The 113,483-nt window shown below is 71.3% G+C and carries 105 protein-coding genes, 1 tRNA gene and 1 pseudogene (1 of these 107 only partly in view); 36 read left to right on the top strand and 71 right to left on the bottom strand.

Annotated elements, in window-relative coordinates:
• A protein-coding gene (locus IIE03_RS25415; protein WP_192865578.1) for a DUF1932 domain-containing protein crosses the window boundary here: on the bottom strand, positions 1-132 show its 5' end (the start). Its footprint begins 663 nt before the window's first position; the window shows 132 of its 795 coding nt (coding positions 1-132); it begins with the start codon at positions 130-132; the stop codon falls past the left edge of the window.
• Positions 133-344: 212 nt separating this feature from the next.
• Complete coding sequence (locus IIE03_RS25410) at positions 345-1,358, bottom strand: LacI family DNA-binding transcriptional regulator (protein ID WP_192865577.1); 1,014 nt, start codon at positions 1,356-1,358, stop codon at positions 345-347.
• A gap of 379 nt (positions 1,359-1,737) precedes the next feature.
• Between IIE03_RS25410 and IIE03_RS25405 the strand changes: the two genes are divergently transcribed.
• Positions 1,738-3,537, top strand: a complete 1,800-nt coding sequence (locus IIE03_RS25405; RefSeq protein WP_192865576.1) for an RICIN domain-containing protein — start codon at positions 1,738-1,740, stop codon at positions 3,535-3,537.
• Positions 3,538-3,613: 76 nt separating this feature from the next.
• Here the strand turns inward: IIE03_RS25405 and IIE03_RS25400 are convergent, their stop codons facing one another.
• The 4 genes from IIE03_RS25400 to IIE03_RS25385 form a co-directional block, all read right to left on the bottom strand.
• On the bottom strand, positions 3,614-5,923 hold the full coding sequence (locus tag IIE03_RS25400; protein ID WP_192865575.1) for a glycoside hydrolase family 36 protein: 2,310 nt from the start codon (positions 5,921-5,923) through the stop codon (positions 3,614-3,616).
• 82 nt (positions 5,924-6,005) lie between these two features.
• Positions 6,006-6,938 carry a carbohydrate ABC transporter permease gene (locus IIE03_RS25395; protein WP_225998306.1) on the bottom strand — a complete coding sequence of 311 codons (933 nt, stop codon included), beginning with the start codon at positions 6,936-6,938 and terminating at the stop codon, positions 6,006-6,008.
• Positions 6,935-7,921, bottom strand: a complete 987-nt coding sequence (locus IIE03_RS25390) for a carbohydrate ABC transporter permease (RefSeq protein WP_192865574.1) — start codon at positions 7,919-7,921, stop codon at positions 6,935-6,937. The genes IIE03_RS25395 and IIE03_RS25390 overlap by 4 nt, the downstream gene beginning before the upstream one ends.
• 35 nt (positions 7,922-7,956) lie before the next feature.
• Positions 7,957-9,279 carry an ABC transporter substrate-binding protein gene (locus tag IIE03_RS25385; RefSeq protein ID WP_192865573.1) on the bottom strand — a complete coding sequence of 441 codons (1,323 nt, stop codon included), beginning with the start codon at positions 9,277-9,279 and terminating at the stop codon, positions 7,957-7,959.
• A 167-nt stretch (positions 9,280-9,446) separates the two neighbouring features.
• On the opposite strand from IIE03_RS25385, the gene IIE03_RS25380 reads away from it, so the two are divergent.
• The 3 genes from IIE03_RS25380 (at position 9,447) to IIE03_RS25370 (ending at position 13,359) form a co-directional block, all read left to right on the top strand.
• Positions 9,447-10,502 carry a LacI family DNA-binding transcriptional regulator gene (locus tag IIE03_RS25380; RefSeq protein ID WP_192865572.1) on the top strand — a complete coding sequence of 352 codons (1,056 nt, stop codon included), beginning with the start codon at positions 9,447-9,449 and terminating at the stop codon, positions 10,500-10,502.
• 52 nt (positions 10,503-10,554) lie between these two features.
• On the top strand, positions 10,555-11,514 hold the full coding sequence (locus IIE03_RS25375; protein ID WP_192865571.1) for a glycoside hydrolase family protein: 960 nt from the start codon (positions 10,555-10,557) through the stop codon (positions 11,512-11,514).
• 198 nt (positions 11,515-11,712) lie between these two features.
• Entirely contained in the window at positions 11,713-13,359 is a 1,647-nt protein-coding gene (locus IIE03_RS25370) for an AbfB domain-containing protein (RefSeq protein WP_192865570.1), read from the top strand.
• Between the two features lie 46 nt (positions 13,360-13,405).
• Here IIE03_RS25370 and IIE03_RS26970 read toward each other — a convergent pair whose 3' ends face one another.
• The 8 genes from IIE03_RS26970 to IIE03_RS25330 form a co-directional block, all read right to left on the bottom strand.
• Entirely contained in the window at positions 13,406-15,091 is a 1,686-nt protein-coding gene (locus tag IIE03_RS26970; protein WP_318843172.1) for a glycoside hydrolase family 43 protein, read from the bottom strand.
• 5 nt (positions 15,092-15,096) lie between these two features.
• Positions 15,097-16,152 carry a hydroxyacid dehydrogenase gene (locus IIE03_RS25360; RefSeq protein ID WP_192865568.1) on the bottom strand — a complete coding sequence of 352 codons (1,056 nt, stop codon included), beginning with the start codon at positions 16,150-16,152 and terminating at the stop codon, positions 15,097-15,099.
• Positions 16,149-17,120, bottom strand: coding sequence for a glycoside hydrolase family 43 protein (locus IIE03_RS25355; protein ID WP_192865567.1), 972 nt, complete (start codon positions 17,118-17,120; stop codon positions 16,149-16,151). Before IIE03_RS25355 ends, IIE03_RS25360 begins: the two co-directional genes overlap by 4 nt.
• Entirely contained in the window at positions 17,117-19,429 is a 2,313-nt protein-coding gene (locus IIE03_RS25350; RefSeq protein WP_192865566.1) for an alpha-L-arabinofuranosidase C-terminal domain-containing protein, read from the bottom strand. The genes IIE03_RS25355 and IIE03_RS25350 overlap by 4 nt, the downstream gene beginning before the upstream one ends.
• 31 nt (positions 19,430-19,460) lie before the next feature.
• Entirely contained in the window at positions 19,461-20,960 is a 1,500-nt protein-coding gene (gene arfA, locus IIE03_RS25345; RefSeq protein ID WP_192865565.1) for an arabinosylfuranosidase ArfA, read from the bottom strand.
• Positions 20,957-23,002 carry a glycoside hydrolase family 31 protein gene (locus IIE03_RS25340; RefSeq protein WP_192865564.1) on the bottom strand — a complete coding sequence of 682 codons (2,046 nt, stop codon included), beginning with the start codon at positions 23,000-23,002 and terminating at the stop codon, positions 20,957-20,959. The genes arfA and IIE03_RS25340 overlap by 4 nt, the downstream gene beginning before the upstream one ends.
• Positions 23,003-23,069: 67 nt before the next feature.
• On the bottom strand, positions 23,070-27,359 hold the full coding sequence (locus IIE03_RS26965; protein ID WP_192865563.1) for a putative Ig domain-containing protein: 4,290 nt from the start codon (positions 27,357-27,359) through the stop codon (positions 23,070-23,072).
• A 296-nt stretch (positions 27,360-27,655) separates the two neighbouring features.
• Complete coding sequence (locus tag IIE03_RS25330; RefSeq protein ID WP_192865562.1) at positions 27,656-28,219, bottom strand: TetR family transcriptional regulator; 564 nt, start codon at positions 28,217-28,219, stop codon at positions 27,656-27,658.
• A gap of 116 nt (positions 28,220-28,335) precedes the next feature.
• On the opposite strand from IIE03_RS25330, the gene IIE03_RS25325 reads away from it, so the two are divergent.
• Both IIE03_RS25325 and IIE03_RS25320 read left to right on the top strand, forming a co-directional pair.
• A complete protein-coding gene (locus tag IIE03_RS25325) occupies positions 28,336-29,088 on the top strand; it encodes an alcohol dehydrogenase catalytic domain-containing protein (protein ID WP_225998305.1) in 753 nt (250 codons plus the stop codon).
• 47 nt (positions 29,089-29,135) lie between these two features.
• On the top strand, positions 29,136-30,191 hold the full coding sequence (locus IIE03_RS25320; RefSeq protein WP_192865561.1) for a saccharopine dehydrogenase NADP-binding domain-containing protein: 1,056 nt from the start codon (positions 29,136-29,138) through the stop codon (positions 30,189-30,191).
• A gap of 569 nt (positions 30,192-30,760) precedes the next feature.
• Here IIE03_RS25320 and IIE03_RS27110 read toward each other — a convergent pair.
• Complete coding sequence (locus IIE03_RS27110) at positions 30,761-31,225, bottom strand: MmyB family transcriptional regulator (protein WP_192865560.1); 465 nt, start codon at positions 31,223-31,225, stop codon at positions 30,761-30,763.
• Positions 31,113-32,003 (bottom strand): SDR family oxidoreductase, encoded by an 891-nt coding sequence (locus IIE03_RS25310; protein WP_192865559.1) that lies wholly within the window; start codon positions 32,001-32,003, stop codon positions 31,113-31,115. Before IIE03_RS25310 ends, IIE03_RS27110 begins: the two co-directional genes overlap by 113 nt.
• 95 nt (positions 32,004-32,098) lie before the next feature.
• On the opposite strand from IIE03_RS25310, the gene IIE03_RS25305 reads away from it, so the two are divergent.
• A complete protein-coding gene (locus IIE03_RS25305; protein ID WP_192865558.1) occupies positions 32,099-32,671 on the top strand; it encodes a TetR/AcrR family transcriptional regulator in 573 nt (190 codons plus the stop codon).
• A gap of 319 nt (positions 32,672-32,990) precedes the next feature.
• On the opposite strand, the gene pcaDC is transcribed toward IIE03_RS25305, so the two are convergent.
• The 17 genes from pcaDC to IIE03_RS25220 all read right to left on the bottom strand — a co-directional run bounded on the left by pcaDC (position 32,991) and on the right by IIE03_RS25220 (position 50,532).
• The gene (pcaDC, locus tag IIE03_RS27105) at positions 32,991-34,232 is read right to left on the bottom strand and encodes a bifunctional 3-oxoadipate enol-lactonase/4-carboxymuconolactone decarboxylase PcaDC (protein ID WP_192865557.1); all 1,242 of its coding nucleotides are present in this window, start codon (positions 34,230-34,232) and stop codon (positions 32,991-32,993) included.
• A gap of 81 nt (positions 34,233-34,313) precedes the next feature.
• Positions 34,314-35,639: a lyase family protein gene (locus IIE03_RS25295; RefSeq protein WP_192865556.1), complete on the bottom strand. Its 1,326-nt coding sequence runs from the start codon at positions 35,637-35,639 to the stop codon at positions 34,314-34,316.
• Positions 35,632-36,186 carry a protocatechuate 3,4-dioxygenase subunit alpha gene (gene pcaG / locus IIE03_RS25290; RefSeq protein WP_192865555.1) on the bottom strand — a complete coding sequence of 185 codons (555 nt, stop codon included), beginning with the start codon at positions 36,184-36,186 and terminating at the stop codon, positions 35,632-35,634. The genes IIE03_RS25295 and pcaG overlap by 8 nt, the downstream gene beginning before the upstream one ends.
• On the bottom strand, positions 36,183-37,010 hold the full coding sequence (gene pcaH / locus IIE03_RS25285; protein ID WP_192865554.1) for a protocatechuate 3,4-dioxygenase subunit beta: 828 nt from the start codon (positions 37,008-37,010) through the stop codon (positions 36,183-36,185). Before pcaH ends, pcaG begins: the two co-directional genes overlap by 4 nt.
• 15 nt (positions 37,011-37,025) lie before the next feature.
• Complete coding sequence (locus tag IIE03_RS25280; RefSeq protein WP_192865553.1) at positions 37,026-38,273, bottom strand: 4-hydroxybenzoate 3-monooxygenase; 1,248 nt, start codon at positions 38,271-38,273, stop codon at positions 37,026-37,028.
• Between the two features lie 23 nt (positions 38,274-38,296).
• The gene (locus IIE03_RS25275) at positions 38,297-38,926 is read right to left on the bottom strand and encodes a 3-oxoacid CoA-transferase subunit B (protein WP_192865608.1); all 630 of its coding nucleotides are present in this window, start codon (positions 38,924-38,926) and stop codon (positions 38,297-38,299) included.
• A 17-nt stretch (positions 38,927-38,943) separates the two neighbouring features.
• Positions 38,944-39,648 carry a 3-oxoacid CoA-transferase subunit A gene (locus IIE03_RS25270; RefSeq protein ID WP_192865552.1) on the bottom strand — a complete coding sequence of 235 codons (705 nt, stop codon included), beginning with the start codon at positions 39,646-39,648 and terminating at the stop codon, positions 38,944-38,946.
• Positions 39,645-40,847, bottom strand: a complete 1,203-nt coding sequence (locus IIE03_RS25265; RefSeq protein ID WP_192865551.1) for a thiolase family protein — start codon at positions 40,845-40,847, stop codon at positions 39,645-39,647. Before IIE03_RS25265 ends, IIE03_RS25270 begins: the two co-directional genes overlap by 4 nt.
• Positions 40,848-40,966: 119 nt before the next feature.
• On the bottom strand, positions 40,967-41,767 hold the full coding sequence (locus tag IIE03_RS25260) for an IclR family transcriptional regulator domain-containing protein (protein ID WP_192865550.1): 801 nt from the start codon (positions 41,765-41,767) through the stop codon (positions 40,967-40,969).
• A gap of 80 nt (positions 41,768-41,847) precedes the next feature.
• Entirely contained in the window at positions 41,848-42,681 is an 834-nt protein-coding gene (locus IIE03_RS25255) for an ABC transporter ATP-binding protein (protein ID WP_225998304.1), read from the bottom strand.
• A 1-nt stretch (position 42,682) separates the two neighbouring features.
• On the bottom strand, positions 42,683-43,534 hold the full coding sequence (locus tag IIE03_RS25250; RefSeq protein ID WP_192865549.1) for an ABC transporter permease: 852 nt from the start codon (positions 43,532-43,534) through the stop codon (positions 42,683-42,685).
• The gene (locus IIE03_RS25245; protein WP_192865548.1) at positions 43,531-44,328 is read right to left on the bottom strand and encodes an ABC transporter permease; all 798 of its coding nucleotides are present in this window, start codon (positions 44,326-44,328) and stop codon (positions 43,531-43,533) included. Before IIE03_RS25245 ends, IIE03_RS25250 begins: the two co-directional genes overlap by 4 nt.
• Positions 44,328-45,290 (bottom strand): ABC transporter substrate-binding protein, encoded by a 963-nt coding sequence (locus IIE03_RS25240; RefSeq protein WP_318843171.1) that lies wholly within the window; start codon positions 45,288-45,290, stop codon positions 44,328-44,330. Before IIE03_RS25240 ends, IIE03_RS25245 begins: the two co-directional genes overlap by 1 nt.
• A gap of 189 nt (positions 45,291-45,479) precedes the next feature.
• Positions 45,480-46,427 carry an ABC transporter permease gene (locus IIE03_RS25235; protein WP_192865546.1) on the bottom strand — a complete coding sequence of 316 codons (948 nt, stop codon included), beginning with the start codon at positions 46,425-46,427 and terminating at the stop codon, positions 45,480-45,482.
• Positions 46,428-46,456: 29 nt separating this feature from the next.
• Positions 46,457-47,902: a sugar ABC transporter ATP-binding protein gene (locus IIE03_RS25230; protein WP_192865545.1), complete on the bottom strand. Its 1,446-nt coding sequence runs from the start codon at positions 47,900-47,902 to the stop codon at positions 46,457-46,459.
• Between the two features lie 14 nt (positions 47,903-47,916).
• A complete protein-coding gene (locus IIE03_RS25225) occupies positions 47,917-49,044 on the bottom strand; it encodes a sugar ABC transporter substrate-binding protein (protein WP_192865544.1) in 1,128 nt (375 codons plus the stop codon).
• A 33-nt stretch (positions 49,045-49,077) separates the two neighbouring features.
• Positions 49,078-50,532, bottom strand: a complete 1,455-nt coding sequence (locus tag IIE03_RS25220) for an aldehyde dehydrogenase family protein (RefSeq protein ID WP_192865543.1) — start codon at positions 50,530-50,532, stop codon at positions 49,078-49,080.
• Positions 50,533-50,694: 162 nt separating this feature from the next.
• Between IIE03_RS25220 and IIE03_RS25215 the strand changes: the two genes are divergently transcribed.
• Complete coding sequence (locus IIE03_RS25215; protein ID WP_192865542.1) at positions 50,695-51,630, top strand: AraC family transcriptional regulator; 936 nt, start codon at positions 50,695-50,697, stop codon at positions 51,628-51,630.
• A 329-nt stretch (positions 51,631-51,959) separates the two neighbouring features.
• On the opposite strand, the gene IIE03_RS25210 is transcribed toward IIE03_RS25215, so the two are convergent.
• Positions 51,960-52,529, bottom strand: coding sequence for a TetR/AcrR family transcriptional regulator (locus IIE03_RS25210; protein WP_318843176.1), 570 nt, complete (start codon positions 52,527-52,529; stop codon positions 51,960-51,962).
• 103 nt (positions 52,530-52,632) lie between these two features.
• Between IIE03_RS25210 and IIE03_RS25205 the strand changes: the two genes are divergently transcribed.
• From IIE03_RS25205 to IIE03_RS25190, 4 genes are all read left to right on the top strand, one after another.
• Positions 52,633-53,598, top strand: a complete 966-nt coding sequence (locus IIE03_RS25205) for an NADP-dependent oxidoreductase (RefSeq protein ID WP_192865540.1) — start codon at positions 52,633-52,635, stop codon at positions 53,596-53,598.
• A 229-nt stretch (positions 53,599-53,827) separates the two neighbouring features.
• Positions 53,828-55,501 carry a hypothetical protein gene (locus IIE03_RS25200; RefSeq protein WP_192865539.1) on the top strand — a complete coding sequence of 558 codons (1,674 nt, stop codon included), beginning with the start codon at positions 53,828-53,830 and terminating at the stop codon, positions 55,499-55,501.
• Between the two features lie 686 nt (positions 55,502-56,187).
• Positions 56,188-56,643: an ester cyclase gene (locus IIE03_RS25195; protein ID WP_192865538.1), complete on the top strand. Its 456-nt coding sequence runs from the start codon at positions 56,188-56,190 to the stop codon at positions 56,641-56,643.
• Positions 56,640-57,236, top strand: coding sequence for a TetR/AcrR family transcriptional regulator (locus IIE03_RS25190; protein ID WP_318843170.1), 597 nt, complete (start codon positions 56,640-56,642; stop codon positions 57,234-57,236). Before IIE03_RS25195 ends, IIE03_RS25190 begins: the two co-directional genes overlap by 4 nt.
• Positions 57,237-58,296: 1,060 nt before the next feature.
• On the opposite strand, the gene IIE03_RS25185 is transcribed toward IIE03_RS25190, so the two are convergent.
• Positions 58,297-59,277 (bottom strand): helix-turn-helix transcriptional regulator, encoded by a 981-nt coding sequence (locus tag IIE03_RS25185; protein ID WP_192865537.1) that lies wholly within the window; start codon positions 59,275-59,277, stop codon positions 58,297-58,299.
• A 62-nt stretch (positions 59,278-59,339) separates the two neighbouring features.
• Here IIE03_RS25185 and IIE03_RS25180 point away from each other — a divergent pair, with 62 nt between their 5' ends.
• The 11 genes and pseudogenes from IIE03_RS25180 (at position 59,340) to IIE03_RS25130 (ending at position 67,489) form a co-directional block, all read left to right on the top strand.
• Positions 59,340-59,768 (top strand): VOC family protein, encoded by a 429-nt coding sequence (locus IIE03_RS25180; RefSeq protein WP_192865536.1) that lies wholly within the window; start codon positions 59,340-59,342, stop codon positions 59,766-59,768.
• 806 nt (positions 59,769-60,574) lie between these two features.
• Positions 60,575-61,630, top strand: a complete 1,056-nt coding sequence (locus IIE03_RS25175) for a bifunctional DNA primase/polymerase (RefSeq protein ID WP_192865535.1) — start codon at positions 60,575-60,577, stop codon at positions 61,628-61,630.
• 6 nt (positions 61,631-61,636) lie between these two features.
• Positions 61,637-62,098, top strand: a complete 462-nt coding sequence (locus IIE03_RS25170) for a hypothetical protein (RefSeq protein ID WP_192865534.1) — start codon at positions 61,637-61,639, stop codon at positions 62,096-62,098.
• On the top strand, positions 62,098-62,406 hold the full coding sequence (locus IIE03_RS25165) for a hypothetical protein (RefSeq protein WP_192865533.1): 309 nt from the start codon (positions 62,098-62,100) through the stop codon (positions 62,404-62,406). The genes IIE03_RS25170 and IIE03_RS25165 overlap by 1 nt, the downstream gene beginning before the upstream one ends.
• Positions 62,407-62,409: 3 nt before the next feature.
• Positions 62,410-63,033 carry a hypothetical protein gene (locus IIE03_RS25160; protein WP_193107597.1) on the top strand — a complete coding sequence of 208 codons (624 nt, stop codon included), beginning with the start codon at positions 62,410-62,412 and terminating at the stop codon, positions 63,031-63,033.
• Complete coding sequence (locus tag IIE03_RS25155; protein WP_192865531.1) at positions 63,026-64,411, top strand: ParB N-terminal domain-containing protein; 1,386 nt, start codon at positions 63,026-63,028, stop codon at positions 64,409-64,411. The genes IIE03_RS25160 and IIE03_RS25155 overlap by 8 nt, the downstream gene beginning before the upstream one ends.
• Positions 64,408-65,220, top strand: coding sequence for a hypothetical protein (locus tag IIE03_RS25150; RefSeq protein WP_192865530.1), 813 nt, complete (start codon positions 64,408-64,410; stop codon positions 65,218-65,220). The genes IIE03_RS25155 and IIE03_RS25150 overlap by 4 nt, the downstream gene beginning before the upstream one ends.
• A 10-nt stretch (positions 65,221-65,230) precedes the next feature.
• A complete protein-coding gene (locus IIE03_RS25145) occupies positions 65,231-66,403 on the top strand; it encodes a M23 family metallopeptidase (RefSeq protein WP_192865529.1) in 1,173 nt (390 codons plus the stop codon).
• Positions 66,404-66,483: 80 nt separating this feature from the next.
• Positions 66,484-66,828 carry a hypothetical protein gene (locus IIE03_RS25140; RefSeq protein WP_192865528.1) on the top strand — a complete coding sequence of 115 codons (345 nt, stop codon included), beginning with the start codon at positions 66,484-66,486 and terminating at the stop codon, positions 66,826-66,828.
• 2 nt (positions 66,829-66,830) lie between these two features.
• Positions 66,831-67,118, top strand: a complete 288-nt coding sequence (locus IIE03_RS25135; RefSeq protein WP_318843169.1) for a DUF6112 family protein — start codon at positions 66,831-66,833, stop codon at positions 67,116-67,118.
• An 87-nt stretch (positions 67,119-67,205) separates the two neighbouring features.
• Positions 67,206-67,489, top strand: a pseudogene (locus IIE03_RS25130) (DUF6112 family protein).
• Positions 67,490-67,756: 267 nt separating this feature from the next.
• On the opposite strand, the gene IIE03_RS25125 reads toward IIE03_RS25130, so the two are convergent.
• The 3 genes from IIE03_RS25125 to IIE03_RS25115 are packed head-to-tail and all read right to left on the bottom strand — an operon-like array spanning position 67,757 to position 69,466.
• On the bottom strand, positions 67,757-68,251 hold the full coding sequence (locus IIE03_RS25125; RefSeq protein WP_225998303.1) for an EVE domain-containing protein: 495 nt from the start codon (positions 68,249-68,251) through the stop codon (positions 67,757-67,759).
• Positions 68,248-69,171 carry an NAD(P)H-binding protein gene (locus tag IIE03_RS25120; RefSeq protein WP_192865527.1) on the bottom strand — a complete coding sequence of 308 codons (924 nt, stop codon included), beginning with the start codon at positions 69,169-69,171 and terminating at the stop codon, positions 68,248-68,250. The genes IIE03_RS25125 and IIE03_RS25120 overlap by 4 nt, the downstream gene beginning before the upstream one ends.
• On the bottom strand, positions 69,098-69,466 hold the full coding sequence (locus tag IIE03_RS25115; protein WP_192865526.1) for a VOC family protein: 369 nt from the start codon (positions 69,464-69,466) through the stop codon (positions 69,098-69,100). The genes IIE03_RS25120 and IIE03_RS25115 overlap by 74 nt, the downstream gene beginning before the upstream one ends.
• 62 nt (positions 69,467-69,528) lie before the next feature.
• On the opposite strand from IIE03_RS25115, the gene IIE03_RS25110 reads away from it, so the two are divergent.
• Positions 69,529-69,993 carry a MarR family winged helix-turn-helix transcriptional regulator gene (locus tag IIE03_RS25110; RefSeq protein WP_192865525.1) on the top strand — a complete coding sequence of 155 codons (465 nt, stop codon included), beginning with the start codon at positions 69,529-69,531 and terminating at the stop codon, positions 69,991-69,993.
• A gap of 27 nt (positions 69,994-70,020) precedes the next feature.
• Here the strand turns inward: IIE03_RS25110 and IIE03_RS26250 are convergent, their stop codons facing one another.
• On the bottom strand, positions 70,021-70,329 hold the full coding sequence (locus tag IIE03_RS26250) for an SDR family oxidoreductase (protein ID WP_318843168.1): 309 nt from the start codon (positions 70,327-70,329) through the stop codon (positions 70,021-70,023).
• 273 nt (positions 70,330-70,602) lie between these two features.
• Between IIE03_RS26250 and IIE03_RS25100 the strand changes: the two genes are divergently transcribed.
• The 4 genes from IIE03_RS25100 (at position 70,603) to IIE03_RS25085 (ending at position 75,982) form a co-directional block, all read left to right on the top strand.
• Complete coding sequence (locus IIE03_RS25100; protein WP_192865523.1) at positions 70,603-72,033, top strand: conjugal transfer protein TrbL; 1,431 nt, start codon at positions 70,603-70,605, stop codon at positions 72,031-72,033.
• Positions 72,030-73,481, top strand: a complete 1,452-nt coding sequence (locus IIE03_RS25095; protein ID WP_192865522.1) for an SCO6880 family protein — start codon at positions 72,030-72,032, stop codon at positions 73,479-73,481. Before IIE03_RS25100 ends, IIE03_RS25095 begins: the two co-directional genes overlap by 4 nt.
• Before the next feature lie 160 nt (positions 73,482-73,641).
• Positions 73,642-74,880 (top strand): hypothetical protein, encoded by a 1,239-nt coding sequence (locus IIE03_RS25090; RefSeq protein WP_192865521.1) that lies wholly within the window; start codon positions 73,642-73,644, stop codon positions 74,878-74,880.
• A gap of 118 nt (positions 74,881-74,998) precedes the next feature.
• On the top strand, positions 74,999-75,982 hold the full coding sequence (locus tag IIE03_RS25085) for a hypothetical protein (RefSeq protein WP_192865520.1): 984 nt from the start codon (positions 74,999-75,001) through the stop codon (positions 75,980-75,982).
• A gap of 28 nt (positions 75,983-76,010) precedes the next feature.
• Here the strand turns inward: IIE03_RS25085 and IIE03_RS25080 are convergent.
• Positions 76,011-76,084: transfer RNA gene (locus IIE03_RS25080), tRNA-Pro, on the bottom strand.
• A gap of 122 nt (positions 76,085-76,206) precedes the next feature.
• On the bottom strand, positions 76,207-76,713 hold the full coding sequence (locus IIE03_RS25075) for a TetR/AcrR family transcriptional regulator (protein ID WP_192865519.1): 507 nt from the start codon (positions 76,711-76,713) through the stop codon (positions 76,207-76,209).
• Positions 76,714-76,815: 102 nt separating this feature from the next.
• Here IIE03_RS25075 and IIE03_RS25070 point away from each other — a divergent pair, with 102 nt between their 5' ends.
• Complete coding sequence (locus IIE03_RS25070; RefSeq protein ID WP_225998302.1) at positions 76,816-77,412, top strand: hypothetical protein; 597 nt, start codon at positions 76,816-76,818, stop codon at positions 77,410-77,412.
• Between the two features lie 24 nt (positions 77,413-77,436).
• Here IIE03_RS25070 and IIE03_RS25065 read toward each other — a convergent pair whose 3' ends face one another.
• The 9 genes from IIE03_RS25065 to IIE03_RS25025 all read right to left on the bottom strand — a co-directional run bounded on the left by IIE03_RS25065 (position 77,437) and on the right by IIE03_RS25025 (position 84,496).
• Positions 77,437-77,952 carry a GNAT family N-acetyltransferase gene (locus tag IIE03_RS25065; protein ID WP_192865518.1) on the bottom strand — a complete coding sequence of 172 codons (516 nt, stop codon included), beginning with the start codon at positions 77,950-77,952 and terminating at the stop codon, positions 77,437-77,439.
• Between the two features lie 50 nt (positions 77,953-78,002).
• Entirely contained in the window at positions 78,003-78,269 is a 267-nt protein-coding gene (locus IIE03_RS25060) for a metal-sensitive transcriptional regulator (protein WP_192865517.1), read from the bottom strand.
• Complete coding sequence (trxA, locus tag IIE03_RS25055; RefSeq protein WP_192865516.1) at positions 78,266-78,631, bottom strand: thioredoxin; 366 nt, start codon at positions 78,629-78,631, stop codon at positions 78,266-78,268. The genes IIE03_RS25060 and trxA overlap by 4 nt, the downstream gene beginning before the upstream one ends.
• A gap of 27 nt (positions 78,632-78,658) precedes the next feature.
• Positions 78,659-79,384, bottom strand: a complete 726-nt coding sequence (locus IIE03_RS25050) for a hypothetical protein (protein WP_192865515.1) — start codon at positions 79,382-79,384, stop codon at positions 78,659-78,661.
• Positions 79,381-80,148, bottom strand: a complete 768-nt coding sequence (locus tag IIE03_RS25045; protein ID WP_192865514.1) for a succinate dehydrogenase/fumarate reductase iron-sulfur subunit — start codon at positions 80,146-80,148, stop codon at positions 79,381-79,383. Before IIE03_RS25045 ends, IIE03_RS25050 begins: the two co-directional genes overlap by 4 nt.
• Positions 80,145-82,085 (bottom strand): fumarate reductase/succinate dehydrogenase flavoprotein subunit, encoded by a 1,941-nt coding sequence (locus IIE03_RS25040; protein WP_192865513.1) that lies wholly within the window; start codon positions 82,083-82,085, stop codon positions 80,145-80,147. The genes IIE03_RS25045 and IIE03_RS25040 overlap by 4 nt, the downstream gene beginning before the upstream one ends.
• 37 nt (positions 82,086-82,122) lie before the next feature.
• Positions 82,123-82,932 (bottom strand): hypothetical protein, encoded by an 810-nt coding sequence (locus tag IIE03_RS25035; RefSeq protein ID WP_192865512.1) that lies wholly within the window; start codon positions 82,930-82,932, stop codon positions 82,123-82,125.
• Positions 82,929-83,216, bottom strand: a complete 288-nt coding sequence (locus IIE03_RS25030) for a hypothetical protein (RefSeq protein ID WP_192865511.1) — start codon at positions 83,214-83,216, stop codon at positions 82,929-82,931. Before IIE03_RS25030 ends, IIE03_RS25035 begins: the two co-directional genes overlap by 4 nt.
• A gap of 468 nt (positions 83,217-83,684) precedes the next feature.
• Positions 83,685-84,496 (bottom strand): IS5 family transposase gene (locus IIE03_RS25025; RefSeq protein WP_192865510.1). Its coding sequence is split into 2 segments (ribosomal slippage): positions 83,685-84,157 and positions 84,157-84,496, totalling 813 coding nucleotides; the frame shifts between segments, so codons are not numbered across the junction.
• Positions 84,497-84,714: 218 nt separating this feature from the next.
• Here IIE03_RS25025 and IIE03_RS25020 point away from each other — a divergent pair.
• Positions 84,715-85,398 (top strand): class I SAM-dependent methyltransferase, encoded by a 684-nt coding sequence (locus tag IIE03_RS25020; RefSeq protein ID WP_192865509.1) that lies wholly within the window; start codon positions 84,715-84,717, stop codon positions 85,396-85,398.
• Here IIE03_RS25020 and IIE03_RS25015 read toward each other — a convergent pair.
• The 3 genes from IIE03_RS25015 to IIE03_RS25005 all read right to left on the bottom strand — a co-directional run bounded on the left by IIE03_RS25015 (position 85,380) and on the right by IIE03_RS25005 (position 88,079).
• The gene (locus tag IIE03_RS25015) at positions 85,380-86,120 is read right to left on the bottom strand and encodes a metallophosphoesterase family protein (RefSeq protein ID WP_318843167.1); all 741 of its coding nucleotides are present in this window, start codon (positions 86,118-86,120) and stop codon (positions 85,380-85,382) included. The two genes, IIE03_RS25020 and IIE03_RS25015, sit on opposite strands and share 19 nt — an antisense overlap.
• 99 nt (positions 86,121-86,219) lie before the next feature.
• Complete coding sequence (locus IIE03_RS25010) at positions 86,220-86,537, bottom strand: hypothetical protein (RefSeq protein ID WP_192865507.1); 318 nt, start codon at positions 86,535-86,537, stop codon at positions 86,220-86,222.
• 303 nt (positions 86,538-86,840) lie between these two features.
• Entirely contained in the window at positions 86,841-88,079 is a 1,239-nt protein-coding gene (locus tag IIE03_RS25005; protein WP_192865506.1) for an MFS transporter, read from the bottom strand.
• A gap of 102 nt (positions 88,080-88,181) precedes the next feature.
• Between IIE03_RS25005 and IIE03_RS25000 the strand changes: the two genes are divergently transcribed.
• From IIE03_RS25000 to IIE03_RS24990, 3 genes are all read left to right on the top strand, one after another.
• Positions 88,182-88,565: a MerR family transcriptional regulator gene (locus tag IIE03_RS25000; RefSeq protein WP_192865505.1), complete on the top strand. Its 384-nt coding sequence runs from the start codon at positions 88,182-88,184 to the stop codon at positions 88,563-88,565.
• Positions 88,566-88,618: 53 nt separating this feature from the next.
• Positions 88,619-89,557, top strand: coding sequence for a GNAT family N-acetyltransferase (locus IIE03_RS26960; RefSeq protein ID WP_192865504.1), 939 nt, complete (start codon positions 88,619-88,621; stop codon positions 89,555-89,557).
• Positions 89,558-89,633: 76 nt separating this feature from the next.
• Positions 89,634-90,428: a hypothetical protein gene (locus IIE03_RS24990; RefSeq protein ID WP_192865503.1), complete on the top strand. Its 795-nt coding sequence runs from the start codon at positions 89,634-89,636 to the stop codon at positions 90,426-90,428.
• Between the two features lie 93 nt (positions 90,429-90,521).
• Here the strand turns inward: IIE03_RS24990 and IIE03_RS24985 are convergent, their stop codons facing one another.
• Complete coding sequence (locus IIE03_RS24985; protein WP_192865502.1) at positions 90,522-91,148, bottom strand: hypothetical protein; 627 nt, start codon at positions 91,146-91,148, stop codon at positions 90,522-90,524.
• Positions 91,149-91,356: 208 nt separating this feature from the next.
• On the opposite strand from IIE03_RS24985, the gene IIE03_RS24980 reads away from it, so the two are divergent.
• Positions 91,357-94,983: a phosphodiester glycosidase family protein gene (locus IIE03_RS24980; RefSeq protein WP_225998300.1), complete on the top strand. Its 3,627-nt coding sequence runs from the start codon at positions 91,357-91,359 to the stop codon at positions 94,981-94,983.
• Here the strand turns inward: IIE03_RS24980 and IIE03_RS24975 are convergent.
• From IIE03_RS24975 to IIE03_RS24955, 5 genes are all read right to left on the bottom strand, one after another.
• Complete coding sequence (locus IIE03_RS24975) at positions 94,970-95,755, bottom strand: YqjF family protein (protein ID WP_318843166.1); 786 nt, start codon at positions 95,753-95,755, stop codon at positions 94,970-94,972. The two genes, IIE03_RS24980 and IIE03_RS24975, sit on opposite strands and share 14 nt — an antisense overlap.
• Before the next feature lie 86 nt (positions 95,756-95,841).
• Entirely contained in the window at positions 95,842-96,024 is a 183-nt protein-coding gene (locus IIE03_RS24970; protein ID WP_192865501.1) for a hypothetical protein, read from the bottom strand.
• 98 nt (positions 96,025-96,122) lie between these two features.
• A complete protein-coding gene (locus tag IIE03_RS24965) occupies positions 96,123-97,292 on the bottom strand; it encodes an RNA polymerase sigma factor (protein WP_318843165.1) in 1,170 nt (389 codons plus the stop codon).
• A complete protein-coding gene (locus tag IIE03_RS24960) occupies positions 97,289-97,696 on the bottom strand; it encodes a YciI family protein (protein WP_225998299.1) in 408 nt (135 codons plus the stop codon). The genes IIE03_RS24965 and IIE03_RS24960 overlap by 4 nt, the downstream gene beginning before the upstream one ends.
• Before the next feature lie 94 nt (positions 97,697-97,790).
• On the bottom strand, positions 97,791-99,476 hold the full coding sequence (locus tag IIE03_RS24955; RefSeq protein ID WP_192865498.1) for a BCCT family transporter: 1,686 nt from the start codon (positions 99,474-99,476) through the stop codon (positions 97,791-97,793).
• Between the two features lie 221 nt (positions 99,477-99,697).
• Between IIE03_RS24955 and IIE03_RS24950 the strand changes: the two genes are divergently transcribed.
• Positions 99,698-100,735, top strand: a complete 1,038-nt coding sequence (locus IIE03_RS24950) for a BadF/BadG/BcrA/BcrD ATPase family protein (RefSeq protein ID WP_192865497.1) — start codon at positions 99,698-99,700, stop codon at positions 100,733-100,735.
• A gap of 63 nt (positions 100,736-100,798) precedes the next feature.
• Here IIE03_RS24950 and IIE03_RS24945 read toward each other — a convergent pair whose 3' ends face one another.
• On the bottom strand, positions 100,799-101,266 hold the full coding sequence (locus IIE03_RS24945) for a hotdog fold domain-containing protein (protein ID WP_318843164.1): 468 nt from the start codon (positions 101,264-101,266) through the stop codon (positions 100,799-100,801).
• A gap of 179 nt (positions 101,267-101,445) precedes the next feature.
• On the opposite strand from IIE03_RS24945, the gene IIE03_RS24940 reads away from it, so the two are divergent.
• Entirely contained in the window at positions 101,446-102,072 is a 627-nt protein-coding gene (locus IIE03_RS24940) for a class I SAM-dependent methyltransferase (RefSeq protein ID WP_192865496.1), read from the top strand.
• 47 nt (positions 102,073-102,119) lie between these two features.
• On the opposite strand, the gene recQ is transcribed toward IIE03_RS24940, so the two are convergent.
• The 11 genes from recQ to IIE03_RS24885 all read right to left on the bottom strand — a co-directional run bounded on the left by recQ (position 102,120) and on the right by IIE03_RS24885 (position 113,357).
• The gene (gene recQ / locus IIE03_RS24935) at positions 102,120-103,970 is read right to left on the bottom strand and encodes a DNA helicase RecQ (RefSeq protein ID WP_192865495.1); all 1,851 of its coding nucleotides are present in this window, start codon (positions 103,968-103,970) and stop codon (positions 102,120-102,122) included.
• Between the two features lie 117 nt (positions 103,971-104,087).
• Positions 104,088-104,498, bottom strand: a complete 411-nt coding sequence (locus tag IIE03_RS24930; protein WP_192865494.1) for a DoxX family protein — start codon at positions 104,496-104,498, stop codon at positions 104,088-104,090.
• A 101-nt stretch (positions 104,499-104,599) separates the two neighbouring features.
• Positions 104,600-105,145, bottom strand: a complete 546-nt coding sequence (locus IIE03_RS24925) for a GNAT family N-acetyltransferase (protein ID WP_318843163.1) — start codon at positions 105,143-105,145, stop codon at positions 104,600-104,602.
• Between the two features lie 30 nt (positions 105,146-105,175).
• On the bottom strand, positions 105,176-106,711 hold the full coding sequence (gene der / locus IIE03_RS24920) for a ribosome biogenesis GTPase Der (RefSeq protein ID WP_192865493.1): 1,536 nt from the start codon (positions 106,709-106,711) through the stop codon (positions 105,176-105,178).
• A gap of 24 nt (positions 106,712-106,735) precedes the next feature.
• On the bottom strand, positions 106,736-107,479 hold the full coding sequence (gene cmk, locus IIE03_RS24915) for a (d)CMP kinase (RefSeq protein WP_192865492.1): 744 nt from the start codon (positions 107,477-107,479) through the stop codon (positions 106,736-106,738).
• An 80-nt stretch (positions 107,480-107,559) separates the two neighbouring features.
• On the bottom strand, positions 107,560-108,435 hold the full coding sequence (locus IIE03_RS24910; protein ID WP_192865491.1) for a pseudouridine synthase: 876 nt from the start codon (positions 108,433-108,435) through the stop codon (positions 107,560-107,562).
• Between the two features lie 128 nt (positions 108,436-108,563).
• A complete protein-coding gene (gene scpB / locus IIE03_RS24905; RefSeq protein ID WP_408632871.1) occupies positions 108,564-109,253 on the bottom strand; it encodes an SMC-Scp complex subunit ScpB in 690 nt (229 codons plus the stop codon).
• A complete protein-coding gene (locus IIE03_RS24900; RefSeq protein ID WP_192865490.1) occupies positions 109,254-110,279 on the bottom strand; it encodes a segregation and condensation protein A in 1,026 nt (341 codons plus the stop codon). It abuts the gene before it with no gap.
• Positions 110,263-111,078 (bottom strand): ParA family protein, encoded by an 816-nt coding sequence (locus tag IIE03_RS24895; protein WP_225998316.1) that lies wholly within the window; start codon positions 111,076-111,078, stop codon positions 110,263-110,265. The genes IIE03_RS24900 and IIE03_RS24895 overlap by 17 nt, the downstream gene beginning before the upstream one ends.
• Positions 111,079-111,337: 259 nt before the next feature.
• Positions 111,338-112,279 carry a site-specific tyrosine recombinase XerD gene (xerD, locus tag IIE03_RS24890; protein ID WP_318843162.1) on the bottom strand — a complete coding sequence of 314 codons (942 nt, stop codon included), beginning with the start codon at positions 112,277-112,279 and terminating at the stop codon, positions 111,338-111,340.
• Between the two features lie 208 nt (positions 112,280-112,487).
• Positions 112,488-113,357, bottom strand: coding sequence for an HpcH/HpaI aldolase/citrate lyase family protein (locus tag IIE03_RS24885; RefSeq protein ID WP_192865489.1), 870 nt, complete (start codon positions 113,355-113,357; stop codon positions 112,488-112,490).
• Between the last annotated feature and the right edge of the window lie 126 nt (positions 113,358-113,483).

Here is a 113,483-nt window from a genome sequence, read left to right as displayed (position 1 = left end):
GCGTACGTGGACTCCCGAGGGCGCCGGCCTGATCGGGTCGTAGCCCTGCACGACCGCGCCGGCGTCGACGAGTCCTCTTGCTATCTCGGAGCCGGCCTCGCCGAGCCCGAGCACTGCCACACGTACGGCCATCCTCGCCCGCCTCCTCTGGTGTCAACAACAATGTCGACAATCTGGTCGACATGAGTGTGCACCAGACCACGGTGGCTGCGCAAGGCGGGCCCGTCCGCTTCCGACAGACCCACGCCGGACGGCGGATGGCCGTACCGGTGCCGCGGGACCGAGTGGGCAGCCTCACCTGGCTCGCCGAGCGGATGGGGCTCGGGCTGAGACCAGCCCATACCTCACGACGCGGCGGAGCGGCTGACGCCGCCGCGTTCGACGATGTGCGGGGCCACGAGGCGACGAGCGACAGGCAGTCCAGGATCCGCGATCCTGTTGATCACGAGCTCCACCGCCGCACGGACGACCGCGTCCGGCTCCGACTCGACCGACGTGAACGGCAGCGCGTACAGGCGTGCCAGCTCGGACGAGTGCAGGGAGACGACGCTGGGCCCCCCGGGAGTCTTGACATCGACATCATGCAGGGCGAACGGCAGCATCGCCGCGGCCGCGTCGTTGTGAACAAGCAGTGCGTGCGGCGCGTCGGCACGGCGCAGCCGCTCGCCGAGCACCGCCCGCACCTGCTCCGGACCCACCGGGCATGCGAGCTCCTCGAGCTTCATGCCGTGGCCGGCCACCCGCTGCCGGACCGCGTCGGCGAAACGCAGGGCGTACGTGGCGCCCGCCGCGTACAGGGAGTCGGGCCATCGCACGAAGGTCACCTCGCGGTGCCCGGAGTCGGCGAGGTGGTCCACGAGCAGGCGCGCACCCACGGCGAAGTCGAGGTCCACGGCGTCCACCCCCCGGGTCTCGCGTGGCATGCCGAGGAGTACGGCCGGGAAGCCTGCGGTCGTGATCGGCTCCAGACGCGGGTCGTCCTCGACGACGTTGAACAGGACGAGGCCGTCCACCCGTCGTCCGGCGATCGCGCGGTGTACTGCCCCCACACCGTCCCGCTCGGTCAGCAACTGGACCGAGTAGCCCTGTTCGGTTGCCGCGTCGGAGAGAGCGACGAGATAGGTCGCAAGCGCCGGGCTGAACTCCGCCTCGTGGAATCGCACGACGGCTCCGATCGCCATGGTGCGGGACGTGGCCAGGGCCCTGGCACCGGCGTTGACGGAGAAGTTGAGCTTGGCGATCGCATCCTCGACGCGCTGGCGCGTCTCGGGCAGGACGAGCTTGCGGCCGGTCAGGACCGCAGAGACCGTGCTACGCGCGACGCCCGCCTCCCGGGCGACATCACCGATCGTTGCCATGCCACGCGCCTCCTCCGGCCGTTCTCCATCTGCGAGCGCGAGCGTATCGGTTCGCTGATGACCAGGATGGCAGGCGGCAACACGACGCACCGGCCTCCGGAGGCACATCCCCGATCGCACGGCCGGCCCAGGACCCCTTGTCGGCGATTGCCGTGAGTGATGTAATTGGCGAACCGGTTCGCTGACGAACCGGTTCGCCGGTCCGCGGCGTCGGCCGCGGTTGATCCGTACGCCGTCACGACCGCACCCGCCGACCCCGGTCGCCGGGGCAGAGATCCTCCGAAAAGGACCGCTCGCTGCGGAGCGGTCCCCGCACAGATGCAAAGGAGCGCTCGTGAAATACGCCAACACCCCCCGCCGGACAAGCCGGAGGGAGCGAATGCGACGAGCCGTCGCCCCGCTCGCGATCGCGGCGGTCGGCCTGGCGCTTGCGCCGGGCCAGGCCGCCGTCGCCGCCGACGAGACCGTCTCCGTCGACTTTGCCGTCTCGGGCGGCTCACCGCAGCACCTCGCCTCGGGAACCATCTACGGGATGACCGAGGACGGCACGCTGCCGCAGGACCACTTCTACACCGACATCGGGTGGAACTACATGCGCGCGGGCGGCGCCCAGCTCGACAACCCCGGTGGCTGGATCGGCGGGACGTACGAGCGCCGCTGGACCGCGACCAGGGAGCAGGCAGAGCGGACCGCCCAGCTCGGCGGGACGTTCGTCATCCTCGTGCACGACCTGTGGGGCGCGGACGGTGAGGCCCGTGCCGCCGTCTTCCCCGGTGACGACGGGGACTGGTCCTCGTTCGACGCCTTCCTCGACCGGCTGATCGCCGACGTCCGGACGAGCGGTGTCGAGGTGCAGTGGGACATCTGGAACGAGCCGGACGCCAGCCTCTTCTGGAACCGCACGCAGGCCCAGTACCTCCAGATGTGGAGCCGGGCGCACGACCGCATCCGGGCGGCCGTCCCGGGCGCGGTGATCGTCGGCCCCAGCACGGCCCGACCGCCGTCGGCGTCGAACACCTGGTGGACCACCTACCTGGACCACGCCAGGGCGACCGGCGACACCCCGGACATCTACAGCTGGCACGTCCTGCCCGGCGATCCGGTCGCGACGAGCCAGGCGGCTGACGCGCTGCTGGCCGAGCGCTCCCTGCCGCGCACCACGCGGTACCAGATCAACGAGTACGCCAGCCCGTCCGAGCAGACGCCTGCCGACGGCGCGTGGTACATCGCCCGGTTCGAGCGAGCCGGCGCCGTCGGCCTCCGCGCCAACTGGGGTGCAGGAGCGGCACTCAACGACTACCTCGCCAAGCTGCTCGTCAAGACCGGATCGCAGTACCTGCCCACCGGCGAATGGTGGATGTACAAGTACTACGGCTCCATGACGGGGAACATCGTCTCCACGACGCCGAGCCCGGCCTACGACGCCTTCGCCACGAAATCCGCCGGCAAGGCCCAGATCCTGCTGGGCGGCGGTGGCACGACCGGCAACATGGCGATCAACCTGAACAACCTCCACGCGACCTCAGACATCGCCTCCGGCAACCAGGTGCGGGTCCTCGTACAGCGTGTCCCCTACAACGCCGGTGGCGCGGTGCAGGGGCCCGAGACCATTTCTGACACCGTCGTCACGCTGAACAACAACGCCACGACCGTCAACATCCCCCGCACCAACTACGACGACGGCTACACCATCACCGTCCTGCCGCCGGGTGACGCTAGCTTCACGTCCGTGGCCGTCGCCCAGCACAGCGGCCTCTGCCTCGACAACACCGACCTCTCCCGGACCGACGGCAACGTTCAGCAGCAGTACCACTGCGAGGGTGGAGACCAGCAGATCTGGCGCTTCACCCCGGTCAGCGGAGTGGCCGACACCTACACGGTCACGAACGCGCAGAGCGGCAAGTGCCTCGACGTCTCGCAGGTGTCGACCTCCGACGGCGCCGCCGTGCACCAGTGGACGTGCATTTCCGGAGCCCACAACCAGCAGTTCCAGCTCAGGAAGGTGACCTACTCGGGCAACGCCGCGCAGGACTACCAGCTCGTCGCGCGCCACAGCGGCAAATGCGTCGACGTGAGCGAGATCTCCACCGCGCCAAGGGCCGCCGTACACCAGTGGACGTGCAACCCCGCCGGCCAGAGCAACCCGAAGAACCAGACCTGGCGACTCCTCGGCAGGTGAGACGACGGTGCGGGGCCGGCAGAGCCTGCCGGCCCCGTTCCCCCTCTCCCCTGGGGGGAGTCAGCCCGCTTTCGCCTCAGTCTCTGTCCACCTCGGAACGCTCGCCGCCGGTCACTCGCAGATGGAGCAGCCGCGCCGCCAGCAGGATCGGCAGCTTGAGCTCGACAGCCGTGCCACCGTCGACGACGGACACCGACTCGCCGCCCCACGTCGGGTACAGCACCTCGGCCTCGCCGGTGGCGATCAGGCCGGGCAGCGGCAGGCGGACGGTGTCGCCCTTCCTGTCGCCGGCCGAGGGGCCGGGTCCGGCCGGGCCGCCGCCCACGACGCCGTCGCGCCGCCAGACGGCCAGGTAGAGGTCGTTGCCGTCGCGAGCACCGGCCGCGATCCACCGGTCACGCCAGCCGGGCAGGCCGAGCGGCCAGACCGGGACGGAGCGTGCCACGGCGGCCCGCAGCGCGCGATGGACAGCCAGCCCCTGGCGGACGACGTCCCGCCGCCCCCCGTCGAGCGTGTCGATGCGCCCAGCCAGGTGCACCCGCGACGTCAGCGCTGTCACCAGGGAGAAGGCGATCTCCTCGGCGTCCATCGCGCCGTCCGCCGACGCCCATACCCCGGCCTGCTCCGGCGGGATCGCGAACGCGGCCGCGGCCGCGATCGGCGGGGTGAGACGGAAGTCCTGCTGGTCGGTCAGCGACTGGATTGGGAACACCGCACCGGAGGCTGCGTCGGTACGGGAGCCACCCGCGGCACAGCCCTCGACGACTAGGCCGGGATGCCGGTCCATCACCGCCGCCGCCCAGCTCAGGAAGGCGCGCCCCTGCCCGAGCAGGCCGTTGCCCGCGGGCTCCGGAGCTCCCGCCGCTGCGCCGGCGTCGGGGCGTCCGCCATCGGTCCCCGGCCCGATGTCCACGTTGTGGTCGAACTTGAGGTACGCCAGCCCGAACTCGCCCACGAGGCGGTCGACGACGGCGTCCAGGTGTGCTCGGGCGGCGGGATGCCGCAGGTCCAGCTGGTGCCGCCCCCATTCGGTGACCCGCCGTCCGTGCCGTCGGAAGAACGCCTCGGGCGGCAGTGCCCCGGCGACGGGGCTGCGCACCCCGACCATCTCGGGTTCGAGCCACAGCCCTGGCCTCATGCCGAGCTCCCGCACCCGGTCGAGCACCATCCTGAGCCCGCCCCCGGGAAACCGATTCACCGACGGCTCCCACGCGCCCACCGAGTCCCACCAGCCGCCGAACTCGTCGTCGTACCAGCCGGCGTCCATGACGTAGTACTCCGCACCGAGGTCCGCCGCGGCCTCGACCAGGGGCAGGACACGTTCCGTCGTGGGGTCCGACATCAGTCCGTTGAGAAAGTCGTTATAGATCACGGGCAGACGTTCGTGGTCCGGGTGCGCACGCCGGCCACGACGCCGGTGCGTGGTCAGCACCGCGGCGCAGGCGCCGAGCGTGGCGTCCGTCCCGGACGCGTGTCCGGGCACGACGGCGAGGCTCACCGGCACCGTCTCCACGAACGCACCCGGTCCCACCCGCCCCGCCCACTGGTGCTCCAGCGCGGTCGGGCCGGTGACCAGGAGGTACACGTCGTCGTACCGGTCACCCAGTTCCGCGTGCCACGCGCCGTTGGTCTCCACCTGCCAGGCGACCATCCGGCCGGTACGGGCGTCCTCCACCATCCCCTGCGCGAGATGCTCGGCCGTGGACCAGGCACCCGTCGAGGTCAGGGTGATGCGGTTCTTCGCACCGACCTGCCCGTACCGGGTCATCCCGACGTCGTACAACCCGCGCTCCACCAGGGTCGAGCGACGCCAGCGGAACTCCCCGCTCCACGGGTTGGCCGCCTCCCACACGGCAAGCTCGTCCTCCCAGCGTGCCCCGTGGCCGAGTCCGGAGAGCACGCCCGTGGTCGCGTGATCCAGCAAGGCCGTGGACGTCGCCGTGATCCGCGCGCTCGAGCGCACTGCCGGCACGCCGTCGAACGCCTGGTAGGTCACCGTGGCGCGCAACCCGGGGACGGCTCCGGCGGAGGTTCCGGCGGCACCGGCCGCCACGGGTTCCTCGGCCAGGTCGAACTCGAGCCAGGATGTGCCGTCCGCGTGTCCCTCCCGGTGGGCGGTGAGCCGGAGCCGCTGCGCGACGGCGCCGTCGACGTGTCGTTTGCCGGATGTTCCGGAGCGGCCTTCGCCGAGCACCGCCACTTCCAGCACCGGCAGCGCCGAGCGGCGCAGCGCCGCCAGATCGGGGCGCGGTTCGTCGGCGTGCCACAGCGCGACCAGGCGCGGCGCGCTGTCGGGTCCATGCGCGACGACGAGACGGACGACGTCGTTCCCCCATTCGAGGTACTGTTCGCCGTCGGTCGGCATGCCGGGAAGGTCGACGGTCACGCGATCACCCCGCTCACCGCGTCGGGTGTCCACTCCTCGCGCCAGACCAGCTCGCCCCGGCCGGCACCGGTCCGGATCGGCTTCATTTGAGCGAGCCGATGGTGACACCCGAACGCCAGTAACGCTGCATGGAGATCATCAGCAGCACCATGGGGATCGTGGAGATCAGCGACCCGATGATCACCAGGCCGGTCAGGTCGTACTGGCTGTCGACTCCGCGCTGCAGCCACGAGTACAGGCCGAGCATCACGGGCCATTTCTCGGCTCCCTTGAGGAACACCAGGGGCCAGATGAAGGTGTTCCAGGATGCGACGAAGTGCAGCAGGAAGATGGTCGCGGCGGCCGTGCTCATCAGCCGCGCCCCGATGGAGAAGAAGATGCGGTACTCACCCGCCCCATCGATCCGCGCGGCGTCCATCAGCTCACTCGGCACGGCGCCCTCGGCGTAGACCTTGGCGAGGTAGACCGAGAACGAACCGAACATGCCCGGCAGGATCATCGCCCAGATCGTGTTGTACAGACCGATCTCGGTGAACAGCAGGAAGGTCGGCACGATCAGCAGGGAGCCCGGGATCAGGAACGAGCCGATGATCAGGGCCATCGTCGCACCCTTCCCACGGTAGGTGTACTTGGCCAGGCCGTAGCCGGCGGCCAGCGCGACCGCGGTCAGCCCGATCGAGCCGAGGGCCGAGTACACCACCGTGTTCCAGAGCCACCGCACAAAGATCCCGTCCTGGTAGGTGAACAGCGCCTGGAGGTTGTCCAGCAGGCCTGGGCTCGCGAACCACATGCCGTTGGTCGAGTACAGATCCTCGCGACTCTTGGTCGCGGCGACCAGCAGCCACCACAGCGGCGCCACCGCGTACAGAGCGAGCATGACAAGGACCCCCAGCACCACCCACCGCGAGACGCCGCGCGCCTCGGACGCGCTGCGGTCGGAGATCTTCCGCCGGCCCAGCCGGGGCGACGTCGTCGACCGCCACGCTCCCGGCGACGTTCCGACCGGGGCGCTCATGCCTCCTCCCGGTTCGTGAAGCGGTAGACGAACGCGGAGGCCACGCCGACGACGGCGGCGAGGATCACCGAGAGCGCGGTCGCGTAGTTGAGGTTGCCCACCTGGAAGGCCTGGTTGTAGATCATCATCGCGGGGGTGAAGTCCTTGGTGATCGTCTCGGGCGTCACGGCCCGGAACAGCAGGGTCTGGTCGAAAAGCTGCAGGGTGCCGATGATCGACAGCAGGCTGGTCAGCACCAGCGAGCTGCGAACGAACGGGACCTTGATCGCGAGCGCGATGCGCAGTTCCCCGGCGCCGTCGAGGCGCGCGGCCTCGAAGATCTCGTGCGGCACGGACTGCAGCGCGCCGTAGAGGATGAGCATGTTGAACCCGAGGGCGCCCCACAGGGCCATGTTCCCGATCGAGAACCAGACCAGCTCACCCGAATAGAAGTTCAGGTCCAGCCCGAACAGGCGGAAGAACGCGCTCAGCGGCCCGACCACCGGGCTGTACTGGAACAGCCAGACCATCGTCGCCACCACGCCGGGCACCATGTAGGGCAGCAGGAGCACGACGCGGAGACGGGCCGCGGTGCGGCGTCGCGCGGCGTCGAGCAGCAGCGCGCATGCCAGGCTCAGCAACTGCGTCGACGGGACCACCACGAGCGCATAGAGGAACACGCGTAGCATTCCGGCCCAGAAGACCTGGTCCCCGAGACCTTCGACGAAGTTGTCCAGGCCGACGAACGCCACCGTCTGCTCGCCGAAGCCCAGCCCGCCGGCCGACTTCGTGGCGAACACACTCTCCTTGAGCGCCATCACCACCGGCACCAGGACGAACAGGCCGAAGCCCGCGAGGAACGGGAAGGTCAGCGCGGCACCCTTGAACGCCTGGACCGCGCGCCACCGCGGGCGGCGCCGGACCCGAGGGGAGGAACCGGTGGGTGGCCCGGAGGCCGGGTGGTCCGCGTGATGGGTGCCGCGCGGGCGGGTGGTCTCGGTCATGCTCCTCATCGGTGTCCTCCCCTCGTGTCCGTATGTCAGCTGCCGAGCGTGTACGAGATGCCCTTGGCGTCCAGATCCTTCGCGACGAAGTCCTGCACGTTCGCCAAGGCGTCCTCGAAGGTCTGCTCACCGGCCACGGCCTTGCCCCACTGGTCCTGCAGCTCGGGGAACCACGCGTCGAAGTTCGGGCCGGTCTCGAACTTGCCGATCACGTGCTCCTGGGCCTCCACGATGGCATCGACGGCCGCGGCGTCGTCGGTGAAGAAGCCCTCCGGGACGACGTCGGCGGCGTACTCGGACGGGTCGGCGATCTGGTTCGGGAACGCGATCGCCCCGGTCTCCGGGTTCCGCCCGGCCTCGATGCCCTCGGCGGTCGTCTGCCAGTCCGTGTACTTCATGACGGCCTCGGGGTGCTCACAGCCCACCGGCACGAACGCCGGGGCCGCGCGGCCGGGGGTCACGGGCTCGGCCGCGCCCTCGAACTGCGGGATCGCCGTGGCAGCCCAGTCGCCCGCGGACTTTTTCATGTCGGTCTGGTAGCCGGTCAGCGACCACCACTGCGTGGTCGTGGACGCCATGTTGCCGGAGTCGAAGTACGCATAGAGCGCGGGCTTGTCCTGGTAGGTCTCGTTGGACACGAGGTCGTCGTCGACGAGCTGCTGCATGACGTCGGCTGCCTTCAGCGTGCCCTCGTCCAGGAAGTTCACGACCCACTGGTCGCCGTCGATCGCGAACCACTCGGCGCCTGCCTGCTGCGCGAGGTTGATCAGGGTGCTCGGGTCCTCACCGGCCAGGTTGGCGATGTCGACGCCGTCCTTCTTGAGCTCGCGCCCGGTCTCGACGTACTCCTCCCACGTGGTGGGCACCTCGAGGCCTGCCTTCTCGAACGTCTTCGTGTTGTAGATCAGGAACTGCCCGTCCGACCCGGACGGCAGGCCGTAGTACCTCCCGTCGATCTGGGCCGCCGCGAGGGCGCCCTCGTGGTACAGACTTTCCGACGGGGTGACGACGTCGGTGATGTCCTGCGCCCAGCCGTTGACCACCAGTGTGGTCAGTGGCACGATCCCGGGCACGAGGCATGGGACCTCCTCACCAGCCTCGAACACGTTGCGGAAGTTGGTCTGCGTGGCGACGTTGCTCGCCTGCAGCACGTACTCGACCTTCACCTCGTCCTGGGCGGCGTTGAACGCCTCGGCGATCTGCTCACCCGTCTCGGCGTTCCAGCCCCAGACCTCGATGGTCACGGGGCCCTCCTCCTCCGGCTCCGCAGCCGGCGTGCCGCCCGAGCAGGCCGCCAGGCTCACGGCCGTCGCTGCAACGGCGGCCGACGCCGCCCACCGCGTGTGGTTCATCCTCATCTGTATCTCTCCTTCGAGACAGCCGCACCATGCGGGATATCGTTATCCTGTCTGCCGAAGGCGGCCGCGTCAAGTTCCCGTAATATACCTGTGACACGACCCGGTCCGGCAACGGCTCGCACGGGGAAATCGTCATTCCGCGGACCGGCAGCACTTATCCTCGGGACATGACGACGCAGAAGCGCTACCGTGCCCCCGTCCTGGCCGATGTCGCCCGCGAGGCCCAGGTGTCGGTGCCGACCGTCTCACGCGTCCTCAACGGCACCAAGTACGTCGCCCCGGAGCTCGCCCAGCGCGTGCACCGCGCGATCGAGACCCTCGGTTACCGGCCGAACCAGGCCGCGCGGTCGGTTCGCTCCGGACGCCGCACGCTGGTGTCGGTCCTGTCCGGAGCGACGGCGAACTACGGCTACGCGCGTACGCTCCAGGGCATCGAGACCGCGGCCCGCCGCGCGGGGATGTCCGTGACGATCACGGTCGTCGAGTCCGACGACGACGACGACCTCAAACGTGCCGTCGACCTGGCCCTCGCCCAGCCCACTGCCGGCGCGATCGTGCTGGAGTTCGACCGCGCAGGAATCGACGCCGGACACTTGCTACCCGAGGGTCTGCCCGTCGTCGTGGCCGGCGGTGGCACACGGCGCACCCGGAACGCCACGGCCGCCCTGATCGACGAGCGCACCGCCGCGCGCCGGGCCACGGACTACCTGCTGCGCCTGGGCCATCGCACGGTCCACCACGTCGCCGGGCCGACCGCCGGGAAGCACTCCGGCCGCACGGACGGCTGGCGCGCCGCGCTCACCGCCGCCGGGGCCGAGGTGCCGACGGTGATGAACGCGGAGTGGGACGCCGCCTCGGGATACAGATGGGGCGAGCGGATCGCCGGGCGCGACGACGTCACCGCGGTGCTCTGCGGCAACGACGAGATCGCAATCGGGCTCATGCGCGCTCTGTCGGACCGTGGCCTCGACGTCCCGGGGGACATCTCCGTCGTCGGCTTCGACGACCAGCCACTCGTCGCTCTGTGGCGGCCGTCCCTGACGACAGTCGACCAGGACTTCGAGGACCTCGGCGAACGGGCGTTCAGCCTGCTCGAAAGGCTCATGACCGACGAGGAGGGCGACGGTGCAGGTACGGCAGGCACCACCGGGCAGGCCGCCAGGACCAGCGTCGTCGTCCCCCAGCTCGTCGTGCGCGAGTCGACCGCTCCGCCGAGCGCGTGACCGCCCGCGGTCCCACAACCGCCTGTCCGACATCTGAACGAAGAGAGGCACCATGACGTCGATTCCCGTCCCCCGTCCGCTGTTCCGCGATCCGGTTCTGGACGGCGCCGCCGACCCCGTCGTCGTCCGCAACCGCGCCGAGAACTCGTGGTGGATGCTCTACACCAACCGTCGCGCCTGGTCACCACCGGCGGGTGACGACGACGTCGCCTGGGTGCACGGCACGGACCTCGGCATCGCGTCCAGTACGGACGGCGGGGCCACATGGACCCACCGAGGGGTCGTCGCGGGCCTCGAGACGGAAGCGGGCCGCAACACGTTCTGGGCGCCGGAGATCTACGACGACGGCGCGACGTACCACATGTACGTCAGCTACATCACCGGGGTGCCGACACGGTGGGCCGGACACCCGCGGACGATCCGCCACTACACGAGCCCCGACCTTGTCACCTGGGAGTTCCGCTCCACCCTCGACCTGGGTTCGGACCGCGTAATCGACGCCTGCGTCCTCCCGCTCCCCGGCGGCGGGTACCGCATGTGGTATAAGGACGAGGCCGATCACAGCAGCACGCACGCCGCCGACAGCGACGACCTCGCGATATGGCGCCCGACCGGCCAGGTCGTCGGGCACGTCCCGCACGAGGGCCCGAACGTCTTCGAGCTCGGCGGCTGGTACTGGATGCTCGTCGACGAGTGGGCGGGACAGCGCGTCCTTCGCTCCCGCGACCTGGAACACTGGGAACCGCGAGGCCGCATCCTCGACGCACCCGGCTCCGCTACGGACGACGGCACGATCGGCCTGCACGCGGACGTCGTCGTCGTCGACGACGACGCCTGGGTGTTCTATTTCACCCACCCCGGCCGCGATCCCCGCCGCACGGCGCACGACGACGCGTACGAGCAACGGCGCAGCTCGATCCAGGTCGCCCGTGCCCACGTGGTCGACGACGAGCTGCGCTGCGACCGGGACGAGGTGCTCCACGCGCCGTTCCTTCCCGTCGCGGGGGCGTAGGTTCCCACTGGTGACCCGGGCACCGATCACACCTCCACCGCGCGGTGCACTTCTCCCACCAGAAAACCTCCCCAAACTTCGCCCGACGTGATAACGTTATCCTGCTTCTATGACACATCGCACATTTCACCTGCGATTTCACGGGGTCAACGTAGATCCCTGTGACTCGACGACGAGTCCGACTGGATGGAGCTTGTCATGGCACACTCCCCCGACACCTCACCCCTGCGCCGCGTCGCGCAGTCACCCCTGACCCGCCGCACGCTGCTCGGTGCGGCGGCTGCCGCCCCGCTGATCGCCTGGACGGCGAGCATGATCCCCGCCAGCGCCGTCGCGAGCCACCCGAGCATGCTGCACACGGCGGCCGACCTGAGCCGGGCGGCCCAGCGGGTCGATGCCGGATCCCAGCCGTGGACGGGAGGCTGGAACCGCCTGGTGGCGAACCCCCGGTCCACGACCGGCTGGAACCCGCGTCCGCTCGAGACCGTGATCCGCGGCGGGGACGGGCAGAACTACGCGCAGCTGTACCCGGACATCGCCGCCGCGTACCAGAACGCACTGCGCTGGAGGATCAGCGGTGACGGCACGCACGGGGACGCCGCCGCCCGGATCCTCAACGCCTGGTCGGGCACCCTGACGACCGTGACCGGCAACGCCGACCGCTTCCTGGCCGCCGGGATCTACGGCTATCAATTCGCGAACGCCGCCGAGCTCGTGCGCGACCACCCGGGCTTCGACGTCACCCGCTTCCGGGACATGCTGCTGAACGTGTTCCTCCCGCTGAACGAGGACTTCCTCACCAACCACAACGGCGCGGTCATCACGAACTACTGGGCCAACTGGGACCTGTGCAACATGTGCTCGATCCTGGCGATCGGGATCTTCGCCGACCGCCAGGACCTGGTGGACCGTGCCATCGACTACTTCGAGAGCGGCGCGGGCAACGGCTCGATCGAGAACGCCACCCCGTTCGTCTACGCGAACGAGGGCCTGGCGCAGTGGCAGGAGTCCGGCCGTGACCAAGGCCACACCATGATGGGGATCGGCCTGATGGGCACGTTCTGCGAGATGGCATGGAACCAGGGGATCGACTGCTACGGCTACGGCGGCAACCGGTTCCTCAAGGGGTGCGAGTACGTCGCGAGGTACAACGTCGGCCTCGAGGTCCCGTTCAGCGAGTACACGTGGCAGTCCGGCCCCGCTTCCTCTCCCCGGTGGAACACCCAGACCGAGATCAGCACCGCCGCGCGTGGCCAGGCCAGGCCCGTGTGGGACCTCGTCCTGGGCCACTACCAGGGCCGGCGTGGCCTGTCCGCCCCCTGGAGCCGCCGGATCGCCGAGACCTTGCGCCCTGACGGGGGAGGCGGCGACTACGGCACCACCTCCGGCGGCTTCGACCACCTGGGATTCACCACCCTCATGCATGCCCCGGACACCACGCTCCGGCGCCTGCAGTCGTACAACGTTCAGGACCGGTACGCCCGCCATGCCGGCTTCGACATGCGGATCGACGCGGACATCAGCCCCGCGGCCGACGCCCTCTTCCGTGTCGTGCCGGGGCTCGCGGGTTCAGGGACGGTCTCGTTCGAGTCGGAGAACTACCCGGGCCGGTACATCCGTCACGAGGACTTCGCGCTCAAGCTCCGGGCGAACGACGGGTCGACGCTCTTCAGCCAGGACGCCTCCTTCAGGCAGATGGCCGGGCTGGCGAACGCGGGCTGGGCCTCGTTCCAGTCGTACAACTTCCCCGACCGGTACATCCGCCACGCGAACTACGCTCTGCGCATCGACCCCGTCAGCACCGACCTCAGCCGCCAGGACGCCACGTTCCGGCTGGTCGCCTGATACCGCGCCCTTGGCCGGCCACGACGAGGCCGGCCAAGGGCGTCCGTCATGATGCGGCCCAGCCGGCGGATCTCCACTGCGGCGCCGCTGTCTGTCGCAGCGCCCAGCCGGTGAAGTCCGCGTGAAAGGTCCCCTCAACCAGGTCGACGACGCTGATTCCCGCGAGGGCGCCGGTGAACCGGAGACGCGGGCCGAAGTCGTCGGAAAGGTCGGTGAAGTCCAGGTCAGGGCCGACGGGGTGCAGTTCCCCACCCGCAGTGCCCGCGAACATCCGGGCCGTGCCGCCGTCGATCCTCGCGGCCAGGCGGACCGGTCCGGACGGCGCGTCGACCTCGGCCACGACCCGGGCATCCTCCGGGCGGCCGTGCTCGAGACGCAGCACGCGGCGCCCGACGCCTCGCCACTGCTGGCCGGCCTGCGGCTGGCCCGCGGGTTCGGCCCAGGTCAGGTGGAGTTGCAGGTACGACGTCGTGTTGTAGTACAGCACCAAGCCGGCCGACTGCGTGAACGTCACGGGACTCGCTTCCACCGTGACCTCGACCTCGGCGTGGTGCTCCGTCAAGCGCTGCGCCAGCAGAGACTGCTGCCACAGGGACTCCGGCCCCATGCGGCCGACGAGGCGGACGTACCCTGGTCTGCTCGTCCGGTCGAGCCAGTCCCCCGCGGGCTCACGCAAAGTCGACCACGGCCAGCCCGGCACGGTGCCGAAGCCGTCCGAGCCCATGTCTTCCTCGGAAGGGCCGACGGCGGCCACCACGGCGTCGTCCGACACGGTCACCGCGTCCGTGACATCGATCTCGACCGCGGGGTGCCAGCCACCGTGCGCCAGCCTCGGCCAGCCGTCGACCCACTCGACCCGCTGGATCGCCGTCTCTCGGCCCAGTGGATTGCGCGGGCCCTGCTCGGTCTCCAGCGGGCGTGACGCGAGGTGGGACAGGAACCATGCGCCCGACGGCGCCTGCACCAGTTCGCCGTGCCCTGCCTTCTGCAGGGGCACGCCGCGATCGTCGCGGGTCGTGAGCAGCGGCACGGCGTCGACCTCGTACGGTCCGGTCAGGCTACGGGACCGCGCGACGAGGACTCCGTGCTCGACGCCCGTGCCACCCTGTGCAAGCAGCAGGTAGAACCAGCCGTCCTTGGCCGTGATCTTCGGGCCCTCGACCAGTTCCTCGCGCTGCAGCAAGAGCCGGGTGGGGCCGATGGCGTGGATCCGGGAGGCATCCGGGCGCCCGCCGGGCTTCGGGACGCCCAGCTCGGTCAGGACGATGCCGTCGAAGCGACGACCGCCCACCCGGGAATCGTTCTGCAGGTTCAGCAGGTAGTGACGGCCGTCGTGATGCAGCAGCGACGGGTCGAACCCGTGGCCCGGCACGCGGACGGGCTCCGACCACGGGCCGGTGACGTCGTCGGTGATGCTGACGTACGTGGTCAGATCGAAGAACCGCGTCCCGACGCTTCGCACCACCGAGTACACGACCCAGAACACGCCGTCGGCGTGGCTGAGCGCAGGAGCCCAGATGCCGCCCGAGTCCGGCACGCCCAGCAGGGACCGGCCCGGCACCGCCGTGTCCACGGCCCCGGCGGGCTCCCACGACGCCAGGTCCCGAGACCGGAACAGGGGGATGGTGGGGAACCATTCGAACGAGCTCGTCGCGAGGTGATACCAGTCACCCACCCGGATCACGGACGGGTCGGGCGCGAACCCCCGGATCACAGGGTTGACTGCACGCACGGCGCTCACCTCCCCTGACGCCCGGTCGGAGCCGAACCGGCAACGGCGCGGGCCGCGGGATCCGCCGCGGCGGGCGGGACGCCGTCGCGCAGCCGACGTAGTTCGTCGAGCAGGTGCCGGCCGAGCCGGGCCAGCTCGTTGCCCGTCGCCCCGGCGATGTGCGGAGTGAGCACGACGTTCGGCAGCGACCACAGCTCGTGGTCCGGGGGGAGCGGTTCGGGCACCGTCACGTCCAGCACCGCGTCGATCCGGCCCGGCCGCAGGTGCTCCAGCAGGGCCACGTGGTCGACCAGGTCCCCTCGTGCCGTGTTGATCAACGTGGCGCCGTCGCGCATCCGCCCGAGCATGGCGGCGTCGACCATCCCCACCGTCTGGGACGTGACAGGGGCATGTAGCGAGACGATGTCGGATGCCGACATCAGCTCCGCGAGATCGCACCGCCGTACCCCGAGCGCGGCGGCGTGGGCCGCGGAGAGGTACGGGTCGTGCACCAGCACGTCGAGGTCGGTGCCCGCGAGCAGCAGCGCGACCCGGCGCCCGATCCGCGACGCCCCGACGAGCCCTACCACGCGGCCGTAGCCCCCGGTGTCACGCAGCTCGGCCTCCCGGTCGATGAACGCCCGGCGGTCGCGGTACAGCCGCTCGGCGTACCGGGCCCGCTTGCCCGCCAGCACGATCATCGCGAACGTGTACTCCGCGACCGGGACCGCGTTCTTGTCCCCTGCGTCCGACAGCTCGATCCCGCGCTCCGCGGCGGCCTCGGCGTCGACCACGGCCGCCGCCCCTCCGCCGGCGTGGATCACGGCGCGCAGCCGGGGCGCGCGGGCCAGCAGGTCACGGGTGACCCGCGGGCACCCCCAGCCGGTCAACAGCACCTCCGTGTCGGCCAGGACGGCCACGGCGTCGCCGTCCCACTCCGTGACGACGCCGGGTGTCAGGTCGGCCAGGCTGTCGAGCTCGGGCCACAGTCCTGCGAACAGGTCGTCCGCGAGCGCCGCGGGCCGCATCGCGAGTGCGACCCGGGGGCGGCGCCCGGCGGGGGTCCCGTGTGGGGTGGTCATAGGGTGGCTCCCTGGGTCATGCCGTCGAGTCTCTCCCACTCGGGCAGGCGCAGCGGCAGGATGCCACCGTGCTTGGTCCCGGGACGGAGCACGATCTCGTCCGGGGGGACGCGTGTCCAGCGCCCGGCGGCGATGTCGTCCGTCTCCATCACGAAGTAGCCCTGCGGGAGCTGTGCGTACTGGTCGAGGAAGAGGTACCACTTGCCCGCACGAGGATCGCTCAGCAGGATCGGCGCCTCGATACGCGCGAAGTGCTCCGCGGCGACGCGGGTCGCGACGGTGCGGTAGTCGCCCGCGAACAGCGAGCCGCCGACCTCGTGGTGGATGGCTGGGCTGTGCTCGCCGTCGTCCTCGTCCTTGCTGACCCGGTGCACCACGTCGCCCTCGAACAGGATCGCGGTGTCGATGATGTCCCGCCCGGTGTCTATGAGCACCTCGGCCGGGGTGAACGTCTCGAAGTCACGCGTACGCGAGCAGAGGATGCGGCTGTAGGAGTCACCGGCGTGGTCGACGTCGTCCGGGTCGTACAACCGGGAGGACCAGAAGACGACACGGTCACCGGTGTCCGGGTCGGTCACGACCTCCGGGGCCCAGGCCATTCCCGCCTCGGGCGGTGCGACCTCGACGAGCCGCGGCCCGGACCACGTGACGAGGTCGTCCGAGTCCCAGAGCACCAGGCTGCGGCTGCCGTGCCGGACCCACTGGTCCCAGCCGCCCTGGCCGGACTCGACGTTCAGGTCCGTGGCGAGGATGTGGAACCTTCCGGCCTGGTCCCGGGCGAGCACCGGATCGCGCACGCCACGGGTCCCGACGTCGCTGCGGAGCACCGGGCGGCCGCCCGCGAGCGGCCGCCAGCGCAGGGGCGTGTCGCCGTCGCTGAGCGACAGGTAGATGCTCTCGCCGCCGGGTTCGTCGAAGAAGTGGACGAAAAGGTACCCGTAGGCGTCCGCCGGTTCCGTCGTCGTCACGATGCACCCGCCGACCCGATCACGGCGACGGTGAACGACCAGGGCTCGAGGTCGAGCCGGACCGTGCCGTCGGCGAGCTCGGCGTCGCCCGTTCGCGGCTCGACGGGTGAGGCGTCGAACGCCGCGCCCTCGTCGGGTCCGGCGCCGGCGAGCACGACAGTGCGCACGGCCTCGGGAGCGCGCCCGTCGAGCCGGATCGCCACCGGCAGGGTGTCGTCGGTCGCGTTGACGAGACGTACCACGTGCTCGGTCCCGTCCGCGGAGCGCCGGGACATCGCGCCCGCGGCGAACCGTTGCTCGGGCTCCAGGGACGCGGTGGCATCGATCAGCAGCGCGTCGTCGGCCCAGACCCGCAGCCGCCCGCTGGTGACGAGGACACGCATCGCGACGGCGGCTCGCGTGGCGAAGCCCCGCCAGATGACGCCCTCGGCGATGTCGCCGTGGATCCCGTACTGGCTGCGCTTGGCCGTCACGAAGTCGTTGCGCCAGTTGCCCATGTCGATGCTGAACGTGGTCTCGGGACCGTCCTCGCCGATGTCGAGGTTGAAGCCTTTCTCCCCCTCCAGCCGCTCCGCGACGAAGCGCACGTCGAGGCCGTCCAGGCCGAACCGTCCGAGCGAGAGGGGCACCCCGGCGGCGAGGGTCTGGTCCGGGAGCTTCTCGCCGTTGACGTTCACCTCCGTGAGGGCGAACCGTCCCGTGGCGAGCCGGAAGTTCACGGGTCCCCGGGACGCCTGCGACACGGGGACCTCACGCCCGCCGCCGGTGCGCACCCCGTGCACGCGATCTCCCCGCTCGGCGGAGAACATCCGCTGGACGTGGTACGACGCCGTGGGGAGCACTCGTTCGCCGTCGAAGTAGATGAGGTCGGGCTGCCACTGGGTGTGTCCGACACGTGCGAGCAGGGGCGCGTAGGAGGCCAGGCGGACGACGTCCGAGTTCCGCTCGAGACCGATCATGTACGCCGCCTCCGCCAGGGCCGAACGCATCCTGCTGCTGCGCGCCGCGTACTCCCCGAGATAGACGGCGGGTCCGGAGCGGTCGGCGTCGTCGTAGCGGTGCAGGTTCTGGTGGAACCACATCGGGGTCTCGTAGTAGTGCTCGTCGACGATCGCGGTTCCCCGCTCGCGCGCGAACGCCCAGCCGGCCTCGTGGTCGCGCCCGAACCAGGACGGCCCCGAGGTGCCGATCACGGCGACGTCCGGGTGCGCGCCGCGGACGGCGTCCTCGATCCGCGCGTAGCGGTCGCGGAAGTCCGGCGTGATCTCGTCCTCGTTGCCGACGCCGAGGTACCGCAGCTCGAACGGCTCGGGATGGCCGAGCTCGGCGCGGCGCGCACCCCACTCCGTGTCCGCGCCACCCCGGGCGAACTCGATCAGGTCGAGCACGTCCTGGACGTAGGCGGGCATCTCGCTCAGCGGCACGGCCCGAGGCCCTCCGGGCGTGTTCTGGCAGCACACGCCGGCGGCGACGACGGGCAGCGGTCGCGCACCGAGTTCCTCGCACAGCAGGAAGAACTCGTAGTACCCGATCGCGCGCGACTGGTGGTAGCCCCAGGGGTTCGAGAGCTGCCGGCGCTCGTGCAGCGGACCGACGGACCCCTTCCAGTCGTAGATGTTGTCGAGCCCGACCCCGTGCGCCAGGCAACCGCCGGGGAACCGGACGAACGACGGTTCCAGCGCGGCGAGCGCGGCGACGAGGTCCGGACGGAACAGCCGGGGCCGGCCGGCGTCGTCGAGCGGACGCAGGGAGACGCAGTCGATGTCGACGACGACGCCGTCGGGGACGTCGATCCGGAGCTGTCCCGTCCCGGTCGCGATGCCGTCGAGCGTCGTCTCGCACCATGACCAGTCGCCGGCGGGGACGGCGACGGCAGCGGCCGTCGTGAGTTCGCCGTCCCGGCCGGCGACCCGCACCCACACAAGGCCCTGAGTCGCGTCGGGCAGAAGCCGCGCCGCGAAGCGCAGGCGCAGCCTCTCACCGGAGCGCGCCCGGATCCCTTCCCACCCCTCGTTGCGCAGCACAGTGGGGCCCTCGACCCGGATGTGGACGGCGTTGTTCTCCGAAACGGGGTCCTCGGTGCGGGGCCACACGGTGCGCGTCGGTGAGGGCGTTTCGACGCCCCATCCGGTGAGCGGTCCCCATCCGGGCACGTCCCCCGCGGTGTACTCGAAGTCGCCGTTGCGGACGAGCTCCGCGTTCAGCCCGCCGTCCAGGGCGTAGTTGAGGTCCTCCAGGAAGATCCCCCACAGGTCGGGGGCGACCTCCACCTCGGGAGCGGCGTCGACGACGATGTCCAAACGGCTCATCAGTTGTTCCTTTTCTCTGTCGCGGCTCGGGTCAGGCCAACCCGATGGCGGTCCATGACACCGGGTGGAGGGTGATCGTCACCACGCCGTCGTGAACGACGACGTCGTCGTCATCGCGCAGACGCACACGTTCCGGATGTTCGAGCGTGTTCCGGGCGTACACGTCGTCGTCCCAGAGCGACTGCACCTCCGCGATGCGGGTGACGGGGATGTCGCCGAGGTCGATGCTGACGGTGACCGATTCGTCCACACTGCGGTTCACGAGGAACACGGAGGCCGAGCCGGCGTCCTCGTCCCAGGTGGCCACGGCGTCCACCAGCGGCACGTTGCCGTGCTGTGCGGTGGCGTACGTCTCGACCTCGACCCGCGGACGCAGCACGACGCCGCTCGCCATGCGGCTTGTCGTGGCGAACGGGAAGAACGTCGTCTGACGCCAGGCCGGGCCTCCCGGCGCCGTCATGATCGGCGCGATGACGTTCACCAGCTGCGCCATCGACGCCGCGGCCACGCGGTCGCTGTGCCGCAGCAGCGTGACGAGCAGGCTTCCGACGACCACGCCGTCCGCCACCGAGTAGACGTCCTCGAGCCCGCGTGCGCCGAGCGTCCACAGCTCACGCTCTGGATGGGGATCAGCACCCTGGTACCAGACGTTCCATTCGTCGAACGAGATCTGCACGGTCTTCTCGCTCCGGCGGGACAGCTTCACGTGATCGATCGTCGCCGCCACGGTGTCGATGAAGTGGTCCATGTCCGTCGACGACGCCAGGAAGCTGCCCAGGTCTCCGTCCTTCTCCTGGTAGTACGAGTGACACGAGATGAAGTCGACGTAGTCGTAGGCCTTCTCGAGCACGATGCGCTCCCACTCGCCGAAACGCGGCATCCCGGAGTACGAGCTCCCCACGGCGACGAGCTCGAGGGTGGGGTCGATCTTCTTCATCGCGCTCGCGGTCCGGGCGGCGAGCCGTCCGTACTCCTCCGGCTCCATGAAGCCGATCTGCCATTCGCCGTCCATCTCGTTGCCCAGGCACCACATCCGGATGCCGTGCGGCTCGGGAGAGCCGTTGGCGATCCGCTGATCGGACAAGGTGGTGCCGGACGGGTGGTTCGCGTACTCGAGCAGGTCGAGCGCCTCTGTGATGCCGCGCGTGGCCAGGTTCACGGCGAGCATGAGCTCCGTACCGGTCAGGGCGCAGAAGCGCGCGAACTCGTCAAGGCCCACCTGGTTCGTCTCGAGCATCTGCCACGCGAGATCGAGACGGACGGGACGCTGGTCCCTGGGCCCGACGCCGTCCTCCCACCGGTACCCGGAGACGAAGTTGCCCCCCGGGTAGCGCAGCGTGCTGACGCCGAGCTCCTTCACCAGGTCGATGACGTCCTCGCGGAAACCCTCACTGTTGGCGCGTGGGTGCGCCGGTTCGTAGAGGCCGTCGTAGACCCCCCTGCCGAGATGCTCGACGAACGACCCGAAGAGCCGGCGGCGCACGGGGGGCGCGCAGGGGTCGAGACGCAGGGCGATGCGGGCTGTGGTCATGGGGACTCTCCTGTGGTCGTCGTCGACCGGAACGCTCCGGCCAGCTCTGCCAGTGCGCCGTCGCGGGCGAACACCGGGATCTGCGCCAACGGCGCCTCGGCCGCGATCCACCGGCCCCCGGCATGCTCGGAGCCCGTGCGCAGGTCCGTCCACGCGGCGCCGAGCGGCAGGTAGACCTGACGGGTCACCGCGTGCGGTTCGACCACCGGAGCAACGAGGAGATCCGGGCCGAACATGTACTGATCTGTGAGGTCCCAGCAGACAGGGTCCCCGGGAAACTCGTGGAACATGCCGCGCATCACGGGCTGCCCGTCGTGGTGCGCCTCGGCCATCAGCCGTCGCGTGTACGGGCGCATCGCCTCGCGGAGCTTCACGTAGCGGGTCAGGATCTCGTACACGTCGTCGCCGAAACTCCACAGCTCGTTGTCGGCCCCTGTGGCGCATCGCTCGGAGCCGTCCGCCGCGAACACCCGATCGACCGGCGCACGGTCGCCGTGCATGCGCATTACCGGGCAGAACGCGCCGAACTGGAACCACCGCACGAGCAGATCGTGGAAGTCGGGGTCGTTGATGTTCCCGCCGCCGAAGCCGCCGATGTCTGTCGTGAACCACGGGATACCGGCCACGCCCATGTGGATACCGGCGGTGATCTGCCGGCGGAAGGCCACATAGGAGGAGTGGATGTCGCCGGACCAGACGAGCGCGCCGTAGCGCTGGCTGCCCGCCCACGCGCATCGAACGAGGTTCACGACCTCCTCCTGGCCCGCCTCGCGCTGACCTTCGTGGAACATCCGGGAGAACGCCTGCGGGTAGACGTTTCCGACCTCGAGGTTCGTGCCGATGTGATAGCGGTAGTTGTCGAAGTCGTAGACGCCGTACTCCGGTTCGGCCTCGTCCAGCCAGAAGAGCTTGATCCCGAGATCGTGGTAGTTGCGTCGCATGATCTCCCAAGCCGTCTCGCGGGCGCGCGGGTTCGTGACGTCGAGGAACATGCTGGGGCCCAGGAACCCCATCTGGACGTCCAGGCCGCGCTCGGTGCGAACGAGCAGGTTCTCCTTCTTGAACGCCGCGAAGTTCTCCGACTCGATCGACACCTGCGGCCAGACCGAGACCATGAGCTCGACGCCCATCTCCTTCAGCTCGGCGACCATGGCGGCCGGGTCGGGCCAGAACTCTTCCTCGAAGCGGAAGTCGCCCATCTTCGGCCAATGGAAGAAGTCGGCCACGATCACGTCCAGCGGCAGGCCTCGCCGCTTGTACTCGCGCGCCACTTCCAGGAGCTGCTCCTGGTTCCAGTACCTGAGCTTGCACTGCCAGTACCCGAGCCCGTACTCGGGCATCGTCGGCGCGTGGCCGGTCGCGTCGGCGTAGGCAGCGCTGATCTGCGCGGGGGTCGAGCCGACGGTGATCCAGTAGTCCAGCTGCCGCGTGGACTCGGCGGTCCACTCGGTCCGGTTGGTTCCGAACGCGGCGGTGCCGATCGCCGGGTTGTGCCACAGGAACCCGTACCCGGCACTGGAGACCACGAACGGGACGCTCACCTGCGAGTTCCGGTGCGCCAGCTCGAAGATCGAGCCCTTTACGTCGCCGATCTCCTGCTGGTACTGGCCCATCCCCCACAGCTTCTCGCCGGGGACGGGCTCGAACGAAGCGCGCAGGTGGTGGGATGCGCCCGCGAGCGGGCGAAAATGACGTGCGCGCCGCTTGAGGGACTCAGTGAACTCGGTGAGCACGGTGCGCCCGTCGGCGTCCCGGAACTCCAGTGCGCACTTGAAGACGTGGTAGCCGGCCTGACCGTCCATGCCGCTCCACGTGCGCATGACCGCGGTGATCGCGCCGTTCGTCAGGGTCGCGACCTCCCCGTCGACGGCGATGTCCACGCGCGTCGGCGCTGGCGGCAGCAGCGCGAAGTCGCTGTCGATCACCTCCCCCGACGGGCTGCTGCGCACCCGGAGCGAATTCGCGCCCCAGGCCTGAACGACGAGCGTCTCGCCGTCGCCGCGCCAGATCACGGCGTCGTCAGTCGTCTCGAACACGGTCATGGGGCTCCTTCGGTGAGGCTCGGCGCAGGCCCGGGCGCCTCGGCACCCGGGCCTGCGTCACGGTCGGTCAGGCGGCGACCAGGGCGGCGATTGTGTCCGCGAGTGCGGCGGCTGCCGCGTCGACGTCCTCCTGGGAGGCGCCGTCGGCGGCGGCGACCGCTTCGGCGTCGTCACGGGCGGCCGTCAGTGCGGCCCATGAGTCGGCGGTCCAGTCGGCCTCGGCCAGCGCGGCGGTCTCGCTCAGGTAGAGTTCGAGACCCGTCCGGTCGACCGAGGCGACGAGGAACTCGACCTCCGCGAAGTTGGCGAAGCCGGCGGAACCGCTGACCCGCAGGGCCCCGTACTCGACGGACCCGGCGAGCTCGACCGTGTTCCAGCCCTCGGCGGCGGCGCCGGTGTCGGCGAACGTCGTCCACGTCGCACCGCCGTCGTCCGATCCCTGCAGGTCGACGCCGCTCGCCCGGGGCGCGAAGCCCGTGCGGGGGCGGTACCGGACCCCCTCGACCGTGAAGACAGTGCCGTCCGTCGGGATCACCGAGACCCAGCCGTTGTCCGTCTTCGTGTCGGTGAACGTGGCGGGGTCGCCGTCGAACATCGCCCAGCCGTTGTCGGCCGCGTCCCGCCTGTTGTCCCACGACACCGAGCTGGCCGTGACCCACGAGCGGTCGATGGCCGCCGGAACCCTCGTCCGCGACGGCTCGAGCAGGTCCCACGCGTCCAGCAGCCGGAACGCGAGCGCCGACCGATCGGCCCCGGGCTCGGCCGCCGCGGCCTTGACCGCCTCCAGCTCACGCGTGAACAGGATCGCGGAGGCCCGCGAGTGCGCGGTCAGGTCCACCGCCTCGGCCCGCGCGATGACGGGCTCCAGGTCGAGGTCCACCGATCCGTGGAACCGCAGCTCGGCGATGTCGATGAAGGTGCTGTTGCTGACGCGCAGGTACCGGTAGCTGCCGGTGTCGGTCGCGTCGAGCGCCTGCCACTGCATCGTCTTGAACGGCTGCTCAGCGACGGTCGTCCAGTTTTCCAGGTCGTTGGAGCCCTGGAACACCATGTCGGGCATTCGCACCATGCCGGGCGTGTTCTGGGCGGCGAGATAGTCGATCCGGTCGAGGCTGTAGCTCGATCCCTCCCCGAAGTCCCAGATCAGGTCGTGAGCGCCGTCCGCCGCGGGCACGCTGGTCTGCGTCCCCCCGTCGCCGTCGAACAGGAGCGCCGCCTGCCCAGCCTTCACGTCGTCCGGTTCGCCGCTCGCGTTCACCACGGTCGTGATCCCCATGGCGATGCTCGACGACTCGTCGGCGCCGAACAGGTGGGTGCCGTCGGTGGAGCCGCGGACCGTGTCGGCGACCTGGCCCCTGGCGGTCCGGTGGTCGATCGTCACCGGCAGCAGGCCGGCGCCGCTCACCGCGCCGACCGTGCCGGTCGCGGTCCACGTCATGCCGTCGTCGCTGGTCGCCGCGAGATCCTGGCCGGCGACCGACACCGAGACGTCGGTGATCGGCTTGACGCTGGTGAACGACACCTCGACGTCGTCACCCTCGGTGACCCGGCTCGCGAGCGAGCCGGGCGCCGAGACCGACACCGTGTCGATGTCGCCCCGTACCTCGGTGCGGTCGCCGTCGATGCGCAGGCGCACGAAGGACCAGAGGCCGGGGTACGCGGGATCCGTCTCGATGCCGGGGTTGTCGACCTGCAGCTTCAGGTAGCGGTACGGCTGCCCCTGGAACTCGTCGACGACGTCGATCCGGTCCCACTCGTTGGTGTTGTCGGTGTCGCGCTCGGTGAGCAGGTCCCAGCCGATGCCGTCGTTCGAGCCGTAGACGTTGGTGCCCTCCATGCGGTTGCCGAACGTGAACGGGGCGAGGAACGCGAAGGCGTCCGCGGCGACCCGGTACCGCGGCCCGAAGTCGAGCGTGAACGACCCCACGGTGATGTTCGGCAGGCCGCCGCCCGCACCTTCGCCGGCCGCGAGGGTGTCGACCGCGGCGGGGGTGATCACGGTCGGGGTGACCACGCCGTCGCTGAAGTCGAGCGTGCCGTCCTCCAGGCGCGGGTTCACTTTTCTCAGCGCGTCGATCGCGTCGCGCAGCGCGGTGAGCGCCGCCTCGAACTCCTCGTCGGTCCCGTCATCGGCGGCGTCCTTCGCGGCGCGCAGTGCCTCGCGGTACGGCTCGTCCGTGGTGGTCGTGTAGACGGCGCGCCTGTCGGTGCCGTCCGCGACGACCGCCTTGATCGTCTTCGCGCGGTTCTTGGACACCACGAGTTCGAACGTGCGGGCGGCAACCGTGGTCCCGTCGTCGGCGACGACCTGGACCTCGTGGCGCCCTGCCTGCCGCCGCGCCGGGTTCCACGTCAGCCGGCCGGTCCCGGCGTCGAAGGACGCCCCGTCGGGGAGGCCGTGGATCACGTGCGTGACGTTCCCGCCCGCGTCGGACGCCGACAGGTCCACGGCCGTCTCCTGCTGCTCGGTGAGGTACGACGTGTCGTCTGCCTGCTCGAACTGCGGCGCGGTCAGGTCTGTCGCCGCAGTAAGGATCACGCTGTGCAGATCCACCGTCACGTCGTCCGACCCCGCCAGGCGGAAGAAGTTGACGTTCTGCGCGGCGGGCGCGTACGTGATGTACCGCCACTCGCCCCCTGTGTCCGGCAGCTCGAGGTCCGTGGCGATCGGATCGAACACGTACTCGTCGGGATTGACCCCGGACGGGTCCTCCTTCTGCAGCACATCCAGGCTGGCGGGCCCGTCACTGCGGTACTTCAGACCCGTGAGCCAGCCCGACCGCCACATCACGCGGCTGATCACGCTCATCGTGCCCTCTGCCGAGAGCGAGGCACGGGCGAACGTCTCGCCGTCCTCCGTCACCAGCTCGGTGTCCTCGTCGAGGACCAGGCCCGCCTTCTCGAAGGTCAGCGCAGGGCTGTCGGGAAGCGCGGGCGGCTCGGTGCCGGCCAGCTCCTCAGGGAAGGCGACCCAGTACTCAGGGTTCTTGTCGCCCGGGGACCAGAAGTTCACCTTGTCGGTGCCGCCGTAGAAGTACGGCCCGTCGAGGCGCGACGACAGCTCGGCGACCCAGGGGGCCTCGGCCTCGACGTCCACGCCACGCTCGTACGCGTACTCGTAGTAGAGCTCGTTCACCGGGTTGAACATCCGACCGCGGTAGGCCTCGGAAACGCTGCCGTTCCATCCCTCGCCACGCTCGTCGACCCACGGGATCCGCGCGCCCAGCATGAACCCGAAGAACTGGTTCGCGCCGTCAAGGAGCCGCTGATCGAGAAAGTCGTAGACGGACACGGCGTCGGAAGTGGTGGAGACGGTGCCCGCGACGGGATCGACCTTGGTGCCCTGAACCTCGAGCATCCGGGCGAGGCCGGTGAAGTTGTCGATGTTGCACTCACCGTGGGCCTGGTCACGGCCCATCTCGCGGACCTGAACGAAATCGTAGCCGTAGGGGTTCGCCGGGTCGTCGGCCTTGATGAGCGGGATCTGCGGGGCGATCGCGCCGTTGTCGTAGCCGTCGTAGGTGGAGTTCACGGTCGTCCACTCGACGCCCGTGGCATAGCCCTCGGCGTCATCGGCGTAGATGGCGGTCGCGATCCGGCCGAACAGGCCGAAGTTGTGCTGGTTCATCCACTTCTTGTTGGAGAAGTTGAAGACCTCGACGACCGGGTTCGCATAGTTGGCCAGCAGATTCGCGTCGTCGGTCGCGCTCCAGACGACGTCGTAGCCGTCGTACGTCCCGGGGCTGCCGTCGGCGAGCGGCTCGGTAGCGCGGATGATCTCCGCGGCCATCAGGTGCTGGTACAGCGGATGCCCGGTGTGGATGTGCGCGTCGGGGAAGTACGCGTATCCGTCGGGGTTCATGTCGGCCCAGGCTCGCAGCGACTGGATCGCGTTGCGCCGGTAGACCTCGTCACCGGTCATGACCCACATGAGCGCCTGGGTGAGCGACCCGAAGGAGTCGTTGCGCTGCCGCGAGCGCATGCCACCGTGGACGTAGGTGTCGGTGAGCGCCTTGTCCGGCTCGGCGGCCGACCGGGAGTTCGAGGCGCGGTACGTCTTCGACGCGAAGCCCGTGTCAGCCATCGCGGCGAAGTAGGACGCCCACGGCTCCTGGCCGGAGCGGACCATCTCCTGGGCGTTGCGCAGGTCGTCGGCGGACAGTCCGACGCCCGGGTGAACGAATCCGGCGTCACTTACGGTCTCGTGGATCACCACGATGTTGTCGGTGACGATGGCTTCGTGTTCGGCCGCCTGTGCGGTTCGGAACGACGCGGCAGGCACCCCCAGTCCTGTGACGAGGGCCACTGTTAGCGCTGTCAAGCGCATGCGCAGCGGGGAAGCGACGTTGCTTCTCACGTGGAGCTCCTTGAGGTGAAGGACGGGTTCAAAGGGTTGGGTTACGTGAAACGGTGGGTAACGCGGATCGGTTCGACGACGAGAGCGGACACGAGGTGGACCGCGCCCGCAGCGACCACCGAGCAGGCAGCTACCCGATCGGGATATCGTTATCCTGGTGCAGTCGCCGTCGCTGTGTCAAGACGCGCCCAGGCGCGCCGACAGGCAGCTCTGGACCTGACCAGTGGTGTTCACCACTGCGGAACGTGAGGAAATCGCTTGTAGGTGTCAGAAGGGCCGGCCGGCTGGGATTCGGTTCAGCGGCCGGCCAGGTTCCGCAGTCGGCTCAACGTCTCACGAATGATGTCCCGCAAGTCCCGAACCTCGGCGGCGGTGACCCAGCGCGAGAAGGCAACGCGGAACACGACGATGCCGGTCTCCGCGGCCAGGCTGGCCTCGATGTCGCCGACGCCTCGCCGTCGCAACCTCTCGGCCAGGGCAGTCGACAGGGATGTGAGCTTGATCAACTCGCGCTCGCGGAGATCGGCGTTGGCCATGATCACGGCCTGTCGCTTCCGTGCGAGCTCACGGTCGCCACCCGCCACCTGGGCCACGGTGTCGAGCACGGCTGCGACGGCATCCAGTGCTGGCGTCGGGGCCGGCACCGCGTCCAGGGCGGCCAGCGACTTCTTCTCCAGCTCGGACGCGCCGTCGAAGAGAACCTCGCGCTTGTCGGCGAAGTGACGGAAGAACGTCCGGGCGGTGACGCCCGCCCGCCCGGCTATGTCCGCCACCATCGTCTGCTCGAAGCCACGCTCCAGATAGAGCGACAGCGCGGCCTCGCGCAACCGGTCGCCAGCGCCGGGCTCCCACCGTGCCATGTCGAGAGTCTAGGTGACGTCATCTCGTGACACTCCACCGCGCTCGCCCTGATGTCATCGAGTGACATCATCGTGGTAGAGTGATGTCACTCGATGACATCGCTCTTGGAGGCCCGATGAAGCGCATCCCGTACCACCAGTACGGCGGACCCGAAGTATTGCGTCTGGAGGATTTCGAACCGGCTCGTCCTGGTTCCGGCGATGTTCTGATCCTCGTGCGGGCAGCCGCGGCCAATCCGATGGACCGGAGCATCCGCAGCGGCGCCATGAAGGTGGTGACGGGGCGGAAGTTCCCACGCGGCCTGGGCCATGACTTCGCGGGCGTCGTCCAGGCGGTCGGTGGGGGTGTCACTCGGTTCGTCGTCGGCGACAGAGTGCTCGGAGGGGCGTCGATCGAGATGTCGGGAGCTTTCTCCAAGATGGTCCTGGCCACGGAGACAGGGGTCGTGCTGAAGCCCGCGGATCTCTCCTTCGAAGAGGCCGCCGCTATCCCGACCGTTGGTCTCACCGCACACCAGGCCGTGGTCAGGAAGGGAAGGCTGCAGCCCGGGCAATCGGTCTTCATCAACGGATGCCTCGACGGAGTCGGCCGAGCCGGCGCACAGATCGCGCTGGCGCGCGGCCTCGGTGGGAGGCAGCTGCCGCGTCCCCGCCACACAAGACGCGCGCGACCTCGGCCTCGACCCGATAGTCGAATTCGGCTTCGATCCGACGACGCTCAGCGGCCGATTCGGCCCACGCCGGACGCGGCCCACCGGCGGGTGCCGATCACCCACACGGCGTCGCTCACCGAGGCCGTCACAGCGCTCACCGAACCCGAGCGCGACGGCACACCCAAGGGCGGCAAGCTCATCATCACGACCGTCTGACCCTCACATCCGCCCCTCGATCTTCCCCCATCACAGGAGCCTTTCGAATGAGTGCACAGATCTGGGTGCTCGGCGGCGCCGGCCGCAGCGGCCGCACCATCGCAGCGCAGCTCGCCCGGCGCGGGCTGACGGCCGTCCTCGTCGGCCGGGACGCGAACCGCCTTCGGGCCGCCGCGCAGCAGACCGGCAGCGAAACACTGCCGGCCCCTTCCCTTGCAGCCGCCGCCGCGGGAATCCGGCAGCAACGCCCCGCCGTGGTCATCAGCACGATCGGACCGTTCACCGCGACGGCCCCTGAAGTCGTCGACGCCTGCCACGCCGCCGGCAGCCACTACATCGACCTGGCGAACGATGTCGCGGCGCTCTCCGCCGTGTACGAGATGCACGACGCGGCCACCCAGGCCGGTCATACGCTGGTCACCGGTGCCGGGTTCGGCGTGACCGCCACCGAAAGCGTCGTCGTGAAGCTGTGCGGGGGCCGTCCCGCGCCGGTTCGGGTCCGTGTCGACATGGTGCCCTCGATCGCGATGGAGGAAGGCACCGCCGGTGAAGCCTTGATCGGCACCCTTCTGGGCAGCCTCGATGGCCGTCGGATCACCGACGGGCGCCTGGCCCCCGCCCGGATCTTCAGCGACGCGGTGAGCCTCACCCTGCCGGACGGCTCGCAGGTCACCACCGCGAGCATGCCGTCGGGCGAACTGCTCGCGGCTCACCGAGCGAGCCGGGCCCGACATGTACTTTCGGCGACCAGCGAAGCACCGTCCTCGCCCCTGGTCCGAGCGATGATGCCCGCCCTGAGCACCCTCATGCGATGGGAGCGGCTGCGCTCGTTCACCACACGCCACCTCGCGCGGGTACGCGTCAGAGCGAAGGAGCGCCCGCGCGATCACTCCTGGGGGCACGCCGTCGTGGGCTGGGCAGACGGCGAGACCCGAGAGGGCTGGCTGCGCCTGGGCGACGCGCAGGAGTACACCGGAGCTGTGCCCGCAGAGATCGCCCGGCGGCTGCTGGCCGGTGAGGGCCGACCTGGCGCATACACCCCGGCCGCCCTCTTCGGTCCTACCCTCGCCGAATCGTGCGGCGGCGAGTACCTCCTGTACTAGGGGCCGCGTGTCGTAAGTGACTTCATGGTCGGGTTTGAGGTCATGGGTGCGGCGACCCGCTGCGGGACTGATCCTGTGTGAGGGTGATCGTGAGGCGCCGGAGCGTCGGACGTGGGCGTCGACGGTGCCGGCTGGTGCGGGCGGCGGGTGCGGATCGTGCTGATGGCCGGCCGGGGGCGGCCAAATCGCAGATCGCGGCGGCGGTCGGTGTCTCGGTCCCCACCTGGCGGAGCCGGGACCTGAGAGCGGTCCAGGTCCACGAGATCATGCTCAGCGAGACCGGGCAGCGGTCGATGGCGATGTTCCTCGCCCCGGCCATGCTCAGTCTGGTCCCGCTCACTCAGCTCGCTGCCCGCGAATCACTGGAGGTCTGACCCCGGCCGCACACGTATCCGACGTATCGGCCTTCACCGCGGACGAGCTGCTCACGTCGGTCAGCGCCTACCGGGTCACCGACACGATCGCGCCTCGTTCGCCACGTATCCCCAACCGGCCATCGTCACCGACAGGATCGACACGTCGACCGTGCTCTCGGTGTTCGTGCGGGACACGAAGCCAAAGTCGCGAGGCTACGTCGGGACGTTCCTCGATGCTCGTGAGTATCGGCAGCACGCCGTCGGCGACCACTTCGCCGCCTGGGAACCGCCGGAGGCGTGCGTGGACGGCTTCGGGCGGTCGAGTGGGACCGCTGAGTTCCGTACCGGCTCAGAAAGCCTGGGGATGTTGACCCGCCCTCCCCCTCCGGCGACCGGATGGTCCAGCCGTTTGGTGCCGTGGCGGTGCTGATCGACCTGATGCTCGGACCACCAGCGGCGGAAGTCAGGGCTGGTGAGGGGCAGTTCGCGCAGCGCTGGCCCCGCCGAGCCAACAGGGCGACGTCGTAGAGAAGCCGATCCCCCGCGACGTCGCCCTGTTCGGGGCTCAGTGGCTGGCGAAGTAGTGGCCTTCGTCGAGATCTGCCAGCAGTCCGGGGTGGGCCGGCTCCCAGGCCAGCAATTCGCGTGTGCTCGCGTTCGACATCGGAGGCAGGCCAAGTGTCATGATCGAGGCGAAGGGCCCGAAGTGGCTCACGGCCTCGTCCGCCGGGATGCTCGCGACCGGCAAGCCCAGGTGGCGGCCGATCGCCTGAGCGATGTCACGTACCACGATGCCCTCCTCGGTGGCGGCGACAAGCTGGGCACCGGCCGGCGCCTTGTCCACCGCCAAGGCGTACAGCGATGCGACGTCGAGGGTGTGCGCGGCGGGCCACCGGTTGGCGCCGTCGCCCACGTAGCCGGACACGCCAGTTGCACGTGCGATCCGGATCAGGGTCGGGACGAAGCCGGTCCTGTCCAGGTCACTGTGCACGACTGGCGGGATCGCGACCAGGACGGACCTGATGTCGCGCTCGACCAGACCGAGCACTTCGTCGGCGACGGCCGAACGAGGGTTGGCGCTCACTGCTTCTCGCACACTCTCCGGGCCTGCCGACCCCATGCCTACCCCGACCAGCGCCTTGCCGGTGCCGGCGAGTGCGTCTCCGAGGGTCGTGACCACGGCCTGGTCAGCGGTGACGGCCCCCTGCATGTTCCCGGCCTGCAATGCCTGGTTGTTGAACGCGAGATGGATGACGCCGTCGACGGTCGCCACGGCGTCCCGCAGGGCGTCGGGATCGTCCACGTCACCGAGTCGGGGCGCGGCCCCCAATGCCTGGACGGTGGCGGCGGACCTCTCGGATCGGGCGAGGCCGACGACGTCGTGCCCGGACCGGACGAGTTCCCTGACGACAGCCGAACCGATGTGTCCGCTGGCGCCGGTGACAAGTACACGCATGGAAAGCCTCCGCACTCGAAGTGATGTGACCAAGTTCCGTCACTTCGCCAACTGTAGCACTGACGGAACTTGGTCACATCACCTAAGGTGTAGCCATGGCCCGATGGGAACCGAACGCACGTGAGCGCCTGGTCAGAGCAGCGATCGACCTGTTCAGCGAGCAGGGCTACGACAACACCACGGTGATCGAGATCGCCGAACGGGCCGGGCTGACCAAGACAACCTTCTTCCGGCACTTCCCCAACAAGCGGGAGGTGCTGTCCACCGGCCAGGAGGAGCTCGGGCAGCTACTGCGCGAAGGCATCGCCGGCGCGCCCACCTCGACCACGCCCCTGGAAGCCGTCGCCGCAGGTCTCGATGCCGCCACCGCGCGGTTCACGCCGGCCCAGCGCGAGTTCGGTCCGCGGTTGGAGGCGGTCATCGCCGCCAACAGCGACCTGCAGGAGCGAGACGCGTTCAAACACACCCGCCTGGTCGCGGCCATGGCCGAGGCGCTCGAGGAACGCGGGGTGCCCGACCCGGTAACGCGCATCGCCGCCGAGCTCGGCGGCCTGGCCTTCAGCCGCGCCTTCACCCGCTGGACCATGCCGGCGAACACCCTGACGTTCTCGGAGCTGGCTCGCCGAACACTGCGCGAACTGCACGCCGCGACGAGAGGACTCGACTGACTTCCGCCCGCGTGAGCGACGGCTACCGCATACGACAAGGTCCTCGAAGACCAGGGTCTCACTGCAAGTGTCGTGGTTGCGCCCCTGACCCGGCACATCCAGCGCGCCCCGAGTTCCGACGTCTAGCGGGGACAGGAACACCCCAGCAGGACCCCACAACCTCGCCTGACGGCGAGTATCCTGCAGTCGCTGGTGCGTCGCGTAGAACGCCACCGCCGCCGACGTCGCGACGTTCGCGCAGGGCTGCCCGGACCCGGCCCTGTGTCGCGGCGCGAGCCGCATGTGGCGGCCCGGTCTGCCTTTGCCGGAGAACGCCCCACTACAGCAGACCGTCCTCCCGCAGCACCGCCTGCGCCACCGTGAACGCGTGGTTGGCGCTCGGGACCGAGCAGTAGATCGCCGTCTGGAGCAGGATCTCCTGGATCTCGTCGACGGTCAGGCCGTTGCGGGTCGCGGCGCGCACGTGCATGCCCAGCTCGTCCCAGTGCCCGCCGGCGACCAGGGCCGTCAGCGTCACCGCGGACCGCATCCGGCGGTCGAGGCCGGGTCGTGTCCAGATCTCGCCCCAGGCGTACCGGGTGATGAGGTCCTGGAAGCCGGCGGTGAACGGCGTCGTGCCGGCGACCGCGCGGTCCACGTGGGGGTCGCCGAGCACGGCCCGCCGCACGGCCATCCCCCTGCCCCGGTCGGCATCGCGTCGCGCGGTGTCCGTCCGGGGCAGGGCGTTGCCGTGGTCTCCGCCCCGGACCGTCTCGCGGATGACGGCCGCCACCGCTGCAGGTGCCTCGGCCGGCGGCAGGTGCGCGACGTCGTCCAGCACGCGAAGTCCCGCGTGCCGGACCCCGGCGGCGATCTCCTCGAGAGATGCCACTGGCGTGACCATGTCGTGCCCGCCGGCCACCGCGACCACCGGCGCGCCGATCTCGCCGAGACGATCCCGTACGTCGAACCGTGCGAGGGCCCGGCAGACCGCGGCGTATCCGAACCGGTCGGTGGTCTGCAGGGCGGCGAGGAGCCGGGTCGTCACGTGAGGCTCCGCGCCCACGAACCCGGGCGCGAACCAGCGCTCTGCCGAGCCGGTCACCTGTGTCGGCGTGCCCGCGGTCGCGACGAGGTCGGCGCGTTCGTGCCACCGCTCGGGATCGCCGATCCGGGCGCCGGTCGCCAGGAGCACCGCGCCGCGCACGACGTCGGGCATGTCGAGCAGGAGCTGCAGTCCGACGGCACCACCCACCGAGACGCCGGCATACCAGTACGGCGCGCCGGTGTCCCCGCGTTCGGCCTGTGCGGCCATGACGAGACGGTGCACGCCCGCTGCGAGGTCCGCGACGGTGAGTCCCTCGCAGGTGGCCGGGCCGTCAAGGGCCGGGGACGCGCCATGACCGGGCAGGTCCCAGCCGATCACGTCCAGATCGGGTGCCAAGAGCTCGGCGGCGTCGCGCCACAGCGCCTCGACGGATGTGCCGAGACTCGGGCCGAGCACGATCAGCGGACGTGCCGTGTCGCGCAGCGCGAACCGGACGGCGCCGAGGACGGGCGGGGGCGTGGGCTGGTCGGACATGTGTCTTCCTTCGGGGCGGATGCTCTCGCTGCCGGTGCCGTGGCGCTGGCCCGGCAGGCGGCGGCTGGTGGTTCCGTGATCTCAGACGGGTGGGACACGGGCGTAGCGGGACAGGACCCTGTCGACGATCAGCGCGGCGTCGCCGGTGTCCCAGGCGGCTTTCCCGTTCTCGCCGCGCGTGTTGCTCCCGTCACGGGTGCCGGCCGGACCCGTCGCGCCGGCCGCGCCCAGGGCGTCCCGCAGGTTCCGCAGCGCCGCGGCCTGGTCGAACGCGAGACCCTCGGCGAGGTCGGCAGCGAGGGCGGCGGATGCAGAGGTGTGCCGGGCGAGGTCGCGCAGGGCGGGCCACTCGGCGTGCCAGGCACCGTCGGGCCGCTCGTCGACGGCGAGTGCCGCCGCGGTGGCCACCTGCGCCAGCGCGTGCGGTGCCGCGATCGCGGAGCGGCGCAGGAGGATCGACAGGACGGGGTTGCGTTTGTGCGGCATGGTCGACGACGCCCCGCGGCCGGGGGCGGCGGGCTCGGCGAGCTCGGCGTCGCGGACGCCGGTGAGGACGTCGGCGGCGAGCTTGCCGAGGGCGCCGCACACTTCGGCGAGCGCCCCGGCGGCCCGGGTCACGGGGTACCGGGTGACGTGCCAGGGTGCGGCGGGGACGGCGAGGCCGAGGTTGTCGGCCCAGGTCTGCACGACGACGAAGGCTCCGGTCCCGTGGGCGCCGTCGCCCCGGGCGCCGCCGCCGTGCGGCACCTTGTCGAGAGTACCTGCGGCGCCTCCGTAGGCGACGGGCAGTGCGGCGGCCTCTGCCAGGAGCCGGTCGTCGGCCTCGGCGACACCCTGGAGCCAGGTCGCGGCACGGGCTCCGAAGGTGGTCGGTACGGCGGGCTGGGCGAGGGTTCTGGCGAGTGCGGGTGTGTCCCGGTACCGGACGGCGAGGGACGCGAGCGCGGTCCGGACGCGCCGCAGGTCCGCGTGCGCCAGGGCGGCGGCGTCGCGGATGACGCTCATCAGGGCGGTGTCGACGACGTCTTGACTGGTCAACCCCGTATGGACGACCGATCGCAGGGCCTCGGTGGTGACCGCCCTCCGCAGCCGCTCGACCAGGGGAACGACCGGGTTCCCGGTGCGCCCGGCCTCGCGAGCCACCTCCACGACGAGGTCGCGAACGGTGGCGGAGTCCCGCGACGTGGGGTTCCGGGCGTCCACGGAAGCACCCCACAGAGCCTCGGCGGCGCGGGCGACGGCATCGTGCGCCCCCGGTGGTGCGGCTCCGACGTCCTCCAGAGCCCTGGTCCACTCCCGCTCGGCGGTGAGCATGGCGGCCAGCACCGCGACGTCGTCGGTCGCGGCACCCGCACGGTTGCCCGGAGCCGTGTCGGCCCCGGGCAGCAGAAGCCCGTGCTCAGCCACGGGGCCCGTACCCGCCGAAGTCGAGGAACACGGTCTCGCCCTCCCCCTGCATCCGGATGTCGAAGCGCAGAGCGCCGTCGGGCTCGCGCTCGCACATCACGGTACGACGGCGGTCGCCCAGCGCGTCGAGGAACGCGCCGTTCGCGCCGGGCAGGTAGGCCCGTGTGAACAACCGGTCGGGCAGGCCGCGGGCGAACAGGGTCACCGCGTAGAACGGCGCGGCGCCCGGCTCGGTCACGCCCGGCTCCAGGGTGCGGAACCAGTAGTAGCCCTCGCGGTCGGTCTCAGCACGGCCCCACCCGGTGAAACGCCCGTCACGGCGCAGGTGCCCGCCGGTCCGGACGATCTCGCCCGACGGCGCCGCGCCCCAGATCTCCAGGAGGGCGTCCGGCACGGGCTGCCCGGCGCCGTCGGTCACCGTGCCGTGGACGCGGACGGCCCCCGGCGTGCCCGGCTCCACGATCTCGTTGCCGCGCGGGTACGGCAGCGCGAACCCGAAGAACGGCCCGACCGTCTGCCCTGGTGTGGGCTCGAGTTGCTCGGTCATTCGTCCTCCTCGGGGCGGTCCTGCTCGAACACCGTACGGTGCGTGCCGGTCAGCACGATGTCCCAGCGGTATCCGGTGGCCCATTCGTGCGTGGTCAGGTCGTGGTCGTAGGACGCGACGAGCCGGTCGCGGGCATCCGAGTCAGGGATGGTCTGGTAGATCGGATCGAGCGGGAACAGCGGATCGCCCGGGAAGTACATCTGCGTGACCAGCCGCTGGGTGAAGTCGGTCCCGAACAGGGAGAAGTGGATGTGGGCGGGACGCCATGCCTTGTAGTGGTTCTTCCACGGGTACGGGCCGGGTTTGATGGTCTGGAACTCGTACCAGCCGTCGTCGTCGGTCAGCGTGCGGCCCACGCCCGTGAAGTTCGGGTCCAGCGGCGCGGGATGCCGGTCGCGCTTGTGCAGGTACCGCCCGGCCGCGTTGGCCTGCCAGATCTCCACGAGCTGACGCCGCACCGGGCGGGCGTCGCCGTCGAGCACGCGACCGCGCACGGTGATGCGCTCGCCGATCGGCTCGCCCAGGTGCTGGACGGTCAGGTCCGCCTCGACCGGCGAGACGTCCCGCTCCCCGAAGACGGGTGCGAACAGCTCGATCGTCTCGGGATCGGCGAGGTGCTGCGACTTGGTCGGGTGGCGCAGCAGGGAGGATCGGTAGGGCGGGTAGTCGAGCCGCGGTCCCAGTTCCTCAGGCCGTCCCGCGGCCCTGCCGGCCCGGTAGTCCGCCTCGATCGCCCGGATCTCGGCGGTGATCTTCGCCTGTGACTCGGCTGCCTGGTCGAGCCTGGTGTCAGGCGCCCCGCGTGGCTCGTCGTGGTCCGTCACGTCATCGTCCTTTCCTCACCCGCGCTGTGGCGGTCGTCTGCGCGTCGCCCCGGCCGGTCGGGCCAGGATCTCGCCCCATCCGGTGTACCCCTCCGCGATGAAGCGCCGGCCCGCCTCCGACTCGGCGAGCGCCCGCAACTCGGCGATCCGGCAGCGTGCCTCGAACCCGGACTCGCCGGGGTGGGAGTGCAACATCCTGCTCATCCAGGCCGAGAAGTGCTGAGCCCGCCACACACGTCGCGAGGCCCGGCGGCCGTACTCGTCAAGGACGTCGTCGGCCCCGGCCGTCGTGCCGCGGGCGAACCACCCGGACAGCACGTCGTGCAGCACCACGACGTCCGCGAGCGCCAGGTTGAGCCCTTTGGCGCCGGTGGGCGGGACGGTGTGGGCCGCGTCGCCCGCGAGGAGCATCCGCCCGTGCCGCACGGGTTCGACGACGGCGGAGCGGAACCGCAGCACGGTCTTCTCCCGGACCGGTCCCTCGGTCAGGCGGAAGCCGTCGGGGCCTGCGACGCGGCGCTGGAGCTCGGCCCAGATCTGCTCGTCGGTCCAGGCGGCGGGGTCTTCGACGGGGTCGCACTGGAAGTAGAGCCGTTGGTGGGTCTCGGTGCGCTGGGAGACCAGGGCGAAGCCGTGCTCGGACGCCGTGTACACGAGTTCGGATGCGCTGCGCGGGGCTTCGACGATGACGCCGAACCAGGCGTACGGGTATTCGTGCGAGAAGGATCGGCGCACGTCCTCGGGCAGGGTGTGGCGGCAGACCGAGCGGGAGCCGTCGGCGCCCACGAGCAGGTCGGCGCGCAGTTCGTGGGTCGCGCCGTCGGCGGTCCGGTACCGGACGCCGGGCAGGGTGGTGCCTGCGTCGAGGATCTCGGTGACCTGGGCCTCCCAGCGGACGTCGGCGCCGGTGCCCCGGGCATGGCCGGCGAGGTCCTTGAAGACCTCGGTCTGCGGGTAGAGCCACACGCTGCGGCCGGCCAGGCCCGCGAGATCGATCCGGTGCGTCTCGCCGCCGAACCGCAGGTCGATGCCGTCGTGCCGGTCACCCTCCCGCAGGACGCGGTCCAGGCCAGCGTCGGTCAGGACCTTGACCGAGCCGGCCTCGAGGATGCCGGCGCGGTGCGTGTGCTCGATCTCGTCGTGTGAGCGGGACTCCAGCACCACATGGTCCACGCCGTCGCGGGTGAGCAGGATCGAGAGCAGCAGGCCCGCGGGCCCGCCACCCACGATCGCCACCCGGGTACGCTCGGCAGTCGTCGTCATCGGTCCGTCCCGTTCCGTCGGTGTCAGGGCTGCGGCAGGCCGGCGGGCGTGGTCAGGGCCAGGCCGAGCAGGTCCTCGACCTGGGACGCCATCGTGCCGAACGTCTCGAGCAGGCGTGCGCCGTGGGGGCCGACGTCGATCACGGCAAGGTCGCTGTACACGCGAGACACGCAGCCCAGGCCCGTGAGCGGGAGGGTGCACTCCTCGACCAACTTGGGCGTGCCGTCCTTGGCCAGGAGCGTCATCATCACCCAGGTGTCACGTGCCCCCACGGCGAGGTCCATCGCGCCGCCGACGGCGGGGATCGCGTTCGGGGCGCCCGTGGACCAGTTCGCCAGGTCACCGTGTACCGAGACCTGGAAGGCACCCAGCACGCACACGTCGATATGACCGCCGCGCATCATCGCGAACGAGTCCGCCTGATGGAAGTACGCGGCACCGGGCAGGTCCGTGACGGGCACCTTGCCCGCGTTGATCAGCTCCGGGTCCACCTCGTCGCCGACGGCTGCCGGGCCCATGCCGAGCATCCCGTTCTCGGTGTGCAGGGTGATGCCGGAGCCTGCCGGCAGGTGGTTGCCGACCAGCGTCGGCAGGCCGATGCCCAGGTTCACGTAGGAACCGGGCGCGATGTCGCGGGCGACCCGCGCCGCCATCTCCTGTCTGGTCAGCGTCACGACACGGCCCCCTTCGTTCCTGCGATCGTGGTGGCGCTGTCGAGGCGCACCACCGAGTCCACATAGATCCCCGGCGTGACCACGGTCTCCGGGTCGATCCCGCCCGCTGGTACCACCTCGGCCACCTGCACCACGGTGCGGCGGGCGGCTGCGGCCATCACGGGACCGAAGTTCCGGGCCGTCCTGCGATAGGTGAGGTTGCCGGCGCGGTCGGCCCGGTGCGCCTTGATGAGCGCGACATCGGCGTGGATCGGCGTCTCCAGCACCATCGGGACTCCGCCGATCACCCGGGTCTCCTTCCCCTCGGCCAGCGGCGTCCCGTAGCCCGTCGGCGTGAAGAACCCGCCCAGGCCCGCGCCGGCGGCGCGGATGCGCTCGGCGAGGTTCCCCTGCGGCACCAGCTCCAGTTCGATCCTCCCGGCGCGGTAGGCCGCGTCGAAGTGCCACGAGTCCGCCTGGCGGGGAAAGGAGCACATGATGCGGCGTACCCGACCCAGAGCGATGAGGTGCGCGAGCGCGTCCTCGCCGTTCCCGGCGTTGTTGCTCACCACGACCAGGTCCGTAGCCCCCTGTGCCAGCAGTGCGGCGACGAGCTCGACGGGCTGCCCTGCAGGACCGAACCCGCCGATCATCACGGTGGCGCCGTCGGGTACCACTCCGAGCGCCTCCACGGCCGTGTCCACGAACCGGGTCCTGGTCATGGCGTCACGTCCGTGTTCTCGAGAACGACCGCCATGCCCTGCCCCACGCCGATGCAGATCGCCGCGACGCCCCAGCGAACGTTCTCCGACCGCATGCGGCGAGCCAGGGTAGCCAGCACACGCGTGCCTGAGGCACCGAGCGGGTGTCCGACGGCGATGGCGCCGCCCCAGGCGTTGACGATCTCCGGGGCGATCGGCCAGGCGTCGAGGCACGCGAGGGCCTGCGCGGCGAACGCCTCATTGAGCTCGACGGCACCGACGTCGTCCCACTCGATCCCGGACCGCCCCAGCGCGCGGTGCGCTGCTTCCACCGGGGCGTACCCGAAGTACCGTGGCTCGTTGCCGACGGCGGCCCGGCCCGCGATCCGCGCCAGGGGCGTCAGGCCGGTGAGTTCCGCGGCGCGCTCCGAGCCGATCAGCGCCGCGCTCGCGCCATCCGTCAGCGGGGAGGCGTTGCCCGCGGTGACGGTGCCGTCGGGGCGGAAGCTGGGCCGCAAGGTGGCCAGTGTCTCCGTCCCGGTGTCCGGGCGGATCGGCTCGTCCCGTGCGAGCGGGTCGGGGGTCGCTCCAGGGCCGGTGTACGCCGTGACCAGGTCGTCGTAGCGGCCCGCCTCCCAGGCGGCATGGGCCAGCCGGTGGCTGCGCAGGGCGAACTCGTCCTGACGTTCCCGGGTGATGCCGTGCTTCTCGCGCAGACGCTCGGTCGCCTCGCCCAGGGACACCGTCCACTCCGGCGCCATCCGGGGGTTGACCAGCCGCCAGCCGAGCGTGCTGGAGACGAGATCGGCGTCGCCCGCGGGATATGCCCGCTCCGGCTTGCGCACGACCCACGGCGCACGGCTCATCGATTCCACGCCGCCCGCGACCACGACCTCCGCGTCGCCCGTCTCAACCGCGCGGGCGGCCTGCACCGCGGCCTCGAGGGACGAGCCGCACAGTCGGTTCACGGTGCTGCCCGGGACGGTCAGCGGCAGGCCCGCCAGGAGCACCGCCATCCGTGCGACGTCCCGGTTGTCCTCGCCGGCCCCGTTCGCGTCGCCGAGGATCACCTCGTCCACGAGGGCGGGATCGAGGTTGGGCGCACGGCGTACCTGCTCTGCGACCACGAACGCTGCCAGGTCGTCGGGCCGGGCTCCCGCCAGTGCGCCGCCGTACCTCCCGAACGGGGTCCGGACGGCGTCGTAGACGAATGCCTGCATGGGTAGCGCCACCTCCACGCCCGCCACCGACGGGCTGTTCGCTATGCGTACACACGTTCATTGCGCGGACGCCTGCCGTTGTATCACTTGTTCATCGCCCCTGGCGCTGCCGCCCGGGGTCAGCGCCCTGCGACCCGGGCCAGGTCAGCCTCGATGGCCCTCGCCGCCGCCTGGAGCGGGGGTACGAGTTCTGCCGCGATCGCGGCGACGTCGCCGCGGCGCACGGGCGCGGCGACGTTGACCGCTCCGACCACGGCTCCGTCGGCGCCGTGCAACGGGACCGCGAGCGAGCGGAGGCCCTCCTCGAGTTCCTGGTCCACCAGGGCCCAGCCGCGGGCCCGGGCCTCGGCGAGACGTGCGCGCAGCACGGACGGGTCGGTGACGGTGTGGCGCGTGAGGGGCACCAACGTGACCCTCCCCAGGTACGCGTCCAGGTCCCGGGCAGGGACATGGGACAGGATCGCGCGGCCCATCGAGGTGACATACGCGGGGAAGCGGGTACCCACGCGGATCGCGGCGGACATGATGCGGTGCGTCGCGACCCGGGCCACGTAGACGATGTCGGTCTCGTCCAGCACGGCCACCGATGCCGACTCCCCTACCGTCTCGGAGAGTTCTTCCAGGTGTGGCTGCGCCACCTCCGGCAGGTCGAAGCTCGTCAGGTAGGCGTACCCCAGTTCCAGGACCTTGGGCCGTAGCGAGAACGCGCGCCCGTCCGTGCCCACGTACCCGAGTTCCAGCAGAGTGTGCAGGAAGCGGCGGGCGGACGCCCGGCTGAGGCCGGCCTCCCGAGCAACCTCGCTGAGTGTCATCGCTGATCGTTCTGCGCCGAAGACGCGGATGACCGCGAGTCCCCGGTCCAGCGACTGGACGAATTCCGGCCCGTGGCCCTCCTCCTTCGTCTGCGTGCCCTCGTCCATCGGGTCCTCCCGTGTCTCGTGTCGATCTCGACGTCTCGCCGCACCGTAGGCCCGGATGTCGCCGGTGCCCAGGGCCGCTGTCAGTGGGTCAGGTGCGCGTCCGTGACGCTGCGGGCTCCCCGCTTGGCGGCCTGCACCAGTTCGTAGACATGCGTGCGCAGCCGGGTGAACTCGGGTGTCGCCCGCGTCTCGAGCTGCGACCGGTCGTCTCCCAGTCCGACTCGGACGTCCTCGAGGAGCACGGTGGGCCGGCCCGACAGCACGAGCACGCGCTCGCCCAGGTAGATCGCCTCGTCGATGTCGTGCGTGACGAACACGACCGTGACCCCCAGGCGACTCCACAAGGAGCGAACGAGGTCCTCGAGGTCGAACCGGGTCTGGGCGTCGACGGCCGCGAACGGCTCGTCCATGAGCAGCACCTGCGGCTCGTAGGCCGCGGCCCGCGCGATCGCGACACGCTGCTGCATACCACCCGAGAGCTGCCACGGATAGGACGCCGTCGCGTCGCCCAGCCCGACGGCCTCAAGGGTCTCCCGCACCAGTTCCTTGCGGCGGGCCTTCGGCAGGCCCTTCTCCCGGAGCGGCAGCTCGACGTTCTGCGCCACCGTGAGCCAGGGGAACAGCGACCGGCCGTACTCCTGGAACACGACGGCCATCCCGGTCGGCGGATCGCTGACCGCCTGCCCTGCGAGCCGTACGTCGCCCGCGGTGGCGGGGAGCAGGCCGGCGAGGCAGCGCAGCAGCGTGGTCTTGCCCGCACCGGACGGGCCGACGACACACACGAGCTCGCCGGCGGAGATCTCGAACGACAGGTCCGCGATCGCCTCCACGGGCTCCCCGCGTCCGGTGTACACCTTGTTCAGGCCGTGGACCCCGAGCATGACGCTCGGGTTCTCGACGACGGGGCTGGTCATGTCAGGCACCTCCACGCTGGGCGCGCTGGTACCCGTGGTACCAGGCGAGGATCGCATCGGACGCGACCCGGAAGGTCAGGGACAGCAGCAGGCCGAGCAGGCCCAGGACGACGACGCCGCCCCACATCTCGGGGATGGCGAAGGACCGTTGGAACTGCACGATCGAGAAGCCCAGCCCGTCCCGGGCAGCGAACATCTCGCCGATCACCATCAGGATGATGCCGATGGACAGCGCCTGGCGCGCACCCGTGACGATCTGCGGGCTCGCACCGGGCAGCACGAGCTTCCGCACGCGTGCCCAGGGGCCGAGCCGGTAGATGCGCGCGGTGTCACGGAGCACGGGATCGAGCGCGCGCACGCCCTCGACGGTGTTCAGCAGGATCGGCCACACGCAGCCAAACGCGATGACCACGACCTTCATCGTGTCCCCGATCCCGAGGAAGAGCATGAGAACGGGCACGAGGATCGGCGGCGGAACGGCCCGGAAGAACTCCAGGACGGGTTCGACGAAGGCACGCAGCGCCCGGGAGGACCCGATGAGCACGCCGGCCGCGATCCCGCCGACGAGCGCGACGGCGTAGCCGGCCATCAGACGCAGGACGCTGGGCACGATGTCCACCGCGACACGGCTGTCCGCGAACGGCGTGCCCGGCTCGCCGAACCAGGTAGGCACGAAGGCAGCGACGACGTCGGCCAACGGGGGATTGATGTAGTTGTCACTGCTCGCCGAACCGAACCACCACGCGGCAACCAGCACGGTGGGCAGCGCCACCAGCCACAGCAGGCCGGCCGCGAGGCGATCGGTGGTTCGCAGTCCGCCCGCGGCGGAGCCTGGAGTTTTCGGCGTGCTCATGCCGCGACCTCTCCTCGGACGGACGGGTGCCAGAACAGGGCGCGCGACTCGAAGGCCCGCGCGAGCAGGTTGACCGCCACACCGAGCATCCCGGCGACGACGACGAGCGCGTACATGGCGGGCACCGCACCCGACTCCCGTGCCACGCCGATCAGCCGGCCGATGCCCGGCGTCCCGATGAGCAGTTCCCCGGTCACGGTCAGGATCAGCGCCACCGACGCCGCCAGCCGGAGCCCGGTCACGGCGTACGGCAGCGCGGTCGGCCACACCAGGGTGCGCACCCTGGTCATGAGCGAGAAGCGGAACGAGCGCGCGGTGTCGTTGGCCACGGGGTCGACGTCGCCGACGCCGGCGAGCACCTGCAGGAGCACCTGCCAGAAGGAGGCGTACACGACCAGCAGGAGGGTGCTCTGCATCGTCGTGCCGTAGAGCAGCACCGCGACCGGGATGAGGGCGACCGACGGCACCGGCCGGAGGAACTCGATCGTGGACGCCGTGGCACGGCGCAGCACCGGGACCATCCCGAACAGCACGCCGAGCACGACTCCGGCCACCAGTGAGATGGCGAGCCCGATCACCCACGTGGTGAGAGTCTGGCCGAGCGCCACCCAGAGGTCGCCGCCCCGCAGGCGCTCGGCGAGCGCCGCGGTGATCTGCGAGGTGGGCGGGAGGAAGCGCGCGTCGACAAGACCCGATCGCGGGACGGCTTCGAGCACGGCGAGGAACGTGAGGATCCCCGCCGCGCCCAGGACCCAGGCGGGGACCTGAGCCCTGGGACGGATGGGGCGCGACATCACGGCAGCAACGCGCTCACGTCGACGGGCTCCTCGACCAGGCCGTACTTCGCCGCCAGGTCGTTGAGCAGGTTCACGGAGTCCTCCGAGAACTCCGACGAGAAGCGCGGCATGACCATCGCCTCCTTCACCTCCGGGGCGATCTCGGTGTAGTCGTCGAGCACGGCGGCGGCCTCGGGGTTCTCCGCGGCGTGGTCCAGGGACCTGTTCATCGCGGCGGTGAACGCCTCGACCGTCTCCGGACTCTCGGCCGCGAACGACTGGCTCGTGAAGTAGGCGGCGACCATCAGCTCCGGATCGGTCTCCGCGAAGTTCGACACGACCGCGGTCCCGCCCTGCTGCACCGCGGTGGTGGTGAAGGGTTCCACGACCCAGGCGGCGTCGACCTGCCTCTCGGCGAGCGCGGCCGGCATGTCCGGGAAGCCCAGCTCGACGAACTCGACGGCGGCCGGGTCGCCGCCGTTGGCCTCGACGGCGGCGCGGACCGTGGAGTCGCCGATGTTGTTCAGGGTGTTGACCGCGACGGTCTTGCCCTCCAGGTCCTTCGCCGAGGCGATCTCGGAGCCCTCGGGGACGACGACGGCGCTGAAGTCCGCGCCCGCCTCGCCGGTCGTGAAGTTCCCGGCCGCCACCGCCTTGAGCGGCACGCCCTGGTCAGTGGCCAGGACGAGCGAGGTGACGTTGCTGAAGCCGAACTGGTAGTCCCCGCTCACGACCGCGGGCACGATCGCCGCGCCGCCCTGGGCGAGCTCGAGCGTCACGTCGAGCCCCTCTTCCTCGAAGAAGCCCTCCTTGACGCCGAGATAGATGGGGGCCACGTCCACGATCGGGATGACCCCGACGGTGACGGGGGTGAGTTCACCGCTGTCCGCAGACGACTGCGCGGAGCCGCCGCCGGAACAGGCGGAAAGGACAAGGGTGGCGGCCACGACCACGGCGACCGACGTCAGGTGACGACGCACTGGGTTCTCCTTCGAACGACGACGGACGCACATGCCCGACAGTGCCTGCGCCCCTCCGACACCGAAGAGGCGACCGCACAGCGAACGGATGTGCTGAGAGTGAACACTATGCACCGGCCGGACCACGGTCAACTCCTGACGTGGCGTCGGTCATGGACCGAGACCACATCGAGACAACCGAGGGTCTGCTCAGCGGCGCCGGGCGCTGCGCTTCTCCCACTGCGACAGCGCGACGGCCAGGAGGAGCGCCAGGCCGTAGAACAGGTCGTTCACCCAGCGTGGCGACCCGCCGAGCTGGAGTCCCTTGATGCCCACGGCGAGGACGTACATCGCGACGAGCGTGCCCCACACGTTGAACCGGCCGCGCCTGAACTGCGTGGAGCCGAGGAAGACCGCGGTCAGTGCGGGCAGGAGGAAGCTGGGGCCGACCGTCGGGTCGCCCGCGTTGATCCGGCTCGTCAGGAGTGCCCCCGCCAGGGCCGCGATGGCGCCGCCCGCGACGAGCGTGCCCGTCTTCAGCCGGGCGACGTCCACCCCCGCGAGGCGTGCGGCCTCGGGGTTGTACCCGGCGGCGTACATCCGGCGGCCCACGGGCGTGCGCTCCAGGACGTACCAGGTCACGACGGCCACCACGAGCAGGACGTAGACCGGCACCGTGACGCCGCCGAACTGCGTGGTCGCGATCCTGCGGTAGTCCGGGCCCAGATCGAGGATCTGCTGGGAGCCCGAGACCCACGCCATGCCCGCGAGGAGGACCGAGCTCATGCCCAGCGTGGCGATGATCGGCTCGACCCGCAGCCGGGTGATGACCAGAGCCGTCAGGTAGCCGATCAGGGCGCCGGCGAGAACGACGGCAGGCAGTTGCAGCGCGATCGGCAGCCCCGCCTTCGACAGGAGGAACGCGGACAGGATCGCGCAGAACCCCACCTGGGCTCCGACCGCCAGGTTGAGTGACCCGGCCACCAGGGGCAACAGGGCAGCGATGGCGGCAAGGCCCGTCAGCGCCTCGGCGTCGAGCAGGGAGCGCCACACGCCGGGCTGGAGGAACTTCTCCGGGATCCAGACGGAGAAGACGATGAACATGATGACGAAGATGTAGATCGCGCTGATGTTGTGGAAGGACAGTGCGGCGCGCACGGGGTGCTCCTCGGGAGGGGTGTGCATGATCAGGAGAGCCCGTAGCCCTCGGTGACGAGGCGGTGCTCGGTCAGGTCGGTGCCGGTCAGGACGGCTGCGCAGCGGCCGTCGCGCAGGACGAGCACGCGGTCGCAGAGGCGCAGGAGTTCCTTGGCGTCGGACGAGCTGACGAGGACGGCGGTGCCGGCGGCGGCCGCGCTCTCGACGGCGTCGTAGATCGCGGCCTTGGCGCCGATGTCGACGCCCTGGGTGGGTTCGTCGAGCAGGAGGACGGCAGGATCGTCACGGAGGGCCCGGGCCATGACGATCTTCTGCTGGTTGCCGCCGGAGAACAGGGCGAAGCGCTGTTCGGGGCGGGCGGGGCGGACCTGGTACGTGGTGAAGAGGCGGTCCGCCTCGGCGTGCTCACGGCGGGCCGAGAGGTTGCCGAACCGCCCGGTCAGCGTCCGCAGCTGCGGCAGTGTGAGGTTCTCCCGGGCGGTGAGGTCCCGGACGGACCCGTGGCGGGCGCGGTCGCCGGGGACGAAGGCGATCCCGCGGCTCAGGCTGCCCCCGGGCGACCGCCGCGGATAGGGCGCACCGGAGACCGTCAGCTCGTCAGCCGCACCGGAGGCCGCGCCGTACAGGAGCGAGGGCAGCGCCTCACGCCCGGAACCGAGGACACCGGCCACGCCGACGATCTCGCCGGGCCGCAGGTCGAGATCGAGGTGCTCGACGGTGCCGCCGCGCAGGCCGCGGACGGTGAGGACGGGGTCGCCGTCGCGCACGGTGGTCTCGTGGGTGTGAGCCATCGCGGCCTGGCCGCCGGTGATGAGTTCGACGAGGCGGCCGTGCCCGAGGGTGGCGACGGGTTCGTCGGCGACCTTCCGCCCGTCGCGCAGGACGACGACGCGGTCGGCCAGGGTGAGGACCTCGTCGAGACGGTGGGACACGAAGACGACGCCCGCGCCGTCGGCGGCCAGCCGCCGGACGGCGTCGAACAGGACGTCGACCTCGGTCTTGTGCAGCGACTCCGTGGACTCGTCCAGCACGACGACGTTCGCGGGGTGCGTCCAGCCGTCGAGCGCGCGGCTGATCGCGACCACGGCCCGCTGCGCGGGGGTGAGATCACGGACGGGCGCCTCGATGTCGAACACGGGACCGAACCGCCCGACGAGCTCGCAGGCGCGGTCCGGGTCCGGGGACTTGTACAGCGCGAGGTTCTCGACGGCCGTGAGTTCGCCGATCAGGGCGAGGTCCTGGTGGATGAAGTGGAGCTCGGTGCCCTCCTCCGTCACGACCGCGCCGCCGTCGGCGGCGTACGCCCCGGCGAGGATCTTGACGAGGGTGGACTTGCCCGAGCCGTTGTGCCCGACGACCGCCACGACCTCGCCCCCGCGGACCTCCAGGCTCACGTGGTCGAGCGCCGTCAGTCCGGGGAACGTCTTGACGAGGTCGGTGACGCGCAGGAGGGCTGGGGCGAGGCCGTCGGCCATGATGGGGTCCTTCCTCAGTCCGCGAGCCAGAGTGCGGCGAACCGCTCCTGGTAGTCGGGGATGGACACGTACCCGACGACGGGATCCTCGGGAGCGTTCTCCTGGTGGGTGACGTGGGACAGGGTCGCGGCGCGCGTCTGCACGTCGGGCCACTCGTACTCCTGCCCGCCGATCTCGCGCAGGAGCTGGTCCAGGACCGTCCACATCATGAGGTTGAGGTCGACGGACAGGCTGGCATCCTGGTCGCCCGCGATGATCTGCTCGTAGTTCGGCGGGGCGGTCCACATGCCGATCCCGTCCACGGCGAGGCCGGCGAGGCCGAGTTTCTGCGGCAGGCCGATCTGCACCTCGTCGACGGCGGCGATGAAGTACTCCGTCTGCGGGTTGGCCTGCAGGTCGCTCACGACCCGGTCGGACGCGGTCGAGCCGAGCTCGGCGATCGGGATGTCGACCACACGCAGGGTGCACTCGGGGCAGAGCTCGGCCATCTTGGCCCGTGCGCCCTCGAGCTCGAGCGCCGAGAACGGGAACTCGGGCACGTTGTAGAACACGTACTCCCCCGCCCCGCCGGACCGCTGCACCGCGGTAGCGGCGAGAACGGCGCCGTTGGTCTTCATCCACTCGGGGCCGTTGAACGCCTCGGGCAGCCCGTGCTCGACGGTGGTCATGACCGACCCGCTCGCGATCGGGATGCCGAGCGCGTCGAACTGCTCGATCTGCGGCTCGAAGAAGATCGGGTCCAGGGTGATGTTGATGACGCCGTCGGGCGCCAGCTCCACCACGGTGTTCATCGCCGTGTTGATGGACTGCGCGTCGCGGCCCACCTCGACCCGCTCGAGCTCGATGCCGAGCAGCTCGGCCGGCGCCTGGAGGTTCTCCCACATGACGGCGCTGACCGGGGTGCCCACGTCGAGGTACACCACCGTGGTGCCTTCCGCGACGGGCGCCTCGAGCGGCTCGTCGATCAGCACGTCCTTGTCCCCCGTGCCCGTCCAGGGCTCCAGGAACTTCTCGGCGGCCGCCACATCGGCGACGGCCTCGCCGCCACCCCCTGCGGCGGCTTCGTCGTCGCCGCCCGAGCAGGCGGTCAGGGCGAGCGCCCCTGCGGCCAGGAGAGCCGCTCCTCTACGTCGTCCGCGCATCGTCGCACGTCCTCTCGTGATGGTCGGGATACCTCAGAACGGGTATCGCTGGATGTGGGACTGCACGGTGACCCACTGGGTCTCCGTGAAGGCCTCGATGTTCGCCTCGTGCCCGCCGAAGCGGGCGCCGGTGCCGGAGAACCCGGTCCCGCCGAAGGGGGCCTGGGCCTCGTCGTCGACCGTCTGGTCGTTGATGTGGAGGATCCCGCTGGGGATCCGGTCGCCCAGCTCGAACGCCTTGAACGCGTCGGGGCCAAGGAGTGCGGCGGACAGCCCGTAACCGGTGGCGTTGACGAGATCGATCGCCTCGTCCACGTCCTCGAACCGGACCACGGGGGCGACGGGGCCGAAGATCTCGTCGGTGAACGCCCGGTGGTCCGGCTGCACGTCGGCGAGCACGGTGGGCTGGTAGAAGAGGTCCGTGTACGTGCCGCCCGCAGCGAGGCGGGCGCCGGCTGCCACCGTGTCGGTCACGATCTCGTCGATCCGCGCCAGCTGCTTGGCGTCGATGACGGGCCCGAGCGGTGTGCCGGTGGCGGGGTCTCCCGCGGGCAGCGCCCTGGCCTTCTCGGCCAGGAGCGCCACGTACTCGTCGTAGACGCCGGCGTGCACGAGGTGGCGGCCGGTCGTCATGCAGATCTGACCCTGGTGCAGGAACGAGCCCCAGGCACCGGCGGACGCGGCGGCGGCCACGTCGACGCCGGGCAGGACCACCATCGCGTTGTTGCCGCCGAGCTCGAGATGGGCCCTCTTGAGCAGCCGTCCGGCGCGCTCGCCGATCGCGCGGCCCGCCTCCGTCGATCCGGTGAACGAGATGACCGGCACCTCGGGGTGCTCCACGAGCGCGGCACCGACGTCCGCCTCGCCCGGCACCACCGCGAAGACCCCCGCGGGCAGGCCCGCTTCCTCCACCACCGCGGCGAGGAACAGCCCACCGGCGACCGTGGTCCGAGGATCCGGCTTGAGCACGACGGCGTTGCCGAGGGCGAGGGCCGGGAACACCGAACGGGCCGCGAGGATGGTCGGGAAGTTGAAGGGTGCGATCACGCCCACGACGCCGACGGGCCGCCGCCGGGCGAGGCTCAGGCGCGGGTGCGCCGACTGCAGGAGCTGCCCGTACGGCATCATCGCCGAGGCTGCAGCCTGGTGGGCGTCGGCGGCCACGAGGCCCGCCTCGAAGGCGGCCTTGCCCCGGCCGGATCCCGCCTCGTCGACAAGCCAGCGTGCCAGCACCTCGCCGTGCGCCTCGATCACGGCCGCCGCCCGGCGCATCACGTCGGCACGCTCGTGCGCGGGGCGCGCGGCCCAGTCGCGCTGGGCGGCCGCCGCGCGGCCCACGGCGTCGGCGAGGTCCGCCGCGCTGCCCGAGGCCACGGTGGCCAGCGTGGCACCCGTCGACGGCGACACCACCGTCGCCGTGCCCTCGAGCTCGGTCCAGCCCCCCACGTAGGCGCGGCCGTCCCACTCGTCCTGCCGGAAGAACGTCATCGTCTCTCTCCTCCTTGACCGTCGTCGGCGGCGGTGAGGGAACGGTAGGCAGGCTCGCCCGGCTCCGATCCGGCGTTTTGTGCACTCTCGATCGCCGGCCGGCGTTGACCGACCTCACGCCTCAGCGGTACGGTCTGGGAACACATGTGCGGGAGACGAACAATGGTGGTCCTCGAGGCAGAGCACGCCGACAGCTGGGAGACGCTGGTCAGCGAGTGCTTCGTACCGCTGCGCTGCGCTCGTTTCGAGCCGGCCTTCTCGGGCCGCATGGAACACACCCCGCTCGACGACAGCCTGTCGGTCTCGCTCGCCACGAGTTCCGGCCATTGCTCCGAACGCACCGAGCGGCTCGCCGCCCGCGCGGCCGGGGACGACCTCCACATCTCCCTGCAGCGATCCTCTACCGGCACGGTGTCCCAGGGCGGACGATCCGCCTCGGTCCGTCCGGGGTCCGTCGTCGTCTATGCGACGGACCGCCCGTACTACGTGGACTACTCACGGCCGGGACAGCAGCAGCTCCTCGTTCAGGTCTCCCGCTCGTCGCTCGGACTCCCCGAGCGCATGGTCGAGGCCGCCACGGACCGCCTCGCCGTACCCGGCGGACAACAGGAGGCCGCTGTCCACAACCTCTTCTCCTACGTGGCGACACTGCCCGACGGCGCCGGCCCACCCCTCGTCGCCGACGTTACCCGCGACCTGGCCCGGGTCATGGTCCGCACGTCGTTCGGGGACGGGCCTGTCGTCCCCAGGACGTCGGGCGGACTGCGGCACACGATCCGCGAGTTCCTCCGTGCCCACGCGACAATGCCGGGCCTGGACATCGACCACGTGGCGAGGAGCCACTTCGTCTCCCGACGGCGGCTCTACCAGGTGTTCGAGCAGGTCGGGCTCACCCCGGCGGCGTTCCTGCGGTCCGAACGGCTGCGGGTGGCGGCACGTCTGCTGACCGACGCCTCGGTCGCGGCGCGCACCGTGGAGCAGGTGGCCTACGCCTCCGGCTTCGACGACGTGGGGACGTTCACGCGAGCCTTCCGACGCGAGCACGGGTGCACGCCCCGGGAGTGGCGTGCGCGGGAACGCGCGGTGCGCGCGAGCTGACCCGGCTCCATCCGGCTGAGAATGCTTCGCTGTCTCGCTCGTCGCCCTCCTCCCGGCTCGCGTCGCGTCCGTCCCGCCATCCCCGTGCCATGGCCGGACACGATCTCGGACCTCCTACGACCTCAGGCGTCCACGACACACCAGGACGCAAGAAGGCCCGGAACCGCAAGACTCCACAATTCCGGGCCCTCGGCCAGGTGGTCAGCCCGGACGAGCCGGGCCCAAAGCAGTCAGAAGTTGGATACCTGAATCGGGACTGCCCGAAGAACAGCTCCTCGAGGTCGCCGTTCACCCGAGCGGCTCGGACGAACGGCGTCTCGCGACAGCGATCAGCCCCGGACAGTGGGCCGGAGACCGTCCATCAGGAGGTTGAGCAGGCGGCTGGCCCTGGCATCGTGCTCGGGCCGGGGGGCGACGGTAAAGATGCCGATGAGGGAGGCGGCGATGTCGTCAGCAGTGGCGTCGTCGCGGAGGTCACCTGCCACGCGGCCGGCATCGAGGATCGTGGCGATAGCCGCCAGCAGCTCGGTACGGGTCTCCGCATGGGCGATCTCGCCCGACTCCGTCATCGCGAGCAGCGTGTCGAGCATGCCGCTCTTGGCCGCGATCCAGTCTCCGAACAAGTCCATCCAGTGTCGCATCGCCGCCGCCGGAGGTAGCCGGTCGAGCAGCTCGCGGGCACCGGTCGTCAGCCGCACGACCTGGTCCCGGTAGACCGCGTCGACGACCGACTCGCGGGTAGGAAAATGCCGATACAGCGTGGCGATGCCTACCCCTGCCTCGCGGGCGATCGCGCGCATCGACGGCTCGGCGCCGGCCGACATGAACATGCGAGTCGCCACGGCGAGTAGCTGGTCGCGGTTGCGCGCCGCGTCCGCGCGTGGCGCGCGCCTCTCCACCTCGGTCAAAACGGATCACGCTCCGCTTGTGCTAGGGCCTTCTCTTGCAAGTGGAGCATAGTCCGTTTCAGCGTGTTCCCTTACATCGAGGAGACAGGCACACATGCAGCAACAGAGCGATTCACAGGCGACAGCCAGCAGCAGGGCAGTCCTGCTCGACGCGTTCGGCGGCCCCGAGGTCCTGACCATCCGCGGGACTCCCGTCCCGCAGGCGGGCCCGGGACAGATCCGGGTGCGGGTCACCGCTGCCGGACTCAACCCGATGGACAGGATCATGACTGCCGACGCGGACTCCGCCGCCCGGTTCGGCCTGCGCCTCCCGGCCGGGTTCGGCACCGACTATGCCGGTGTGGTCGACTTGGTCGGAGCCGGGGTGACCGGCTTGGCGCCGGGTGACCGGGTGTTCGGGGGCGCCCTATCCCGTTCGGTCGCCGACTTCGTGGTGATCGACGCGCTTGGGGGGACGGCGGCGAACGAGGCTCATCACACGCCCGACGGCGTCGATGACCACACCGCCGCCACCCTCACGATCGCCGGCCGCACGGCATCCGCCGCCCTCACCGCGGTGGGCCTCGGGCCGGGTGATACCGTCCTGATCGGTGGTGCCGGCGGCGGGGTCGGGGTGTTCGCCGTCCAGCTCGCGCGGATCGCCGGGGCGCACGTAATCGGGACGGGGTCGCCGTCATCGGCCGAATACCTGCGCGGGCTCGGAGCCGAGCCCGTCGCCTACAGCGACGGCCTGGTCGACCGGGTCCGGGCCCTGGCCCCCGACGGCGTCACCGCCGCAATGGACCTGCACGGGACAGAGACGGTGCACGCCGCGAGAGAGCTCGGCGTGCCAGACGACCGGATCTGCACCATCGCCACGAAGGTCGACGGTGTGGCGGCGGCCAACGGCGCCACCACCGCTCCCGACGCCCTGGAGGAGATCGCACGCCTGGTCGCGGAAGGCCGGCTCCGCGTGCCCATCGCGGCGAGCTTCCCGCTCAGACAGATCCGCGACGCGGCCGAACTTCAAGCCAGCCGGCACGCGCGCGGCAAGATCGTCGTCGAGCTGAAGGAGCACTGAGGAACGACCGCATCCGTGCCGTGCACCGCCGAACAGGCCGGCGAACATGGTCCCGCCGCCGAGCAGCTGTCGCGCTGCCCATGAGCTCATTCGACGAGGCCGAGCTTCTCCAACCCTTGCAGGTGCGCCCACGCCTATCGGACCTGTGGGTCCCGGGGCCCAGCAGGATCCGTGATCAGTAGGACACGGGTCCGTGGCGAGAAGAAACCTTTGCCTCTAATTTAACGACATGGGTGCTCGCGGCAGACTTCGCGTACCCCCACCGCCGTTGTGCCAGCGGTTGGGTGCGACCGAGTCCGGTCAGGCTGCCGTGGAGTTCGCCGGGGTGACGCTCATCGCGCTGCTTGTCGTCGGCATCCTTCTCGCCGCCGCCTCGTCCGTGTCAGCTGTGGTGAGCGCGCGACTCGTCTGCGCTGTCAACTCGATCGGGCAGTTGCGCGACCACGACTGCGCCCAACCTGTCGACGCCGCCTCAGGAGACGCGACCACGACGCCCGCGAGGTACGAGAGTCCGAACATGCCCGCGATGGAGGGCGGTGAGAGGAACAGTGCACAGCCGCAGGACCGACCGCGAACCGACCCCAGCGGAAAGTACGAGGTTGACGAGAACGGCAACGGTGACGGCGCCCCGATCGAGTCCCTGTGCAGCCAGCCCCAGGAACGCACCTCAGGGTCGAAGGTGAAGATCAATACCGGACTGGACCTGCCCGGAGCCGCTGGCGCCGGGCTCAAAGCTGGGCTGGACTGGAGCGTGTCCCAGCTCGTCAACTTCATCATCGACACGATCAACAACGAGAAGAAGAAGGAACAACGGGTGAAGGCAGCCCTCGACGACCTGCGGTACTGCTTCCCGGACCACAACATCGTCATCGCGAAACCGCAGGACGGAAACCTGCAGCAGATGGACGGCTCGGAACTCATCCAGACCGTGGAGATCAGCGGACAGACCTACCGTGTCTACATCTTCGACACCGGTACGTTCACGTGGGCCGAGGGGAACGATCTTGGTTGGAAGAACCGCGCCTTCGACGGATGGTGGGACAGGAGCGACGACGGACGCACTGTGACCTTCGACCGCCCCCCGACACCTGAGCGCAGGAAGGACTGGAAACCGGGTGACGAAGGCTGTCAGGTGGAGGGCCGTGAACCACCCGACCAGAGCCGCTACCACGGCAAGTACGACGCGCTGGACTCGCAGGCCTCGGCGGCCGGCGTCGGGATGCTGGTCAACGACCTGCGTCGATGTTACCCGGACTACAACGTGCTGGCCATGCACGAGGAGCAGGGCGGCCATTGGAAGGACGAGCCGAACCGGTTCGTCTTCGAAGGCCAGTACAACCTGAACGCCTCCGAACACGACGACGGCAGCAACCCACGCGGCCTGTTCAACGTCTACGTCTTCGAGGACGGCACCTTCGTCAACGACGGCGACGGCGGATACAACAACTGGGCCTGGTACGGCCTGAGCGAACGCGGCGGCACCAACGGCAAGGAGGTGACCTTCCGGCTCCCTCCGCCCGCCGATCTGGATCCCGAACCCGCCCACGGCTCGCAGACAGTCGACTTCGACGACCAGTCCCCCGCCTACTCCGAGGGCACCTACCCCGGTACCGGCTTCGACGGTGACAAGCCCCGGGACAAGGGCAGGCTCATCCAGTCGCTCATCCAGGAGTACACGACCGCTTTTCCCGACACGAATATCCTCGCCGTCAAAAACCTCAACGAGACGATATTTGGGGGCATCTCGGGATTGGAACACCTCGCGGTCGTCGATGGCGTCGACATCTTCGCCATCGACGAAGGCACCGTGACCAACACCGGTCACGGCGGCTGGCAGAACTGGGGCTTCACGGGCACCTACGAGTACGACCCCGACAGGAAGGTTGTCGCCTTCACTCCATAGCAGTGTTGTCTGCGCCGGAGGATCGAAGCGCGAGGCCCGTCGCAGGTCGAAGCGCCGGTGCCTGGGTACCGCCGAACGGGCGAACAGCACCGACTCATCCAACGCCACCTAGATCCACCCGGCACCACATGCCGCGTTGGACCCGACGGCGACCGACTCCTACCAGGTAACGGATCGCGGTCCGTTTCCCGGTTGGCGACACGAGAGGCAGAAGTGGAAGAACCAGGCGTCAGCGACCGAGTGCTTCGGCGGCGCCCTGTCCCGTGCGGTTGCGGACCGCGCGATCGTGGAAGCGCCGCCGACGATCGCCGCCGGCGGCGAGGCGATCCGTACCCGACGGCGTCGACGACCGCACCGTGGCCGCCCTCACGATCGAGCGCATCACCCCGGCGAGCGGGGGCGAACGCGCCCCGCAGCGCGCTCGAGGAGATCGACCGCCACGTGGCGGCGGGCCGGTGGCGAGTGACGATCACCGAGACGTTCCCGATCGATCAGATCCGCACCGCAGCCGAACTGCAGGCCGGCGACTCGTGCCCGGCGAGATCGTCATCGAGCTCTAGGCGATGGGAACGTGCCGCCCCGTCGGGCACGAGCTACGCGATCGCGTGACCCCGAACTTGCCCACTGTCGGTGCGCGAGGTGTACTATGGAACGGAACCGACTAGTTCCATATTGAAAGGATCACCATGACCGACACATTCACGTCGAATCTCGCCGATACCTGGATCTCGCTGTGGAACGGCGATCTCACGGTGACGTCCCGGATCCTCTCGCCTCAGTTCGTTTCACACGCAGCGCCACTGACGGGTGGGGCCTCTACCGACAGCGAGGGTCGCGAAGCGTTCGAGGCTTGGGTGCGCGGTGCGCACGAGGCGTTGCGGGATCTGCGCTTCAGCATCGAGCGTGGACCGTTCCGGGACGGTGACATGGTGATCATTCGGTGGCGGGCCGATGCGACATATCCCGGCGGCATCCCGGGTGCATCGGCCGAGCCGGGTACGTCAGTGGGGTTCTTCGGGGCCGATCTCTTGCGCCTGGACGGCGAGGGCAGGATCGTCGAGTACTGGGTCCACTCGGACAGCCTGTGGTTCGTCCAGCAACTAGGCCTGAGCGAGCTTCCCTCGCTTGAAGCCGCATCGTGACCCAGGAGCAGTCCGCTTCAGTGCGGGGCGGGGCACGGCTTCGCGATCGGGTCACGACCGCGATCAGTCGCGCGGTGATCTCCGAGCTCGCAGAGCGAGGGTACGGTGCGTTCTCGATGAACGCGGTCGCCGAGCGGGCCGGGGTCGGGAAGGCGGCCCTGTACCGCCGCTGGAATTCCAAGCTCCCGATGGTAGTGGACGTCGTGGCGGCGGTCGCGGTCACGGACTCCGACCCGGAGAACACCGGCAGCCTCTCCGGTGATCTGCGCGCCGCGCTCCAGGAGGTGCGGGATCTGCTGGCGCAGCCGCGGGTCGCGCGGATCCTCACGGATCTGGTGGCCTCCTCCCTCCGTGTCCCCGAGCTCGCCGCAGGGCTACGCCGTGAGGTCTCAGAGCCCCGGCGCCGAAGCGTTCGGCAGATTGTGGATCGTGCCGTAGCGCGCGGTGAGATCAGCGGTGGCGTGGACGTCGACGTCGTTCTGGATCTCCTGGCGGGGCCGCACGTCATTCGGCTCGCCACGTCCGGCGCTGCGATGGATGATGCGTCCCTGGCCGCGCTGCACCGGCTGCTGGTACGCGCCCTGTCCAGCTGACGGCGCCAGGGGCGGTGCCCAGATACCCCACGCCGGTCGCGACGGCGCGGGTTCGTGACGCGCTCCATCAGCGACACGACCGCGCGACGGCTCATCACCCGCGCGGCGATCGTGGAGACGCGATTGGCGCCGCCGTCGATGACACTCGGGCCGGGATCGCGCCCGTAGACGGCCATGCGGGGCGTCGGCGTGTAGACGGCCATGCTCGCCACGTTGAGGAGGAAGCCCTCCCCCCCGCGAGCAGGTCGGGGGGAACGCCGAGGCGAGTTGCACCGGGCCGACACATCGACGGCGATCTCGCGGGCCAGGTGACCGCCTCATCGTCGCGAAAGGCGCCGAAGGTTCCGAAGCCTGCGTTGTTGATGAGGCTCGTCACCGTCATGCCGCGATCGTCGACCGCCGCTTTCAGCTCACCCTCCACTGACTGCGACGAGAGGTCGAACGGCAGCACGGTCACGTGGGATCCGTGTTATTTGCGAAGGTCAGCCGAGCGCGCTTCCAGGCAGTCGACGCGTCACGCGACCAGCACGAGCCCCGCGCCCCACGCCCTCGCCACCGGGCGAATCGACGCGGAAATGGTCGACGGTGAACCGGACCTCGCCCGACACCTCGTCGTCAAGGACGGCCTGGGTGGTCGGCGCGCGATGGTGCGGGTCTTGGCCGAGTCCGACAACCCGTCCAGAACGTGGATCGCCACGACGCTGGCACCTAGCGTGACCCAGTCCGGGAACGTCCTCACGCTGGCGCCCAAGCCGCGGGCGGCCCGCTGCTTCTCGATCTTGCCGGCGCCACGCCGCGCGTCAGGCGTCGGTGCCGGGAGGTCGGCGACGCCGTGACTGAACGCCTGGGTTGGACGCTCGGACAGAGATGTGGGAGCTGACCTGCGCCGTTCTCGGTGAGGGTTCGGTCTACGGGGCGGCCCGGCGCGCGGCACGAGAACCCGCCTCACTTCTCCCAGTAGGACGCTTGCACACCGGCGCGACAGCCCTGCGTGGACGGCCCCGTTCGCCCCGTTCGCCGTTGAACCCTGCAGTCGGTCTTCTCGGGTCTGGGAAGCCGGCTATGCCCTTGCGCCGGGCGACAGCGTCGAGGCGGCGTCCAGCAGCAGGCCAGCGAGGTCGCGGAGTTCCTCGCCCAGTTCCTTAGGGGCATGTACCTCAAAGGGGCGGCCGAGGCGGGCGAGCACGGCCGGAACCCAGTCGAGCCGCTCAGCTGTCAGCCGAACTCGTGACCAGCCGTCCTCGCCCGCTTCGGCCACGACCAGGCCTTGCGGGAAGAGCTCCAGGACCTCTTGCGGCGAGCCCTGTACCCGCAGTCGAACGTCGAAGCGGCGCGGCGTGCTCGCGATCCCTTCGAGCACCTGCGCGGCCGGGTCGAATCCTGGGGGAATCTCGAAGGTGCCTTCCAGCAGTTTCGGCAACGACACCCGGTCAACTCGAAAGGTGCGGATCTCTCCGCTCCCGAGATCCGCACCGGTGACGAACCAGCGGCCTCGATGCGCCACCAGTCCGTAGGGCCGTATCGTGCGGGCGCTGTCCTGCCCGGCGCCGGAGCGGTAGCCCATCGCCACAGGTCGTCGCTGCCGTGTCGCCTGAGCAAGAAGGAGCAGCACCTCGCTGTCCGCCGGGACAGGCTCCCGGTCGCGCAAGGTCAGGTTCAAGGTGTCCATCAGTGCATCGATCCGGTCGGCGTACGGCCGGGGGAGCACCCGTCGAATCTTCGCCACCGCGCTCTCGGCCGCCTTGTCCGAACCGGTCACCAGACCGATCCGCCCCACGACCAGGAGACCCAGCACGCTGGCCAGCGCCTCCTCCTCGGTGAGCATCAGCGGCGGCATCCGACGGCCGGGCGCCAGGCGGTAGCCACCGTACCGACCACGTACTGAGCGAACCGGCACGTCGAGGTCGAGGAGGTGTTCGACGTACCTGCGCACGGTGCGCTCGTCGACCTCGAGCCGCGCGGCCAGGGACGCGACGGTGTGCGTGCCGCCGTCCTGGAGCAGTTCGAGGAGGGCGAGGACACGAGCAGTCGGACGAACCATGAGGGCAACTCATTCCAGATACCGGGCGGAGAGTGTCCAGTATCGCTGCTAGCGTCGATTTCATGAACACATCGAGCAACCTGGTCTCTGTCCGCCTGATCGTCTCCGATATCCGCCGAGTCGTCGGCTTCTACGAGGCCGTGCTCGGCGCGGCTGCCGAGTGGGGCAACGACGACTTCGCCGAGCTCGTCACTCCTCGCGGCACCCTGGCCGTCGGCACCACTCGGACCGTCCCACTCTTCGGTGCCGGCAGCGCTGAGCCGTCACTCAACCGCACCGCCATCATCGAGTTCCTGGTCGACGACGTCGACGCCGAGTGGGCCCGGTTGCGACCGAGGCTGGCTGAGCTGGGTAGTGCGGTCGTCACCGAACCGACCACGATGCCGTGGGGCAACCGAGCACTGCTCTTTCGCGATCCCGAGGGCACGCTCGTCAACGTGTTCACCCCGGTCACCGACGAGGCTCGGTCGAAGTTCAGCGCTCGGACCTGAAGGAGAAACTTCGCCGCCGTACACGTCGTTCCGTTGGACCTCGAGAGCGTCGAACAGTCGTCCCTGCCATCCGAACAAGGCCAGCCACCACCACCGCTGCCGTCGCACGCGACCAACCAACCAAGGCAATCGCTACGACGTATCCCCCCGGACGGGCCGCGCACGACAACCAGGCGCGTGTGAGGACGGCCGGTCTTCATGCCAGCGAGCAGCGACTATGAGGGCTGGTCGTCGCGTGCTGGGTGTCGGCGATGACGCCTGTCACGGTCCAGCCACGGGCTGTGGCGTGAGCGCGGCAGGGGCCTCCTGCCCGCGGGCCGACGGCCTGCTGTCGGAGCCAGTCGCGTATCGGCCACGTTCGTCATCTCGGCCCCACACTAGCGGCGCGGCCTGCCAGGAACACGGTGGACGGCGTGCGATGACAGGCTCGCGGGTCCGAGCATCTGGGCCAGGACTGGTGACTGGCAGCGAGGGATAGTCGCCACCGCGGGCATCGCCAGGATGGCGCGTTCCGTGATTCCGCCGAGCGCGGTCCGCGATTCCTGGCCTGGGGGTCGACGTCCGAGCCGGGAACTGACGGGTCGGGTGGTCCGTGATTCTCCCCCGCCACCGAACACGGATTATCCGCGCGTGCGGCCTGGTTACCGGGCATGCTCCGCATATCGGGCGCCGATGCAGGTCGGGTCGAAGATGAGTTTGTGCGGGTGTTCCTGATTTTCTGACCTGCGGGGTGCCGGTTTTGTCGGCTGGTCCTGGGTTCGGGTGGGCCTTTTTTACCTGTATTTTCGCCTGTCAGCGTGCTGGGCATGGACCCACGCAACGAGCAGGCTCCCGTCCCCGTGGCCGTGCCGGGGGGCATGTCGGCGCGGCTGGAGGCGGTGGCGGCAGCGTTCACTGCGCCCACACCGGGCGCGACTGCGGTGCGGCTGGCTGGCGCGGGGGTGGCGGTATTCCCGTGCTGGCCTGGTGGCAAGACCCCGCTGACCAAACGTGCCTTCAAGGACGCCACGAGCGACCCGGCCCGGGTGGCCGGGATCTGGCGGTCGTGGCCGAGGGCGAACGTGGGGGTGCCCACGGGCTGGGTTTCGGGCCTGGATGTGGTGGATGTGGACGTGCATGCCGATGGTGACGGGTGGGCCGCGTTCGACCGCACGTTGCGGGCGGGCCTGACGGCCGGGTGGGCGTTCACGGTCCGTACCCCGCGCGGCGGGCTGCATGCCTACTTCCCCAACCCCGGTATCGCCGAGAACCGCTGCTGGTCGCTGTCGGGCGCGCATGTCGATTTCCGGTCCAACGGCGGCTACGTCGTGGTCCCGCCCAGCCACGTCACCTACCCCGACGAGAACCTCTGGCAGGACTCCGGCCCGGAGGCCGGACAGCCGGGCCCCGGCGGGGGCGGGTTCTCGGGGACGTATGTGCTGGAGAGGGTGGCCGGTCATGCGGTCACGCCCGTCGACGGGCCGGGCTTGCGTGACTTCCTGGCCCCGCCGCGCTCGCCGCAGCGTTCGTGGCTGGCGTGGGCGGGCGACGGCGCGCGGCGGTCGAGGTCTCCTGAGCGGTTGGCCGCGTGGCTTGCGAGCCAGCCCGGTTCGGGCCGGCATCTGCGCATGTTCTGGGCGGCGTGCCGGCTGGCCGAGTCCGGGCACGACCTGCAGGTCGCGTTGGCCACGATCGGCCGCGCGTCGGTGCAGGTGGGCGTGAGCGAGCGTGAGGCCCGCCGCCAGATCGGCAACGCCTACCGCCTGGCCGGCAACCACCCGCGAGCCGGCCCTGCACGGCCGAGCGTGCCTGATGCCGGTGTCCCCGATTCCCCGACGGGCGGCGACCGCCGCCCGTCGCGTCCCGACTCCCCCGGAAGGTGAACTGTCATGAACTCCCCCAACCAGCACTACCAGCAATCTCTCGAGGCGCAGCGGCAGGCTGCCGTGCAGCGCCCGGCCACCTCGGCCACGCCTGCGGCGGATGCGAGCTCGTTCGCCGTGCACGGCGACCCCACCCTCCAGCACCCGGCCGGCCGGCAGGACGGCCAGCACGGGCAGGACGGGCAGCAGGGTGGACGGGGTGGTGTGGGTGTGCGGTGGACGCCGCTGTCGCAGCTGCCCCGCACCGATGTGGTGCGGCGGATGGTGGCCTGGCCGGTGCGGCTGGACGCCTACCTGCTGCGCCTGGTCCGCCGTCCTGTGGTGGCCCCGGCCCGCTGGGCCGGCCAGGCGACCTGGAACGGTACGCGCCGCGCGCTGGGCACGGCCGCCAAGGCGCTCCCGCAGCGCACGCACCGCCCTTCCGGCCCCACGCGCCGGTCCCAGCGCCGCCGGGGGGTGAACCTGTGATGAACGCCCACGACACGACCACCGCTCAGGGCGTGCAGGCGCCTGCCGCGACGGGGGCCCGGTGGCCTGAGGAGCGTGCGGGTCTGCCGTGGTTCGCCACGGCGCGGGGCCTGCGGCGCCTGCTGCGAGCGGTCGAGGAAACGCCGGGCGGGTGGCAGGCGCACCCGCAGGTGCCGCAGTTGCTCGCCTACATCGAGGCGAAGTATCGGCTGTTGGCCCGCCGGTACGGCCGTGAACCGGCGGATGCGGTGGCGGCCGCGTTCGAGGTGCTCGCGGTTCCCGCGATCCTGGACGCTCACGACCCGTAGGGTGTGGTGACCATCGCGGTGCAGCGCACGCTGCAGGCCGAGGACCGTGCCGAGCGGATTCTGTGTTCGACCGACCGTGCCCGCCGGATGATGCACTCGGGCGAGCACGACACGGCCCGGTTCAGCGACCTGGATCCCGATGCGGCGATCCCCGCCGCGGTCGAGCACACTGCCGCCACCCTGCCACCGGACCACGCGCTCGAGGCCGGCCACGCGCCGGGCTCGGGCAGTGAGCTCGTGTCCGATGGGGTGGCAGGGGGTGTGCGTCCTTCGCCGTTGGAGGCGCGGATCGGGTTGATCACGGTGCGCACGGTGATGCTGGCGGCCGGCTGGCCGGCGGACGTGACCGCGGGCGCGGTGGAGTACGTGTGTGAGCGGCTGGGCCAGTCCAAGGACACGTCGGCCGCGTTCGAGCACCTGCGCCGCGACATGGTGCCCCTGGGCGGGTTCGACCTGACCCACCGCGGCTGGGTGGCGTTGTGCCGGGTGCTGCTGGGCGAACCGGGCCGACCCGGCCTGCTCGAGCGCGCCATCATCGGGCAGCGGCCGGTCGACCTGCTGGCTGATGCGCGCCTGCTGCGCGACCTGCAGGGGATGGCGCCCCGGGTGGGGGTGCGTCATGGGTGAGCGGGCCGACTGGCTGGACGTGGCGGTCTCGGCGATCACGGTCGGGATACGCCACCGTCGCGATCTGGGTGACCTGAACGCTTTGGCGTCCTCGATCAACAAATTCGGCATGCTGCAGCCGATCACGGTCACCCCGGATCTGGTGCTGGTGGTCGGGTGGCGGCGCCTGGAGGCGGTCAAGCTGCTGGGCTGGGACCGCGTGCGCGGCTGGGTGCGTTCGGGCCTGTCGGACCGGGCCGGAGCGTTGCTGGCCGAGCAGGACGAGAACACGGTGCGGCTGGCCTACTCCCCCACCGAACAGGCCAGCTTGTACCGGGAGCTGAAGCAGGTACTGCGCGAGGAGGCGGCCCGCCGCCAGGAGGTGTCCTGGTTCGGTACCGGCACCCCTCCGGCGGCCGTGGCCTCCGCGGCCGGATCCTCACCCACCGGCAGCGAGCCAGGCGCTGGTGCGGGTGCGGGGCCGGTGAATCCGCAGGAGGAATCGGACCAATTTGGTGGTGCTGATTCAGCACCACGGGAGCAGCGGGGCGAATCGGGCAAGGTACGCGACCAGGCGTCCGAGAAGGTCGCGGGCCGCAAGGCGCACCAGGTGCTGGAACGGATCGGCACCCTGATGGACCTGTCGGTGGACCCGGCCCAGCCCGAGCACATCCGGGCCCTGGCCACCGAAGCCGTGGAACGGATCAACGACGGCGGGCGGGTCGCACCGGAGTGGGAGGCCGTGACCACGGCACTAGCGGAACACACTGCCGCCCGGTCCCGGGACACCAGCACCACCGACCCCAGCACCACAGACACCGAAGCCAGCCACCCCGCCGGCTCCCCGGCGCCGGTCAGGCCGGCAGTGTCCCGGGCTGCTCTGCGCGGCTGGGTGCAGTCCTGGCGGCACACCGACGTCCTGCTCGACGCGCACGACCCGCAGGTGCTGGGTCCGGCGCTGCCGCAGCAGAAGTGGGAGGAATTCCTCGGCACCCTGCGCCGCACCCAGCACTGGGCCGACAAGGCACAGATCGCCCGCTCCCAGGACGACACCACCCCCCACACCGCCCCCAACACCGGCGAGACCTCGCCGGTGCCCGACAGGCAGGCACCCGGCGCTGCCGAGCCGGACAGGCTGGGAGCACATGCCCCTGAGGCAGCGACGGCAGAATCGGACTCGGAGCCCACGACCCCAGCAGGTGAGATCGAGCCGGACACTCCACCGCAGACGCAGTTCGATGCCCGGTTCTCCGCCGGTGCACGCGACGAGAACGAAGACGCCGAGGAGGATGCTGCTCGGTCCGATGACCGGCCGCTTGAGGGCCCGGCCGCTGACGACTCCCCCGCACATGCTCCGGAACGGGCTGGCGCGCCCGGCCAGATCGTGGGTGCGTCATGAGGGCGGTGGCGCGCTCGTGGCGCGGCTGGGTGCTGGCCGCTGTGGTGGCGGGGATGGTGGTCGTGGTGGCGGCCGTGAGCCTGCTGTGGCGGGCCGGCGGCGCGGACCACGATCTGGAGGCGCCGCCCGCGCCGGGACCGCAGGCCAGCAACGGGCCCGACCCGTCTCCCGGCCCGGGCGGCACCGGCACGCCGGCCACATCCGGTCGAGGTTTGGTGGGGTCGGGGGCGGATCCGCTGGTGTTCGCCGAGCAGGTCGCACCGTTGCTGTTCGACTGGGACACCGGCGAGGTCACCCGTTCGCAGGTGCGCGACCGGGTGCTGACGGTGGCTGACCCGTCCGGGGTCGAGACCCCGGGGCTGGTGGCCGACCTGGAGGGGTGGCTGCCCGAGCCGGACTGGTGGTCCCAGCTTTCCGAACACGGCACCCGGCAGTGGATCGACGTGTCCGGCGCGAAGATCCCCGACGCGTGGACCGAGGCCACCAAAGAGGGCCTGCCCGGCAACATCGCCCCGGGCACCACGGCGGTCACCGTCACCGGCCTGCGGCACCGCGAGGCTGTCGTGGCGGACGTGACGGCTACCTCGGCCTACCCGGTCGCGGTCACCCTGTTCATCACCTGCACCAACCCCAACTCGCGCGCACCGGACCCCGACCCGAACCCGACGATCGCCCCGGACGCTGCACTTGACGCCGCACCTGACGCCGGGCTGGGCGCCGACTCGACCGAGCGCGAGAGCTCGGGCGGCCCGGCTGGCGAGGGGTGCTGGCTGTTGCGGCTGAGCGTGCCAGGCAAGGTCCTGGAATGAGGGCCGAACCATGCGAATCCTGTGGCGGCTCGCCGCGACCGGGCTGATCGTAGCCGGACCGGCCGTACTAGCACTGGCCCTGGCACTCACGGCAGGGCTGTGGGCGGGGACGACGCATGCCGGGTGCGCGCCAGGGGTGGCCCGGATCCCAGACCGGCTGACCGCCACCACGGCCGACGGCGTGCGCGTGGAGCTGGATCGTCGGCAGCTGTCGCATGCGGCCACGATCGTGCGCACCGCGGCGGCGACCGAGGACGTGGGACGTGATGGGGTGCTGGTGGCGTTGATGGCCGCCTTGACCGAGTCCCGGCTGCGGATGCTGGCCAACACCACCGCATGGCCCCAGTCCGCGGGCTTCCCGCATGACGGGGACGGGGCGGACCACGACAGCCTGGGCTTGTTCCAGATGCGGCCGCTGGCCGGGTGGGGGTCGGTCGCCCAGCTGATGGACCCCGGCTATCAGGCCGCCGCGTTCTTCGGCGGACCCGACGGCCCCAACCACGGCTCCCCACCAGGACTACTGGACATTCCCGGATGGCGGGACATGCCCAAGGGCGCGGCGGCCCAGACCGTGGAGGTCTCGGCCCACCCCGACCGGTACGCCGCCTACGAACCGGTCGCCGAAAGCATCCTGACCGCCCTGACCGAACCCACCCTCAGCAAGGACGCCACCCCGAGCAACCGGGACTCGAGCGCCGATGGTGGTTCGGGGCTGGTGTTTCCGCTGCCGGAAGGGTCGTGGCGGCGCACCTCGGGATTCGGGCACCGCTACCACCCGAAGTACCACACGTGGCTCCTGCACGCCGGCACCGACTACGCCGCACCGGCCGGTACCCCGGTCCTTGCCCTGGCCGACGGCGTGGTCACGGACAAGAGCTGGAACGACCGGTCGGGAAATCTCCTGGTCCTGGACCACCAGATCGACGGCCAGCAAGTGTCGACAGCGTACGCGCACCTGCTGGACGGCTCATTGACCGTGGCCGAGGGCGACCGGGTCGCCACGGGGCAGCAGATCGCGGCGGTCGGCACGACCGGTGCCTCGACCGGACCCCACCTGCACTTCGAGGTCCATCCAGGCGGGTTCTACCACCCAATCGACCCCGAGCCCTGGCTCGCGGGCCACCACCTCACCCACCGCCAACACGCCGCGCCAGCGGCCTGCACCCCAGGAGACACACCATGACCAGAAACCCCACACCCCGAACCTCCGGCGTCCCAGACACCGCTACCGCGGCAGCTGGGCCCGACACTATCGCGTCCGGCATGGCCGCGTCGCACGAGTGCGAGGTAGGTATCGCGCGGTTCGACGGCGTCGATGCGGTATTCGGCGTGATCGTACGCCCGGGCCCGGCCGGAGACCTCGACAGGGCCAGCGCCGAGCTGGTCGGGACCGGCTTACCGGCCCGGCAGGCCGCGGCCTGGCTACGGCACATCGCCGACGTCCTCGAATCGCCGCCCCGCCCCGGCACCGACCACACCCCGGCGCGCAACCCCGACCCCGCATCCGATGCTACGTCCGACGGCGAGCTCGCCTCGGAGCCAGCTGCTGAGCAGCCGACCGGCCGAGCGGCTGCGGGCGGCGGCTACACGACCGTCCTGCGGTGGTGACGGTGCACCTGCCAGCCGTGGGTGGCACGAGTGTGGCGCCCGACTTCTCAGCCGTGACCGGTAGCGGGTTCGACCACATGGTCGGCGCGCTGCTGACGATCACGCTGATCACTGCAGTGGCCGCACTGCTCGTGGCGGCAATCACCTGGGCCGTGGCGGCCTCGGCCGGCAGCTGGATGACCGTGGCCAAGGCCCGCATCGGCCTGCTCGTGGCGGCCGGCGGCGCAGTACTGGCCGGTGGCGGGCTGGCGTGGACCAACTGGCTGCTGGACACCGGGCGAGGGCTCTGACCGTCGCCGTCCCGCTTCCCGGCTCTCCTGCTGCGGCTCCTGCCGACTCTCGGCGGCGCCTTCCTTCGAGGAGAAGTGGACCTGATCATGAGACTGGACATCAACATCACGCCCAACGACGACGGGCTGCCTGGGATCACGCAGCTGGAAAACATCGTGGGCGCGATCATGACCATCGGGCTGATCTGTGCCGTGCTGGGCATGATCATCTCCGCGATCGTGTGGCTGTTCGGCGCGAACAGCTCCAACCCGCAAGTCGCAGGGCGGGGCAAGACCGGCGTGCTGGTGTGCCTGGTCGCGGCGGCCGTCTGCGGGGCCAGCGTGGGACTGGTGAATTTTCCTGGGATATCGGCCAGGAAATCAAGAATTGAGGCCCGGTGTAGGGATCCATCGAAGATGACACCTGGAGCGGTGTACTTGTCACTGAGTTGCCCCTCGAGCGCTTTGCACTTGTCACTTTCGGTGTTCGACTGGACCTGTCCGGTGATCGAGGAATAGGTCACCGAGGCCCGACTCACAACACGTACACCTAGAGGTCCTACAGCGGCTGTGACGCACCTTGCCATGCTGGCCAACACACGCCCGGTCCGGCGATTGCGCAGAACCCGTGGGCCGGCAGAGCGAGTGGCAGCCGACTCTCACGTTGCTGCCATGTGGCGGGAGATCGTTTCGTAGTCCGATTGCGGGATGGGAAACAGGCCGCGGCGAAATGGCAGGCCCCAGTGTGTGGGGTCGGTGATGAAGGACAGCCGGTCGGTCAATGGTTTTGCATCGATTCGCTGACACGGGTGGAACTGAACCGTGAGGCGCCAGGGGCGGAAGTCGTCGCTGACGTGGGCCTGGTAGGGCTCATCGCCGGTGATTGTGGCAAGGGCGGTGAACTGCCGGACAGGTGCTCCTCCCCGGAGGGCGGTGCGTGGGGAGTAGAAGATCATCTCGTCACCGCGGGCCGGCTGGCGAAGCCGCTTGTCGGCGCCGTGGTCGGCCTGGGTGAAACCACCCTCGATCGCCGCTTCGACGTGGTCGAGACTGACGGTGTTGATCCAGAAGCGCCGCACACCGGCGGGCGCCTGATCCACGTGCGGCAGGCCGTGCGTGCCGCCACGCATCCGGGGAGATGACGTCTGGTTCATGCGGTAGTCAGTCCTTCAACGAGTCCGGTCGTCGTCCGTCCGATGAGCCGCGTCAGGTCATCGCCGACGCGGGCGAACGCGCCTGCGCCGATGGTCTCGTCGAGACCGGCGAGGAATCCCGCCGTCGCCTCGTCCATGCCGATGCCGGTGAGGATCTCCTGCAGTTCATCGGCGGTGACGGGGCGATACTCGACGCCACGGCCCAGGACGACCGACATGGCCTGCGCGATGTCGGTGTAGGTGACGTCGGTGGCGCCGGAGAGGCTGTAGGTGGCGTTGTCGTGCCCGTCGGTGGCGACGACGACGGCAAGGGCTTCACCAAGGTCCTTGCGGCTGGCCGGTGCCACCAGCGCGTCACCGACGGCGGCCGCATAGACACCAGTGTGGCGGGGGGCGGCCAGGGAGGGAATGTAGTTTTCGATGTACCAGGTGTTCCGCATGATCGTGTAGGTCAGACCCGAGGCGACCAGCGCCTCCTCGGTCGCCCGGTGGTCGGCGTTGATGGCGAACCGTTCATCATCGGCTCGCACTCCGCTGGTGTAGTAGATGTGTCCGACGTCGGCGGCCTTCGCCGCTTCGATGACCGCGCGATGTTGCTCGACGCGATGCGGGCCGTCGCTGGAGATCAGCGCGACCTCGGAATGGCCAGCCACCGCCTCGGCCACCGCACCCGGGTCCGACAGATCGACCCTCGCGGTGTTGAACCCGTCAACTGCGAGTTCGCCGAGGCGAGTCTGGTTGCGTCCCGTGGCCGTCACGGTGCCAGGGTCGATGCCGCGGGCGAGAAGGCTCTCCAGCGCGTGACGGCCGAGCGCACCCGTCGCACCGAAGACCAGGAGCTGCGGTTCAGGCACGATCGTGCAGGGTGATCTGGTAGCCGCTGGGGTCCGCGAACGTGAAGGTCCGCCCGAACGGCCCATCGATCGGCGCGGACACGATCGTGTGTCCGTCGGCGACCAGGGCGTCGTGGATCTCCTGCACCCCCGTGGCGTGCAGCCAGATCGCCGCGCCGATCCCCGGCTGGGAGACCGCGTCGAGGTCGGTGCCGGGAACCAGGTCACGCAACGCGAACGCGATCGGCTCCGTCTCGAACACCACCGCATGCGGGGGGCCGGCCGGCGAGCGGACTAGCCCCAGGTACTTCTCGTAGAACGCCTGGGACACGTCGAGGTCGCCTGTCTGCAGCGAGACGAAGTCGGGACCGGTGGCAGGCATGATGAACTCCTTCAGTCGATGTCAACTTCCTGACACACATCAATCTATGTCATACTGTTGACATGAGTCAAGACGGCGTCGGCATCGATCTGGAGGCCTCGGTGGGATACGCCCTCAAAGAGGCCTCCAGTGCGCTGCGTACCGCGATGGAGGAAGTCCTGCGTCCACTCGGCATGAACGTGACGCACTACTCCTGCCTGGAACTCCTCGCGCAGCGACCTGGCCTCTCGAACTCCGAACTCGCCCGCGGCGCCTTCGTCACACGCCAAGCGATGAACGTGCTCCTCCAAACCTTGGAGCGAGACGGATACGTCACCAGACCCGACGCAGCACCCGTGGGCCGAGCCCTTCCCACACGCCTCACCCCCCGCGGGCGCCGCAGACTCGAGAAAGCATCCGCAGCAGTACGCACCGTGGAGAACCGGATGCTCGCAGGCATCAACGACACCGAACAAGCACTGATTCTCCGGGCACTACGGCAGATGACGCAATCTCTCCACGAGACCACCGGCCCGACGAACCCCTAACCTCCGAGCGGGGCGCTGACACACACCTCAACTACATACGCCAAGCGCACTCCCACGAGCTAGCCAGACGGCCGTGAAACCTCCGTCGACCGGCAGGGCGATGCCGGTGACGAAACTGGACTTGCCTGAGCACAGCCACACGACCGCGTCGGCGATCTCGGAGGGCTCGGCAATCCGACCGATCGGGTGCGCGGCGTCGAGCGCCGCTCGGAACTCCGGATTCTCCTCGCCCACCAGCTGACCCTCCTCGAACGCGCCAGCGGCGGGCCTCTCCTTCAACGGAACGGGAACCGTCGCGGCGCGACCCTCACACCTCTCGGTCAGGACCTGTGCCACCAAGCACAAGAGCACCTCGGGATCTCACCGATCCGCCCGACGACATGAAGAGACCCTCATGGCCGAGGAAAGTGACAACTTCGATGCACGCTCCACGTCAGCAGACCTTCCAGAGCTGGGCCATCAGCGGCCTACCGGCCACCTCCTGGGTGACAACAACGCCGCAGAAGGGACAACTCCATGGACTTCCTACACCCCGTCATGGCGATCTGCGATGTTCCGGTGGCACGGTCGGTGTGCTCAAGCCTGACCGATGATTCCGAGTCGTTTTTCATGGCCGCGCTGGATGACCTGACCGGCCTGATCGGCCAGGCCGCCTCGATGATGATGCAGGGCCTGTGGCAGGGGTTCGAGGCCACCACGTTCGTGGACGTGACCACCCCGGCCTTCCGCGACCTGTACGGGGTGGTGTTCGGCGTGGCGGTGTTCGTAATGGTGACGTTCTTCCTGCTGCAGCTGATCACCGCCATGCTGCGCCGCGAACCTGCCGGCTTGGCCCGGGCCGGTCTGGGGCTGGCCAAGTCGATCCTGGGGTCCTTCGTCGTGGTCACCATCACGGCCGGGCTGCTGGAGATCACCGATCGGGTGTGCCTGGCGATCGTGGCGGCGTCCGGCCGCAGCCTGGAGCAGATGGGCACCGAGCTCGGACTGATCATCACCGGCACCGCGGTCGCCACACGGGGTCCTGGCGGGCCGATCCTGACCTTGTTCCTTGCCGGGCTGGCGTTGAGTGCCACGTTCCTGATGTGGCTGACCTTGCTGGTGCGCAAGGCGCTGCTGCTGATCGCGATCGCGCTGGCGCCGCTCGCGCTGGCGGGCGCGACCTGGGACGGTGCGCGCGGCTGGGTGGCCCGGTGGGCACAGTTCGTGCTCGCCCTGATCCTGTCCAAGCTGGTGATCGTGGTGATCCTGCTGCTGGCCGTCTCCCTGGTCACTGCGCCGACCGACGGTGACTTGGCCCCGTGGGCGGACAAGCTCGCCGGGATCGTCCTGCTGCTGATGAGCGCGTTCGCGCCGTACCTGGCGTTCAAGGCGATCTCGTTTGTCGGGTTCGACCCGCACACCACCGCGAGCATGGAGGCCGAGTCCAAGCAGGCCCTGGACCGGTCGGTGCCCACGCTGTCGGCCGGCGGCGCGGCAGGCACGTTCCTCGGATCCCGCGGCGCGAGCGTCCTGGGCCCAAACGGCCGCCCCACCACCGCCACCGGCTCCCCCGGCGCCGGTGCGGGAGGCGGGGCCGGTGCGACTAGCTCTGGAGCAGCGGGGGCCGGGACCGGAGCTGGTGCCTCTGCCGGTGGCGGGGCAGCGGCCGGTGCGGGAGCCGCCGCGGGTGGTCCGGCGGCGGTGGCCGTCGCCGGGGCACAGGTTGCGAAGAAGTCCGCGACGGCGGGCCCGCAGGCCGGGGCCGGGGTCGGTCAGGCTGCCGGGCAGCAGGCCGACGCCGTCTCCGGCTCGTCTGGATCGGCCTCGGGCTCGTCCGTGGCAGCCGGTTCCGCCGCTCGCACACAGCCGGCCGCAACGCCTGCCACGCCGCTGGCCGCAGGGGCGGGCGGGCGACCGGGCGGATCCGGGCAGGCGGCCACCGCGGCACCCACGACCGGGGCACGGGAGGCCGGGGCCGGGGGTGTGGCGGGGCCGGTGACGGCTGATCCGGTCAAGGCGCGGCCGGTGGTGCTGGACGGGAAGGGGCGTGAGAGGAAATGACCGCCACGCCCTCCACCGGTTCCGGGCAGTCGGATGGGTTGCGGCCGGTGAAGTTCTCCCGACTGTCCAAGCGGGTGCTGCTGGTGGGCTTGTCCGCGCCGCAACTGGCCGCGATAGCCGCCGGCATCCTCCCGGCGCTCGCGGGCCTGTATCTGGGCACGTTCGTCTACGCGCTGCCGTTCACCATCGCCGGCTTCGCCCTGGCGACTGTGCCGGTGGGCGGGCAGGTGCTGGTGGACTGGCTGCCGGTGGCCGCCGCCTGGGTGTGGCGCACGTTGGCGGGGCAGCTGCGGTTCACCGCCCGGCCAGGCCGGCCCCGCCCAGCCGGAACGCTCGCTCTGCCCGGCCGTGCGGCGGCGTTGCGCCATCACGTCGATGCGGTCACCGGGGCCGGGCTGGTGCATGACCCGCATGCGGGCACGCTGTGCGTGACCGTGCCGGTCACCTCTCCCGCGTTCGGGCTGCTGGACCCGGCCGACCAGGCCCGCCGCGTGGCCGGGTGGGGCCGGGTGCTGGCGGGCGTGTGCCGGTCGGGCAGGATCGCGGCGCTGCAGGTGACCGAGCGCACCTGGCCCGGGTCGGGTACGGCGCTGACCGACTGGTGGACCAGCCACCGCGCCAGCGGGGACGACTCGTTTGCTGCGCGGGTGTACGGCGAGCTGATCGAACGGGCTGGCCCGGTCTCCGAGCGGCACCAGACCCTGATCCGGCTGGTGCTGGACATGCGGAAGGCTGCTCGCGCTATCCGCGCCGCCGGTGGCGGGCTGGGCGGGGCGGCCGCAGTGCTGCGGCAGGAGACCGAGACCCTGACCGCGGCGTTGCGCTCGGCGGACCTGACCGTCGGCGCACCCCTTGGCCCGAGTGAGTTGGCGTTGTGGTTGCGCACCGCATACGACCCCGATTCGGCCGCCCGGCTGGAGGCCCACCCAGGCGTGGGACGTGACCTTGAAGCCGCGGGGCCGATGGCGGTGGCCGAGTCGTGGGATGCGCTGCGCTCGGACGGGGCCTGGCACGCGGTGCTGTGGATCTCCCAGTGGCCTCAGTCGCTCACCTATCCCGGGTTCCTCGCCCCGGTCCTGCTGGCGTCGGGCATCTCGCGCACCGTCGCGATCCGCTACCAGCCAGTCGCGGCCGACCAGGCGGCGCGGGATCTGCGCCGCCGCAAGACCGGGCACATCACCGAGGCTGCCCAGCGTGCCCGGATCGGGCAGATCGAGGACGTCACCCAGACCAGCGAGTACGACGACGTCCTGGCCCAGGAGGCCGAACTCGCCGCCGGGCACGGCCTGCTGCGCACCACCGCCCTGATCACCGTCACCGCACCCGATGCCGACCAGCTCGAACACGACGTGGCCGCCGTCGAGCAGGCCGCGGTCCAGGCCGGGATCGAGACCCGCCGCCTGTACGGCCAGCAGACCACCGCCTTCGCCACCGTCCTGGCCCCCTGACACCCCCGGCGCCCTCCGCTCGGGCGCCCGGGCGCGCCGTGAGCACCGGCGGTGTATCGCAACAGATGCGTTGAGTTGTGCCGGGGCGGGGTCGGCACCTGCACAGGTACCAGCGCCTACCGCTTTTCCGGCAGACGCGTGAACCAGGCAGGGGGCCGTCATGCGCGAACTCGTCGAGACCGCCACCAACCCTGGCGCCCCCGCCAACACCCGCGACCATTCCGAGACCGGCCCCACGGGTCAGGACCGCGACGACGAACGTGCCACGGCTCAGGCACGGATGCTGGAGGGGGCAGATGCGGCGGCGGTCGCGGCCTGGTACCAGACCGAGGCCACACCTGTCCACGACGTGCTGGCCTCCCGCATCTGGCAGGCCGCCCGCACCCTCGGGGTGACGCCCGGTGAACAGGCCCTCGCCCTGGGCAGCCAGGCCCGCACCTGGCTGACCGCCGGCATGCGCCCGGCACCCCGCTTCACCACCGCCCGCCCCGACCACGCCCACCCCGCAGCCACGCCGCCCTCCTTCGCGGCGCCCGCGAACGCGCCGCAGGTGCGGCACGACTGGCAGGCGCGCGACTGGCGAGAGCATGGCTGGCAGGCGCAGATCCCGCCGCACCTGCCCGATCAGGCCACACCGCTCGTACCGGCGGGGCACCGGCCCGATGGCTCGTTCGCGCTGGTCCTGATCAACACGCCCCTGGCCGACGTCCGGCTGCGACTGCCGACCCACGTGCGCGCCCGCCGCGACGGCGCCGCCCGCACGCTCACCCTGGCCCGCCACGTCACGGTCCCCGGCGGCCTGATCGCCGCCGTCGTACCCCATGACCTGCTGGACACCAGCAGTCCCCCCGGCGACGACGCCGTCGAGCCTGCCCAGTCCTCGGACGAGATCTCGGGCGGGCTGGGGTGGCCGGGGATCGGGCATGGTGCCGATTTCCTGGGGGCTGTCCGCCTGCCCTCGGGTGCGCTGCGCACCCCGCCTGACTGCGACGCGCCCGTAGATGTCGTGCTCCTGCGCCGCAACCCGGCAGCAGACGGGGTCACGGGCCCGTTCCGTACCCCCGGGGTCGCGGCCGTGCCCGGCGAACCGGTGCCCTCCTGCCGCCACTACGTCCGCAATCCCCGCGCGGTGCTGGGCGTGTGGCTGCACGAACGCGACCGGTTCGGGCAGACGGGCCTGTACATCACAGATCCGGCCGGACTGTGGCCGCTGGCCCTGAACTCGGCACTGAACCGGCTGGTCGCCCACACCCACACCACCGACCACGCCCTGGCCGCCGGCACACCCGCGCACCTCCTGCATCCAGCCATCGAGCCGCCTCACCCCCTGGCACCCCACCCCCCGCAACACCCCACCCGGCGCGACAACAGCGGGAACCAGAACTCCCGGCCCCTGTAACCCAGGCGCCCGCGACGAGCCCGCCCCGTGCGCGAGACCGGCCACCGCGAAGGCCGCTACCCAGCCCGCAGGGGGCAGGAGCAACCGGCCCGCACGGGCAGGAGCGAGGAGAACCCTGATGCAGCACGATAAGCCCAAGCCCGCCGATGACCCACCTGGCGCGCACACGGAACCCGGCCTGCTCACCGATCGTGAGCGGCTGGCGGCGCCGCTGGTCCAGGCGGCCGGCGGCTTCGATGACATCGAGGACGAGGCGCTCAACGCGTTTCACGCTTCCCTGCTGGGCGCGAATCTGCACGGGCTCCTCATCCGGGAGACCTCGTTCACTACGCAGGCGGCCACCGCAGGAATCGCGCGCGGGGATGCGCCGGGCCGGGAGATGGTGCTGATCAGCTTGCGCGACCAGGTGCGCCTGGCGGCGCCGGCCGGACCGCACAACGCGCTGGTCGCCCTCACGCCCGCGCAGGCCGCCCGGGCCTGGGCTCTCCCGCTCGAGCCAGCCCGGCAGGTCCTGCACCAGGTCACCGGCGCCCTCACCACCGCTCGGCAGGTCGCCAGTTCCTGTGCGCGGATGCGCGCCGCGCAGGTCACCGCCCTGGAGATCGAGGCCCGCATCGAACACCGAGCCGCCGCCACGGGGGTGGAGGCTTCGTGGCTGATGAACACGCGCCAGCAAGCCGCCCGGGTCCAAATGTGGCAGGCCGCCATCGCGCCGTTCCGCGGCACGGCCATGCGCCCCGCCGAGGACGTGGCCGCTGCAGCGCGGCGAGTGCGGGTACTGACCGAGGACCTTGCCGCGCTGCGCCGCAGCGGCCTGACCGGATGGATCGCCAACCAGCCCACCCGCGGGCGCAGCCAGCTGGCTGACCGGCTCGCCGCTGTGCTGCGTATCGGCGGGCACGCGCGGGCCTACCGCCGCCAGTTGCGCGCCGTCGAACACGGCCTGGATGCCGCGATCGAGCGCGAGCACGCGGCGCGGATGCTGGCGGATGCCGTACAGGGTCTGGCCGACGCGCGCGCTCTGACCGACGCCCAGGCATGCCCGAAAGGACCGGAGGAGGAACCACAGGAAGCGACTCCGGCCACGACAAAGCCCTGGTGAGATCTACCGTCTCACCAGGGCTTTTACGTCGGGCTGACAGGATTTGAACCTGCGACCCCTTGACCCCCAGTCAAGTGCGCTACCAAGCTGCGCCACAGCCCGTCGGTCTCCCGGACATGCCCGAGAGTACCCGTTCCGGCCCCGCAGGGCCGACCGAAATACTACCCCACGTCAGGCGGTGTTCCGCACTCGGGGACGTGGTGACGGCGAACACCGGCGTCACGTCACGCGCCGCCCTCGCCGGCGGTCGCGGTATCGAAGCGTCCCGGCTGCCCCGCGAGGCGCTGTACGGTCTCGAGCCAGACAGGCCCGTGGAGCGCGAGCCACCGCGGCAGCGCCTCGGACCGCGCCACGCCCCAGAGCTCCCCCGCCCGGTCGAGCACCGAGTCGACGAGGTCCAGCCGGAGCGCCGGGTCGAGCCCGAGGCCTTCGAGGTCGTCGGCGAAGAGGTACTGGAAGTGCCGAGGATGCTCGGCCGCGTAGCCGCGGTAGCGCTCGGAGAACCCCTCCGGTGACCCCACGGAGACGAGCGCCCCCGCGAGGTCTCCCGCGCATGAGCGGTAGATCTCGGCCAGGAGCCGCCTCCGGTTGCCGAAGTACGTGTAGACGCACATCGTCGAGCGGCCCGCGGCCTCGACGAGCCGGCGGACCGACAGGTCCCCCGTACCCTCCCGCGCGATCAGGTCGCGCCCTCCGCTGACGAGCATCTCGGCGACGGTCGGTGTCGACATGGTCAATTTCCGATCTCGATTCATGGCGAGGCTTGACGGCCTGCACCTCAACTATAACGATCGTTATCGACATAACGCTCGTTATTACCTCAGGAGGCTTCCGTGTCCGACTCCGTACTCCGCAGCGAGCTGCGGCTCGCCGCCGTCGCCGGATGGCTGTGCGCAGCCGTCCTTCTGGTCAACACCGCCGAGTCCGCCGAGCTGCTACCGGACGCCCCGGCCACCCAGCTCGTCGCCCCGCTCGGCCAGATCTTCGCGATCGGGTTCGTGCTGGGGCTCTACCTCGCCGTCCGCACCGTCGGCGGGAGGCTGCTCAGGGCCGGTCTCGTCGCCAACGTCGCCGCGATCGCGGGGCTCACCGGCGCCGCGTTCGTCCTCAACCTCGTGTTCCCCTACCTCGACCGACCCCGGATCGACGACCTGCTCGCCGGCCCGCTCGGACCCGCGCTCGTCGTCGTCTCGCTCTTCCTCGTCGTCGCGACCCTGACCTTCGTCGCCGGCCTGTGGCGTGCCGGCGCCGCCCCTCGGGCGGCTCTGGTGCTCTACGCCGTCGCGGCGCTGCCGATCGGACTGCGCGCATTCGTTCCCGAACTCGCCCTGCAGTCCGGGCTCGTGCTGATCGCCGCCGCGATCGTGTGGCTCTCGCTCTGGCTCTGGCAGCGCGCCGCGGGTGCCCGTGCCGACGGCGCCCACGGGTAGTCGACCGCGACCGCCCGACCGCCGTCACAGCCCCAGGCGGTACGCCACCAGCAGGAGGTCACGCTTCTCTTCCGGGCTCCAGTCGCGTTCCGGGTCCCGGACGAACCCCAGGCGCTCGTAGACGCGGTGCGCGGCGTGCATCTGGGGCTGACTGCACAGCACGACGGCGGTGCGGCCGGACGCCCGCGCCCGGTCGAGGCACGCGCGGGCCAGCGCCTCGCCCACGCCCCGCCGTCGTACGTCGGGGCCGACGACGAGCATGCGGATCTCCGCCTCCCCGTCCCGGGCGAGGTCCGACATCGGGCCCGGCGCCGGCACGTACGTGACGCCGCCGAGCATGCGATCCCCGCTCTCGCCGTCGCCCTCCACGGCGACCAGCACCTCGGCGACGGCCGCCCGGGCGGAGACGTCGCGCAGCCGGGGCAGGTACGGATCGTCCTCGCCGTACTCGAGGAATCCCTCGCGCAGATAGGCCTGCGCCGTGAGCTCGCCGAGCGCGTCGTGCTCCGCCTCGGCGATCGGCCGGATCGTGAAGTCCACGCCCGCAGTGTCGCGCAGGCCCGGCACCACCGCCAAGGATTTCGGGACCGTCAGGCCAGGGACAGGAAGAGCTTCTCGAGCTCCTCCGTCGTCAGCCCTTCCTTGTTCTTCCCGGTCCCGGCGCACTCCTCCATCGCGTTGGCGACGACGACGAACCCGGCGCGGTTGAGCGCGTGGGTGACGGCCGCGAGCTGGGTGACGACGTCACGGCAGGGCGCGTCGGACTCGACGGCGTCGATCACCGCGTCGAGCTGGCCGCGGGCGCGGCGCAGGCGGTGGAGAACACGACGCCGCGAGTCCTCGTCGGTGACGCTCACGAGCGGTTCTGTTCCGCGACCTTGGCGCGGACCTCGTCCATGTCGAGGCCCTCGACGGCGTCGATGACCTGGCCGAGCTGCGGGGCGCCGAGCGCGCCGGGCTGCGCGAAGACGACGATCCCGTCGCGGAACGCCGCCAGCGTGGGGATCGAGGTGATCCCGAACGCGGCCGACAGCTCCTGCTGCGCCTCGGTGTCGATCTTGCCGAACACGATGTCCGGGTGCTCGTCGGACGCCTTCTCGAAGACGGGGGCGAACATCTTGCACGGCCCGCACCAGTCGGCCCAGAAGTCGAGCAGCACGATCTCGTTCTCGGCGATCGTCCGCTCCAGGTTGTCCTTGGTGATCTCACGTGTAGCCATGCTCATCACCGTATACCCCTGGGGGTATCAGCCGTCAATGCGGCGTGCCTCACGCCTTCCCGGCACGATCCCCGTCCGGCCCTCCCACGCGCCGTGCTCCGACAGGGGCCGGAACCGGAAGGTCGCGAACTCGTGGTGGAAGTCACGGCGGCGCCGCTCCGCCATCGCGGCGGCATGCCGCTCCGGTGCCGCGACGGCGGACCGGCCGTGCACCATCTCCTCCATCTCACGCACCGAGCGCCAGACCGAGAACGTCGAGATCGTCCGCGCAGGACGGAAGGCGGCCAGGGCGAGCGTCGTTCCGGGATGATCCCGGACGAGCCGCTCCACGGGCTTGCCCCAGCGCAGGAACCGGGGCACCTCGCCGAGGCGCATGCGCGCGACGGTGACGGCCACGACCGGCTCGTCCGGATCCCAGGCCCCGGCGCGCGCCGGCAGGTCCGCCCACGCGGCCAGCCGCGACCAGCGGCGCAGGAACTCCAGCCGCACGTGCCAGCCCTCGTCCAGACGACGGCCCAGCGGATCCCGGGCGAGGAACCGTTCGACGGCGTCCTCGTCGCGCCACTGCGCGAACATCGCGATGCGGCGCAGCTGCAGGCGGTCCGGCGAGATCGTGGGCGCCCCGAGGCGCATGAGCGCCAGGCACTCCACGTGCTCCAGGCCCGGCGTCGTCGTGCCCGACGGCGGCCGCAGCAGCGCGTCGGCGGTCCGTGCCGGCGGGAGCTCGGCCAGGTGGAAGGTGTGGACGGTCACTCCCGCGCCTGCCTGCTGCCGCGGCGCAGGATGGTCCGCCCCAGCCAGACGAGCGGGTCGTAGCGGTCGTCCGCGACGCGCTCCTTCATCGGGATCAGCGCGTTGTCCGTGATCTTGATCCCTTCGGGGCACACGTCGGTGCAGCACTTCGTGATGTTGCACAGGCCCAGCCCGTGCTCGTCCTGCACCTCGGCGACCCGGTCCGCGACGTCGAGCGGGTGCATCTCCAGTTCGGCCACGCGCATCAGGTAGCGCGGGCCGGCGAACGCCGGCTTGTTCTCCTCGTGGTCGCGCACCACGTGGCACGTGTCCTGGCACAGGAAGCACTCGATGCACTTGCGGAACTCCTGCGAGCGCCCGACGTCGGCCTGCTTCATCCGGTACTCCCCCGGCCCGAGGTCGGGCGGCGGGGTGAAGGACGGGATCTCGCGCGCCTTGGCGTAGTTGAAGGACACGTCGGTCACCAGGTCGCGGATCACCGGGAAGGTGCGCATGGGGGTGACGGTCAGCACCTCGCCGGGCTCGAACACGGACATGCGCGTCATGCAGAGCAGCCGCGGGCGGCCGTTGATCTCGGCGGAGCACGAGCCGCACTTGCCCGCCTTGCAGTTCCACCGCACGGCGAGGTCCGGGGTCTGGGTGGCCTGCAGCCGGTGGAGGATGTCGAGCACGACCTCGCCCTCGTTGGCGTCCACCTCGTAGTCGGTCAGTGCGCCGCCGGCGGCGTCGCCGCGCCACACCCGGAGCCGGGCGGTGTACGTCATGCGGTTCCTCCCTGAGGTCCGGCGCCGGGATGCGCGATGAGCTCGGCCGGCGTGTAGTACTTCTCGAGTTCGGTGAGGTCGAACAGGGCGAGCAGATCCTCGCGCATCGGCGCGCGTTCGGTCCGTTCGACGGCGATCCGTGGCACGACGGCGTCCTCTTGGCCGTCGCGCACGCACGCGGTGAGCAGCGCGCGGTGCCGCCACTCCGGGTCGAGGCCCGGGTGGTCGGAGCGGGTGTGGCCGCCGCGGCTCTCGGTGCGCGCGAGGGCCGACGACGCCACGGCCTCGCCGACCATGAGCATGCTCCGCAGGTCCAGCGCCAGGTGCCAGCCGGGGTTGTACTGCCGGTGGCCCTCGACGACGACGTCGCGGACGCGTCGGCGCAGTTCGGCGAGGTGCTCGAGAGCCTCAGTCATCTCGGCCTCGGTGCGGATGATCCCGACCAGGTCGTTCATCCTCCGTTGCAGCTCGGCGTGCAGGGTGTACGGGTTCTCGCCGGAGCCGTGGGCGGGTGGCTCGAACGGGGCGAGCGTCATCCCGGCGGCGGCGTCGACGGCTCCGGTCCGGGCGACCGGGCGGCGGCCGAGGGCGGCCACGTAGTCGGCGGCGCCGAGTCCCGCGCGGCGGCCGAACACCAGCAGGTCCGATAGCGAGTTGCCGCCGAGCCGGTTCGAGCCGTGCATGCCGCCGGCGCACTCCCCGGTGGCGAACAGTCCGGGCACGCGCGACTGGCCGGTGTCGGGGTCGACGTCGATCCCGCCCATCACGTAGTGGCACGTCGGGCCGACCTCCATGGGCTCGGCCGTGATGTCGACGTCGGCCAGTTCCTTGAACTGGTGGTACATCGACGGGAGGCGGCGCTTGATCTCCTCGGGCTTCATGCGGCTCGCGATGTCGAGGTAGACGCCGCCGTGCGGGGACCCGCGTCCTTCCTTCACCTCGGTGTTGATCGCCCGGGCCACCTCGTCGCGGGGCAGCAGGTCGGGGGTGCGGCGGTTGTTCTCCTGGTCGGTGTACCAGCGGTCCGCCTCGTCCTCGGTCTGGGCGTACTGGCCCTTGAAGACGTCCGGGATGTAGCCGAACATGAACCGTTCGCCGGCGGAGTTCTTCAGGACGCCGCCGTCGCCGCGGACGCCCTCGGTGACGAGGATCCCCTTGACGCTCGGCGGCCAGACCATGCCCGTCGGGTGGAACTGGACGAACTCCATGTCGATGAGGTTCGCCCCGGCGCGCAGGGCGAGCGCGTGGCCGTCGCCGGTGTACTCCCACGAGTTGGACGTCACCTGGAACGACTTGCCGATCCCGCCCGTGGCCAGCACCACCGCCGGCGCCGAGAACTCGATGAACCGGCCCGACTCGCGCCAGTACCCGAAGGCCCCGGCCACGGCGCCGTCGTCGTCGGTGAGCAGTTCCGTGACCGTGCACTCGCCGAACACGCGCAGCCGCGACTCGTACTCGCCGGTCTGGGCGTGGTCGGCCTGCTGGAGCGCGACGATCCGCTGCTGCATGGTGCGGATGATCTCGAGCCCGGTGCGGTCGCCGACGTGGGCGAGCCGCGGGTAGGTGTGGCCGCCGAAGTGGCGCTGGCTGATCCGGCCGTCCGGCGTGCGGTCGAACAGGGCACCCCACGTCTCCAGCTCCCAGACGCGGTCGGGCGCCTCCTTGGCGTGCAGTTCCGCCATCCGCCAGCTGTTGAGGAACTTGCCGCCGCGCATGGTGTCGCGGAAGTGCACCTGCCAGGAGTCGTTCTCGTTCACGTTGCCCATGGCGGCGGCGCACCCGCCCTCGGCCATGACGGTGTGCGCCTTGCCGAAGAGCGACTTGCAGACGATCGCCGTGCGCAGTCCTCGCTCGCGTGCCGCGATCGCGGCGCGGAGCCCCGCGCCGCCGGCCCCGATGACGAGGACGTCGTACTCGTGTCGCTCGGTCTCGATCACAGATGGGCTCCTTCTCCGCGGGCCAGGTGCGCCGGCACTATCCGACGAGCCGCAGGTCGGTGATGGTTCCGCTCGCCACGAGCAGCACGTACAGGTCGGTCGCCACGAGCGTGCCCAGCGTGATCCAGGCGAACGTCGCGTGGCGGGTGTTGAGCGCGGAGATCCAGGTCCAGATCCGGTACCGCACCGGGTGCTTCGAGAAGTGCGCGAGCCGTCCGCCCATCACGTGCCGGCACGAGTGGCACGACAGCGTGTAGCACCACAGCAGCACGACGTTCACCAGCAGCACGAGATTGCCGATGCCGACGACGAACCCGTCGGTGGGGTGCCGGAACGCGACGATCGCGTCGTAGGTGTTGATGACCGAGACGATCACCGCGATGTAGAAGACGTACCGGTGGACGTTCTGCAGGATCAGCGGGAACCGGGTCTCGCCCGTGTAGGTCGCGTGCGGCTCCGGCACCGCGCACGCCGCGGGCGCCAGCCAGAACGACCGGTAGTACGCCTTGCGGTAGTAATAGCAGGTCAGCCGGAACGCCAGAAGGAACGGCAGGCTGATCGCCGCGTACGGGAGCAGCGGATGGTCCGGAAGGAACATCCCGAAGTGCGCCGAGCCCGGCTCCGACGCGCACCCGAGCGACACGCACGGGGAGTAGAACGGCGTCAGATAGCGCTCGTCCGCGAAGAAGTACTGCTGCTGGAACGCCCGCACCGTCGCGTACACGACGAAGATCAGCAGGCCGACCGTGGTGGCCGCCGGTGGCAGCCACCAGCGGTCCGTCCGCAGCGTCCGCGCGCCGACCTCGGCGCGTCCGGGAGCCTCGACCCCTCGCGTCGCCGCCGTCACGACCGGTCGCCGTGGTAGCCGCCGAGACCCTCTTCGTCGACGTCGCTCCACATGGTGGAGTCCTCCGGGGTGTCGGGGACGTAGATGGTGTCCCGGGTCTCGGTACCGGCGGGATGCTCGGGGCGCGCCGCGGCGAGTTCGCCCGCGTCGATCTCCAGCCGTTCCAGATCGTTCACCAGCCGGCGCACCTGGGGCCCGTCGCCGAAGGTGTCGCGCACCTCGGCCACGCTGCGGCGCAACTGCTCGATCGAGCGACGAAGCGTCAGGTATTCGGTGGTCGTCATCCGCACCTCCTCGAGGAGGCACCTCACGTCGTCGTGAGGTGCATCACACCCGACTTTGCCGTGAACGTCCCGGGATGGCAAGGGGAGTCGTGGTCCGGCTGCGCGGGGATGCGCGGGGATTCCCGTCAGGTTCATCCGTCGTGTGGGTTGCAGACCACCCGGCGAAGCGGTGGGGTGCGCCGGGATGTACGCGGCGTGTCATCAGCCCGCGCAGGCCGATGCTCCCCGTGCAACACGATCGGACAACCGCATCGCCGTTTCGGACCTTCCGCAGGTCGTTGGATTCTTCCCCGCAGAGCGTGCTTGGATCGTCACGCTCAGCCTCATTTCTCAGCGAGCAGTTGAGGATCATGTGAGGAGTGTGAAGCCAGATGAACTCGCCATTTGCCGCGCCACCCAGGAGGCTCAAGCCGGGCCTTACCTCGCTCAAGGACCTCCCCTCATCAGAAGAGGTTCTAAGACCTCGTTTCAGAATGACCGTCCTGGGAGTTTGCGCCAGCAGATGATGGCGCAGGCCAGGTGCATGAGGCCGAGGTGGAGGTCGGCGCGGATCTCGTAGCGGGTTCGGAGGCGTTTGAACTGGTGGAGCCAGGAGAAACCACGTTCCACGACCCAGCGTTTCTTGCCGAGTCCGGAGCCGTGGGCGACACTGCGGCGGGCGACCTTCGGAGTGATGCCCCGCTGGCGGATCTGGCGGCGGTACCTGTCGTAGTCGTAGCCGCGATCGGCGTACAGGACCCGCGGCTTGCGCCGAGGCCTGCCCACTACTCCTCGGATCGCCGGGAGGGTGTCGATCAGGGGCAGCAGCTGGGTCACGTCGTGCCGGTTCCCGCCGGTCAGCGAGACCTGCAACGGTGTGCCGCCGGCGTCCACGATCAGGTGGTGCTTGGACCCAGGCCGTCCCCGGTCGACCGGCGAGGGGCCGACGCGGTCCCCCCTTTGAGCGCCCGCACGTGGGAGCCGTCGATGCTCATCTCCTCCAGGTCCAGCAGGCCTTCCCGGCGCATCTGGGCCAGCACCGCCTCGTGCAGCTTCGGCCACACGCCGGCCTCGGTCCACTCCCGCAACCGCCGCCAGCAGGTCACGCCAGAGACACCCAACGAGTCCTTCGGGACCTGCCGCCAGCCGACCCCGTGCCGCAGCACGAACACGATCCCGGCCAGCACCGCCCGGTCATCAGCCCGCCGCCGACCGTGATGCCGGTACGGACGCTGCTTCGGCGCCGGCAACAACGGAGCCACCTGCTCCCACAGCAGGTCAGGAACCAAATCCTCGATCACGAACCCGCAGCCTGCCCCGAACCAGCAGGTCAGGCATAGCGGACACGCCGACCATTCTGAAACGAGGTCTAAGTCCGCCCGAGCAGGTCCCCGGCTAGCCCGAGATTCTCGACCCACCAGCCTCTCCCCTCGGCCTGTCTGCGCCTGTGCCGAGCAGGTCGGCTCCGCATGCACTGAACGCGATTCTCGAGACCAACCGCGCGGCATATTCGGATCTCGTGGACTCGTACCGCGCCACCGCAGCGGCCCGCGCGATCGACGCGCCCATGCTCCTCGAACCCGTGCTGGCAGCGGCTCACGGGAGGGGCGGTCGGGCGGCCACCGCGCTCGAGCTCGGGTGTGCCGATGGTGTCTTCACCTCGTGGCTGGCGCGCCAGGGTCTCACGGTCACGGCCGTCGAGTACTCGGCGGCGATGCGCTGCGTTACCCGGCATCGTCTTCGCGCCGACGCGGCCCCGCTGGAGCGGGTGAAGATGATCGGGCGCGAGTTCCACAATGGCGGCGAACCTCTACCACCGCTGAGGGGCAAGGTCTTCGACGTCGTCCTCGGCATGGCATTCGTGCATCTCTTCCCCGCCGGAATCGACCTGGAGGTGCTCCGACAGATCGGGAGACACCTCGCCCCCGGCGGGGCGGCCTTTCTGACCACCACGGTCGAGAAGAAGGACTGGCGCGGCTTCGACTTCAAGGAAGGGCCGCGCGGGTCCCGCATCCGCTATCGCAGCCGCTACGCGGAAGCGACGTTCATCGAGCTCGTAAGAGCGGCCGGTCTCGAGATCCTGGACAAGCGATGCCTCGTGGATCCCCAAGTGGAGGGAAAGACCTGGCTGGACGTCATCGTCGGGCACACGGACGGCTCGCCCCCTCCCGACCGGATCTCTCGCTACTGGAGCCCGCGGTAGACGGCGGTGCGTAGCTCCTTCGCGTACGCCTCCAGCGCCGGCATGCCAAGGTCAGCGGCCACGGCGATCTCCGCCTCGACGTCGTAGGGGACGCGGACGAACTGGATCCCGAACGGCGCAGGCTCCTCGTTCCCGAACTCGCCCTCGAGGATCGCATAGCTCGGGACGGGCTCGTCCAGGGGATTCCCTACACTCCCGACGTTGAAGAGCGTGCGATCCGGCCAGGTTTCGACGTAGGTCATATGGATGTCGGCATACCCGACGACCGTCGGAACCGGCCCCTGTCCGGTCATCTCGGTGTTCGCGAACATCCCCTCGAACTCGTCCCGGGTGTGTTTCGCGCGGACCCGGTGATGCGGGCTCGTCGCCGATGCGTGGTACAGGCGAATCCGCCGCCCGCTCATGACCAGGTCGTGGCTGAGCGGCAGCGTGCGGAGCCACTCCAGCTGATCCGCCCGCACCTCGTCCCGCCACCAGCACATCTCCGGGGCGTCGTCCTCGCCGATCGTGTGGAGGAAGTCGTCCCAGTTCCCCCGGATGTTGATGTCGCACTCCTTGTCGCAGCGGTCGACGACGTCCGCGCCCCGCGGCCCTTTGCCCACGAAGTCACCGAGGTTGATGATCCGCTCGATGCCCCGCGAGTCAATGTCGCGGATCACCGCTTCGAGAGCCGTCAGGTTGCCGTGGACGTCCGACATCACGGCGATTCGATCGAGAGGCACGCCCTGGATCGTGTCACAGTTGGCCCTACATGACATCACCTCACGACATCATGCTCCTCGCCGTGACCGAGCGCGGGCGATCGGCGTGCCTCAAGCACGTCATAGCCAACCGCCATTGAGAGCGACCCCAATCTCGAGCGACGCGCTCAGATCCTTCCGGTCGGCACTCACCCAGGCGATTCCCGGAAGCTTGCGAACCTCGGCCATGAGACGCCGACGTTCCCTCTCGACCCGCTCGCGATTGCTCACCGACTGGTCGTAGACATAGGCCACCGCGATGACGGCGAGCGCGGCAGTCGTGCACCACACGATGACGACCGAGACTGCGGGTGGCACGACGTTCGGCACGAAGCTGAGTGCGAGGTTCGCCACGGCGCCGAAAGACACGACCAAGAGGCTGCGCTGGGTCCATCGCATCCGGCCCACCTCCGGCCGGTCCGGCTCCTCGTCTTCTCACGAATGTATGGCAATAGATCGGTAAAGTCGAGGAAATCGGACATCCAACGCGAGCTTCCGTCGAGGAGCAGGCTCCGCGGATCCGCCCTGATCAGCGCGGGGCCGAACCACAGCCCGCGCCCGCTGCGCAGCGTCCGAGAGAAGAACCGCGCCTGACCCGGAAAACACGAAGGGCCCCGCCGGTGTGGAGCCGGTGGAGCCCTTCGCGATCCGCTGTCTCATTTCGGATCCCGCCGGCACGAATGCCGGAAGTCTGCGGCGAGTCTACAGGGTCGTCACGGCGGCCTCAGCCGCCCTGCGCGGCTCGGCCGCCCGCCGTCGTCCGGCCGCGAGCCCCAGCCCGACCGCCGCGGCCCCGACGACGGCGGCCGCGGGGACCGGGACCGCCGCGATGCCCGCGGTCGCCACCAGGGCGGAGAACAGCGCGGCGCCGGCGGCGATCCCGCCGTTGAACAGGACGGGGATCAGCGCCCCGGCGAACGCACGGCGTTCGGGCCCGGCGAGACGGAGGATGAGGGTCTGCGCGAGCGGGGGCAGGGCTCCGGACGCGACGCCCCAGGCCGCCACGACGGCGACCCCGAGGGCGGGGACGGCGTCGATCGCGAGCGCGGCCAGGGTGAGGCCGGTCGCCGCGGTCGCCGCCACGAGGGCGGGTTCGGTGCGCTCCCCGAACCGTCCGGCGAGAGCGACGCCCACGGCGGAGGCGAGGCCGAAGACCAGCAAGAGCGAGCCGGTCCCGCCGGGCAGGATCGCGGCCGCCTGCTCGGTGAGGCGCGTGATGTAGGTGTAGGCGCCGTAGTGGCCCACCAGGACGAGCGCCACGAGTCCGGTCACGGCCAGCAGCGGCGCGACGCCGTGCCGGGCCGCCGGGGAGGCCGGCGCGCCGGGGTCCGCCGTCGTCGGCCGGTGCTGACGGGCCGGGGCGACGACGAGCCGGACGGCGATCGCGGCCGCCGCGGTGAGGGCGGCGAGCCCCCAGAAGGCGGCCCGCCAGCCGGCGGCGTCGGCGACGAGGCGCGCGAGGGGCGTGCCGAGCACCATGCCGAGCGTGGCCCCGCCGAGGACGACGGCGACGGCGCGGGCCAGGTGGCGGTCCGGGACGAGGTCCGCGACGTGCGCGTTCACCGTGGCCCAGAGCAGTCCGACGGCGGCCGCGCCGAGCAGCCGGGCGCCGACGGCGACGGTGTAGGTCGGGGCGAGCGCGGTGAGCGCGGACGAGGCGGCGAGGACGACGGTGCCGCCGGCGACGACCGCCCGTCGGTCGCGGTCGCGCACGAGCCGGACGAGGGGGAAGCTCGCCACGACGACGACGGCCGCCCAGAGCGAGACGAGCATGCCGGTGCTCGACTCGGCCACGCCGAGGCCGGCGCTCATCGGGCCCAGCACGGCGGTGGGGAGCATCTCGGCGGTGACCATGAGCAGCGTGGTGCCGCCGAGGACGAGGAGCGAGGACCAGGGCAGCGCCGGGTCACGTGGCGCCGGGTCACGTGGTGGAGTCTTCATGTCCGAGACCGTAAACTTTGACACTGATGTCAATGTCAAGCCCTGTCGGACAGGTGACCCGCGGATCACGCCGTCCCGGCAGGAGCGCGCGAAGGGGTCGCGATGAGGATCGGTGAACTGGCCGAGCGGACGCACGTCGCGCCGCGGCTGATCCGGTACTACGAGCAGCAGGGGCTGCTCACCGCCGACCGCGCGTCCAACGGGTACCGGACCTACGGCGAGGAGCACGTCGAGCGGGTGACCCGCGTGGCGAGCCTCGTGCGCGCGGGCCTGACGACCAAGCTCGTCAAGGTGCTGCTCGACATGGAGGACGCCGCGGCCGCGCGGGAGCCGTCGTGCCCCCGGCAGGTCGCCGAGTTGCTCGCCGCGCAGCTCTCCGGCATCGAGGACAACATCGCGTGCCTCACGCGCAGCCGCGACACCATCCGCGAGTTCCTCACCCGCACGGAGCACGCGGCGCTGCTGAGCGAGGCGGCCGCCCGCTGAACCGGCGAGAAATCCCTTCCCGCCCGGCGGTCACGCGGCGGAGGATCCTCTCTGTGCACCTCTTCTCCCCTGCCACGCGCGACGACGCGATCGCGCTCATCCAGTCCCACTCCCCCACGTTCCCCGTCGCCGGGCAGCGTGAGTTGTTCGGGGACTTCTCGCTGAACCGCCTGTTCGACCGCGGCGTGCGCCGGCCCGATCTCGTGTGGTCCGTCCCGGGCCCCGACGCCGTGGACGACGCCGGGACGCGCGGGCTCGTCGCGGCACGCCACCTGTCCGACGACGAAGGACTGGTCGACCTGTTCGCCCTGCCCGGCGACCCGGCCGTCGTCGACACCCTGCTGGGCGCGGCCACCGACTGGGCCCGCTCGCACGGCGGCGAGGTCGAGGCGTCGTTCAGCGCGCCGGTCGCGCCCGACCCGCTCGTGGTTCCCGCGGTGCGGGAGCTCGTCGAGGCGTTCGCACGCCACGGCTGGCGTGTGCTCGTCACGCGCCGGCACTACCACGTCACGCCGCGGGACGACATGGGTGCGGGGATCGCGCACCTCGACCTCGAGCCCGCCGGGGACCGCGCCCGGGTCGAGGCGTTCGTCCGGCGGATGATGCCCGGCTCGCTGGACGTGCGGGACCAGGCCAATGTCGCGGCCAAGGGCCTGGATCGGGCGGCCGCCGACGAGACCGACGACCTGCTGGGCGCCGATCCGATCGAGTGCTTCGGGATCGCCGTCCAGGACGGCCAGGACGCCGGGCTCGTGATCCGCCGCGCCATGCCGAACGGGAACGGCTTCGTCTGCCAGGTCGGCGTCGCGGAGGGCTTCCGCGGACAGGGCCTGGCGCGGCGACTCGTCGCCACGGCCACGGCAGACCTGGTGGCCGCCGGCGCCACGACCCTCATCGCCGACACCGACGACGCGAACGTCCCCATGATCCGCGCCTTCGCCGCCGCGGGCTGGGAACCCACGGAGTCCCGCATCGACCTGACCCTTGCGTAGCAAGCACGGGCCCGCCCGCGACACATCCCGGGCAGACGACGCCGCCTTTCGAGTGGCCCCGACCGGGAGGTTCCCGATGCGACGAACCGTTCTCCTGCGCACCGTGCCGGCGCTGGGCGCGGCGGCCCTGCTCCTCGTCGGCTGTGCCCAGGCGGGCTCCGTCGGCGTGTCCGCGACCAGCGAGGCCGCCGGAGTCCCGTCCGCCGGGGGCGACGAGCCCGAGTACCTGTGCCAGGGCACGATCGTCCCCGGCGCGGTGCTGTCCGACGGCGCCACCGCCGACCAGCTCGGCGACAAGGCCGCCGCCGCCCTCGACACCCCCGACGCCCGCGACGTCGACCCCCGGGAATGGCGCATCCTCACGGAGACGAGCACCGAGGTCTACCTGGTCCGTGAGCTGCCCGCACCCCGCGAGCACGACGACGGCGAGGTGCGGACCCACGAGGTCATCGGGTTCGAGTGGATGGACGAGACCGAGTGGGGCGGCGAGGGCTGGCAGCTGATGCGTGCCGGCGACTGCGCGCTGCGGTACGACATGGGCGGGCTCGGCGACGCGATCGTCGCCCTCGACCCGGGCGCCCCGCCGGACCCTGCCGCCATGACGATCGACCTGCTCGTGACCGAGGTCGCGTGCGCGAGCGGCGAGCCGGCCGACGGCCGGATCGAGGTCGACCACCTGGCCGAGCTGGAGGACCGGATCGAGATCGTCATCGGCGTACGGCCGCAGTCGGGCGGACAGAACTGCCCGTCCAACCCGCCGACGCCGTTCACCCTCGAGCTGGACGCGCCCCTCGGCGACCGGACGATCGTGGACCTCGCCGTCCACCCCGCGCGAGAAGTGACCGTCAGGTCGGCCGAGAGCCGGGGTTGAGGTTCCCGACCGTCCTCGCGCCGCCGACCTCATGCATCTCGGGTGTCGATCAGCGGAGCCGAGGGGCCGACGTCGGTCGCTGGTCCCGGCACGTCAGCGGCGGACGCCCAGGTCCCGTAGCTCCAGGTCCGCCAGCCGGCGGATCGCGGCCTCGTCGCCGTCGCGCCAGGCCGCGACCGGGTCGCCGGTGATCGCGGCCAGCTTGCGGACCGGCTGGTTCGCCAGGGCCCGGAGGGCGAACAGCTCCGACAGCGCGGCGGCCCGCGCACCGTCCCCGGCCGAGAGCTGCCGGACGGCCCGGCGCGCCGCGCTCGCCCGCCGCACGAACCGCACGCGCAGCGGCACGTGGACGACGGCGACCAGCAGCACCGGGACGAGCGCCACCGCCAGCCCGACCGCGAGCGCCAGCTGCCCGACGGTCTCCACCAGGGACGCGCCCGCTGCGGCGAGACCGTCGGCCTGGCTCGCCATGCCGCCGAACGGCCCGGTGAGGTCGTCGCCCACGAGGGGGACGCCGGCGATGCGGTCCTCGACGTCGCGGAGCTGTCCGGCGATGTCGCCGGCCGCGTTCATCGTGGCCCGGCCGGGTGCCGCGAGCTCGAGCACGGCGTCGTGTGCGCGGAGCCCGGCCCAGGTCCACGCTCCCGTCCACGCGAGGAAGAGGAGGTCGCCGAGGAGCTGTCGGGCGCGGCGTGCGGGCGCGGCGGCGTAGAGCGTCATGGCGACATCGTTCCAGAATGTCCGGAATCGACGAACCCGGGGCGCTCGCGGTCGCGGCGCCCGCCGGGCCGGTCCACACTCCAGGTGCGTCCCCTGCGCTGCCCCGGATCCGCTCAACCCGGGGCAGCGGCCAGATGTTCAGCCGTGCTTCGACCTGTCGCAACGTTGCCCCGCCACGGTGGTGCCACCCCCGGATCCTGGAGGACCCATGCGCCTGCCCCGCGCCACCGCGGCCGCCGCGTTCGCACTCGCCACCGCTCTCATCCCGACGTCGCTCGCCGCCGCACCTGCGTCCGCGAGCACCGACGCGGCCGGCCCGCCGGCCCCCGTCGCGCCGCCGTGGGCCCCACCCGCCGTCGCGCCGTCGGCACCCGCTAGGCACTCGGACGCGAGCCACCGCACCGACCGCGTCGCCGATCTCCCGCTGGACGACGACGGCGCCGCCCTCGTCACGCAGCGGGACGAGGTGCTGGTCGCGCCCGGGCTGGAGCTCACCCGGTTCACGCGGCTCTCGGCAGACGGCTGGTTGAGCGGCGAGATCCTGGTCGCTCGGCTGGGCGAGGGCGTCGAGGCGGGCTACGTCGGGCCGGAGCGCGCACCGGGGCTGCCGGTGGTCGCGGGCAACGCCACGGTCACGGAGATGGCCGCCGCGCGGGATGCGGTCGCGGCGGTCAACGGCGACTACTTCGACATCAACAACTCGGGTGCCGCCCTCGGCGCCGCCGTCGACGGCGGCACGCTCCTGAAGTCCGCGAACCCCGGGCGGGAGCGCGCGGCCGCGTTCGGGCCCGACGGTGCCGGGCGGCTCGCCGAGCTCTTCCTCGACGGCTCCCTGACCTGGACGACGGCGGGCGGCGGTGGCGGGAGCATGCCGCTCGCGGGCGTGAACGTCACCGCGCTGCCCTCGGGCGGGGTCGCCGTGTACGACGCGACCTGGGGCTCGTTCTCCCGTGCCCGGGCGATCGGCGCCGGCGAGACGGGCGTCGAGGTGCGGCTCGACCCGTCCGGCGTGGTGACCGCCGTCGGGCGGCCGGGTGAGGGGCAGCTCGGTGACGGCGAGCGCGCGGTCGTCGCCCGGCCGGGCGGGTCGGCCGGCGCCCTCGCGGCTCTCGCACCGGGCGACCGGGTCGATGTCGCCTACGCCCTGCGGGACGCCGCCGGCGACGGGCCCGGTGGCGCGGCCGGTGAGGTGGAGGTGGCCGTCGGCGGCGGCGCCGAGGACTGGCTGCTGGAGGACGGCGAGGTCACGAGCGCCACGGGAAGCCACGTGGAGCTGCGGCATCCGCGCACCGCCGTCGGGTTCGGCCCGGACGGACGGACCGCGTACTTCGTCGTGGTCGACGGGCGGCAGGCCGGCAGCATCGGGATGGACCTGTACGAGCTCGGCGAGCTGTTCGCGCAGCTCGGCGCCGAGGACGCGATCAACCTCGACGGCGGAGGCTCCAGCCAGATGGTCGCGCGGATCCCCGGCGACGTGGGCACGAGCATCCTGAACGACCCGTCGGACGGGTACGAGCGGCGCGACGCCAACGGCCTGGGCCTGTTCGTCCCCGCGGGCAGCGGCCGCGTGACCGCCTACGACGTGCGCACCACGGTCCCCGCCGACGACGCCGGCCGCGTCTTCCCCGGTCTGCACCGGACGCTGGTCGCCAAGGGCTACGACGAGGTGATGTACCCGGTCGGCGTGGCGCCCACCTCGTGGCGCGACGACTCCCGGGCGGTGCGCGTGTCGGGCCGGCGCGACGGCACGGCCGTGGTGACCGGATCACGTCCCGGGACGGCCCGGGTCACGGCGCGCCACCTGTCGGGCCGGGGCGCGGCGGCGGGCAGCACACGGGTGGAGGTGCTCGGCCCGCTGGTGCGGACCGCCGTCGGCACGCCGCTGATCACGCTCGCCGACGACGCCGCGACCGCGCCCCTCGTGCTCACCGGCTACGACGCCGACGGGTTCGCCGCGCCGATCGAGGCGCGGGACGTCACCGTGACCGGCGGACGGGGCGACGACGGCGAGCCGGTGGCCGAACTGGTGCCGGCCGGCGACGGGTCGTTCACCGTGACCGCGCTGCGCGGCTCGGGGGCGACGTCGTTCACCCTGGCCGTCACGACCCGCCACGGCACGGTGACCTCGCGGGTGGCGGTCGCCGTCGGCCTCGAGGACGTCACGGTCGCCGACCTGGCCGACGCGGCCTCCTGGACGTCGGCGCACGCCCGCGCCCCGGGCGGCGTCGTCGAACCCGCCGCGGGGCACGACGGCGCCGCCGGGCTGCGGATCGCGTACGACTTCACAGGGTCGACGGCGACCCGCGGCCAGTACGCCGTGGCGCCCGGCGGCGGCCCCGAGATCCCCGGGCAGCCGCGCGCCGTGACGATGTGGGTGCACGGCGACGGCAACGGCGCCTGGCTGCGCCTGCAGGTCCGGCAGGGCGACGGGGTCGTGACGAACCTCGACGGCCCGCTCGTGGACTGGACGGGTTGGCGGCTCGCCGAGTTCGCGGTGCCGGACGGCGTCGAGTTCCCGCTGACGATGCAGCGCTTGCGGGTGCTCGAGACGCGCGCCGCGGCGCAGTACACGGGCGAGATCGTGGTCTCGGACGTGCGCGCGCAGGTGCCGCCGGACGTGGACGTGCCCGCGGCGGCCCGGGTCGAGGACCCGGTCGTCGCCGACGCCGGCGACACGGACGACGCGCCCCTGCGCGTGGCCGTCATGTCGGACGCGCAGTTCGTGGCCCGCGACCCCGACTCACCCGCAGTCGACGGCGCCCGGCAGGCCCTGCGCGAGATCGTGGCCGCCGACCCGGACCTGCTGGTCATCAACGGCGACCTGGTGGACGAGGCCGCGCCCGAGGACTTCGACCTGGCCCGCCGGATCCTCACCGAGGAGCTCGGCGCGCCCGGGACCGAGCCCTTCCCCTGGTACTACCTGCCGGGCAACCACGAGATCATGGGCGGCGCCGCGGACAACTTCCGCGCCGAGTTCGGCGACACGACGCGCGTCGTCGACGTCCCGGCCCGCGGCGACGCTGCGCGGCGAGGCGACGGCGGCCCCCGGGGCGACGGCGGCGTCACCCGGATGATCCACCTCGACTCGTCCACCGGGCGGCTCGGCAGCGACTTCGCGCAGCTGCGGATGCTGCGCGACGCCCTGGACGACGCCGCCACCGACTCCCGGGTGACCGGCGTGCTCGTCTTCGCCCACCACCCGCTCGACGACCCGCTGCCCACGAAGGCCAGCCAGCTCTCGGACCGTCTCGAGGCCGACACGCTGCGCACCTGGTTCGAGGACTTCGAGGCCCGCTCCGGCAAGCCCGTGGCGAGCGTGAACGCGCACGCCGGCGTCTTCCACGCCGACACGCGGGACGGCGTCCCGTACCTGATCAACGGCAACTCGGGCAAGTCGCCGGCGAGCACACCCGCCGACGGCGGCTTCACGGGCTGGTCCCTGCTCGGCATCGACCCGCGGGCCGGAACGCGGGCCGGCGACGAGTGGCTGGACTGGGAGGTCAGCACCCGCGCGGACGAGGTCCGGATCGCCGGCCCGGAGTTCCTGGAGCGCGGCCGGACCGCGGACGTGGCGGCCGTCGTCGTGCAGGACGGCGGCCGGGAGGTGCCGGTGGACTGGCCCGTCTCGGCGTCGTGGGGCGGGGAACGGGTCTGCGTCGCGGACCTGGACCGTCACGGTCATCGGCACGCCCGGGCCGGACGCACCTGCGATCGCCGCGACGTCGTCGCGGTCGACCCGGACGCAGGCACCGTGCTGGCGCTCCGCCGCGGCGTGGCCGAACTGGAGGTCACGGTCAACGAGACGACGGGCGCACTCCGGATCAGGACCCGCTGACGGCCCCGGGCGGGTGCGGGAGCCGCGCACCCGCCCGGACCGTGACCGGGGAGCCGTCCGCGACGAACGCCGAGACCGGGTCCGCCGTCAGCGCCTCGGTGAAGTGCGGGCCGTAGACCTGGGCGACGTCGCAGTCGAGTCGGGCGTCCGTGGCCCGCCACACGTTCCAGCGCGGGTGCTCGACCCGGTACTCGACGCAGCCGCCGTCGCGCTGAGCGGCGTAGCCCCAGTAGTGCTCGGTGACGAACTCCTCCTGGGAGCCGGCGGCGGGCAGGCGGGCCTCGCCGGTGGTCGTGGCGTGCAGGCGGTGCCAGGAGCCGCCGTCGTACCAGGCGTAGCCGACCAGACCGGCCGGGGTGACGCCGTCGTCGGCCAGGTCGATGCGGTGCCGCATCGGGCGGGAGACGTACCGCTCGCCGTAGGCGAGCCGGGCGACGGCGGCCAGCGCGGGGCGCGGCACGATCTCCTTGACGAACACGACACCGCGGCGCGGCCCGTCGGCCGTGTCGCGCCGGACGTAGAACCGCAGGTTGATCTCGTCGAAGTCGCGATGGAACGGCACGGGCACGCCGAGCAGCCGGGTGTCGAGGAACTCGAACCCGACCATGCTCACGAGCGTCATGCCGCCCCAGGTGTCGAGCACGACGCCGCGCGGCACGAGCGGGTGCAGCACGGCCGGGTCGATCTCGTAGTTCAGCATCACGAGCCGCCGCCACGCGGCGGTGAGGAACGGGCGGGGGCGCGTGCCGTCACGCGTGTCGAGGCCGGTCACCCCGCGAACGTAGCAGAACGGCCCTCCGCCCTGGCCGGACGGGCTGCCGCGGCGGCATCACCCGCCGAAGCCCTGCGATCGCCTGGTCAGGCCATCGCTCCGACGCCGGTCCCGGCGACGGACGCGACGACGGCCCCCTCGCCGACACCCTCGGTGGACACCCGGTACCCGCCACCACCGCCGCCTCCGCCGGCGTCGGGGCAGCCGGCGAGGACGAGCGGCAGGGCGAGCACGAGCGCCGTACGCGCGATCAGTGCGGTGGTACGCATCGGACCGTTCCTCTCTGTCGATGGACCGCGGTCTCCTCCCAGCCTGCCCCCGACGCGAGCCAGACGCAGGTCCGGATCGACACCGGCGTGCCCGGCGGTCACGGCGTCGCGAGGTCCTCGTTGAGCCGTGCCGCCTGCTTGAGCAGGTGTGTCCGTTCCGCGCCGCTGACCGCGGCCTCGGCCGCTGCGGCGTAGCGACGCGCCGCCTCCGCGCGCTCGCCCGCGAGTTCGCGCAGGTAGGCGGCCGCGGCGTCGTACCGCGGCAGCCCGGCGTCGAGCGCCTCGAGGGCCCGCAGCCCGGCGTACGCCCCGTCGACGTGCCCGACGGCGATCGCCCGGTTCAGCTCCGCGACCCGGTTGCCGGGCGCGAGCACCAGCAGTTCGTCGTACCACTCCAGGATCTGCGGCCAGTCCGTCTCGGCGGCTGTGGCGGCGTCGTCGTGCAGGGCGGCGATCGCGGCCTGCGCCTGGTACTCCCCCAGGAGGTCCCGGGAGAGGGCGCGCTGCAGGATCCCGACGCCCTCCGCGATCATCGCGGTGTCCCACAGCGACCGGTCCTGCCGGTCGAGGGGCACGAGTTCCCCGCCCGCGTCGAACCGTGCGGCCCGCCGCGCGTGGTGCAGCAGCATCAGCGCGAGCAGCCCGGCGGCCTCGGGATCGTCGGGCACGACGGCGGCCAGCTGGCGGGCGAGCCGGATCGCCTCGGCGGCCAGGTCGACGCCGGGACCGGTCATGAACCCCTCGTTGAACATCAGGTACAGCACGCGGAGCACGGCGGTCACGTCGCCCGGCGCCTCGAACCGCTCGCCGGACACGGTCCGCTTCGCGCGCGAGATCCGTTGCGCCATCGTCGCCTCGGGCACCAGGAACGCGCGCGCGATCTGCGCCGTCGTCAGCCCGCCCACCGCCCGCAGGGTGAGCGCGATCGCCGACGCCGGCGTCAGGGCGGGGTGGCAGCAGCGGCTGAGGATCAGGAGGGTGTCGTCGGCCTGCTCGGCCGGGCCCGACGGCGGCTCCAGGCTGACCTTCACCTCGCGCAGCGCCCGGGCCGACGCCGCGCGCCGCGCGTCCAGGAACTTGCGCCAGGCGACGGTGACCAGCCAGGCCTTCAGGTCGTCGGGGCGGTCGCCGTCGTCGTCCACGACCCCGCTCCCCCAGCGGCGGACCGCCTCGACGAGGGCGTCCTGGACGGCGTCCTCGGCCGCCGCGAAGTCGGCTCCGCGGCGGACGAGGACGCCCAGGACCTGCCCGGCGAGCTCCCGGATCACTCGACCACCGACGGTTCGGTGAGGAAGGGGCGCACCTCGATCCACTCGTACAGGGGCTTGCCGCCCTTGCCGGGCGCCGACGAGAGATAGGCGGCCGCCTCGTGCGCCCGCTCCTCGGAGTCGACGTCGACCACCATCCAGCCCGCGATGAGGTCCTTCGTCTCGGCGAAGGGACCGTCGGTGACGGGCGGGCGCCCCTCGCCGCCGTACCGGACGAAGGTACCCTCCGGGGAGAGCGCCTGCCCGTCGACGTATTCGCCGCGCTCGCGCAGGTCGTCGGCGACCTTTCGCATGAACGCGATGTGCGCCGAGATCTCCTCCGGCGTCCACTCCTCCATCGGGGCCGTGCCGTAGTCCTGGCCCTCGGGCCCGCCGCGGTAGTGCTTCAGCAACAGGTACTTCATGGGTCCATCCTCCCGTCTCGGGCGACGCGTGTCGCCGCCGGCACCCCTGGGACGGAGCCGGCGGCGAGTTCTCGACATCCACGCCGGGACTCGATCACCCGGCGCGCTCGCCGTCGCCCGACGCCGCCGCGTCGGCCTGCGCGCGCTCCCGGCCCCGGTCCATCAGTCGCCGGCGCGCCAGCAGCTCCGCGAACTGCGCCTCGAAGGCGGCCTCGCGCTCGTCGCGCAGCCCCTTGATCAGGCTGAACATCATCAGGAACACCAGCACGAAGATCGGTAGCCCGATCACGGTGATCACCTGCTGCAGCGCCCCGAGGCCGTCCTGGCCGGTGACCCCGCCGAGAATGATGAGCGACGCCGCGAGCGCGCCCTCGCTCACGCCCCAGAACACGCGCTGGCGCACGGGTCCGGCGTCGGAGTCGCCGACGCAGAGCATGTCGACCACGAGCGACGCGGAGTCGGAGGACGTCGCGAAGAACAACGCGACGACGATCACGGCGATGCCCTGGATCAGGGTCGCGGCCGGGAAGTTCTCGAAGAAGGTGAACATGGCCAGGGCGACGTCGTCCGCCACGGCCTCGGACAGCGCGCCACCGCTCCCCCCGATGCCGTCGATCCGCATCGCCGACCAGCCGAAGATCGCGAACCAGACGAGCGTGAACAGCGACGGGGCGATCAGGACGCCGCCGACGAACTGGCGCAGGGTCCGGCCGCGGGAGATACGTGCGAGGAAGACTCCCATGAACGGCGCCCAGGTGACGGTCCACGCCCAGTAGAAGACGGTCCAGCCGCCCTGCCAGCCCCAGCCGCCGTCCTTGGTGAACTGGGCCATCGCGTCGTTCCAGAACGCCAGGCCGACGATGTCCTGCAGGTAGAGCCCGAAGCTCTCGAAGATCTGGCGCAGCAGGAACAGGGTGTCCTCGAAGAAGATCAGCACGAAGATCATCAGGCCCACGGCCAGGAGGATGTTGACGTTCGACAGCCGCTTCACGCCCTTGTCGAGCCCGGCGACGATCGACGTCACCGCCGTGATGGTCAGCACCGTGATGATCCCGACCTGCAGCCAGGTGTTGTTCGGGACGCCCGGCAGGAGCGCGTTGATGCCGGCGCCCACCTGCGACGTGCCGAGCCCCAGCGAGACCGCGAGCCCGAACAGCGTGCCGAGGACCGCGAAGACGTCGATCGTCTTCCCGATGGGCCCGTGGATCCGGTCCTTGAGGAACGGGTAGAACACGGAGCTCACGCGCAGTGGCAGCTTGTACCGGTAGACGAAGAACCCGAAGGCCAGGCCGGGCAGCGTGAAGATCGCCCAGGTGTGCAGGCTCAGGTGGTACAGGGAGATCGACATCGCGTCGCGTGCCGCCTCGACCGAGTAGGGCTCGACGCCGGCGAAGGGCGGTGTGGCGAAGTGCGACATCGGTTCGGCCACGCCCCAGAACATCAGGACGGTGCCGATACCGCCCGCGAACAGCATCGCGAACCAGGACAGGTTGGAGTACTCGGGACGGGAGTCGTCCCCGCCGAGGCGCAGGTGTCCGAAGCGGCTGAGCGCCACGTAGCCGAGGAACCCGAGCCATACGGTGACGCCCAGGATGAAGAACCATCCGAGGTCGGTGACGATCCAGTCGCGTAACGCCCCGAAGGTCGTGCTGATCTGGTTCGGGAAGGCGAGCAGCAGGAGCAGGAACACCACCATGAGCCCTGACGAGGCGAAGAAGATGGTCGGATTGGTCCGTAACCCCAGCCGCGTCGCGAGGGCGTCGAGTTTCCGCTCGATCATGAGTGACCTTTCGTCGCTGATCGCGCCGCGCGAGCGCCGGCGCTCTGGCAGCGCACCAGCCTGGCAGCGTCCGGGAAGTTTGTCGCGCATTTACCAGATCTCCGCGAGTCGCGCGGCGACACGCGAGAAACTCCGCGACACAGCGGAGACCCCTCCGGGAAACTGTCGTCTTTCCATCGTTTCGTGTCGCGGTGTCCGGTTCCCCGTGCCACGATCGGGACATGCGCGCAGGGGAGGCTCTGGAAGGCGCGTCCGGCACGAGCGAACACGGCGGCGTGACGGTTTCCTGGGAGGTCGGCATCGACATCGGAGGAACCGGTTCACGGTTGCGCGGCGCACCGGTGGGACCGGACGCCGGCTCGATCGAGCCCATCGAACTCACCGGCGATCCGGTCCGTGTCGTGTCCCGCCGGTCCGACGCGCCCGACGTCGTCGGCGACCTGTGCCGGCGGTTCGCCGAGAAGGCGGGGCCGGCGACGACGGCTGCCGCCGCCGTCGGCATGCGAGGCCTGCGGTCGATGACGCTCTCCCGCACCCTCAGCCCCTTCGACGTGCACGACGCCATCACGGGGGCGCTCGGCACGCGCCGCACCGCGGTGGCGAGCGACACGATCACCGCCCACCTCGGCGCCCTGCAGGGGCGCAGCGGCGCGACGCTCAACGTCGGCTCGGGCGCGGTCGCGATCGGCGACGACGACCTGGGCCGCCTCCACATCGCCGACGGACTCGGTCCGCTGATCGGCGACAACGGCGGCGGGTCGTGGATCGGCGAGGAGGGGCTGCGGGCGGCGGCCCGCGCCAGCTACCACGACACGCGCGGCTCCAGGCGGCTGCTCGAGGAGGCGACCGAGATCCTCGGGCCGCCCGAGACCTGGGAGTCCAAGCTGCGCGACGCCCCCGACCGGGTGCGGGTGCTGGCGGAGTTCGCGCCCGTGGTCGTCCGGGCCGCGGCCGCCGGCGACATCGTCTGCCAGGGGATCCTGGCGGGCTCCGCCGAGCTCCTCACCGACTGCCTCGCGGCCGTGCTCGGGCGGCCCGGAGTACGCCAGGTCGCCGCGACGACCGGCAGCCTCATGGCGCTGGGCTCACCCCTGCGGGCGGCGGTGCACGGGCTCATGCCGGTCAAGCGGGTCGGCGTCGAACTCGTGGACGCCGCCGGGACACCGCTCGACGGGGCGCTGCTGCTCGCGCGGCGGCTCGTCGAGGACCCGGAGTTCCCGTCCTACCGGCCGCTGCTGACGGTGCGGACGGCGGAATAGGTGTGCGCAGGCGTCCGCCTCGGTGGCCCGACGCCGTCCTCTCACCCCGGGCGGGCCGGCCGGTCAGCGCTTCGGCTTGTCCGTGACCCACAGGTGGATGGTGCCCTCGGCGACCACGGCGCCGTCCTCGCGACGGGCGGTGACGGCGACGGGAACGTCCGGGTCGTCCTCCAGCCAGCGCGCCGGGTCCGACTCGGCCGTGCACGTGATGTCCGACGTCGACCTCGCCGTGTACGCGACCTCCATGCCCTTGGGCAGCCACCGCTTCGAGTCCGGCACGGTGGCCTCGGCCAGCACGCCCATCGCGGCCTCGAGTCCGTTGCACACCGCGATCGCGTGCACGGTGCCGATGTGGTTCAGCACGGCGCGCCGCTTCGGGATCACGAGCTCACCGAAGCCCGGCCGCACCTCGGTGAACCGCGGCCGGATCGTGCGGAAGTACGGCGCCTTGAACCCGAAGCCGACCCCGAAGATCCGCTTGCCGAAGGGCTTGCCGGCCAGCTTCTGCCACATCGCGTACACCTGTGTCACGGGGCGTGACTCTACCCTGAACTGTGGGTGGCATCAGTAGGGGTGCCGCGTTCTCGGGCCCGCGCTCCGGGCGACCCGCACCTCCACGCCGGCCCCGGCAGCCGCGCCGCCGTCGCACCGCCGCCGCAGCGGCGGCCCCACGCCTGGACACGGCGGCGGGACCGTGCCAGCCTGCCCGCATGGAATCGCGTGCGACGTCGAAGCAGCGCCGGCTCTGGGACCGCACCGCGCCCGACTACGACCGCGGCATCGCCTGGTTCGAGCGCAACCTCCTGCGGGACGGCCGCGAGTGGCTCGGCGCCCGCACCCGCGGGAGCGTGCTCATGGTCGCCGTCGGCACCGGACGCGACCTGCCGTTCCTGCACGACGACGTGACCGCCGTGGCGGGCATCGACCTCAGCCCGCCCATGCTGGACCAGGCACGTGCACGCGCCACCGAACTCGCTCGGAGCGCCGACCTGCGCGAGGGCGACGCGGAGCATCTATCCTTCGCGGACGCGTCCTTCGACACCGTGACCTGCGTGCTCTCGCTGTGCACCATCCCCCGGCCGGAGGCGGCCCTGGCCGAGGCGAGGCGGGTCCTGAGGCCCGGCGGGCGGCTGCTGCTCCTGGACCACATCGGCAGCACCTGGCCGCCCGTCCGCCTGGGCCAGTGGCTCGTGGAGGCGATCACCGTCCCGAGCGCGGGCGAGCACTTCACCCGCCGCCAGCTCGGCCGGGTGCGGGGCCTCGGCTTCGAGATCGTGGAGTCGGACCGCTACGGACTCGGGATGATCGAACGCGTCCACGCGGTCAAGCCGGCGTAGGGCGACGCTCCGGCGCCGCGAGCCGCCCGCCGTCCCGCGCGGGCCCGTCACACCCCGACCGTCTCCAGGACGCCCTCTCCGTACTTGGCGAGCTTGCTCTCGCCGACGCCGCTGATCCCGCCGAGCTCGTCCAGGCTCGCCGGCCGGGCGGTGGCGACGGCCCGCAGGGTCGCGTCGTGGAACACGACGTACGCGGGGACGCCCTGCTCCTTCGCGACGCCCGCCCGCCAGGCGCGGAGACGCTCGAACAGCTCTGTGTCCTCCGCGGACAGTTCGACGTCCGGCGCCGCCTTCTTCCTCGCCTTCGCGGCCGCCCGGGCCCGCGTCCGCTCCGGGTCGCGCCGCAGCCGCACCTCACGGCGCCGGCCCAGCACGTCCGCGCTGGCGTCCGTGAGCAGCAGCGTGCCGTGGTCGCCCTCCACCGTCAGCAATCCCTGCGCCAGGAGCTGCCGCACCACCGTGCGCCACTCCCCCTCGCTCAGGTCCTCGCCGACCCCGAACACGGTGAGGTCGTCGTGCCCCCACTGCTTCACCTTGGGCGTCGCCTTCCCGCGCAGGATGTCGACCACGTGCCCGACGCCGAACCGCTGGTTGCGCTCGCGGTCCAGCCGGTACACGGCCGAGAGGAACTTCTGCGCGGCGATCGTCCCGTCCCACGACTCGGGCGGTGCGAGACAGGTGTCGCAGTTGCCGCAGGGCCCGGCCGCCTGCCCGAAGTAGTTGAGGAGCTGGGCGCGGCGGCACTCGACGGTCTCGCACAGCGCGAGCATCGCGTCGAGGTGGGTGCCGAGGCGCCGCCGGTGCGCGGCGTCGCCGTCCGAGCCGGCGATCATCTTGCGTTGCTGCACGACGTCGGCCAGCCCGTACGCCAGCCACGCCGTCGACGGCAGTCCGTCGCGGCCGGCGCGGCCGGTCTCCTGGTAGTAGCCCTCGACCGACTTAGGCAGGTCGAGGTGGGCGACGAAGCGGACGTCGGGCTTGTCGATGCCCATGCCGAACGCGATGGTGGCGACGACCACGAGACCGTCCTCGCGGAGGAACGCCGCCTGGTTCCGCGCCCGGACCTCCGCGGGCAGGCCGGCGTGGTACGGGAGGGCCCGGATGCCCTGGGCGGTGAGGAACTCGGCGGTTTCCTCGACGGACGCGCGCGACAGGCAGTAGACGATCCCGGCGTCGCCCGCGTGCTCGGTGCGCAGGAACTCGAGGAGCTGCTGCTTCGCGCCGTCCTTCGGCACGATGCGGTACTGGATGTTGGGGCGGTCGAAGCTCGCGACGAAGTGCCTGGCGCCGGTGAGGTCCAGGCGGGTGGCGATCTCCTCGCGCGTGGCCTGGGTGGCCGTGGCGGTGAGGGCGATGCGCGGCACGTCGGGCCAGCGCTCGTGCAGGTGCGAGAGCTCGAGGTAGTCGGGGCGGAAGTCGTGGCCCCACTGCGAGACGCAGTGCGCCTCGTCGATCGCGAACAGCGCGATCTCGCCCCGGTCCAGGAGCCGTACGGTCGAGTCGAGGCGGAGCCGCTCCGGCGCGAGGTACAGCAGGTCGAGCTCGCCGTCCGTGAACGCCTGCTCGACGGCGCGCCGCGACCCGGCGTCCTGCGTGGAGTTGAGGAACCCGGCCCGCACCCCGAGCGCGTCGAGCGCGTCCACCTGGTCCTGCATCAGTGCGATCAGCGGTGAGACGACCACGCCGGTCCCCGGGCGCACCAGCGACGGGATCTGGTAGCACAGCGACTTCCCGCCGCCCGTGGGCATCAGGACGAGCGCGTCCCCGCCCGCGACCACCGTGTCGACGATCTCTCTCTGCCCGGAGCGGAACCGCTCGTACCCGAACACCCGGCGCAGGGTGTCCAGGGCGGGATCGACGGCGGTGTCGGGCGAGGTAGCGGCGTCGGCGAGAGTCACGGCCGCCAGTCTAGGGACGGAGGCCGACACGGGTCACGGCCGCCGCGCGATCTGTGGACGACCGCCCCGACGCGATCCTCTCGCCCCGGCGACGATCGTGACGGCGCGCCCGCGACCTCACCCCAGCGAGAACAGCGGCCCCGTGAGCGTCAGGCCCGGGTCCTGGACGAACACCCAGAAGAACGCGAGCGCCGCCCCGGCCAGCGCCATGTCCTTGTTGAACTGCGTCATCTCGTTCTGCTTCGCCATCGCGTCGGTCTCGCGCCAGAACGCGTGCATGAGGAACGCCGTCGGGACGAGGAAGGCCGCCAGCAGCAGCGCGCCCAGGTCTCCCCACACGCCGAGCAGGACGGACAGCCCGCCGAGGATCAGCTGCACCCCGGTGACGCGGGTCGCGAGCCCGGCCATCGGCACGCCGCGGGAGGCGGCGAAGCCGGCCATGGCGTCGGTCTGGGTCAGGTGGGCGAAGCCACTGCCCAGGAAGAGGAACACGAAGAGCACCCGCGCGATCAGCAGTACGACGTCCATGAGCCGCCTCCTCGTCGAGGACACACAGTTCGTTCACGCTTTGTTCGTACTTTATGCCGCAACTACCCCTCGCGTCGAGGCGCGACTCACCGCCGGACGCGTCAGAGCCGCTTCTCGAGGACCTCGAACCTGAGGTCGTCGCGCTTGGGGACACCGAAACGCTCGTCGCCGTACGGGAAGGGCTTGATCCGGCCGGTGCGCACGTACCCGCGGCGCACGTACCAGGCGACGAGGTCGGCGCGGGCGTCGATCACGGTCATCCGCAGGAGCGCCTGGCCCCACTCGTCGCGGACCACCCGCTCGGCCTCGGCGAGCAGCGCCCGCCCGACGCCCCGGCCCTGCCGGTCGGGCCGCACCGCGAACATCCCGAAGTACCCGGCGCCGTCCTCGACCGCCACGTGCGCGCACGCCAGCGGGCCGCCGTCGTCCACGACCAGCACCCTGCTGTGCGGGCGCGTGATGTCGGCCCGCAGGACGGCGGGGTCGACGCGCTCGCCGTCGAGCAGGTCCGCCTCGGTGGTCCAGCCCGCGCGGCTGGCCTCGCCGCGGTAGGCGGACGTCACGAGCCGGACGAGGGGGTCGACGTCGGCCAGCGTGGCGGTCCGGACGGAGAGCACGGGGGTGTTCGCGGAGGGCGTCTCGGTCACGGGCACAGGGTAACGGAGCGGGCTCCGCCGTCAGCGGCGGCGCTTCTCCCGGACCCGGACCGAGATGCTGATCGGGGTGCCCTCGAAGCCGAACGTCTCGCGCAGGCGGCGCTCGATGAACCGGCGGTACTGCGCCTCCACGAAGCCGGTGGCGAAGATGACGAATCGCGGCGGCCGGGTCGAGGCCTGCGTGGCGAACAGGATGCGCGGCTGCTTCCCGCCCCGCAGCGGGTGCGGGTGCGCGGCGACCAGCTCGCCGAGGAACGCGTTCAGGCGGCCGGTCGGGATGCGCGTGTCCCAGCTCGCCAGCGCCGTCTCCAGCGCCGGGACCAGCTTCTCCGTGTGCCAGCCCGTCGCCGCGGACACGTTGACACGCGGCGCCCACGCCACCTGCCCGAGGTCCTTCTCGATCTCCCGCTCCAGGTAGGGCCGGCGGTCCTCGTTCATGAGGTCCCACTTGTTGTAGGCCAACACGAGCGCCCGCCCGGAGTCCACCACCTGCGACAGGATGCGCTGGTCCTGCTCGGTCAGCGGCTCGGACGCGTCCAGCAGCACGACGGCGACCTCCGCCTTGTCGATCGCCGCGGCCGTGCGCAGCGACGCGTAGAAGTCCGCGCCCTTGGCCAGGTGCTGCCGCCGCCGGATGCCGGCCGTGTCCACGAACCAGTACGGCACACCCTTGATCTCGACCAGTTCGTCGACCGGGTCGCGCGTGGTGCCGGCGACGTCGTGCACCACCACGCGGTCCTCGCGGGCGATCTTGTTCAGCAGCGACGACTTGCCGACGTTGGGCCGGCCCACGAGCGCCACCCGCCGCGGGCCGACGGGCCGCGCCTCGCCGTGCTCGGACACCTCGGGCAGCGCCTTCATCGCGGCGTCGAGCAGGTCGCCCGTGCCGCGCCCGTGCAGGCCGGACACGGGGTAGGGCTCGCCCAGCCCGAGCGACCACAGGTACGCGGCGTCGGCCTCCCCCGCCGCACCGTCCACCTTGTTGGCGCACAGCACCACGGGCTTGCCGGACCGGCGCAGCATCTCGACGACGCGCTCGTCCGTCGCCGTCGCGCCCACCTGCGCGTCCACCACGAACAGGACGGCGTCCGCGAGCGCCACCGCCACCTCGGCCTGCGACGCCACCTTCTCCTCGATGCCGGCGACGTCGACCTCCCAGCCGCCGGTGTCCACGAGCGTGAACCTGCGCCCGGCCCATTCGGCCGGGTAGGAGACCCGGTCCCGCGTCACGCCGGGCTGGTCCTCCACGACGGCCTCGCGGCGCCCCAGGATCCGGTTCACCAGCGTCGACTTGCCGACGTTCGGGCGCCCGACCACCGCCAGCACGGGCAGGATCTCCTCGGGCTCGGGCTCCTCGTCGGCCCACTCGGCGTCAAGCAGGGCGGCGTCGTCCTCGTCGAGCTCGAACTCCTCGAGCCCGGCCCGCAGGGCGCGCTCGCGCGCGACGTCGTCCTCGGTCTCCGTGATCCGGGCAGCTCCGGGGACGACGCCGGAGGTGGCGTCATCGGGCTCGCCGGCCTCGTGCGATGGCTCGGCCGGGCGCAGGTCGTCGGTCATCCGCTCATCCTCTCAGGGGTACGGTCAGGCCGACGACGCGGACGCCGTGGTCATACCTGTGACGTTCGCGACCACCGCCAGTACCGCCTCCACCGTCTGCTCGAGGTCGAGGTCCGAGGAGTCCACGGTCACGACGCCGTCGGCGGCGACCTCGAACTGCGACACCGTCGCGTCGTCCCGGTCCCGCCGCAGCACCTGGTCCCTCGTCGCCTCGACGGCGGACGCGTCGGCCGCCCCGTGCACGTCCAGGGCGCGGCGCCGCAGCCGCGCCTCCTCGCTCGCGGTCAGCAGGATCCGCACGTCGGCGTCGGGCGCCACGACGGTCGTGATGTCCCGGCCCTCCGCGAGGATCCCGCGCCCGCCGGAGAACCCGCCGGTGCGCTCGGCGTCGATCGCCTCCCGCTGGCGCCGCTTCAGCTCGGCGCGCACGGCGAGGTTGGTCGCCACCTTCGAGACCGCCGCGGAGACCGCCGTCGTCCGGATCTCCTCGGCGACGTCGTCGCCGTCCAGCGTCACGCCCGGCCGGCGCGGGTCCACGCCCATCTCCAGCGGCATGGCGACGACGTCCGCGGCCACGGCCGTGTGGTCGGAGAGGTCGGTGCCGCGCCGGGTGCACCACACGGTCGCGGCGCGGTACATGGCGCCCGTGTCGAGGTACGCCAGGCCGAGCCGGGCCGCGACAGCCTTCGACACGCTCGACTTGCCCGAGCCGGACGGGCCGTCGACGGCGATGACGACCGGGGTGACGACCGAGGTCGGGGTGCTCACAGGGGTGGTCTCCTTCTGCTCCGTCCGGTCCTGATGCGTCCGGTCCTGATGCGACGGGTGCTGATGCGACGGGTGCGTCGTCACAGGTCCACGTCCGACATCAGCTGCCCGAGCTCGACCCGCCCCAGGACGCGGGTGCGGCCCGGCTTCAGGTCCCCGAGCCGGATCGGGCCGACGCGCGTGCGGACCAGCCGCGTCACCGGGCGTTCCACGGCGTCGAACATACGCCGCACGATCCGGTTGCGGCCCTCGTGCAGCACCACCTCGAGCAGGGTGGCGTCCGTGACCTCCTGGAGCACCTTGACGGAGTCCAGGCGCGCCGGGCCGTCGTCGAGTTCGACGCCGCGCGTCAGGTCCTTGACGATCCGCGGGTAGATCGGGCCGCCCTCGACCGTCACCACGTACGTCTTCGGGATCTGGTACTTCGGGTGGGACAGCCGGTTCGCCAGCTCGCCGTCGTTGGTGAGCAGCAGCAGCCCTTCGCTGTCCGCGTCCAGGCGGCCGACGTGGAACAGGCGCTCCTCGCGGTCCTTGATCAGCTCGGCGACGGTCGGGCGGCCCTGCGGGTCGTGCATGGTGGACACCACACCGTGCGGCTTGTGCAGCGCGAGCGTGATCTTGTCCTGGTCGAGCTGCACGCGCAGCCCGTCCACGTGGATCACCGCCGTGGCGGGGTCGACCCGCACGCCGAGCTCGGTCACGAGCACCCCGTCGACCTCCACGTGGCCGCGCTCGATCAGTTCCTCGCAGGCGCGCCGCGAGCCGAAGCCCGCCTGGGCGAGCACCTTCTGCAGCCGGACGCCGTCGGCGACGTGCACGTCCCGCGGTGGCTCGGCCGAGGGGACACGACGGCGGGCGGGCTGCCGGCGTCCCTGGCCACGGCCCTGACCGGCGCGGTTGGCTGCGGCGCGGTTCTCGGTGTTGCGGCGGCTCCCGCCGCGGCTGTGCTGGTTCATCGTTCCGTTCCGGTTGTTCTGTGGTGGCGCCGGCTCCGATCGGTCGTACCGATCGCTCGCTCACGCACGGACCGATCGTCCGGCCGGTCGTCGGGCACGGAGCCGGGCGTCGCACGCGCGGTGCCGCGTCAGTCCAGGCCCTCGAGCGTGTCCAGGTCGGGCAGGTGCGGGGCGAGCGGCGGCAGTTCGTCGAGCGAGTCGTAGCCCATCCGCTCCAGGAAGTATCCCGTAGTTCCGAACAGGACCGCACCCGTGGCCGGGTCCTGCTCGATCTCGGCGATCAGTCCGCGGGTGAGCAGCGTCCGCACGACGCCGTCGACGTTCACCCCGCGTACGGCGCTGACCTGGCCGCGCGTCACGGGCTGCCGGTAGGCGATCACGGCGAGCGTCTCCAGCGCGGCCTGGCTGAGCTTCGCGGTCTGCCCGTCGAGCACGAACCGGCCGACGACGTCGCCGTGTGCGATCGAGGAGTAGATCCGCCAGCCCTCGGCGCCGCGCCGTAGCTCGAACCCGCGAGGTCGTCCGCCGAGGTCGCCGCGGTACTCGTCGGAGAGCTCGTCGAGCAGGTCGCGCACCTCGGCCTGGGGCAGGCCGAGCGCGGCGGCGAGGCGCTCCTCGGGCACCGGCGCGTCGGCGACCATGAGGACGGCCTCCAGCGCGGCGCGCGCGCCGCCGGGAAGCTCCTCGACGTCGACGACGGGCAGGTCCTCCTGGGTGTCGGCGGCCGGCCCGGGGGCGGCCTGGTCGCGCTCGGTGCCCTGGTCCGCACCGGCGACCGCGGCGGGCGTGGCCACGTCCGTCTCGGGTGTCTCGGTCACCTACGCCTCCTCCTCCCGTATCGCTGTCGTGTCGTCGTCGGACGCACCGGCGGCGTCCGGTGGCGGGTCGTCCTCGTCGAACTCGCTGGGGCCGGCGTCGGGGTCGAGATACTTCCCGCCGTCCCCGGGGCCCGCCGCCCACCGCACCGTCAGCTCGCCGAGCGACGTGACCTGCTCGAAGCTGACCAGCCGGTCCCGGAACAGCTCCAGCAGGGCGAGGAACCGCGCCACGACCACCATGCGCTCCACCCCTGCGGTGAGCGCGCGGAACGTCACGACGTGCTCGGCCCGTAGCCGCCGCACGATCGTGCCCGCCTCCTCGCGGACGCTGACCGCGGGCGCGTGCAGGTGGGTCAGCGATACCTCGGGCGGCGGCTTCGGCTGCAGCGCCTTGGCGGCCAGCGCCGCGAGGCGCGGCCCGTCCACGGTCCAGGCCAGCTCCGGCAGCAGGGCCGTGAGGTGCGGTTCCAGCGGGGCGAGGCGTGGCACGCGGCGCCCCGCGGTGGCCATCCGCTCGGCGAGCAGCGCGGAGACCTCCTTGTAGGCGCGGTACTGCAGCAGCCGGGCGAACAGCAGGTCCCGCGCCTCCAGCAGTTCCAGGTCCTCGAGTTCCTCCTCGACCACGCCGGGCAGCAGCCGGGCGGCCTTGATGTCGAGCAGCGTGGCCGCCACGACGAGGAACTCCGAGGCCACCCCCAGGTCCCACGACGGGTGGTCGTCCCCCCGGTCGGCGGCCTCGCGCGCCGCCTCCTCCGCGGCACGGATGTGGGCCACGAACTCGTCCGTGACCGCCGCGAGGGCCACCTCGGTGACGTCCATCTCCCGCTTGGTGATGAGGCTCAGCAGCAGGTCGAACGGTCCCGTGAAGTTGTCGAGGTGGACCTCGAAGCCGCCGGCGGTGCGCCTCGGCGCCGGGCCGTCGTCCTGCGCACCCGCCACCTCGGGTACGACGTCGTCGCTGGAGGCCGGGTCGCCGTCGGACACGATGTCGCCGGGTGCCTCCAGGACCTCAGGCGGCGTGGCCACGGGCCACGAGCTCCCGGGCGAGCTGGCGATAGGCGGACGCGCCGGGGTGGCCGGGCGCGTAGGCGGTGATCGGCTCGGCGGCCACGGTGGCGTCCGGGAACTTCACGGTGCGGCCGATCACGGAGTGCAGCAGCGTGTCGCCGAAGGCCTCGTGCACCCGGGCCACGACCTCCCGGGAATGGAGGGTGCGCGAGTCGTACATGGTGGGAAGGATACCGTCGATCTCGAGGGCGGGATTCAGCCGGTCCCGCACCTTCTCGATGGTCTCCACCAGCAGCGCGACGCCGCGGAGGGCGAAGAACTCGCACTCCAGCGGGATGAGCACGCCGTGCGCGGCGGTGAGGGCGTTGACGGTGAGCAGCCCGAGGGACGGCTGGCAGTCGATGAGGATGACGTCGTAGTCGTCGACGACGGGGCGCAGCGCCCGCGACAGCACGGACTCGCGCGCGACCTCCCCCACGAGCTGGACCTCGGCCGCGGACAGGTCGATGTTCGCCGGCAGCACGTCGAGGCCCTCGATCCCCGACTCGATGAGAGCGTCCTCGACGCGTACGCCGCGTTCCATGAGCACGTTGTAGACGGTGACGTCGAGCTCGTGCGGGTTGACGCCGATCCCCACCGAGGCGGCGCCCTGCGGGTCGAAGTCCACCAGCAGCACCTTGCGGCCGTGCTCGGCCAGGCAGGCGCCGAGGTTGATGGTGGTGGTCGTCTTGCCGACGCCGCCCTTCTGGTTGCACATCGCGATGATGCGGGCCGGGCCGTGGCTCGTCAGCGGCGGCGGCTCCGCGAAGTTCGGCATCACGCGCCCCACCACGTCACGGGGGACGTCGGCCCCGGGCTGCTCACCTGGCGGCTCACCGGGCGTCGGGCCGACGTCGACCAGCGTGTCCGTCATCTCGCCCGCTCCCTCCGTGCGGCTGGGTGCCTCGCTCACGCCCGTCACGCTATACCAGGCTCATGCGATGAACTCGACGAAACCCCGGCGCGCCCGAGATTCCCCGCGTTTCCCGCACATGAGGGTTCGGCGGGGCGGCGGCGCGGTCGCCGCGCGGCGGGGCTCAGCGGGCCCGCGGGTGGGTCGCGGCGTAGACCTCGCGGAGGGCGTCCGGGGTGACCATCGTGTAGATCTGCGTGGTCGTCACCGACGCGTGGCCGAGCAGTTCCTGCACCACGCGCACGTCGGCGCCGCCGGCCAGCAGGTGCGTCGCGAACGAGTGGCGCAGCGTGTGCGGCGAGACCCCGTCCAGTCCTGCGCGGCCGGCCGCGGCCTGGAGGGCGGCCCACGCCGACTGCCGCGACATCCGCGCACCTCGCGTGTTGAGGAACAGGGCGGGCGTGCCGCGCTGCCGGGCCGCCGACGCCAGCTCCGGCCGGGCGCGGACCAGGTAGGCCTCGACGGCCTCGCGGGCGTACGACCCGACGGGCACCACGCGCTCCTTGTCGCCCTTGCCGCGCAGGCGCACGACGGGCGCCTCACCGACGTCGTCCACGTCCAGGCCGACGATCTCCGAGATCCGCCCGCCCGTCGCGTACAGCAGTTCCAGCAGCGCGCGGTCACGCAGCGGGAGGGCGCCGTCGCCGACTCCGGCGGCGTCGAGCAGGAGCGCCACGTCGTCCACGCTCAGGGCGTGCGGGAGCCGGCGCATCCGGGTGGGCGCGTGCACCTCGGTGGTGGGATCGCCGTCGGCCAGGCCCTCCGCGTGCGCGAACCGGTGCCAGCCGCGCACCGCGGCGAGGGCGCGGGCCGTCGACGACGCCGACAGCGGGGCGCCGCCGTCGGTCCCCCGCCGGATCGCCTCGACGTGGGCGAGCACGTCCGCCTCGGTGACATCGCGGACCCGTGCCCGACCCAGGACGGTCAGGTGGGTCACGTAGCGCGACAGGTCCCGGGCATAGGCCGCGACGGTGTTGGCGGACAGCCCGCGCTCGACCCGCAGGTGGGCGAGGTAGTCGCGGAGCGGTTCGCCGAGCGCACCGTCGGTCTCCGTCAGGCTGGGCACGGCCCCATCATGCCTCCGACCACCCCGCCCCTCACTACGACGCGCCGCAATTTGACACGCCGGACAAACCACCGGTTCTCCCCCGCGCCGCCCCCGGCCAGGAACGACGTGGCCGGCGGGCCCGCCGGGCCGGTCCGCGGCCCCGTCGTGCCCGACGGCACGCACCGCTCGGATCACGCGGGTCGCGCGGGTCGTGACCGGTCGGCGATCACGACGGGTTGATGTTGAACAGCTCCGCCCGGCTGCGGATGACCTGGGCCCGGGCCAGGCGCGGCTTGTCGGAGCCGTCGCGGATCACGCCACCCGCGGCCTCGAACTCGGCGAGGAAGTCCACGGCCCACGCGACATCGGCCGGAGACGGGCTGAAGCACTCGTTGATCACGGCGGGCTGCTCGAGGTCGAGGCACAGCTTGCCGGTCACGCCCAGCGCGACGGCATCGGCCGACTGCTCACGCAGCAGGGCGTGCGCCGAGCCGACGGTCGGGCCGTCGACGGGACCGGGCAGCCCTCCGATACGGCTCGCCAGCACGAGGCGGGTACGCGGGTACGCCATCGCGATGGGCTCGTTCGCGGCGCCGGTGTCGCGGCGGTAGTCGCCGGACCCGAACGCCAGGCGGAACGTGCCCCGCGCGCGGGCGATGTTCACGGCCTCCTCGATCCCCAGGGCGGACTCCACCAGCGGGATGACCGGCACCTCGCCGCCGAGGCGCTGCGCGGTGTCGATGACGTCGTCGGCCGACTCGGTCTTGGCGAGCATCACCCCGGCGAGCCCTTCCACGTCGCGCAACTGCGCGACGTCGTCCGCCCAGGCGGCCGACGTGCGGTCGTTGATCCGGACCCAGCCCGTCCCGCCGCCCCGCAGCCACTCGATGACGCGGGCACGCGCCTCGTCCTTCAGGCTGTCGTCGATCGCGTCCTCGCAGTCGAGGAGGATCTGGTCGGCACGGGAGAGCTGGGCGTCGTCGAACGCGTCGGCCCGCATCGCGGAGAGCAGCAGCCACGAGCGCGCGTAGTCGGGCGCGACGCGGGTCTTCTCGCGGGCGGCACGGCGGGCGGTGAGATCTGTGGAGTCGGTCACGGTCACAGGGTCGATGCTATGCCCGGCGACACGGCGAGCGACGACACCGCTGTCCACAAAGACCGAAAACCCCTCTGTCGGTCACGACCAATCGCCGGGGCGCGCGGCCGCCGTCGTCGGCAGCAC

It is taken from the genome of Myceligenerans pegani, assembly GCF_014892515.1.
Taxonomy (GTDB): Bacteria; Actinomycetota; Actinomycetes; order Actinomycetales; family Cellulomonadaceae; genus Myceligenerans; species Myceligenerans pegani.
The sequence above is the reverse complement of the archived record's forward strand: the minus strand, read 5'-3'. Positions and strand labels throughout refer to the sequence as shown.

Bases quoted from the DNA above. Each gene is read 5' to 3' on its own strand.
- IIE03_RS25250 (WP_192865549.1), bottom strand. From the start codon at position 43,534: ATGAGCACGCCGAAAACTCCAGGCTCCGCCGCGGGCGGACTGCGAACC.
- pcaG (WP_192865555.1), bottom strand. From the start codon at position 36,186: ATGACCGAGCAACTCGAGCCCACACCAGGGCAGACGGTCGGGCCGTTC.
- IIE03_RS25205 (WP_192865540.1), top strand. From the start codon at position 52,633: ATGCAGCAACAGAGCGATTCACAGGCGACAGCCAGCAGCAGGGCAGTC.
- IIE03_RS25310 (WP_192865559.1), bottom strand. From the start codon at position 32,003: ATGCGTGTACTTGTCACCGGCGCCAGCGGACACATCGGTTCGGCTGTC.
- IIE03_RS25245 (WP_192865548.1), bottom strand. From the start codon at position 44,328: ATGTCGCGCCCCATCCGTCCCAGGGCTCAGGTCCCCGCCTGGGTCCTG.
- IIE03_RS25265 (WP_192865551.1), bottom strand. From the start codon at position 40,847: ATGCAGGCATTCGTCTACGACGCCGTCCGGACCCCGTTCGGGAGGTAC.
- IIE03_RS25350 (WP_192865566.1), bottom strand. From the start codon at position 19,429: ATGAGCCGTTTGGACATCGTCGTCGACGCCGCTCCCGAGGTGGAGGTC.
- IIE03_RS25165 (WP_192865533.1), top strand. From the start codon at position 62,098: ATGAACGCCCACGACACGACCACCGCTCAGGGCGTGCAGGCGCCTGCC.
- IIE03_RS25140 (WP_192865528.1), top strand. From the start codon at position 66,484: ATGGCCGCGTCGCACGAGTGCGAGGTAGGTATCGCGCGGTTCGACGGC.
- IIE03_RS25260 (WP_192865550.1), bottom strand. From the start codon at position 41,767: ATGGACGAGGGCACGCAGACGAAGGAGGAGGGCCACGGGCCGGAATTC.
- IIE03_RS25255 (WP_225998304.1), bottom strand. From the start codon at position 42,681: ATGACCAGCCCCGTCGTCGAGAACCCGAGCGTCATGCTCGGGGTCCAC.
- IIE03_RS25230 (WP_192865545.1), bottom strand. From the start codon at position 47,902: ATGGCCGACGGCCTCGCCCCAGCCCTCCTGCGCGTCACCGACCTCGTC.
- IIE03_RS25390 (WP_192865574.1), bottom strand. From the start codon at position 7,921: ATGACCGAGACCACCCGCCCGCGCGGCACCCATCACGCGGACCACCCG.
- IIE03_RS25360 (WP_192865568.1), bottom strand. From the start codon at position 16,152: ATGACCACCCCACACGGGACCCCCGCCGGGCGCCGCCCCCGGGTCGCA.
- IIE03_RS24980 (WP_225998300.1), top strand. From the start codon at position 91,357: ATGCGCCTGCCCCGCGCCACCGCGGCCGCCGCGTTCGCACTCGCCACC.
- IIE03_RS25305 (WP_192865558.1), top strand. From the start codon at position 32,099: ATGGCCCGATGGGAACCGAACGCACGTGAGCGCCTGGTCAGAGCAGCG.
- IIE03_RS25215 (WP_192865542.1), top strand. From the start codon at position 50,695: ATGGTGGTCCTCGAGGCAGAGCACGCCGACAGCTGGGAGACGCTGGTC.
- IIE03_RS25170 (WP_192865534.1), top strand. From the start codon at position 61,637: ATGAACTCCCCCAACCAGCACTACCAGCAATCTCTCGAGGCGCAGCGG.
- IIE03_RS24985 (WP_192865502.1), bottom strand. From the start codon at position 91,148: ATGACGCTCTACGCCGCCGCGCCCGCACGCCGCGCCCGACAGCTCCTC.
- IIE03_RS25200 (WP_192865539.1), top strand. From the start codon at position 53,828: ATGGGTGCTCGCGGCAGACTTCGCGTACCCCCACCGCCGTTGTGCCAG.
- IIE03_RS24895 (WP_225998316.1), bottom strand. From the start codon at position 111,078: ATGCCGAACTTCGCGGAGCCGCCGCCGCTGACGAGCCACGGCCCGGCC.
- IIE03_RS25115 (WP_192865526.1), bottom strand. From the start codon at position 69,466: ATGCCTGCCACCGGTCCCGACTTCGTCTCGCTGCAGACAGGCGACCTC.
- IIE03_RS25330 (WP_192865562.1), bottom strand. From the start codon at position 28,219: ATGGCACGGTGGGAGCCCGGCGCTGGCGACCGGTTGCGCGAGGCCGCG.
- IIE03_RS25110 (WP_192865525.1), top strand. From the start codon at position 69,529: ATGAGTCAAGACGGCGTCGGCATCGATCTGGAGGCCTCGGTGGGATAC.
- IIE03_RS25275 (WP_192865608.1), bottom strand. From the start codon at position 38,926: ATGGCGGCGCGGGTCGCCCGCGACATCGCGCCCGGTTCCTACGTGAAC.
- IIE03_RS25125 (WP_225998303.1), bottom strand. From the start codon at position 68,251: ATGAACCAGACGTCATCTCCCCGGATGCGTGGCGGCACGCACGGCCTG.
- arfA (WP_192865565.1), bottom strand. From the start codon at position 20,960: ATGACCACAGCCCGCATCGCCCTGCGTCTCGACCCCTGCGCGCCCCCC.
- IIE03_RS25175 (WP_192865535.1), top strand. From the start codon at position 60,575: ATGGACCCACGCAACGAGCAGGCTCCCGTCCCCGTGGCCGTGCCGGGG.
- IIE03_RS25145 (WP_192865529.1), top strand. From the start codon at position 65,231: ATGCGAATCCTGTGGCGGCTCGCCGCGACCGGGCTGATCGTAGCCGGA.
- IIE03_RS25000 (WP_192865505.1), top strand. From the start codon at position 88,182: ATGAGGATCGGTGAACTGGCCGAGCGGACGCACGTCGCGCCGCGGCTG.
- IIE03_RS24950 (WP_192865497.1), top strand. From the start codon at position 99,698: ATGCGCGCAGGGGAGGCTCTGGAAGGCGCGTCCGGCACGAGCGAACAC.
- IIE03_RS25225 (WP_192865544.1), bottom strand. From the start codon at position 49,044: ATGCGCGGACGACGTAGAGGAGCGGCTCTCCTGGCCGCAGGGGCGCTC.
- IIE03_RS25405 (WP_192865576.1), top strand. From the start codon at position 1,738: ATGCGACGAGCCGTCGCCCCGCTCGCGATCGCGGCGGTCGGCCTGGCG.
- IIE03_RS25375 (WP_192865571.1), top strand. From the start codon at position 10,555: ATGACGTCGATTCCCGTCCCCCGTCCGCTGTTCCGCGATCCGGTTCTG.
- IIE03_RS25030 (WP_192865511.1), bottom strand. From the start codon at position 83,216: ATGACGACCACCGAATACCTGACGCTTCGTCGCTCGATCGAGCAGTTG.
- IIE03_RS24990 (WP_192865503.1), top strand. From the start codon at position 89,634: ATGCGACGAACCGTTCTCCTGCGCACCGTGCCGGCGCTGGGCGCGGCG.
- trxA (WP_192865516.1), bottom strand. From the start codon at position 78,631: ATGGCTACACGTGAGATCACCAAGGACAACCTGGAGCGGACGATCGCC.
- IIE03_RS25340 (WP_192865564.1), bottom strand. From the start codon at position 23,002: ATGACCGTGTTCGAGACGACTGACGACGCCGTGATCTGGCGCGGCGAC.
- IIE03_RS25185 (WP_192865537.1), bottom strand. From the start codon at position 59,277: ATGGTTCGTCCGACTGCTCGTGTCCTCGCCCTCCTCGAACTGCTCCAG.
- IIE03_RS25120 (WP_192865527.1), bottom strand. From the start codon at position 69,171: ATGGGCCGTTCGGGCGGACCTTCACGTTCGCGGACCCCAGCGGCTACC.
- IIE03_RS24955 (WP_192865498.1), bottom strand. From the start codon at position 99,476: ATGATCGAGCGGAAACTCGACGCCCTCGCGACGCGGCTGGGGTTACGG.
- IIE03_RS25085 (WP_192865520.1), top strand. From the start codon at position 74,999: ATGCAGCACGATAAGCCCAAGCCCGCCGATGACCCACCTGGCGCGCAC.
- IIE03_RS25005 (WP_192865506.1), bottom strand. From the start codon at position 88,079: ATGAAGACTCCACCACGTGACCCGGCGCCACGTGACCCGGCGCTGCCC.
- IIE03_RS25095 (WP_192865522.1), top strand. From the start codon at position 72,030: ATGACCGCCACGCCCTCCACCGGTTCCGGGCAGTCGGATGGGTTGCGG.
- IIE03_RS25325 (WP_225998305.1), top strand. From the start codon at position 28,336: ATGAAGCGCATCCCGTACCACCAGTACGGCGGACCCGAAGTATTGCGT.
- IIE03_RS25155 (WP_192865531.1), top strand. From the start codon at position 63,026: ATGGGTGAGCGGGCCGACTGGCTGGACGTGGCGGTCTCGGCGATCACG.
- IIE03_RS25180 (WP_192865536.1), top strand. From the start codon at position 59,340: ATGAACACATCGAGCAACCTGGTCTCTGTCCGCCTGATCGTCTCCGAT.
- IIE03_RS25045 (WP_192865514.1), bottom strand. From the start codon at position 80,148: ATGACGTACACCGCCCGGCTCCGGGTGTGGCGCGGCGACGCCGCCGGC.
- IIE03_RS25195 (WP_192865538.1), top strand. From the start codon at position 56,188: ATGACCGACACATTCACGTCGAATCTCGCCGATACCTGGATCTCGCTG.
- IIE03_RS25010 (WP_192865507.1), bottom strand. From the start codon at position 86,537: ATGCGATGGACCCAGCGCAGCCTCTTGGTCGTGTCTTTCGGCGCCGTG.
- IIE03_RS25090 (WP_192865521.1), top strand. From the start codon at position 73,642: ATGCGCGAACTCGTCGAGACCGCCACCAACCCTGGCGCCCCCGCCAAC.
- IIE03_RS24960 (WP_225998299.1), bottom strand. From the start codon at position 97,696: ATGAAGTACCTGTTGCTGAAGCACTACCGCGGCGGGCCCGAGGGCCAG.
- IIE03_RS25150 (WP_192865530.1), top strand. From the start codon at position 64,408: ATGAGGGCGGTGGCGCGCTCGTGGCGCGGCTGGGTGCTGGCCGCTGTG.
- pcaDC (WP_192865557.1), bottom strand. From the start codon at position 34,232: ATGTCCGACCAGCCCACGCCCCCGCCCGTCCTCGGCGCCGTCCGGTTC.
- IIE03_RS24910 (WP_192865491.1), bottom strand. From the start codon at position 108,435: ATGAACCAGCACAGCCGCGGCGGGAGCCGCCGCAACACCGAGAACCGC.
- IIE03_RS25220 (WP_192865543.1), bottom strand. From the start codon at position 50,532: ATGACGTTCTTCCGGCAGGACGAGTGGGACGGCCGCGCCTACGTGGGG.
- IIE03_RS25270 (WP_192865552.1), bottom strand. From the start codon at position 39,648: ATGACCAGGACCCGGTTCGTGGACACGGCCGTGGAGGCGCTCGGAGTG.
- IIE03_RS25370 (WP_192865570.1), top strand. From the start codon at position 11,713: ATGGCACACTCCCCCGACACCTCACCCCTGCGCCGCGTCGCGCAGTCA.
- IIE03_RS25075 (WP_192865519.1), bottom strand. From the start codon at position 76,713: ATGTCGACACCGACCGTCGCCGAGATGCTCGTCAGCGGAGGGCGCGAC.
- IIE03_RS25100 (WP_192865523.1), top strand. From the start codon at position 70,603: ATGGCCGCGCTGGATGACCTGACCGGCCTGATCGGCCAGGCCGCCTCG.
- IIE03_RS25410 (WP_192865577.1), bottom strand. From the start codon at position 1,358: ATGGCAACGATCGGTGATGTCGCCCGGGAGGCGGGCGTCGCGCGTAGC.
- IIE03_RS25380 (WP_192865572.1), top strand. From the start codon at position 9,447: ATGACGACGCAGAAGCGCTACCGTGCCCCCGTCCTGGCCGATGTCGCC.
- IIE03_RS24930 (WP_192865494.1), bottom strand. From the start codon at position 104,498: ATGGACGTCGTACTGCTGATCGCGCGGGTGCTCTTCGTGTTCCTCTTC.
- IIE03_RS25395 (WP_225998306.1), bottom strand. From the start codon at position 6,938: ATGAGCGCCCCGGTCGGAACGTCGCCGGGAGCGTGGCGGTCGACGACG.
- IIE03_RS24940 (WP_192865496.1), top strand. From the start codon at position 101,446: ATGGAATCGCGTGCGACGTCGAAGCAGCGCCGGCTCTGGGACCGCACC.
- IIE03_RS25385 (WP_192865573.1), bottom strand. From the start codon at position 9,279: ATGAGGATGAACCACACGCGGTGGGCGGCGTCGGCCGCCGTTGCAGCG.
- der (WP_192865493.1), bottom strand. From the start codon at position 106,711: ATGACCGACGACCTGCGCCCGGCCGAGCCATCGCACGAGGCCGGCGAG.
- IIE03_RS25280 (WP_192865553.1), bottom strand. From the start codon at position 38,273: ATGACGACGACTGCCGAGCGTACCCGGGTGGCGATCGTGGGTGGCGGG.
- IIE03_RS24970 (WP_192865501.1), bottom strand. From the start codon at position 96,024: ATGCGTACCACCGCACTGATCGCGCGTACGGCGCTCGTGCTCGCCCTG.
- IIE03_RS25320 (WP_192865561.1), top strand. From the start codon at position 29,136: ATGAGTGCACAGATCTGGGTGCTCGGCGGCGCCGGCCGCAGCGGCCGC.